At 53.1% G+C, this 115,343-nt stretch carries 93 protein-coding genes and 3 pseudogenes (2 of these 96 cut by a window edge); 37 read left to right on the top strand and 59 right to left on the bottom strand.

The window, feature by feature from the left end:
• From sbcD to araJ, 3 genes are all read left to right on the top strand, one after another.
• Positions 1–698, top strand: partial view of an exonuclease subunit SbcD gene (gene sbcD, locus OGV93_RS12110; RefSeq protein ID WP_075846795.1) — the 3' portion only. The gene continues 505 nt to the left of window position 1, outside the view; the window shows 698 of its 1,203 coding nt (coding positions 506–1,203); its start codon lies beyond the left edge, outside the window; it ends in the stop codon at positions 696–698.
• Positions 695–3,841 carry an exonuclease subunit SbcC gene (gene sbcC / locus OGV93_RS12105; RefSeq protein ID WP_287109599.1) on the top strand — a complete coding sequence of 1,049 codons (3,147 nt, stop codon included), beginning with the start codon at positions 695–697 and terminating at the stop codon, positions 3,839–3,841. The genes sbcD and sbcC overlap by 4 nt, the downstream gene beginning before the upstream one ends.
• Positions 3,842–4,028: 187 nt before the next feature.
• Positions 4,029–5,201, top strand: a complete 1,173-nt coding sequence (gene araJ, locus OGV93_RS12100; protein ID WP_131380857.1) for an MFS transporter AraJ — start codon at positions 4,029–4,031, stop codon at positions 5,199–5,201.
• Positions 5,202–5,228: 27 nt separating this feature from the next.
• Here the strand turns inward: araJ and mak are convergent, their stop codons facing one another.
• Positions 5,229–6,137 carry a fructokinase gene (gene mak / locus OGV93_RS12095; protein ID WP_287109598.1) on the bottom strand — a complete coding sequence of 303 codons (909 nt, stop codon included), beginning with the start codon at positions 6,135–6,137 and terminating at the stop codon, positions 5,229–5,231.
• 91 nt (positions 6,138–6,228) lie between these two features.
• Here mak and rdgC point away from each other — a divergent pair, with 91 nt between their 5' ends.
• Positions 6,229–7,140 carry a recombination-associated protein RdgC gene (rdgC, locus tag OGV93_RS12090; RefSeq protein WP_003021479.1) on the top strand — a complete coding sequence of 304 codons (912 nt, stop codon included), beginning with the start codon at positions 6,229–6,231 and terminating at the stop codon, positions 7,138–7,140.
• Positions 7,141–7,190: 50 nt separating this feature from the next.
• Here rdgC and ppnP read toward each other — a convergent pair whose 3' ends face one another.
• From ppnP to OGV93_RS12065, 5 genes are all read right to left on the bottom strand, one after another.
• Complete coding sequence (gene ppnP, locus OGV93_RS12085) at positions 7,191–7,475, bottom strand: pyrimidine/purine nucleoside phosphorylase (RefSeq protein WP_016152010.1); 285 nt, start codon at positions 7,473–7,475, stop codon at positions 7,191–7,193.
• A 71-nt stretch (positions 7,476–7,546) separates the two neighbouring features.
• On the bottom strand, positions 7,547–8,224 hold the full coding sequence (locus tag OGV93_RS12080) for an AroM family protein (protein ID WP_016155840.1): 678 nt from the start codon (positions 8,222–8,224) through the stop codon (positions 7,547–7,549).
• A gap of 247 nt (positions 8,225–8,471) precedes the next feature.
• Positions 8,472–8,663, bottom strand: coding sequence for a protein YaiA (gene yaiA, locus OGV93_RS12075; RefSeq protein WP_016155839.1), 192 nt, complete (start codon positions 8,661–8,663; stop codon positions 8,472–8,474).
• A gap of 26 nt (positions 8,664–8,689) precedes the next feature.
• Positions 8,690–9,235 (bottom strand): shikimate kinase AroL, encoded by a 546-nt coding sequence (aroL, locus tag OGV93_RS12070; protein ID WP_016155838.1) that lies wholly within the window; start codon positions 9,233–9,235, stop codon positions 8,690–8,692.
• A gap of 185 nt (positions 9,236–9,420) precedes the next feature.
• Positions 9,421–9,876 carry a YaiI/YqxD family protein gene (locus OGV93_RS12065; RefSeq protein WP_016155837.1) on the bottom strand — a complete coding sequence of 152 codons (456 nt, stop codon included), beginning with the start codon at positions 9,874–9,876 and terminating at the stop codon, positions 9,421–9,423.
• A gap of 148 nt (positions 9,877–10,024) precedes the next feature.
• Between OGV93_RS12065 and proC the strand changes: the two genes are divergently transcribed.
• A complete protein-coding gene (proC, locus tag OGV93_RS12060) occupies positions 10,025–10,834 on the top strand; it encodes a pyrroline-5-carboxylate reductase (RefSeq protein ID WP_016152005.1) in 810 nt (269 codons plus the stop codon).
• A 17-nt stretch (positions 10,835–10,851) separates the two neighbouring features.
• Here proC and adrA read toward each other — a convergent pair whose 3' ends face one another.
• The 5 genes from adrA to OGV93_RS12035 all read right to left on the bottom strand — a co-directional run bounded on the left by adrA (position 10,852) and on the right by OGV93_RS12035 (position 15,685).
• Positions 10,852–11,967, bottom strand: a complete 1,116-nt coding sequence (adrA, locus tag OGV93_RS12055) for a diguanylate cyclase AdrA (RefSeq protein WP_088583121.1) — start codon at positions 11,965–11,967, stop codon at positions 10,852–10,854.
• Between the two features lie 91 nt (positions 11,968–12,058).
• Positions 12,059–12,379 carry a phosphate starvation-inducible protein PsiF gene (gene psiF, locus OGV93_RS12050; protein WP_003830956.1) on the bottom strand — a complete coding sequence of 107 codons (321 nt, stop codon included), beginning with the start codon at positions 12,377–12,379 and terminating at the stop codon, positions 12,059–12,061.
• A gap of 97 nt (positions 12,380–12,476) precedes the next feature.
• A complete protein-coding gene (phoA, locus tag OGV93_RS12045) occupies positions 12,477–13,892 on the bottom strand; it encodes an alkaline phosphatase (RefSeq protein WP_287109597.1) in 1,416 nt (471 codons plus the stop codon).
• A gap of 104 nt (positions 13,893–13,996) precedes the next feature.
• The gene (locus OGV93_RS12040) at positions 13,997–14,239 is read right to left on the bottom strand and encodes a sigma-S stabilization anti-adapter protein IraP (protein WP_016152002.1); all 243 of its coding nucleotides are present in this window, start codon (positions 14,237–14,239) and stop codon (positions 13,997–13,999) included.
• Between the two features lie 249 nt (positions 14,240–14,488).
• Positions 14,489–15,685, bottom strand: a complete 1,197-nt coding sequence (locus OGV93_RS12035; protein ID WP_029139428.1) for a multidrug efflux MFS transporter — start codon at positions 15,683–15,685, stop codon at positions 14,489–14,491.
• A gap of 302 nt (positions 15,686–15,987) precedes the next feature.
• Here OGV93_RS12035 and ddlA point away from each other — a divergent pair, with 302 nt between their 5' ends.
• Positions 15,988–17,082: a D-alanine--D-alanine ligase gene (gene ddlA, locus OGV93_RS12030; RefSeq protein ID WP_101700605.1), complete on the top strand. Its 1,095-nt coding sequence runs from the start codon at positions 15,988–15,990 to the stop codon at positions 17,080–17,082.
• Positions 17,083–17,107: 25 nt separating this feature from the next.
• Here the strand turns inward: ddlA and OGV93_RS12025 are convergent, their stop codons facing one another.
• The gene (locus tag OGV93_RS12025; RefSeq protein ID WP_019076140.1) at positions 17,108–17,329 is read right to left on the bottom strand and encodes a DUF2754 domain-containing protein; all 222 of its coding nucleotides are present in this window, start codon (positions 17,327–17,329) and stop codon (positions 17,108–17,110) included.
• 264 nt (positions 17,330–17,593) lie between these two features.
• Between OGV93_RS12025 and OGV93_RS12020 the strand changes: the two genes are divergently transcribed.
• Complete coding sequence (locus OGV93_RS12020) at positions 17,594–17,917, top strand: DUF2755 family protein (RefSeq protein ID WP_016151998.1); 324 nt, start codon at positions 17,594–17,596, stop codon at positions 17,915–17,917.
• On the opposite strand, the gene OGV93_RS12015 is transcribed toward OGV93_RS12020, so the two are convergent.
• Both OGV93_RS12015 and sbmA read right to left on the bottom strand, forming a co-directional pair.
• On the bottom strand, positions 17,902–19,005 hold the full coding sequence (locus tag OGV93_RS12015; RefSeq protein WP_101700604.1) for a DUF1615 domain-containing protein: 1,104 nt from the start codon (positions 19,003–19,005) through the stop codon (positions 17,902–17,904). The genes OGV93_RS12020 and OGV93_RS12015 overlap by 16 nt on opposite strands.
• 16 nt (positions 19,006–19,021) lie before the next feature.
• Entirely contained in the window at positions 19,022–20,242 is a 1,221-nt protein-coding gene (sbmA, locus tag OGV93_RS12010) for a peptide antibiotic transporter SbmA (protein WP_016155831.1), read from the bottom strand.
• 383 nt (positions 20,243–20,625) lie between these two features.
• Here sbmA and ampH point away from each other — a divergent pair, with 383 nt between their 5' ends.
• The gene (gene ampH, locus OGV93_RS12005; protein WP_016151995.1) at positions 20,626–21,783 is read left to right on the top strand and encodes a D-alanyl-D-alanine-carboxypeptidase/endopeptidase AmpH; all 1,158 of its coding nucleotides are present in this window, start codon (positions 20,626–20,628) and stop codon (positions 21,781–21,783) included.
• 1 nt (position 21,784) lies between these two features.
• On the opposite strand, the gene iprA is transcribed toward ampH, so the two are convergent.
• A complete protein-coding gene (gene iprA / locus OGV93_RS12000; protein WP_016151994.1) occupies positions 21,785–22,408 on the bottom strand; it encodes a hydrogen peroxide resistance inhibitor IprA in 624 nt (207 codons plus the stop codon).
• 90 nt (positions 22,409–22,498) lie between these two features.
• The gene (ehaB, locus tag OGV93_RS11995; protein ID WP_287095567.1) at positions 22,499–25,423 is read right to left on the bottom strand and encodes an autotransporter adhesin EhaB; all 2,925 of its coding nucleotides are present in this window, start codon (positions 25,421–25,423) and stop codon (positions 22,499–22,501) included.
• A 510-nt stretch (positions 25,424–25,933) separates the two neighbouring features.
• On the opposite strand from ehaB, the gene hemB reads away from it, so the two are divergent.
• A complete protein-coding gene (hemB, locus tag OGV93_RS11990; protein ID WP_016151991.1) occupies positions 25,934–26,908 on the top strand; it encodes a porphobilinogen synthase in 975 nt (324 codons plus the stop codon).
• A 78-nt stretch (positions 26,909–26,986) separates the two neighbouring features.
• Here hemB and tauD read toward each other — a convergent pair whose 3' ends face one another.
• The 4 genes from tauD to tauA are packed head-to-tail and all read right to left on the bottom strand — an operon-like array spanning position 26,987 to position 30,406.
• Positions 26,987–27,838 carry a taurine dioxygenase gene (gene tauD / locus OGV93_RS11985; RefSeq protein WP_049042258.1) on the bottom strand — a complete coding sequence of 284 codons (852 nt, stop codon included), beginning with the start codon at positions 27,836–27,838 and terminating at the stop codon, positions 26,987–26,989.
• Positions 27,835–28,665: a taurine ABC transporter permease TauC gene (gene tauC / locus OGV93_RS11980; RefSeq protein ID WP_016155826.1), complete on the bottom strand. Its 831-nt coding sequence runs from the start codon at positions 28,663–28,665 to the stop codon at positions 27,835–27,837. Before tauC ends, tauD begins: the two co-directional genes overlap by 4 nt.
• Complete coding sequence (gene tauB, locus OGV93_RS11975; RefSeq protein ID WP_103928963.1) at positions 28,662–29,429, bottom strand: taurine ABC transporter ATP-binding subunit; 768 nt, start codon at positions 29,427–29,429, stop codon at positions 28,662–28,664. Before tauB ends, tauC begins: the two co-directional genes overlap by 4 nt.
• Before the next feature lie 14 nt (positions 29,430–29,443).
• Entirely contained in the window at positions 29,444–30,406 is a 963-nt protein-coding gene (tauA, locus tag OGV93_RS11970; protein ID WP_049042255.1) for a taurine ABC transporter substrate-binding protein, read from the bottom strand.
• Between the two features lie 256 nt (positions 30,407–30,662).
• Here tauA and OGV93_RS11965 point away from each other — a divergent pair, with 256 nt between their 5' ends.
• The 6 genes from OGV93_RS11965 (at position 30,663) to fbpC (ending at position 38,457) form a co-directional block, all read left to right on the top strand.
• Entirely contained in the window at positions 30,663–31,292 is a 630-nt protein-coding gene (locus OGV93_RS11965) for a response regulator transcription factor (RefSeq protein ID WP_029139427.1), read from the top strand.
• The gene (locus tag OGV93_RS11960; protein ID WP_137366564.1) at positions 31,292–32,833 is read left to right on the top strand and encodes an MASE1 domain-containing sensor histidine kinase; all 1,542 of its coding nucleotides are present in this window, start codon (positions 31,292–31,294) and stop codon (positions 32,831–32,833) included. The genes OGV93_RS11965 and OGV93_RS11960 overlap by 1 nt, the downstream gene beginning before the upstream one ends.
• Positions 32,834–32,918: 85 nt before the next feature.
• Positions 32,919–34,223, top strand: coding sequence for an MFS transporter family glucose-6-phosphate receptor UhpC (uhpC, locus tag OGV93_RS11955; protein ID WP_095715148.1), 1,305 nt, complete (start codon positions 32,919–32,921; stop codon positions 34,221–34,223).
• Positions 34,220–35,251: an ABC transporter substrate-binding protein gene (locus OGV93_RS11950; RefSeq protein ID WP_047416955.1), complete on the top strand. Its 1,032-nt coding sequence runs from the start codon at positions 34,220–34,222 to the stop codon at positions 35,249–35,251. The genes uhpC and OGV93_RS11950 overlap by 4 nt, the downstream gene beginning before the upstream one ends.
• A 69-nt stretch (positions 35,252–35,320) precedes the next feature.
• Positions 35,321–37,399: an ABC transporter permease gene (locus OGV93_RS11945; RefSeq protein ID WP_049270220.1), complete on the top strand. Its 2,079-nt coding sequence runs from the start codon at positions 35,321–35,323 to the stop codon at positions 37,397–37,399.
• 11 nt (positions 37,400–37,410) lie between these two features.
• Positions 37,411–38,457, top strand: coding sequence for a ferric ABC transporter ATP-binding protein (gene fbpC, locus OGV93_RS11940; protein WP_049270222.1), 1,047 nt, complete (start codon positions 37,411–37,413; stop codon positions 38,455–38,457).
• Between the two features lie 70 nt (positions 38,458–38,527).
• Here the strand turns inward: fbpC and mmuM are convergent, their stop codons facing one another.
• From mmuM to OGV93_RS11895, 9 genes are all read right to left on the bottom strand, one after another.
• Complete coding sequence (gene mmuM / locus OGV93_RS11935) at positions 38,528–39,469, bottom strand: homocysteine S-methyltransferase (protein ID WP_016151980.1); 942 nt, start codon at positions 39,467–39,469, stop codon at positions 38,528–38,530.
• The gene (mmuP, locus tag OGV93_RS11930; RefSeq protein WP_032946968.1) at positions 39,456–40,859 is read right to left on the bottom strand and encodes an S-methylmethionine permease; all 1,404 of its coding nucleotides are present in this window, start codon (positions 40,857–40,859) and stop codon (positions 39,456–39,458) included. The genes mmuM and mmuP overlap by 14 nt, the downstream gene beginning before the upstream one ends.
• A 274-nt stretch (positions 40,860–41,133) precedes the next feature.
• Complete coding sequence (gene mhpT / locus OGV93_RS11925; RefSeq protein WP_016155816.1) at positions 41,134–42,345, bottom strand: 3-(3-hydroxy-phenyl)propionate transporter MhpT; 1,212 nt, start codon at positions 42,343–42,345, stop codon at positions 41,134–41,136.
• A gap of 68 nt (positions 42,346–42,413) precedes the next feature.
• Complete coding sequence (gene mhpE, locus OGV93_RS11920) at positions 42,414–43,427, bottom strand: 4-hydroxy-2-oxovalerate aldolase (protein WP_016151976.1); 1,014 nt, start codon at positions 43,425–43,427, stop codon at positions 42,414–42,416.
• The gene (gene mhpF / locus OGV93_RS11915) at positions 43,424–44,374 is read right to left on the bottom strand and encodes an acetaldehyde dehydrogenase (RefSeq protein WP_019076126.1); all 951 of its coding nucleotides are present in this window, start codon (positions 44,372–44,374) and stop codon (positions 43,424–43,426) included. The genes mhpE and mhpF overlap by 4 nt, the downstream gene beginning before the upstream one ends.
• Entirely contained in the window at positions 44,371–45,180 is an 810-nt protein-coding gene (mhpD, locus tag OGV93_RS11910) for a 2-keto-4-pentenoate hydratase (protein ID WP_046275616.1), read from the bottom strand. Before mhpD ends, mhpF begins: the two co-directional genes overlap by 4 nt.
• 9 nt (positions 45,181–45,189) lie before the next feature.
• On the bottom strand, positions 45,190–46,056 hold the full coding sequence (mhpC, locus tag OGV93_RS11905; protein WP_286482713.1) for a 2-hydroxy-6-oxonona-2,4-dienedioate hydrolase: 867 nt from the start codon (positions 46,054–46,056) through the stop codon (positions 45,190–45,192).
• A gap of 28 nt (positions 46,057–46,084) precedes the next feature.
• Positions 46,085–47,029 carry a 2,3-dihydroxyphenylpropionate/2,3-dihydroxicinnamic acid 1,2-dioxygenase gene (mhpB, locus tag OGV93_RS11900; protein WP_046275617.1) on the bottom strand — a complete coding sequence of 315 codons (945 nt, stop codon included), beginning with the start codon at positions 47,027–47,029 and terminating at the stop codon, positions 46,085–46,087.
• A 1-nt stretch (position 47,030) separates the two neighbouring features.
• Positions 47,031–48,695 carry a bifunctional 3-(3-hydroxy-phenyl)propionate/3-hydroxycinnamic acid hydroxylase gene (locus OGV93_RS11895; protein ID WP_016151971.1) on the bottom strand — a complete coding sequence of 555 codons (1,665 nt, stop codon included), beginning with the start codon at positions 48,693–48,695 and terminating at the stop codon, positions 47,031–47,033.
• A 192-nt stretch (positions 48,696–48,887) separates the two neighbouring features.
• On the opposite strand from OGV93_RS11895, the gene OGV93_RS11890 reads away from it, so the two are divergent.
• On the top strand, positions 48,888–49,700 hold the full coding sequence (locus OGV93_RS11890; RefSeq protein WP_046275638.1) for a DNA-binding transcriptional regulator: 813 nt from the start codon (positions 48,888–48,890) through the stop codon (positions 49,698–49,700).
• Between the two features lie 135 nt (positions 49,701–49,835).
• Positions 49,836–50,144, top strand: a complete 309-nt coding sequence (locus OGV93_RS11885; protein WP_046275619.1) for a putative quinol monooxygenase — start codon at positions 49,836–49,838, stop codon at positions 50,142–50,144.
• Between the two features lie 127 nt (positions 50,145–50,271).
• Here OGV93_RS11885 and OGV93_RS11880 read toward each other — a convergent pair whose 3' ends face one another.
• The 4 genes and pseudogenes from OGV93_RS11880 to OGV93_RS11865 form a co-directional block, all read right to left on the bottom strand.
• Positions 50,272–50,748 carry a cold-shock protein gene (locus OGV93_RS11880; RefSeq protein ID WP_016151966.1) on the bottom strand — a complete coding sequence of 159 codons (477 nt, stop codon included), beginning with the start codon at positions 50,746–50,748 and terminating at the stop codon, positions 50,272–50,274.
• Positions 50,749–50,834: 86 nt separating this feature from the next.
• On the bottom strand, positions 50,835–51,080 hold the full coding sequence (locus tag OGV93_RS11875) for a YmjA family protein (protein WP_287109596.1): 246 nt from the start codon (positions 51,078–51,080) through the stop codon (positions 50,835–50,837).
• A 392-nt stretch (positions 51,081–51,472) separates the two neighbouring features.
• A pseudogene (locus tag OGV93_RS11870) lies at positions 51,473–52,066 on the bottom strand (hypothetical protein); the annotation flags it as partial.
• Between the two features lie 253 nt (positions 52,067–52,319).
• On the bottom strand, positions 52,320–53,099 hold the full coding sequence (locus OGV93_RS11865; RefSeq protein WP_047416986.1) for a hypothetical protein: 780 nt from the start codon (positions 53,097–53,099) through the stop codon (positions 52,320–52,322).
• A gap of 452 nt (positions 53,100–53,551) precedes the next feature.
• On the opposite strand from OGV93_RS11865, the gene OGV93_RS11860 reads away from it, so the two are divergent.
• Positions 53,552–53,737, top strand: coding sequence for a SymE family type I addiction module toxin (locus OGV93_RS11860; RefSeq protein WP_200083782.1), 186 nt, complete (start codon positions 53,552–53,554; stop codon positions 53,735–53,737).
• Positions 53,738–53,792: 55 nt separating this feature from the next.
• Here OGV93_RS11860 and OGV93_RS11855 read toward each other — a convergent pair whose 3' ends face one another.
• From OGV93_RS11855 to OGV93_RS11810, 10 genes and pseudogenes are all read right to left on the bottom strand, one after another.
• Entirely contained in the window at positions 53,793–54,044 is a 252-nt protein-coding gene (locus tag OGV93_RS11855) for a MafI family immunity protein (RefSeq protein WP_059180798.1), read from the bottom strand.
• 10 nt (positions 54,045–54,054) lie between these two features.
• The gene (locus tag OGV93_RS11850; protein ID WP_083261481.1) at positions 54,055–54,555 is read right to left on the bottom strand and encodes an EndoU domain-containing protein; all 501 of its coding nucleotides are present in this window, start codon (positions 54,553–54,555) and stop codon (positions 54,055–54,057) included.
• 264 nt (positions 54,556–54,819) lie between these two features.
• Positions 54,820–55,053: a hypothetical protein gene (locus OGV93_RS11845; protein ID WP_103765925.1), complete on the bottom strand. Its 234-nt coding sequence runs from the start codon at positions 55,051–55,053 to the stop codon at positions 54,820–54,822.
• Positions 55,050–55,718: pseudogene (locus OGV93_RS11840) on the bottom strand (VENN motif pre-toxin domain-containing protein); the annotation flags it as partial. The pseudogene OGV93_RS11840 and the gene OGV93_RS11845, both read right to left, overlap by 4 nt.
• Before the next feature lie 126 nt (positions 55,719–55,844).
• Entirely contained in the window at positions 55,845–56,144 is a 300-nt protein-coding gene (locus OGV93_RS11835; protein WP_103765924.1) for a MafI2 family immunity protein, read from the bottom strand.
• 11 nt (positions 56,145–56,155) lie between these two features.
• Positions 56,156–56,635, bottom strand: coding sequence for a polymorphic toxin type 50 domain-containing protein (locus tag OGV93_RS11830; RefSeq protein WP_200047380.1), 480 nt, complete (start codon positions 56,633–56,635; stop codon positions 56,156–56,158).
• Positions 56,636–56,825: 190 nt separating this feature from the next.
• Positions 56,826–57,197, bottom strand: a complete 372-nt coding sequence (locus OGV93_RS11825) for a DUF6911 family protein (protein ID WP_225622988.1) — start codon at positions 57,195–57,197, stop codon at positions 56,826–56,828.
• 13 nt (positions 57,198–57,210) lie between these two features.
• Positions 57,211–58,122 (bottom strand): annotated as a pseudogene (locus OGV93_RS11820) (cytidine deaminase-like fold-containing protein); the annotation flags it as partial.
• 245 nt (positions 58,123–58,367) lie between these two features.
• Positions 58,368–70,073 (bottom strand): hemagglutinin repeat-containing protein, encoded by an 11,706-nt coding sequence (locus tag OGV93_RS11815; protein WP_287109595.1) that lies wholly within the window; start codon positions 70,071–70,073, stop codon positions 58,368–58,370.
• Between the two features lie 12 nt (positions 70,074–70,085).
• On the bottom strand, positions 70,086–71,723 hold the full coding sequence (locus OGV93_RS11810) for a ShlB/FhaC/HecB family hemolysin secretion/activation protein (RefSeq protein ID WP_225836947.1): 1,638 nt from the start codon (positions 71,721–71,723) through the stop codon (positions 70,086–70,088).
• A 413-nt stretch (positions 71,724–72,136) separates the two neighbouring features.
• Here OGV93_RS11810 and OGV93_RS11805 point away from each other — a divergent pair, with 413 nt between their 5' ends.
• Positions 72,137–72,736 (top strand): hypothetical protein, encoded by a 600-nt coding sequence (locus OGV93_RS11805; protein ID WP_287109594.1) that lies wholly within the window; start codon positions 72,137–72,139, stop codon positions 72,734–72,736.
• A gap of 33 nt (positions 72,737–72,769) precedes the next feature.
• On the opposite strand, the gene OGV93_RS11800 is transcribed toward OGV93_RS11805, so the two are convergent.
• The gene (locus tag OGV93_RS11800) at positions 72,770–73,378 is read right to left on the bottom strand and encodes a class I SAM-dependent DNA methyltransferase (protein WP_101700588.1); all 609 of its coding nucleotides are present in this window, start codon (positions 73,376–73,378) and stop codon (positions 72,770–72,772) included.
• A gap of 164 nt (positions 73,379–73,542) precedes the next feature.
• Between OGV93_RS11800 and OGV93_RS11795 the strand changes: the two genes are divergently transcribed.
• The 4 genes from OGV93_RS11795 to OGV93_RS11780 all read left to right on the top strand — a co-directional run bounded on the left by OGV93_RS11795 (position 73,543) and on the right by OGV93_RS11780 (position 79,564).
• Complete coding sequence (locus tag OGV93_RS11795) at positions 73,543–74,625, top strand: LacI family DNA-binding transcriptional regulator (RefSeq protein WP_287109606.1); 1,083 nt, start codon at positions 73,543–73,545, stop codon at positions 74,623–74,625.
• A gap of 121 nt (positions 74,626–74,746) precedes the next feature.
• Positions 74,747–77,830, top strand: coding sequence for a beta-galactosidase (locus OGV93_RS11790; protein WP_287109593.1), 3,084 nt, complete (start codon positions 74,747–74,749; stop codon positions 77,828–77,830).
• Between the two features lie 52 nt (positions 77,831–77,882).
• Positions 77,883–79,136, top strand: a complete 1,254-nt coding sequence (locus OGV93_RS11785) for an MFS transporter (RefSeq protein WP_046275623.1) — start codon at positions 77,883–77,885, stop codon at positions 79,134–79,136.
• Between the two features lie 155 nt (positions 79,137–79,291).
• Positions 79,292–79,564 (top strand): YceK/YidQ family lipoprotein, encoded by a 273-nt coding sequence (locus OGV93_RS11780; protein ID WP_016151950.1) that lies wholly within the window; start codon positions 79,292–79,294, stop codon positions 79,562–79,564.
• A 44-nt stretch (positions 79,565–79,608) separates the two neighbouring features.
• Here OGV93_RS11780 and prpE read toward each other — a convergent pair whose 3' ends face one another.
• From prpE to prpB, 4 genes are all read right to left on the bottom strand, one after another.
• The gene (gene prpE / locus OGV93_RS11775) at positions 79,609–81,495 is read right to left on the bottom strand and encodes a propionate--CoA ligase (protein WP_200083787.1); all 1,887 of its coding nucleotides are present in this window, start codon (positions 81,493–81,495) and stop codon (positions 79,609–79,611) included.
• Positions 81,496–81,534: 39 nt separating this feature from the next.
• Entirely contained in the window at positions 81,535–82,986 is a 1,452-nt protein-coding gene (locus tag OGV93_RS11770) for a bifunctional 2-methylcitrate dehydratase/aconitate hydratase (protein ID WP_016155798.1), read from the bottom strand.
• A gap of 37 nt (positions 82,987–83,023) precedes the next feature.
• Positions 83,024–84,193 carry a bifunctional 2-methylcitrate synthase/citrate synthase gene (gene prpC / locus OGV93_RS11765; protein WP_047497899.1) on the bottom strand — a complete coding sequence of 390 codons (1,170 nt, stop codon included), beginning with the start codon at positions 84,191–84,193 and terminating at the stop codon, positions 83,024–83,026.
• Positions 84,194–84,273: 80 nt separating this feature from the next.
• Positions 84,274–85,155, bottom strand: coding sequence for a methylisocitrate lyase (gene prpB, locus OGV93_RS11760; RefSeq protein WP_046275625.1), 882 nt, complete (start codon positions 85,153–85,155; stop codon positions 84,274–84,276).
• A gap of 251 nt (positions 85,156–85,406) precedes the next feature.
• Between prpB and prpR the strand changes: the two genes are divergently transcribed.
• The gene (gene prpR / locus OGV93_RS11755; protein WP_287109592.1) at positions 85,407–87,017 is read left to right on the top strand and encodes a propionate catabolism operon regulatory protein PrpR; all 1,611 of its coding nucleotides are present in this window, start codon (positions 85,407–85,409) and stop codon (positions 87,015–87,017) included.
• A gap of 32 nt (positions 87,018–87,049) precedes the next feature.
• Here the strand turns inward: prpR and yahO are convergent, their stop codons facing one another.
• Positions 87,050–87,325: a DUF1471 family periplasmic protein YahO gene (gene yahO, locus OGV93_RS11750; protein WP_016151944.1), complete on the bottom strand. Its 276-nt coding sequence runs from the start codon at positions 87,323–87,325 to the stop codon at positions 87,050–87,052.
• Positions 87,326–87,598: 273 nt separating this feature from the next.
• Here yahO and OGV93_RS11745 point away from each other — a divergent pair, with 273 nt between their 5' ends.
• The 4 genes from OGV93_RS11745 to OGV93_RS11730 all read left to right on the top strand — a co-directional run bounded on the left by OGV93_RS11745 (position 87,599) and on the right by OGV93_RS11730 (position 91,706).
• Positions 87,599–88,231 carry a LysE family transporter gene (locus tag OGV93_RS11745; RefSeq protein ID WP_016151943.1) on the top strand — a complete coding sequence of 211 codons (633 nt, stop codon included), beginning with the start codon at positions 87,599–87,601 and terminating at the stop codon, positions 88,229–88,231.
• A 79-nt stretch (positions 88,232–88,310) separates the two neighbouring features.
• Positions 88,311–89,699, top strand: coding sequence for a diguanylate cyclase (locus OGV93_RS11740; protein WP_016151942.1), 1,389 nt, complete (start codon positions 88,311–88,313; stop codon positions 89,697–89,699).
• A 219-nt stretch (positions 89,700–89,918) separates the two neighbouring features.
• On the top strand, positions 89,919–91,013 hold the full coding sequence (locus OGV93_RS11735) for a 4Fe-4S binding protein (RefSeq protein ID WP_287109591.1): 1,095 nt from the start codon (positions 89,919–89,921) through the stop codon (positions 91,011–91,013).
• Positions 91,014–91,196: 183 nt separating this feature from the next.
• A complete protein-coding gene (locus OGV93_RS11730) occupies positions 91,197–91,706 on the top strand; it encodes a hypothetical protein (RefSeq protein ID WP_223307927.1) in 510 nt (169 codons plus the stop codon).
• Positions 91,707–91,812: 106 nt separating this feature from the next.
• On the opposite strand, the gene foxA is transcribed toward OGV93_RS11730, so the two are convergent.
• The 7 genes from foxA to pepT form a co-directional block, all read right to left on the bottom strand.
• A complete protein-coding gene (gene foxA / locus OGV93_RS11725; RefSeq protein WP_287109590.1) occupies positions 91,813–93,921 on the bottom strand; it encodes a ferrioxamine B receptor FoxA in 2,109 nt (702 codons plus the stop codon).
• Positions 93,922–94,042: 121 nt separating this feature from the next.
• Positions 94,043–95,026, bottom strand: a complete 984-nt coding sequence (locus tag OGV93_RS11720) for a helix-turn-helix transcriptional regulator (RefSeq protein WP_032931274.1) — start codon at positions 95,024–95,026, stop codon at positions 94,043–94,045.
• Positions 95,027–95,305: 279 nt separating this feature from the next.
• Positions 95,306–96,886, bottom strand: a complete 1,581-nt coding sequence (locus OGV93_RS11715) for a methyl-accepting chemotaxis protein (protein ID WP_287109589.1) — start codon at positions 96,884–96,886, stop codon at positions 95,306–95,308.
• A 208-nt stretch (positions 96,887–97,094) separates the two neighbouring features.
• Entirely contained in the window at positions 97,095–97,334 is a 240-nt protein-coding gene (locus tag OGV93_RS11710; protein ID WP_016151936.1) for a hypothetical protein, read from the bottom strand.
• Between the two features lie 91 nt (positions 97,335–97,425).
• Positions 97,426–98,061, bottom strand: coding sequence for a DUF2913 family protein (locus OGV93_RS11705; protein ID WP_065554256.1), 636 nt, complete (start codon positions 98,059–98,061; stop codon positions 97,426–97,428).
• A gap of 527 nt (positions 98,062–98,588) precedes the next feature.
• Entirely contained in the window at positions 98,589–99,950 is a 1,362-nt protein-coding gene (dcuC, locus tag OGV93_RS11700) for a C4-dicarboxylate transporter DcuC (protein ID WP_131347819.1), read from the bottom strand.
• On the bottom strand, positions 99,947–101,203 hold the full coding sequence (pepT, locus tag OGV93_RS11695; RefSeq protein ID WP_016155790.1) for a peptidase T: 1,257 nt from the start codon (positions 101,201–101,203) through the stop codon (positions 99,947–99,949). The genes dcuC and pepT overlap by 4 nt, the downstream gene beginning before the upstream one ends.
• Before the next feature lie 1,317 nt (positions 101,204–102,520).
• Here pepT and OGV93_RS11690 point away from each other — a divergent pair.
• Together OGV93_RS11690 and OGV93_RS11685 are read left to right on the top strand one after the other, a co-directional pair.
• Positions 102,521–102,778 carry a YjhX family toxin gene (locus OGV93_RS11690; RefSeq protein WP_016151932.1) on the top strand — a complete coding sequence of 86 codons (258 nt, stop codon included), beginning with the start codon at positions 102,521–102,523 and terminating at the stop codon, positions 102,776–102,778.
• 13 nt (positions 102,779–102,791) lie between these two features.
• Positions 102,792–103,538, top strand: a complete 747-nt coding sequence (locus tag OGV93_RS11685) for an SAM-dependent methyltransferase (protein ID WP_287109588.1) — start codon at positions 102,792–102,794, stop codon at positions 103,536–103,538.
• Between the two features lie 49 nt (positions 103,539–103,587).
• On the opposite strand, the gene OGV93_RS11680 is transcribed toward OGV93_RS11685, so the two are convergent.
• The 3 genes from OGV93_RS11680 to OGV93_RS11670 all read right to left on the bottom strand — a co-directional run bounded on the left by OGV93_RS11680 (position 103,588) and on the right by OGV93_RS11670 (position 107,511).
• Entirely contained in the window at positions 103,588–104,151 is a 564-nt protein-coding gene (locus tag OGV93_RS11680) for a DJ-1/PfpI family protein (RefSeq protein WP_016151930.1), read from the bottom strand.
• 165 nt (positions 104,152–104,316) lie between these two features.
• Positions 104,317–105,705 carry an APC family permease gene (locus tag OGV93_RS11675; RefSeq protein ID WP_016151916.1) on the bottom strand — a complete coding sequence of 463 codons (1,389 nt, stop codon included), beginning with the start codon at positions 105,703–105,705 and terminating at the stop codon, positions 104,317–104,319.
• A gap of 387 nt (positions 105,706–106,092) precedes the next feature.
• On the bottom strand, positions 106,093–107,511 hold the full coding sequence (locus OGV93_RS11670; RefSeq protein WP_046276299.1) for a glutamine synthetase family protein: 1,419 nt from the start codon (positions 107,509–107,511) through the stop codon (positions 106,093–106,095).
• Between the two features lie 211 nt (positions 107,512–107,722).
• On the opposite strand from OGV93_RS11670, the gene puuD reads away from it, so the two are divergent.
• From puuD to hyaC, 7 genes are all read left to right on the top strand, one after another.
• Positions 107,723–108,487, top strand: coding sequence for a gamma-glutamyl-gamma-aminobutyrate hydrolase (gene puuD / locus OGV93_RS11665; RefSeq protein ID WP_016151914.1), 765 nt, complete (start codon positions 107,723–107,725; stop codon positions 108,485–108,487).
• A 25-nt stretch (positions 108,488–108,512) separates the two neighbouring features.
• Complete coding sequence (gene puuR, locus OGV93_RS11660) at positions 108,513–109,070, top strand: HTH-type transcriptional regulator PuuR (RefSeq protein ID WP_016151913.1); 558 nt, start codon at positions 108,513–108,515, stop codon at positions 109,068–109,070.
• 138 nt (positions 109,071–109,208) lie between these two features.
• Positions 109,209–110,696, top strand: coding sequence for an aldehyde dehydrogenase PuuC (gene puuC / locus OGV93_RS11655; protein ID WP_016151912.1), 1,488 nt, complete (start codon positions 109,209–109,211; stop codon positions 110,694–110,696).
• 2 nt (positions 110,697–110,698) lie between these two features.
• Positions 110,699–111,979 (top strand): NAD(P)/FAD-dependent oxidoreductase, encoded by a 1,281-nt coding sequence (locus OGV93_RS11650; protein ID WP_287109587.1) that lies wholly within the window; start codon positions 110,699–110,701, stop codon positions 111,977–111,979.
• A 209-nt stretch (positions 111,980–112,188) separates the two neighbouring features.
• On the top strand, positions 112,189–113,316 hold the full coding sequence (hyaA, locus tag OGV93_RS11645; protein ID WP_046276297.1) for a hydrogenase 1 small subunit: 1,128 nt from the start codon (positions 112,189–112,191) through the stop codon (positions 113,314–113,316).
• Positions 113,313–115,106, top strand: a complete 1,794-nt coding sequence (gene hyaB / locus OGV93_RS11640; RefSeq protein ID WP_080859992.1) for a Ni/Fe-hydrogenase large subunit — start codon at positions 113,313–113,315, stop codon at positions 115,104–115,106. Before hyaA ends, hyaB begins: the two co-directional genes overlap by 4 nt.
• Before the next feature lie 18 nt (positions 115,107–115,124).
• A protein-coding gene (hyaC, locus tag OGV93_RS11635) for a Ni/Fe-hydrogenase b-type cytochrome subunit (RefSeq protein WP_049042196.1) crosses the window boundary here: on the top strand, positions 115,125–115,343 show its start. 516 nt of this gene lie beyond the right edge of the window; only the first 219 of its 735 coding nucleotides appear in the window; the start codon lies at positions 115,125–115,127; the stop codon falls past the right edge of the window.

Raw genomic sequence — 115,343 nt, 5'->3', positions numbered from 1 at the left:
GCACGCTGCGCGGCGACCACAATCTTCCCATCATTGCGACCGGGCATTTGACCACCGTCGGAGCCAGTAAAAGCGACGCCGTACGTGACATTTATATCGGTACGCTGGACGCCTTCCCGGCGCAAAACTTCCCACCGGCAGACTACATCGCGCTGGGACATATTCACCGGGCGCAGGTTATCGGCGGCACGGAACATATTCGCTACTGCGGCTCGCCGATTGCCCTCAGTTTTGACGAGTGCGGCAAAAGCAAATGTGTACATCTGGTGAGCTTTGACGCGGGGAAACTCAGCGCCGTTGAAAATCTCACCGTGCCGGTTACGCAGCAGCTTGCGGTACTGAAAGGCGATTTAGCCGCCATTACTACCCAGCTTGAGCAGTGGCGCGGCGTGCAGCAAGAGCCACCGGTGTGGCTGGATATTGAAATCACCACCGACGACTACCTGCATGATATGCAACGTAAGATCCAGGCCTTAACCGAAGATTTACCGGTAGAAGTGCTACTGGTGCGCCGCAGTCGGGAACAGCGCGAACGCATTATGGCCAATGAACGACGTGAAACGTTAAGCGAGCTGAGCGTGGCAGAGGTTTTTGACCGCCGCCTGGCGCTGGAAGAACTCGAAGAACCGCAGCGTGAGCGGCTTAACCAGCTGTTTAGCGCAACCTTACAAACGCTTGCCGGGGAGGCTGAAGCATGAAAATTCTCAGCCTGCGCCTGAAAAACCTCAACTCCCTGAAGGGAGAATGGAAAGTCGATTTTACGGCAGAACCTTTTGCCAGCAACGGGTTATTCGCCATCACCGGACCAACGGGTGCGGGGAAAACGACCCTGCTGGACGCAATTTGCCTTGCGCTGTACCACGAAACGCCACGCCTGAATACCGTGTCACAGTCGCAAAACGACCTGATGACCCGCGACACCGCGGAGTGTCTGGCCGAGGTCGAGTTTGAGGTGCGGGGCGAAGCCTACCGCGCATTCTGGAGCCAGAACCGGGCACGCAATCAGCCGGAGGGCAATCTGCAGGTCCCTCGCGTAGAGCTGGCCCGCTGCTCCGACGGTAAAATCCTCGCCGATAAGGTCAAAGATAAGCTGGAGATGACCGCCGAGCTTACCGGGCTGGATTACGGACGTTTTACCCGTTCGATGCTGCTGTCTCAGGGGCAGTTTGCCGCATTTCTCAATGCCAAACCGAAAGAGCGCGCCGAGCTGCTGGAAGAGCTGACCGGCACTGAGATCTACGGCCAAATATCCGCCATGGTATTTGAAAAGCACAAATCAGCGCGTACGGAACTGGAAAAACTGCAGGCCCAGGCCAGCGGTGTTGCGCTGTTAGCGCCACAGCAATTGCAATCTCTGACAGAAAGTTTGCAGGTACTTACTGACGAAGAAAAACAATACCTTACCAGCCAACAAGCCCAGCAGCAGCACCTCAACTGGCTCATGCGGCAAAATGAGCTACAGGCGGAGATAAACCGCCACCAGCAGGCATTACAGGCTGCACTTCAGGCGCAGGAAGAGGCGCAGCCGCAACTGGCGGCGCTGAGTCTGGCACTCCCGGCCAGAGCGTTACGCCCACACTGGGAGCGAATCCAGGAACAAACGGCTACGATTGACCGTACGCGACAGAAGATTCAGGAAGTGAATGCTCGCTTACAAAGCAGCTTAGCGCTGCGCGAGCGTATTCGTCAGCAGGCGCAAACGCAGTCAGCCGCTATGCTTGCCGGACAGCAAACGTTAACCGACTGGTTGAAGGAACATGACCGCTTCCGCTTGTGGAGTAGCGAACTGGCAGGATGGAAAGCGCTGCTGGCCCAACAGTCCGACGCTAGCGCCCAACTGCGCCAGTGGCAGCAGTTGCGGGAGAACGACACGCGCAAGCTTGATGCGCTGGCGCTTCCCACGCTGACCCTTTCGGCACAACAGGTAACGGAAGCGCTGGCGCAACATGTGCAGCTTCGTCCGTTACGCCAGCGGCTGAGTAATCTGCATGGGCAAATCGCCCCGAAGCAAAAGCAACTGGCGCAGCTACGCGCCACGCTTGTGCAGCGTCAGCAGGAGCTGGCCCAGCGCAATGCGGTGCTTACAGAAAAGCGTCAGCGCTATAAAGATAAAAATCAGCAGCTTGCCGATGTGAGAATCATTTGCGAGCAGGAAGCCCGGATCAAAGATCTGGAAAGCCAGCGGGCACTATTGCAATCCGGCATGCCTTGCCCACTTTGCGGCTCCACCACGCACCCGGCGATTGAGCGCTATCAAACGCTCGAACTGAGTGTGAATCAGACACGGCGTGGAGCGCTGGAAAAAGAGGTCAAAACGCTAGCCGATGAGGGGTCAACGCTACGCGGTCAACTTGAGGCGATAACCCAGCAACTTCAGCGCGATGAACGCGAAGTACAAACGCTTTCTCAGGAAGAGCAAGCACTTACTCAAGAGTGGCAGACCGTCACCGCCAGCCTCAACGTGACGCTGCAACCGCAGGATGACATCGCCCCGTGGCTTGCCGCCCAGGAAGAGCACGAGCAGCAGCTTCACCAACTGAGTCTGCGTCATACCCTGCAGGCGCAAATCACCGCACACACAGAGCAGATTACTCAGCTCCAGCAGCATATTGACCAGCGTCAGGCAACGTTAACCGCCGAGCTGGCCCGTCATGGTCTGTCCCTTCCGGCCGAGGGTGAAGTCGCCTCATGGCTGAGCGAGCGGGCGAACGAAGCGCAAATGTGGCAGCAGCGCCAGAACGAACTGACTGAATTACAGGCTCGAATCGCCCAGCTTGCGCCGGTGCTGGAAACGCTGCCTGAAATCGATGCGCTTGGTGAAAACATTGAGAATCTGTCGCTGGAAAACTGGCGGCAGGTGCACGACGATTGCCTCTCTTTACAGGGGCAGTGGCAAACCTTACAGCAGCAGGAGGCGCAGGAGGTTCAGCGCGCTGCAGAAATTCAGGCGCAGTTTGATACCGCATTGCAGGTCAGCATCTTTGCCGATCGCGACGCCTTTGTTGCCGCCCTGCTGGATGAAGAGACCTTTAACCGCCTTGAACAATTGAAGCAATCACTGGAAGGCCAGCGACAGCAGGCGCAAACGCTGCTTAATCAGGCGCAGCAGGCGCTGGCGACTCATCAACAACAGCTACCAACCGGGGTGGATCTCACGCTCACCGTGCAACATCTTCACGACGCGCTGGCGCAACTCACCCAGCAGCTACGGGAGAACACCACTCGTCAGGGCGAAATTCGCCAGCAGCTCAAGCAGGATGGTGAAAACCGCCAGCAGCAGCAGGCGCTGATGCTGACGATTGCGAAAGTCGCACAGCAGGTCGAAGACTGGGGCTATCTGAACGCGCTGATCGGCTCGAAAGAGGGAGATAAATTCCGCAAGTTTGCCCAGGGGCTGACGCTGGATAATCTGGTCTGGCTTGCCAACAACCAGTTGACCCGTCTGCACGGTCGCTATCTGTTGCAGCGCAAGGCCAGCGAAGCGCTGGAGCTGGAAGTGGTTGATACCTGGCAGGCCGATGCCGTGCGTGACACGCGTACGCTTTCCGGCGGCGAGAGCTTCCTCGTGAGTCTGGCGCTGGCGCTGGCGTTGTCCGATCTGGTCAGCCACAAAACGCGAATTGACTCCCTGTTCCTCGACGAAGGTTTCGGCACGTTGGACAGCGAAACGCTGGATACCGCCCTGAATGCGCTCGATGCGCTCAACGCCACTGGCAAAACCATTGGTGTCATCAGCCACGTTGAAGCGATGAAAGAACGCATTCCGGTGCAGATAAAGGTCAAAAAAATCAACGGACTGGGCTACAGCAAACTCGATAAAATGTTTGCAGTTGATGCCTGATAGCAGCTCAGCACCTGGAGGCCGGATATGCGCCAGCGCTATCCGGCACGGCACATAGCACGATCGTGAATACACAAAGACGGATATGAAATGGCATTCCACTTCGCTTATCCGCAAGCTATCTCTATTGGCGGCGAACGTTCGCCGCTATGGCGCATATCGTGCGTCTTTCTTGTTGGCAGGTGGTATGAAAAAAGTCATTTTCTCTTTAGCTCTGGGGACATTTGGGCTGGGCATGGCCGAGTTTGGCATCATGGGTGTACTCACCGAGCTGGCGCGGGACGTGGGAATTTCCATCCCTGCCGCTGGCCATATGATTTCGTTTTACGCTTTTGGCGTGGTGCTGGGCGCACCTATTATTGCGCTCTTTTCCAACCGCTTTTCTCTCAAGCACATTCTGCTGTTTCTGGTCACGCTGTGCGTGATCGGCAACGCCATCTTCACCCTCTCCTCCTCATATTTAATGCTGGCGGTGGGCAGGCTGGTTTCCGGCTTTCCACACGGCGCGTTTTTTGGCGTTGGCGCGATTATCCTGTCGAAGCTGGCCCGTCCTGGAAAAGTCACCGCCGCCGTCGCGGGCATGGTTTCGGGTATGACCGTTGCTAATCTGGTTGGCATTCCCATCGGCACCTGGCTGAGCCAGGAATTTAGCTGGCGCTACACGTTTCTGCTGATAGCCGTCTTTAATATCGCCGTGATGGTCTCGATAACTTTTTGGGTACCCAACATCAGCGATGAAGCCAAAGGGAAACTGCGCGAACAATTTCACTTTTTGAAAACCCCCGCCCCGTGGCTCATCTTTTCCGCCACCATGTTTGGTAACGCCGGGGTTTTCGCCTGGTTCAGCTACGTCAAACCGTACATGATGTTCATCTCCGGCTTTTCCGAAGCGCTGATGACCTTCATCATGATGCTGGTGGGATTGGGGATGGTGTTGGGAAATCTGCTGAGCGGTCGCCTTTCTGGCCGCTATACGCCGCTGCGTATTGCGGTAATAACCGACTTTGTAATTGTGCTGGCTCTGCTGCTGCTCTTTGCCTTTGGCGGGATCAAAGCCGCGTCGCTGATCTTCGCCTTTATTTGCTGCGCGGGCCTGTTTGCCCTGTCGGCGCCGCTGCAAATTTTGCTGCTGCAAAATGCTAAAGGGGGTGAGCTGCTGGGTGCGGCTGGGGGGCAAATTGCCTTTAATCTCGGCAGCGCGATTGGCGCCTGGTGCGGTGGTATGATGCTGACGCTGGGCTTTGCCTACAACTACGTGACGTTACCGGCGGCGCTGCTGTCGTTTTCTGCAATGTCGTCGCTGCTGCTCTACGGTCGCCTGAAGCGCAGCGTATCCCAGATGACTCCCGTTGCCGGATAGCCTCTGCGCTACCCGGCAACGCGAACATTACGCCTGCGGCCACAACCAGGCCGCGCCGCGCACGCCGCTGGAGTCACCGTGCAGCGCCTTGCGTAGAGGCGTTTCGCACTCACCGCCAAAAACAAACTGTTTAATCAACGTTGGCACGTTTTGATACAGTCGATCGACATTGCTCATTCCACCGCCCAGCACGATTACATCCGGATCGAGAATATTCACCACATGTGCCAGTGATTTCGCCAGACGCAGCTCGTACCGACTCAACGCCTGTTCCGCCAGGGTATCCCGGGCATTAACAAGACTGATAATTTCACTGCCCTTGAGCGGCTTACCGCTCAGACGCTGGTAGTCGGTGGCAAAACCGGTTCCGGAAATGAAGGTTTCAATACAGCCTTGCTTGCCGCAATAGCAGGGCACTTCCTGCCGATAACGCAGTTCGTCTTCGTCCATCCACGGCAGCGGATTATGCCCCCACTCGCCCGCAGTACCGTTGCCGCCCGTGTGCGCCCGGCCGTTCAGCGCCACTCCAGCGCCACATCCTGTACCGATAATCACCGCAAACACGGTTTGCGCCCCCGCCGCTGCACCATCAACGGCTTCAGAAACCGCCAGGCAGTTGGCATCATTTGCCAGCCGCACTTCGCGATTCAGACGCGTACTCAGGTCTTTGTCAAAAGGTTGCCCGTTAAGCCAGGTCGAGTTGGCATTCTTCACCACTCCGGTGTAGGGCGAAATTGAACCGGGAATGCCCATCCCGACGGTTCCCGACTGCCCGGTGGCCTTTTCCGCCATCTCCACCAGCGCGGCGATGGTTTCTATCGTTTGCCGATAATCATCACGCGGCGTGGGCAGGCGATGGCGAAAAAGCTGTTCGCCTGCATCGCCAAGCGCGATAACTTCCGTTTTCGTACCGCCTAAATCGATACCTATACGCACTGTTTGCTCCTCTTCCCGATTAACAATGCAAGCATAGCGACAATTCGCTATCATGCCCGCTGGATTTAACGACAAGGCCGTGGAAATTATCATGCTGTGGTTCAAAAATTTAATGGTTTACCGTCTTAGCCGCGATGTTTCTTTGCGTGCCGAAGAGATGGAAAAACAGCTGGCATCAATGACGTTCACCCCTTGCGGTAGCCAGGATATGGCAAAAATGGGCTGGGTTCCGCCGATGGGATCGCACAGCGATGCATTAACGCATACCGCCAATGGCCAAATTATTATCTGCGCCCGCAAAGAAGAAAAAATTCTGCCGTCGCCGGTTATCAAACAGGCGCTGGAAGCCAAAATTTTCAAACTGGAAGCTGAGCAAGGTCGCAAACTCAAGAAGACCGAAAAAGACTCGCTGAAAGATGAAGTTCTGCACTCATTGCTGCCGCGCGCCTTTAGCCGTTTCAGCCAGACGATGATGTGGATCGATACCGTCAACGATCTGATCATGGTTGATTGCGCGAGTGCGAAGAAAGCCGAAGATACGCTGGCGCTGCTGCGTAAGAGTCTCGGTTCGCTGCCGGTCGTTCCGCTGACGATGGAAAACCCCATTGAGCTGACGCTGACCGAATGGGTTCGTTCCGGTACAACGGCACAGGGATTCCAGTTACTGGATGAAGCTGAACTAAAAGCGATCCTTGAAGACGGCGGCGTGATCCGCGCGAAAAAGCAGGATCTGGTCTGCGACGAAATCGCCGTGCATATCGAAGCGGGCAAACTGGTCACCAAGCTGGCCCTCGACTGGCAGCAGCGCATTCAGTTCGTGATGTGTGACGACGGCTCTATTAAGCGTTTGAAGTTTAGCGACGAGCTGCGCGATCAGAACGAAGATATTGACCGCGAAGATTATGCTCAGCGTTTTGATGCCGATTTCATCCTGATGACGGGTGAACTGGCGGCGCTGATTAAAAGTCTGGTGGAAGGATTAGGCGGCGAAGCGCAACGTTAAGCCGTACTTACCGAATGGCGGCATAATGTCGCCATTCGTCATTTCTACGCTTACAGATAGCGGCAAAGATAGGATGTTGGCTCTGCTACCTGCAGATGAAACTCACTGTTGCCCGGTACGTTGAACACGTCCCCTGCGGCATACACCTTCCACTCGGTTTCCCCCGGCAGCAGCACGTTCAGTGCGCCGCTAACGACAGTCATCTCTTCAGGCGCCGCAGTACTAAAGGTATATTCGCCTTCAGCCATCACGCCAACACTGGCGCGGCCAGTACTGCTGCTGGTAAAACCGATCGATTTTACTTTGCCGGAAAAGTATTCATTACTTTGAAGCATACAACTGGCCCTATCTCGTGATTAAGTTGAGAACCAATATAGGGGGCTGACGTTCCACCTGTCACGCAAAATTACGCCAACAGCTCCGAAGCCAGTCGGGCAATCAACACATTAGACAGAAGAACCGGGACATCCAGCGATTTTTGCAGTAAATCGCGATGGCGTTGATTGAACCCCAGACAATCCAGCATGATCACATCCGCGCCTTGCTCCAGCAGTTCTTTCCCGGCATCAATCAATTGTTGTTCGGTACCTTCGATCGGATTCGCCACGGCATACACTGGTGGAGTTTGTAACACCTGCCATTTTTGCGTCTGGGCTTTGAGCAATTCGGTGACGGGGACAATAACCCCGACCTGATGCCCATCGACAATCGAGGCCACCAGCGGGGGGATAATACGTAACGGCTCCAGCAGAATACTATTGCGGGCGGTCAGGCGAGCGATTGAGGCGGTACTCATCAGCAGGATCACGTCAAAGCCCTGGTTATCCAGCACCTCCACGATACTTTGCAGTGAGCGCTCAACCTTCTGGCGTGAGACATGCGCAAGTTGGTGGTCGCTGAGCAGCGTTAATAAAGGCTCGTCACCGGGCGAAACGCCGTACTCAGCCATCACATCTTCTCGCCGCATCTGTCCAAGCAGACTGTGGTGAGTAATGTGCTGTTCATCGATATATTCCGTCAGGAGCGGTAACACCTCACACATCGGCACCACGCCAATCGTGAGGATAGCCAACGACGCACTCATTTGTTGCTCCACCATCTTCTTACTTTGCTGTGAAATCCCGGGCAAGTGCCGGGCGCTGACCTGCGCTACAAATGCTCAAAAGCGTAGCAGCTGATCGGCGGTGTATTGTGTAAAGATTCCAAATCATTCCGGTACTGGATTGTTATTGCTTAATTTTCAATTTTAACGGTATACGGCGAAATTTAAGAAAATGTGATGAACGCCCGTCGTGGCACTTTTCAGACTCGTGCCAGGACGGTGCTTAATATCAGGTTTTATCGGGGTCTTCGTAGCGTTTTTTGGCATCCATGGCTTCCTGCGCAGAAGGATGCTCACTGATCAACGTATTCGGTTTAGGGTGATCGGCTCGAAGTTGATACCAGGTTACCGTCTGGCCTGGCGTCCCCTTTTCAACCGTAACAATGTTCGCTTGACGTGGGTAAGGTGGTTTTGTCGGCATAGTTCTTCCTTTTCACTGGATGAACATTAAGTATAGACACCGCCCTGTAACCGTGGCGCTGCCTGCGCCAGTATCTCAAGAATGTCTTCCACCACCTGCGCAGGTTTATGGGTGGCATCAACGATGTAGTGCGCAGCTTCACGGTACAGAACATCGCGCTGAGCGAGCACTTCCTGCACCTCTTCAGTCAGCGGCTTACCGGTTAAGGTTGGGCGCAATCCCTCTTCAGGCGTGGCCTCCAGACGATCAACCAGTACTGATACCGGTGCGCTTAAATAGATAACCACGCCGTGGCTGCGCATGTAATGACGATTAAATTCGGTAAGAATGATGCCGCCGCCGGTCGCAACAACCGTTGCCGGGGCTGTGACGGCCTGCAGAGCGCTCGTCTCCTGGGCACGAAACCCTTCCCATCCTTCCCTTTCGACGATCTCCGCCACGGTCATCTGCACGTGCGATTGCAACCAGCGATCGGTATCGACAAACTGGAAATCGATAGCCTTCGCCAGCGCCATACCGGTAGTTGTCTTACCACACCCCCGGGGGCCGACAAGATAAAGAGGTTGCGTCATTACAGAAATTCCCCAGGGAGCCGCGAGCGAGCGGGATCTGATGCGGTTAAAGATATAATCATATCACCAAACTAGTACATCGCCAAAACGTAAAGAAAAAATTACATACAGGGTAGCGATACCTATTAACCCCTACTATAACAAGAATTCACCATGAATAAAGTGTAAATAATAAATTACACGTTTTATTTTCTGCGCTGTACTTCCAGCCACCACTTATCAAGCTCAGCAGCAAAATGCTGCCTGTCTCGTGGTGAAAGGCTGTCCGGCCCGCCGGTCTGAATACCGCTGGCGCGTAGCGTATCCATAAAATCACGCATCATCAGACGCTCACGGATCGTGGCTTCGGTATAACGTTCACCGCGCGGATTAAGCGCCGCCGCACCTTTTTCAATGACTTCTGCCGCCAGCGGGATATCCGCTGTTATCACTAAATCACCGGCACTACACTGGCGCACAATCTCGTTATCCGCCACGTCAAACCCGGCGGGAACACGTAATGTGCGGATAAACCGCGAAGACGGGACGCGCAAACTCTGGTTTGCTACCAAAATAAGCGGCATCTGCATGCGCTCAGAAGCGCGGTACAAAATATCTTTAATCACATTCGGACACGCATCGGCATCCACCCATATTGTCATAATTTCTCCCCACTGATGTGCAGTTGCACATTGTCGCGTGCTTTTACTTGCAGGCAAAGTGCTGTTTATCCTTCTGCACGTATTCAATCCGCGCTAAGCTTAGCTTTCCCAGGTAAAACAATGAATATCACGCATAGGGAGTGACAAAATGGACAAGAAAATCGGTTTTATCGGCTGCGGTAATATGGGCAAAGCGATACTTGGCGGCATGATCGCCAGCGGCCAGGTTCTCCCCGGACAAATCTGGGTCTACACCCCTTCCCCCGATAAAGTCGCTGCATTGCACGACCAGTACGGTATTAATGCGGCGCAGTCTGCGCAAGAGGTCGCGCAAATCGCTGACATCGTTTTTGGGGCCGTAAAACCAGGCATCATGATTAAAGTGCTGAGCGAAATTACCTCCAGCCTGAACAAAGACTCCCTGGTCGTCTCGATTGCCGCTGGCGTCACCCTCGATCAGCTCGCCCGCGCGCTGGGCCATGACCGTAAAATCATTCGCGCGATGCCAAACACGCCGTCACTGGTGAATGCCGGAATGACCTCCGTCACGCCGAACGCCTTAGTCACGCCAGAAGACACCGCCGACGTGCTGAATATCTTCCGCTGCTTTGGCGAAGCGGAAGTCATTGCGGAGGCAATGATTCATCCGGTCGTTGGCGTCAGTGGTTCAGCACCGGCCTATGTCTTTATGTTTATTGAAGCAATGGCGGACGCCGCCGTGCAGGGTGGCATGCCTCGCGCGCAAGCTTATAAATTCGCGGCGCAGGCAGTAATGGGGTCGGCAAAGATGGTGCTGGATACGGGTAAACATCCCGGAGAACTGAAGGATATGGTGTGCTCGCCTGGCGGAACCACCATTGAAGCGGTACGCGTCCTGGAAGAACGTGGTTTCCGTTCATCAGTGATTGAAGCGATGATTAAGTGCATGGAGCAGTCGGAAAAACTCAGCCGCTCCTGAGTTAACACCGCCGGACGTCAGGCCGCCGCCTCAGTGCGGTTACGTCCGGAATTCTTTGCTTTGTAGAGCGCCATATCCGCCGACTTTAACCATTCTCGATAATGCTCGGTTTCTGCGGTCAGCGGCGCAACGCCCACGCTGATCCGCAGAGCAACCTGCGGCGCGCAGGATAAACGCAGTTGGCCAAGTCGTTCGTGAACGCGAGACATCGCCGCAATCGCGCTGGTTGCCGGCGTGCCGCACATAATCACCGCAAACTCATCACCGCCAAAGCGCCCGATCACGTCGCTACCGCGTAAGGTCATCTGCAACTGGCGGGTCAGCGCGACAATCGCCTGATCCCCAACGTCATGACCCCAGGTATCATTAATGCTCTTAAAATGGTCGATATCGATAATCAGTAACGTGGCGTCACGCTGGTAACGGCGGCAATTATCAAATTCATTACGCAGTAACAGTTCCCAATGGCGGCGGTTGTACACCCCAGTCATGCCATCTCGCGTACTCATCACCTGTAAACGGCGTTTATGTTCCGCCAGCTTGATGACCGTCTGGTAGCTGACCCAGGCAAACAGCAGCGGATAAATCACCAGCACCGGCAGCGTCAATAGCACGCTAAGTTGAGTACTGCTAAAAGCGACGGAGATATCGGTTAACTGTAACGTCACCAGGCATGAAACCATCATCAAAACGGCGCCTGCGATGAATATTCGCATCCCGCCTGCGCCCATCAGGTTGATGCAGATAATCATCAGCAGCGCCGTGGATGGCAACAGGTTTACGCCCATAATCCCTATCCACATACCGGCAAGAATGGCATCGGCTTTTAAGTTGGTAAATTCGCTATGCAGAGGATCGTCGGCTTTGCTGGCCAACTGCCAGGCCAAATGCGGCCAGACAAACGCCCATCCCACCAGTAATAGCCACCAGCCACCGGTAATAGGCTGAGCAACTAATACCGACGCGATAGGGAAAAACATTCCCCCCAAACCCACCGCTCGCGGCAGCCTGATTCGTCGGGCGAATCGCAGACCGGAACGTTGGTGGTCATTTTGATGAAGCGATAAAAATGCTTCATTCGGGACGACCTTCTTTTGATAAAAGTTTTCATCATTCATTGTATTTGGGAATATTCTGAAACAAATTTCCCAAATTATAGGAAGGGGTCTGGTGGCGGAAGTATGATATTTCGGGTGAGCGATTTTACCTGCTCACCCGTAAGTGCTACGCAGATTTCTTCAGGCAAGCGCTCATAAATTTATTACGATCATCACCTTTCAGAGACTGCTCCGTCGCCTTAACGTTACATTCACGCATTTTTTGCTGCTGCGGCGTCAGGCTCTTTTCCTCCGGCGCAGATTTACTGTTTTTCAGGCAATCACTCATATATGTCTTACGCGCATCCCCTTTTAAGGTCTGCGCCGTTGCCTGCTGATTGCAGGTGGTCATACGCTGTTGTTGCGGGGTTAAAGTCTTCTCGGCAGCACCGACGGTAGTTAAAAAAATCAGACCAAAAAGCAGCGTCATTAATAATGTAATTTTCATAGCATCCTTCTTTTCTGAACGACAACACACAGGTAAGTTTGGCTGCTAACGATAAAAATACCACCCGGCGGCAAAAGTATTGCCGCCGGGCGTCGGGTTATTTCAGTCTTAACGCCGCTTTCATGGTGTAAAACAGGTCGGTTTGATCGGTCAGGCCGACCACATTCGCCGCGTGCGGGCCATAGGCTGCAATTCGTAGCTGGCTGCCGGTGTGCTCCTGAGATTCCTCTTCAGAGTTGCCGTAGCTGATGACCATGACCGCGCCATCTTTGGTGTTCAGCGCCTGGGTCAGGCCTGGTGCTTTGGTATCCGGCGCGACAATCTGGCTGGCATGTGCGTGGTCAGCGGTTACCACCACCAGGGTGTTGCCATCTTTCTTCGCAAAGGCAAGCGCACGCTGTACCGCTTCGTCCAGATCGACCGTTTCGCCAATCTGTCCGCACGGGTTGGCGGCGTGGTCCTGTTTATCGATTGACGCCCCTTCCACTTGCAGGAAAAAACCTTTCTCATTTTTGCTTAACAACTCAATCGCTTTATCCGTCATCTGCGCCAGCGTTGGCACGCTGTCGTCACGCTTTGGATTTGGCGTACAGGTCACAACCGGCTTATCCAGATTGCCATGATAAGACGCTTTCGGACCTTCCCAGCGCACGGGCATATTGCCGTCAGAGAACAGGCCCAGCAGCGGTTTATCCTGATTAGCTTCGGTAATCGCCGCCAGCGTCGCGGTATCACTCACCATCTGATAACCGCGGACCAGGGCTTGTTCACGCAACGTTTTACCCTGCCACTCGCCTGCCGCAGCGGTTTCCGCAAACGTTTTGGCCCCGCCGCCCAGCGTAACGTCAGCCCTGGCATTCAGTAATTGTTCGGTGATTGACCCTTTACCGCCTTTTTCCAGCGCATTGGTTGGGCATTTTTCACGTGTCACGCCTGGGCCATAGCACTTACGCGAAGTCACATGGGCAACCAGCGCCGCCGGGGTAGCATCCTGCAATTCAGCGGTAGAAACGTTGCCCGTTGCCAGCCCCGCCGCTTTTGCCATTTCAAGAATTGTGGCGTGATTTTTTTCATGAATATCAACGCCCAGCGCGCCATTATAGGTTTTCACACCGGTGGTCCACGCCGTCGCGGATGCCGCAGAATCCGTCACATAATCGGGTTTACCCGTTTTCTTATCCAACGCATAGTGCGTGTATTGTCCGGTCAACGGTAAAGCATCAATTCCTTTAAAAAAGCCGCCTGCGCCTTCGGCATAATTTCGCGCGGCCGTTATTTCTGAGTCACCCATCCCATCGCCAATCAATAAAATAATATTTTTGGCCGGTTTATCGCTCAGAGATTCGCGCAGAGCCGCCGTTTGATCGGCAGACAATCGGCGGGCGCCGCCCGGCGTGGTGATATCACCCTGAGCGGCACGATTATCCATAACCGCTATGGCAGAGGTTTCTGCATTAATAACCGGGGTAAACAGCAAAGGTAACAGGGCAATAGCGAGTGCGCTTTGTTTCACTTTATTTTCTCCATGTATAAATACGGTAAAATTAAAACAAAGCGACTATAAGTATTTGATGTGACACTTTTATGATAATTTGTGGATGACGCACCACGGATTACTCAAAACGCTTTTGGCACACTCTCGCCAGCGTTATGAACGTTGGTCAGAAACGCAGGCATACGGCCTTCTCCAGCCAAAGCCCCCTCAATTTGGCGAATAAATATTTGCCGATCGTTACACGTCATATTGCGCAGCATTTCGATGATTACCTGCTCCAGCGTTTCAACCTGCGCCGTCAGTTCTTGCGACTCTTCTTCTTTTTGGGCGAGCTTAAGTAACAACTCAGTAACGAGATTTTTCATTTACGTATTCCCTTAACCAAATATAGGCCACGTTATCATTAAGACTCACAACTGCCTAGAGGATGAAAGTTGTATTTTCATAAGAAATAAAACGTTTTGCGAAAACAATCACAACACAAAATAAGGGGGAAGGAGTCTTAGCGCAGAATTATTCCATATAAAAGGGTAAGGGGATTAATAATCACCTGGATATATAAATGCATAATGATGGATTAACAACGCTGACGGGCAGCGTTGTTAATCAGGTACTCAGCGTGCGCAGCGCCGACGTCGCAACGCGATAGCCAGTTGCCAGATGTTGATTAGCACAATGCACGCCGTGGCAATAAACACCCAGCGAAAGCCCGCCATTGCCGAAACTGTTGCCCCCATTAATGGCCCGGCTACGTTGCCGAGGTACATAAATGACTGGTTATAACCAAAAATGCGCCCGGTTATCTGGTCGCTGGAGTATTTCACCAGCAGCGTCTGCACCGCGGGCAACATCGCGCCGTCGGCAAAGCCGAGCAGAAAACGTAAGATCCCCAACTGCAACGGCGTAGTGACCCATGACATGGCGAAAAACAACACGACGGCGAAGATTAACGTTGCCATTAAAACCCGCTCAGTCCCAATACGATCGCCTAATTTACCTAGCCGGGGCGCAGAAATCAGCGCCGAGATGCCCGGAACCGAAGCAATCAGCCCGCTGAGAAAGGCAATATTAGAACTGTCTGGGACCATTGATTTAATAAACAGCGCCAGAATCGGCCCAATTGAGCCGTTACATAACTGGATCACCATCGTAGTAAAAAACAGGCTGATCACCAGCGCCGGATAAGGCAGCGAGGCAAAGACGGCCCTCCCGCTCAGGCGTTCGCTTTTTTTGATTATCGGGCGCACACCTTCTTTGATTAAGAACAGCGTGACCAGAAAACTCACTACCAGCAAGGCCGCGGTAATACAGAATACCGCCCGTAAGCCAACGTGGTCGGCAATAAAGCCCCCCATCAGTGGTCCGCCAATAACGCCGCTAATTTGCGCCGTCGAGAGCGTACTCAGCGCCCACCCGCTGCGTTCACGCGGAACCTGTGAGGCTACCAGCGCCATCGCATTGGGAATATAGCCAGACGTTAACCCCATGACCCCACGCAGCAGAAAAAGCTGCCAGACGTTAGTGGCAAAGGCCTGCAGTAAAATCGCAATCGCCATACCCAAAGAGGCCCGCAGCAGCATTAGCTTGCGTCCTTTACGGTCGGCTAAACTCCCCCACATCGGAGAGACAATGGCTGAAATCAGGAAGGTGACGCTAAACGTTAAGCCGGACCACATTGAGAGTGCTTCATGGGAGCTTACCCCCAGTTGGGAGATATAGAGCGGTAAAAAAGGTAGGATTTGGCTGATTGCCAGGCCGGTGAAAAAGCAACCGAACCATACGGAAATGAGGTTGACTCTCCAGGATTCCATAGGGACTCATAACGATAAGTAGCTGAAAACTGCGAGCAGCTTAACAAATTACTTAGCCAAATAAGGGTCCACAGGTGCGATATATCACAGTTTAGGATTTTATCTTCCCGCTCATCATATTTGTGATACACCTCACATCAACCCCACAATATCAGCAGGGGTTTATGCTCCGCGTCCGTTCTGCGCGTTTGCGCTTATCTGTTCCTCTGTTGCCCACCAAAACAATCTGCCAGAAGCCGAGGAAACCTGCGTTTTGTCGTGGTAATGTATGTGCTTTGCATTCATGGAATGGGTTTTTTAAGATGGCAAAGTTGCGGGTAGGAATCGTATTTGGTGGTAAATCAGCGGAACATGAAGTGTCATTGCAATCGGCAAAAAATATTGTCGATGCCATCGACAAGACTCGCTTTGACGTTGTGCTGTTAGGTATTGATAAGCAAGGGCAATGGCACATTAGCGATGCCAGTAACTATCTGCTCAATTCAGATGATCCAGCGCATATTGCGCTGCGTCCTTCCGCGACCAGCCTGGCTCAGGTCCCGGGTAAACAAGAGCACCAGTTGATCGATGCGCAAAACGGTCAGCCACTGCCAACGGTCGATGTTATTTTCCCGATCGTACACGGCACGTTGGGTGAAGATGGCTCTCTGCAGGGTATGCTGCGCGTGGCGAATCTGCCGTTCGTCGGTTCTGATGTCCTGGGTTCTGCGGCATGTATGGATAAAGACGTGACCAAACGTCTACTGCGCGATGCCGGATTAAACATCGCGCCATTTATTACGCTCACCCGTGCCAATCGCAACCGCATCAGCTTTGCCGAGGTGGAATCCCGCCTTGGCCTGCCACTGTTTGTGAAACCAGCCAACCAGGGCTCGTCCGTTGGCGTCAGTAAAGTGACCAGCGAAGCGCAATACAATCAGGCCGTCGCGCTGGCATTTGAATTCGACCATAAAGTCGTGGTGGAACAAGGGATCAAGGGCCGCGAGATCGAATGCGCGGTGCTGGGCAACGATCAACCGCAGGCCAGTACCTGTGGCGAGATCGTGCTGAACAGTGATTTTTACGCTTACGACACCAAATACATTGACGATAACGGTGCCAAAGTGGTTGTTCCGGCAGCGATCGCACCGGAAGTTAACGATAAGATCCGCGACATTGCTATTCAGGCTTATCAGACGCTGGGCTGCGCCGGTATGGCGCGCGTGGACGTTTTCTTAACCGCAGAGAACGATGTTGTGATCAATGAGATCAACACGCTGCCGGGCTTTACCAACATCAGCATGTATCCAAAACTGTGGCAGGCGAGCGGCTTAGGCTATACCGATTTGATCACTCGCCTGATCGAACTGGCGCTGGAACGTCATGCGGCGGATAGCGCGTTGAAAACCAGTATGTAAACCCGCCTGGATGCCTGATCGATAGCTATTGGGCATCCTTTGCTTCTTCTTCATCTTCCACGCGGCGACGGATAATTAATCCAGCCAGCCAAAAGCTAATCACCCACGTCACCAACCCCACCGCATAGGTCTGCCATCCCTGCGCTTCAAAACCCAGTAAGCCGACCACACCGTTCAGAATAAAGATAAGCCCAATAGCGAAGGCATAGTAGTGCCAGTCTCGGCGGATTTTAACAGGCAGGTTCATAACGGCTCCGGTGGAAATACAACGTGAAAGCGCATCCTCGCACATTTCCTCATAGACGTCTGTGGCCTGTGCGGAATTTCTGAAATGTAACTTGATTTCACTTAAGGTTACTTAATTGTGACAATCAGCAAAAAACCGAGATCCAGGAATAATCTCTACCTGAAATTACCATCATTCTGATATTGACATTGCCGATCACCTGTCAGACTCACTGTCAGTTCCAGGCATCACGTCAAAAAAAGCAGGTTATTTCCGGAGGTCTTTATGGCTGATTTTACGCTCTCAAAATCCCTGTTTAAGGGCAAGCATCGGGATACCTCCTCCCTGCCCGGCAACATTGCGTATGCCGTATTTGTGCTGTTTTGCTTTTGGGCAGGCGCGCAGGTTTTAAATCTGTTGGCCCACGCTCCCGGCATCTATGAACAGCTGATGCAGTTGCAAATGCAAGAGACAGGACGCCCACGAGTTGAAATTGGCTTAGGCGTCGGTACCCTTTTTGGGCTGGTCCCTTTCCTTGCCGGAAGTCTGATTCTTGGCGCCATCGCGGCATTCGTGCGCTGGCGCCGCCGTCATCATAATGATGACTGACCCATACATTTCGCTCGACGATCGTCCACGCGTTTCGCAAACCACGCGGTAGTCAGATTACGTGTAATCTTCGGGCTTTCCAGCTGAATGCCTGGCAGCATTTCACGGGGTAGCGCTTTCCCGCTCTTCGCTTCCGCCAGCTTATAGACCTTCTCGTACAGCGCGGTATCTTCAAAAGCCAGACTGTCACCTTTTTGCAGTTGGCGGTGGATCTCACTCTCGCTCATCCCCAGCTTACCGGCCAGTTTACGTACCGCCAGCTCGGTTTTGCCCGGCTCGCTGCTGCCGTAGAGAATCAAATCACCATCCGTCGCCAGCTTCACTCCGCTGGCTTTACTGACCGCATTCTGGAAAGCCGCATTGCGGCTGGCATACCATCCCGCATTGAAATCGGCGAAACGGAAGATTGGCGCGCTGTAATTCGCCGGGTAGTTAAGCAGATGATACGTGCCGAACCACAGCCCACCGCGGCGGCTGAACACTTCCTGACGTACTGTTCCCGCCATTTTCCACGGATACCCGTCGGCGTGCTGCTCGGCAAACGCGATACTGACCTGCATTGGCCCACCGGTATGTACCGGATTAAGCGAACCAAACAGCGTCTGCCCCATCGGTACCATATTGATAAAATCATCAAAAATGGCGCTAAGCTGTTTTTCCGTTTTCACCGTATCCAGACGCTCGCTGTAGCTTTTCCCCGTTGGCGAGTTAATCTTCAGTGCGGTATGCACCACAAACTGCGGGATATGCATACGCTCGGCGCGCCGGTCGATCTCTTTCCAGGCGATTTTACTTAAGTTTGGAACGGCCGGATCCGCCTGATAGTTTGACTCCTGTTGCGCGACCGCCAGCACCGAACAGATATTTTCAACCGTCGGCGCCAGCTTCTGGCTTTCAAACGTCTTCGCTAAATCCTGCGCCCATGCGTCCCGGTCTTTCACGCTGGCGGGCATTTTCTGGCGCACCACGCTCGCCACATCGACGGCTTTCTCCCCTTTTTTTAGCGGCTGCGCGGGTTGGCTACTACATCCCACCAGCACCAGAGCGGCCAGACCGGACAAGGGGTAAAGACGGGAAACCGTCGACATAACATCTCCTTTTTTATTAACTAAGCGTATGGGTAACTTCCTGAATATCCTGGCCATCAAGCTCACGTTCAAAGCTGCGCAGACGCTTATAAATAGACATCAGTTCGACTAACGTTGTCCAGGAGTTAATCAAATACTGGAACGAGCCGCGCACCTGGCCAAACACGTTGGTGATTTGCGTCATCAGGCCGAGCGTAATCGTACCGGCAACAATCGACGGAAACAGCAGGAACAAGCCGAAAACGTTATCAACCTGCAGGTATAGAATACGGGCGATATTGAAGTACATATAGTGAAAATAGAGGCGGAAGTAGTTCTGGCGCACCGCATGGAACAGTTCACGCACCGTCGGCGGGGTCGCACGATTAGCGTCATCTTCGCCGTAAACCAGTTCTTTACGGTAGGCCGCTTCCACGCGCTGGTTTTTAAACTCCAGCCCCGGAAGTTTGATGCCGACTACCGCCAGCAAGCCGGTTCCCATCAACGACCAGACAATCGCGGCAATCACCAGGCCATAAGGAACATGTCCAACAATTGGCAGGTCCGGCACATGGGCTGAGAGTGTGACCAGTACAGGTAAGAAGGCAATCAGCGTCATAATCGCATTGATAAAGCTGACCCCCATATCTTCAAGCGTGGAGGCAAAACGCATGGTATCTTCCTGCACACGCTGCGCTGCGCCTTCGATATGACGCAGATGCTGCCAGTGCGCCATATAGTGTTCGTTCATTGCGGTACGCCAGCGGAATACATAGTGGCTGACGAAGAAGTTGTTCATCACCCCAATGACCACGGCAATCAGCGCAATGCCAAGAAAGATGCCTACTTCATGATAGAACTGCTCAATCTTCACCTTATGCGGCGCACTCAACGCGGATTGAATCAGATCATAGAATGGCGCATACCAGGCGTTGACGGCGACGCCAACTTCAACCAGAAACCAGGTCACGAAAATAATCAGCGACGTGCCCAGTATGGACCAGTACTGCCAGCGGTGCGGGCTGTAGATAAACCAGAACAGCGCGAACACCCCAACACAAAGAATGTAATACGCATAAAAAATCAGGTAATCCAGTGACCAGAATCGGGCCGCGCTAATCGGTACGTCTCCCGACGCGCCGGTAATATGTGCAACCCAGGCTCCCCCACCTCCTTGCCAGAATACAACGGCGACCAGTGCCCAAATAAATGCCGAAATAAAGAACGGCCCCGGCTTTGGGAAAAAAGACTTAAACATAGTGCTCTCCTGCTAACTTCTTATCGTTATGACGACTGCTGTGTATTTGCCACCGTGGAGTGCGGTGGCCAGACGGCTTACGCCCAAAAACACAAGCTGAAACCGACAAGTGTGACCAAAACCGCGGCACTTAGTTCGCACCCGGGTATGAAGAATTGTTTCTGTGATTTTCACACTCGACAACGTTCCAGCAAGTGCAGATTATCACAGCGTGAGATCACAAAAGCGAACATCCGTAATCCGGGAAACGCTCGCGTTTACTCATCGTTACGTTTTTCACACTATCATTGGCTGATAAGCGCTTTGCAATACGCCGATGAGTAGTATAAATACGCATACGCACGACATCCTTTTTCACTTTCTCTAACTCATGGACACCACCGTTGAAACGTAGTCTGCTTTTTTCTGCCGCGCTGTGTGCGGCGTCATTGACATCTGTCCAGGCGGCACAGCCTATAACCGATCCGGTCTTCGCCTCTGATATCGTCGATCGTTATGCCGACCATATATTTTACGGCAGCGGTGCTACGGGGATGGCGCTCGTGGTGATTGATGGTAACCAGCGCGTATTTCGCAGCTTCGGCGAAACACGCCCTGGCAATAACGTCCATCCGCAGTTGGATTCCGTTATTCGAATTGCCTCTATTACTAAATTAATGACCAGCGAAATGCTGGTGAAATTACTCGATCAGGGTACGGTTAAACTCAACGATCCATTGAGCAAATATGCGCCGCCTGGCGCGCGCGTGCCGACTTATCAGGGCACGCCGATTACGCTGGTGAATCTGGCGACGCATACCAGCGCGCTACCGCGCGAACAGCCAGGCGGCGCGGCGAAGCGCCCGGTGTTTGTCTGGCCAACCCGTGAACAGCGCTGGAGCTATCTCTCAACCGCCACGCTTAAAGCCGCACCGGGTTCGCAGGCTTCTTATTCCAACCTGGCGTTTGACCTGCTGGCCGATGCGCTGGGAACCGCATCCGGAAAGCCTTATCCGCAGCTGTTTGAAGAAAAAATTACCCGTCCGCTGGGGATGAAAGACACCACCTTTACCCCATCCCCCGATCAATGCAGACGCCTGATGGTCGCGGAAAAAGGCGCCAGTCCTTGCAACAATACCCTGGCGGCAATGGGCAGCGGCGGTGTTTATTCAACGCCCGGTGATATGATGCGCTGGATGCAGCAGTATCTCTCATCTGATTTTTACCATCGTAGCCAGCAGGCCGACCGTATGCAGACGCTGATTTATCAGCGTACGCAGTTAACCAAAGTGATAGGGATGGATGTTCCAGGTAGAGCCGATGCGCTGGGTTTGGGCTGGGTCTATATGGCGCCGAAGAATGGGCGACCAGGAATTATTCAAAAAACCGGTGGCGGCGGCGGCTTCATTACCTATATGGCGATGATCCCACAGCAAAACGTCGGGGCATTTATCGTGGTGACCCGTTCTCCGCTAACCCGATTTACCAATATGAGCGACGGTATCAACGATCTGGTTGCAGAGCTGAGCGGGAATAAACCGCAGGTTATTCCTGCATCCTGACTTAATACTCAAAAGGCAAACGGTTAATGCTCACCAGTTTGCCTTTATTCATTTCAATGTAACCACCTTTACGCAATGCCGCGAGAACCTCAGCGACAACTGAGCGTGAAATTCGTGTGCGTTGGTGAATATAGTTCATGACGCCGATACGCGAACGCAGTACGTCGTCCCATTTCATCATGGATATCAGCGTCGCGCGGATCTGATCGTAGGAGTTATTGCCGATCAGCTGCAGATCGCGCAACTCAAACATTGAATTTTGCCATGCTAACCAGCAAAAGGCTTCACGCCAAAGCTGGCATTGTTCAATTATATTTATCGTTTGCGAAGCAGGCAGGTGGTATCCCGTACAATTACTTTCGGTTATTAATCTGTATTGTACATCTGTTTTCATCACGCCATCAGAAAGGCCCATAATAAAAGGCGCCTGTGCAATCCCGACCAGCACGCTTTCTCCTCTACGTAGGGAAACAACACCACTTAAAATAACAAAAGTATCGTCACTATTAATATCGCTGGAAAAAATTATTTCTTTGTCGTTATCACACTCAAAGTGTTTACCATATTTCGCTAAACATTTATCAAGCTTACCAAACTCAAGAAGAGGTTTATTTGAAGATAGCATGTGCGTATTCCTTGCAAGAAATGCCCGTCAAATCCGTGACGGGCATTATTTCTAAATAAAATTACCTTTTATTTCTCTGCAAGAAAGTTGTTACCAGGTATATTTAACACCAACGTTTGCAGACCAGTCTTGATCGACATCACCGCCACCGAGGTAATTAGCATCGGTGTACGCGCTGAAGTTCTTGGTGAAGCTGAACTGAGTACCCAGCCCAACGCGTACCGCAGAACCTTCTACGCCGTTGTCGATAGAATCACCGTTTACATCAGAATCGTTGTTAGAGTCGTCGTAAACGTAGGCCAGTTTGAAGTACGGGGTCAGCGCCTGGTCATCGCTGTAGGCGAAGGTATAACCCGCATCTACACCAAGTTCATAACGCATGCTGTCATAAGACTGACCGTCAACTTTCATGTCGTTGCTCAGCTTATAGTCATCACCAGACTGGAACAGACCGGATACGCTACCGTAAGGGGTTACGTAACCTGCTTCACCCAGCTTCAGGTCATAACCCAGTTTCAAGCCAAAGCCCCAGGCATCAGAAGAGGTGCTGCCATCAACATACTGACCGTTGCTCATGCTGGCAGACAGATCGTTGTTGAAGTGGGAGTAGTTTAAGTTACTGTCAACAAAGATGTTGTTCGCAAAACGAGCAGAAGAGTAGATATAGGCAGTCTGGCTATCCTGATCTACCTGACCGGTACGATCACTCATGTCACCTTTCGCGAAGCCTGCCGCAGCACCGACAATCCACTTAGCGTTGTTACCATCGATTTTGGAATCAACACCGACCATGATGCCGTTAACATCCTGATCATAGTTAATGTTGCCGTTATCCGCATCGAAGCTGCCGCCGAAGTAGCTCACCCATGCACCACCGTTATCTACCAGACCATGACGCGCGTTAGTCAGACGAGTACCAACGGTGTCTTGCTCCAGGTTCCAGATATTGGTGTTGGCAGACGGAATACTCAGCGCCATGTTCGCGTAGTCGGTCAGCTCCATCTGCTGCAGAACAACGGTGTTACCCTGCTGCTGAGCCTGATAGGTGTAAGCACCCAGGTCTGCTTTATTGGCTGCAGAGAAGGTTGCGGTGCTGTTCTTGTCGTTAACGTAGATCAGCTCGTTACCCTTGTAATCGGTAACAGAACCTGCGCCAGTGGCGTTATCGATGCGAACTTTATAGTTACCGGTTGCCGCTGCTACGTGATCACCGTAGTTATCAACTTCAGACTGATCGCCTGAGGTGTCAGAATCGCCGTTACCGTTGATAGTCAGATGACCATCAGAGTTCATCGCGATCACGCCATAACCGTAGTTAGCCTGGCGCGTATCGTTGGTACGATCGTTGGTCAGGTCAGCATTCAACACATAGTTAGCGCTGTTGATGTCGAAAACACCCGCATTAACATGGTTGTAAGCGTCGGTGTAGCTGGTCAGATTCAGGGTATCAACCTGCAGCGCGTTCCCGGTGCTGTTGCCCACATCCAGAACGCCGTTGTTGGTGACGTTAATGGTATTGGCATACAGCGCGGCATTAAGCACATTCCAGCCAGCAGAGACATCATCAGCAATCGTTACGGTACTGTTGTCAATAGACAGCGTATTAGTCGCAACACGACCATCTTCATTGATGTTCAGTGCGGAAGCACCGGTCAGAGTGATGGAGTCAGAAACCAGCGCAGAATCACCCACGTTGACAACGGAACCGCTGTTGATGCTCAAAGTGTCAATCAGAGAAGTTTTGGTGGTATCCCACTGGGAAGCGCCGTTCAGCGTCACGTTGAACAGACCGCTCTGATAAACGGTATTGCCAACCACATGACCATTTTCGTCATAGGAGGATGTGTCGCTATCGATACCGTAGGTTGAAGAAGGCCACAGGCTGTTGGCAGCGATATCAATCAGCGTAGGAGTGGCTTCAGTGCCCTCAGCATAGCTTTCGTAAACACCATCACCATCAACGTCAACCTGATGGACGGACATTGCCGCACCAACCCACTTGCTGCCGTGGTTCAGGGTCAGATCCAGACGGTCAGTACCATCCCAGCCGTTGGTATCCAGATCGGCATCAGTATCGCGGTAAGTATCAGCACCGTTCGGGAAGAAGTTCTCATCAAAGTTGCTGGAGAACAGCACATCGCCCATCAGCGTAGCGTTATCAAACGTGGCGGTGGTCTGCATCGCGTTATCTGCATTGGGATTAGCAATAACCGCCAATGCGATATCATTCGCGTTCCAACCGTTACCGTTGTAGTCGCTCGCATTGCTGGTGTTACCAAACCAGCCGGATCTTCCTTCATCAGACCAGGAACCAGAGGTCAGGGTAGAGTCGGTAACAGCGATAGTGTTGTTAAACACTTCGCCGCTGTTTACGCCGGTGATGACGGTATTATCGTCAATATCATCCCACTCATAACCTTGAGTCAGGGTAATACCCGCGACGTGAGAGTTGTTGGAGATAGACAGATCAACTTCTTGATCCAGAGTGATAGCCGTACCCAGGTTATAAACGTCGACAACGTGCGTATCAGCCACGTCATTATAGGTATCGTTGTAGGTATAATGTTCGTAGTTGTCATCGATAGTGGAGTTGATGACATTCATCGCCAGACGGTCGTAGTAATAGTCGGTACCCGTACGGTTAGTACAATCCGTGGTCATACATTCGGATGTCACCATTCCGTGAATGGTACTGTTTTTAATCGTCAGGCTGTTATAATTGCCGTTAGTTGACAGTCCATCATCCAGATAATAAGTAGAAATAACGCCGTTGACAGTAGCGTTATTGATTACCGGATAAATATCACCGTTATAAATGCTATCAGTGCCGTAATTGTTCCAACCGACATAGCCATCGAAGTAAACGTCATCAACATGTGATGCGTCATTATAATGGGTGAACGTTGTGTACGTAGTTCCAGAAATATCAGTAGAAGCATTCGCCTGAGAAGTGATTGCCAAAGTACAGGCTAATGCTAATTGTGAGACTACTAGTTTCTTTTTCCAAGTGTGCATTTGTCATCCCTCCTCAGGGACGTAATATAGTTGATCCATCAATTATCAATGCAAAGAAAACATTTTATGTTTCGCGGAGACGATTATGCGGTTTCACAAAGTAAAGGTTCAATTATTCTTTGCTAGTCGTCCGAAACCGGACAACACTACGAATATCCTCACCTCTGACACAAAAAACAAAAAAACTCATTCTTTCAATGAAATACCGTACAACACATCTCTGAATCATATAATTAACAAATAACTCACCACACACCCAAACAAATAAACAATAAATAAAGAGGAATTATCACCAGCCCTACACAAATAAACATATCGATATTTAAAATAATAAAAATAGAAACAAGCAAAACAATGAATATAAATAACTTGCCATAAATGTGAATAAATTGCTCTAATGATTCAGCCTTCCACGATGGAAAATCCAGATATAACGCCAACTTTCGTAAACCACCCACCCTCAGGTTCGGGTATACTACGGCCTTCGATTCCACAAACATCAGGCATACCATGACAGACCTAATCCAACGCCCTCGCCGCCTGCGCAAATCACCTGCGCTGCGCGCTATGTTTGAAGAGACAACACTCAGCTTAAATGACCTGGTGTTGCCGATCTTTGTTGAAGAAGAACTCGACGATTACAAAGCTATCGAGGCCATGCCCGGCGTGATGCGCATTCCAGAGAAGCATCTGGCGCGCGAAATTGAACGCATTGCTAATGCAGGCATCCGCTCGGTTATGACCTTCGGCATTTCTCATCACACCGATGACACCGGCAGCGATGCCTGGAAAGAAGACGGTCTGGTGGCGCGCATGTCGCGTATCTGTAAGCAGACCGTACCGGAGATGATCGTCATGTCCGACACCTGCTTCTGTGAATACACCTCGCACGGTCACTGCGGCGTATTATGCGAGCACGGCGTTGATAACGATTTAACCCTTGCCAATCTCGGCAAACAAGCGGTCGTTGCCGCCGCTGCGGGCGCAGATTTCATCGCCCCTTCCGCCGCAATGGACGGCCAGGTGCAGGCGATTCGCCAGGCGCTGGATGCCGCGGGCTTTACCGATACCGCGATCATGTCCTACTCCACCAAATTTGCCTCTTCTTTCTATGGCCCATTCCGTGAAGCCGCAGGTACCGCGCTGAAGGGCGATCGTAAAACCTATCAGATGAACCCGATGAACCGTCGGGAAGCGATCCGCGAATCGCTGCTGGATGAAGCCCAGGGCGCAGACTGCTTGATGGTCAAACCGGCTGGCGCATACCTCGATATTCTGCGCGATATCCGCGAGCGCACCGAGCTGCCGATTGGCGCTTATCAGGTCAGCGGTGAATACGCGATGATCAAGTTTGCAGCCCTTGCGGGTGCAATAGATGAAGAGAAAGTGGTGCTGGAAAGCTTAGGCTCGATCAAACGCGCTGGCGCGGATCTGATCTTCAGCTACTTCGCACTGGATCTGGCTGAGAAAAAAATCCTGCGCTAATCACTTTGTTGCCTAATGACGGCTTCGCTTTACCGGACCTACAGGTCGTAGGCCCGGTAAATGAAGCGTCTCCGATAATCACCCCGCCCGAAAAAACGGCTTGTCTCCCAAAATTGTCGCCCGGTGCATAATGCGCCGCAGGGGCAGATAATCCGCATTCGCATAATGCTGCGTCACGCGATTATCCCAAATCGCCACATCGTTGGGCTGCCAACGCCAGCGCACCTGGAACTCCGGTTTAGTGATATGCGCGAACAAAAAGCGCAGTAACGCCTCGCTCTCTTTTTCCGTCACATCGACAATTCGCGTGGTAAATCCTTCATTCACGAACAGCGCCTGCTTCCCGCTCACTGGATGCGTGCGCACCACCGGATGCAGCAGGGGCGGATGCTTTGCCACCGCCTCCAGCCAGCGCTGATGCTCCTCTGGCGTCTGGCGGTATTTATATTCCTGGAAGGATTTACGAAAATCATGCTCTGCCCGCAGGCCGCTCAGCAACTGGCGAAACGGCTCAGATAATGCGTCATAAGCGGCAATCCCGCTGGTCCACAGGGTGTCTCCCCCTGTCGATGGCAGCTCTTTTGCCGCCAGAATCGCGCCCGCTGGCGGCGTGTCGATAAAGGTCACATCGGTGTGCCAGTTGTCGTTATCCGGCGGATTATCGTTATGAGTATCCAGCACGATAATCTCTTCAACCCCTTCGGCATGCGGATAGACAGGGTGAATATGCAGATCGCCAAAACGCAGCGCCAGCGCCCGCTGTTGTTGCGGCGTAATCACCTGCTCACGCAGAAACACCACCTGATGGCGCAGTACGGCGTGATAAAGCTGTTCAAACTGATTATCGCTCAGCGGGCGCGTCAAATCCGCACCGGTGATTTGTGCGCCAATGTTCGGCCCCAGCGGGGTAATGCTCAGACGTTCACTCATTGTACTTCTCCATGCCAGGGCGTCAGGCGGCGCTGAAGCGCGCGCAGACCCAGTTCTAAAATAAACGCGATAACGGCAATCACCGCGATCCCCGCCAGCACCACATCCGTTGCCAGAAACTCACCGGCTGACTGCACCATAAATCCTAAACCTCGCGTGGCGGCAATCAGCTCTGCTGCCACCAACGTCGACCAGCCCACGCCAAGCCCGATACGCAACCCTGTGAGTATCTCCGGCAATGCCCCCGGCAAAATAACAAACCACAGCACCTGCGTACGGCTGGCTCCCAGCGACTGTGCGGCACGCACTCTCACCTGCTGCGCGCTTTTAACCCCCGCCAGCGCCGACATCGCTACAGGGGCGAATATCGCCAGATAGATCAGCAGGATCTTGGAGGTCTCACCAATGCCAAACCAGATCACCATCAGCGGCAAATAGGCCAATGGCGGAACCGGACGATACAGTTCAATGATCGGATCGAGAATGCCGCGCATCGTCGGACTCAGCCCCATAGCGATCCCAACCGGAACGCCGAGCAGTACCGCCGCCAGCAGCGCGATAACAATACGCGTCAGGCTCGCCGCCAGATGCTGCCACAGCGTGGCATCCATAAACCCCTGCGGCCCGGCAATAACCATCAGTTTTTGCAAAACCTGGCCCGGCGGGGGTAAAAACAGCGGACTGATTAACTGCAGCGCCGCCACCGTCCACCACACCGCCAGAATGACGACCAGCGTACCGAAGCTTAAGGTAATCTGCCGCGAGAACGGCCAGCGCCAGTTCAGCGCGCGCTGGCGACGGGGTTTATCATTAATCACCACGCTCATGAGAATGCCTCCCGTTGTTCAAAGACACGACCTAACACATACTCGCGCATGGCGATAAACTGCGGGTCGGACTTAATGCTGCGGCTCGGCTCTCCGGCCACAAAGCGACGAGCGAAATTCAGCGGCAGACGCTCCAGTACCCGGCCAGGGCCTGGCGACAGCAATACCAGCTCCGTTGCCATAAAAACGGCTTCTTCAATATCGTGGGTAATCAACAGCACCTGTTTGCCAGTCTCATGCCACAACTTCAGCAGCAGGGTTTGCATCTGCTCGCGGGTAAAGGCGTCGAGCGCGCCAAAGGGTTCATCCAGCAACAACAGCTGCGGGTTGGCAGCCAACGCCCGCGCAATACCGACGCGCTGACGCTGACCACCAGAGAGCTGCCAGATAAAACGTTTTCCCGCATCCTCCAGCCCAACTTTCTGCAACATCTCCCGCGCGATTCGTTGACGTTGGGGCTTCTCCATCCCCGCCAGTTGCAGCCCGAAGGCCACGTTGTCCTGCACGTTGCGCCAGGGCAGCAGGCCTTCGTTCTGGAACACAACCCCGCGCTCTGCGCCTGGACCTTCAACCTTGTTGCCCGCCAGCATAATGCTGCCATGCTGATACGGCACAAACCCGGCAATCAGATTTAACAGCGTGGTTTTTCCGCAACCAGAAGGTCCGAGTACCACCAGCAGTTCGCCGCTATCGAGCGTCAGGTTGATATCTTCCAGCACCGGTTTTCCACCGTAGCTGGCGGCAAGATGAGAGATTTGCAGCATCAGCGCCTCCTTATTTATTGCACGAAGCGATCGGTCACATACTGGCTGTAATCCGTCGCGACGGCGGGGACTTTGCCCTGCTCTTTGAGGAACTGCGCGGTGTCGATAATCGCTTTATTCACCGGGCCGGTTAGCTCAGCGGTTTGCTGTTGTGCCGTCAAATAGGTGTTACCTTTCACCAGGCCCGGCACATCCGCCTCCGGTACGCCACTCAAACGCGACAGTTTGCTGATATTCTCCGGCTGTTTCAGCCATTCATCGGGATTAGCGATATAAGGCTGCTGGGCGTCGATGGCGCTTTTGGCAAAGGCTTTCACCACCTCAGGATGCTTCTCGGCAAAATCTTTGCGCACCACCCACACGTCCAGCGTCGGTGCGCCCCACTCGCCAACCTGCGATGAGTCGGTTAATACCTTGCCATCTTTTTCCAGCGCGTTTACCGCAGGCGCCCAGACATAAGCACCATCAATATCTCCGCGCTGCCAGGCGGCAATAATCGCGGGTGGCTGCAGGTTCACAATCTCCACCTGCCCTGCTTTGATACCCCAGTGTTTCAACGCCGCCAGCAGGCTGTAATGGGTAGTGGAAATAAACGGCACGGCAATGCGCTTACCAATCAAATCTTGCGGTTTACTGATGTTTTTCTTCACCACCAGCGCTTCAGAATTGCCGAGTTTTGACGCCAGCAGGAAAACCTCAATAGGCACCTGCTGGCTGGCAGCGACCGCCAGCGGGCTGGAGCCAAGATTACCGATCTGCACATCACCGGATGCCAGCGCACGGACGATGCTCGCACCGCTGTCGAATTTGCGCCAGTCAACGGTAGCCCCGCTCTCTTTAGCAAAGGTGTTATCCGCCTGCGCCACTTTGGCGGGTTCAGCGGAGGTCTGATAAGCAACGGTGACGTTCACCGCCTGTGCCTGAAATGCGATGAATGCCAGTGCGGCAAGTAGTGCGTTACGCGATGAAATAGCCATGATTGTCTGCTCCCCTGTCTTGTTATGGGGGCAGTATTTCGTTGCGGCACAATTTGATAAAGGAATTAAAAATTCTGGCTAATAGCGATCTGTTTTTAGAAAAAAAGCGGCAATGCTTAGCCCGGAAATGCATTTGATTGCAGGCCGGCAAATTATTGCGATTTTGTTACATTCGTTACATATCCGCGCCACGGGGATTGCCAGCGCGGCGCTGGCAGGCATCATAGATGCCATTGTCAGGCAAGAGAGCAAGATCATGATTCATGTTGTGCTGGTGGATGACCATGTGGTGGTGCGTTCCGGCTTTGCGCAATTACTCAGTCTCGAAGACGATCTCAACGTTGCTGGCCAGTACAGCAGCGCGGCCCAGGCGTGGCCTGCATTACTGCATGATGACGTTAACGTTGCGGTGATGGATATCGCCATGCCGGATGAAAATGGCCTGAGCCTGTTAAAACGACTGCGGGCGCAGAAGCCCGGTTTTCGCGCCATTATTCTCAGCATCTATGACTCACCCACGTTTGTGCAAAGCGCACTGGATGCCGGTGCCAGCGGTTATCTGACCAAACGCTGCGGGCCAGAGGAACTGGTGCAAGCGGTACGATCGGTTGGTATGGGCGGGCATTACCTGTGCGCCGACGCGCTACGGGCGCTACGCGGCGGCGAACAGCCCGCGCAGGTACTGGAGGTATTGACCCCACGCGAGCGCGAAGTGTTTGATCTGCTGGTCAAAGGCGACAGCGTAAAAGAGATCGCCTTCAAGCTCGACCTCAGCCATAAAACGGTGCACGTTCATCGTGCGAACGTGCTGGGCAAACTGCAATGCCACAGCACCATCGATCTGGTGCATTTTGCACTCGACCACCAGTTGCTGACGGGGCATTAATGTCACGCAGCCTTCGTCATGGGGTTATTTCTCTGTTTATTCTGCTGGCCTGGGGATCGGGCTGGCTGATGCTGTGGACGCTGGGGTTTTACCTGACCCACAACGGCCAGCAGGCAGCGCTATTCCTGCCGCACGGCGTCTATCTCGCCCTGCTAATCCTGCTTTCTCGCCGTTACTGGCCCGCGCTGGTACTGCCGCCGGTGCTGATGCTGTTCTGGCTGCACAGCGAGCAATTAGTGAATGGCTATATCCTGCTGGCTGCGCCGTTGATTAGCCTGATCCCGGCGAGTATCGGCCAGTCATACTGGCACCGCTTCCCCCTTTACTGGCAGCGCTTAACGCTGCTGTTGGCCGCGGTGACGATCACGTCATTGCTCAATACCCTCCTGCTTTCACCGTTTATCCAAAGCCCGGCAACGTTAATTGGCCTGGCGTCGTTTACCGGCGGCGTACTGCTGACGCCGTTTGTCTATCTGATCTATGAATTTCTGCGCCAGCAGCACCGCTATCATTTGCTCGGACTGGATACCACCAATCCTCCCCTGCGTACCTCGCTTATCATCTGGTGCAGTCTGTTCTTCATTATTGGCATAGGTACCCAGATGGTGCTGTCACCAGAGATCGAGCGCCTGCTGCTAATCGTGGTGTTCTTACCGAACGTGGTGATGGCGTGGAAATTTGGCTGGCAGGGCGGCGTGTTGTCCGGACTGCTCGGCAGCATGATGATCACCATCGCCCGGCAAATCGGCGTCGGGTTCAGCAATTTACTGGAGCTGGAGATTTTCCTCGCCACCCAGGCGCTGCTGGGCATAGGGCTCGGGATCGCTATCAGCCGCCAGCAGCATCTGGCGCAAAACCTGCACCATTATCGCCAGCGTCTGGAAGCCGAACTGGCAGCGCGACGCGCGCTGACCGAACAACTGATCCGCACCGAGGAAAATACGCGCAAAAGCCTGGCGCGGGAACTACACGACGAAATTGGTCAGAACATCACCGCCATTCAAATTCAGTCGCAACTGGTCAAGCGCGCGCCGGGTCGCGAGCAAACGCTTGAAGCGGCAAATCAGATCAACGACCTTGCCCGGCGCATTCACCACTCCACCCGCCAACTGCTGCGCCAGCTGCGACCGCCCGCGCTCGATGAATTGGCCTTTAAAGATGCACTGCATCATCTGGTGAATGAATTTGCCTTTGCCGAACGCGGCATTCGCTGTTGGTTTGACTATCAGCTTGAAAATACGCCAGAAAATGAAACGGTGCGTTTCACACTGTATCGCCTGCTGCAGGAGTTGCTCAATAACGTCTGTAAACATGCCGATGCCAGCGAAGTATCGATTACGCTGCGCCAGCAGGAACACCGCGTGTTTCTGCACGTCGCTGACAACGGTGTAGGTATTCTCGCAGAGAAAATCCCCGGGTTCGGTATCCAGGGGATGCGTGAGCGGGTCAGCGCCCTTGGCGGCGAACTGACGCTCGAATCGAACAACGGCACGCGGGTAATTGTTAACCTGCCCACAAATTTGCAACAAATCAGCCGTTAACCAGGAAAAAGTCTTAGTCACTGCGGACTTTATCTCATCCCATTTTGCTTTCACTTTCCTATAGTCAGCACAAACGGAGGCTGCCATGCATGCACGTGCATCACGCGAAACAGACCAACAATACCGGGTGCTACGCCCCCGGCTGCTGATGTGTATGGTGATTGGGTACGCCGCGTTTTATCTGACGCGCAAAAGCGTTAACTACGTCCTCCCGGCGCTGCAAACGGATCTGGGTCTGGATAAAGGCGATATCGGCCTGCTGGGATCGCTGTTTTATCTGACCTATGGCCTGTCGAAATTCACCGCCGGGCTATGGCACGACAGCCACGGACAGCGCGCGTTTATGGGCATTGGCCTGTTTGCCACCGGCGTTTTAAACGTGCTGTTCGCCTTTGGTGAATCGCTGACGCTGCTCCTGGTGGTCTGGACGCTGAACGGATTTTTTCAGGGCTGGGGCTGGCCACCCTGCGCCCGACTACTGACTCACTGGTACTCGCGTAACGAACGCGGCTTCTGGTGGGGCTGCTGGAATATGTCGATCAACATCGGAGGGGCCATCATCCCGCTGATTAGCGCCTTTGCCGCCCACTGGTGGGGTTGGCAGGCAGCCATGCTGGCTCCAGGAATAATCAGCATGGCGTTAGGCGTCTGGCTCACCCTGCAACTGAAAGGCACGCCCCGGGAAGAAGGCTTACCCACGGTTGGGGAATGGCGGCAAGACCCGCTGGAGTTGCGTCAGGAGCAGCAAAGCCCGCCGATGGGACTGTGGCAAATGTTACGCACCACCATGCTGAAGAACCCGATGATCTGGCTACTCGGCGTGTCATATGTGTTGGTCTATTTGATCCGCATTGCGCTCAACGACTGGGGCAACATCTGGCTGACGGAAAGCCACGGTGTGAACCTGCTCAGCGCCAATGCCACGGTAATGCTGTTTGAAGTCGGTGGCTTGCTGGGGGCGCTGTTTGCCGGATGGGGATCGGATCTGCTGTTCAGCGGTCAGCGTGCGCCAATGATTTTGCTGTTCACACTGGGGCTGATGGTCTCCGTCGCCGCGCTGTGGCTGGCGCCGGTGCACCACTACGCGCTACTGGCAGTGTGTTTCTTTACCGTGGGCTTTTTTGTGTTTGGCCCACAGATGCTAATTGGCCTCGCGGCCGTGGAATGCGGACATAAAGCGGCGGCAGGTTCAATTACTGGTTTTCTCGGGCTGTTCGCCTATCTGGGGGCCGCGCTGGCGGGTTGGCCGCTGTCGCTGGTCATAGAACACTACGGCTGGTCGGGAATGTTCAGTTTGCTCTCGGTTGCCGCTGTCTTTATGGGTTTATTGCTGATGCCATTGCTCATTGCGGGCATTCCCCCTTCTCTCAGTCAAAGGATAAAACAATGAAACTGACGCTTACCTCTACCCTAATTGCCTCCGCTCTGGCGCTGGCAGCCTTCAGCAGTGCAGCTCAGGCGCAGGGTCGTCTGGTGGTGTATTGCAGCGCCACCAACGAAATGTGCGAAACCGAAACCAAAGCCTTCGGTGAAAAATATGATGTGAAGACTTCATTCATTCGCAACGGCTCAGGCAGTACGCTGGCGAAAGTGGATGCCGAGAAGAAAAACCCGCAAGCGGATGTCTGGTACGGCGGTACGCTGGATCCACAGTCTCAGGCCGGTGAAATGGGGCTGCTGCAGCCGTATAAATCACCAAACCTCGAACAAATCATGGAGAAGTTCCGCGATCCGGCAAAAGTGAAAGGCAACCTCTCCTCGGCGGTTTATGTCGGTATTCTGGGCTTTGGCGTCAATACCCAGCGCCTGAAAGAGAAAAACCTACCGGTGCCAAAATGCTGGAAGGATCTGACCAAACCGGAATACAAAGGCGAAATCCAGATTGCTGATCCGCAAAGCTCCGGTACCGCCTATACCGCACTGGCGACTTTTGCCCAACTGTGGGGGGAAGATCAGGCCTTTGACTACCTGAAACAGCTCAACGCCAACGTCTCGCAGTACACCAAATCCGGCATTGCCCCGGCGCGTAACGCCGCCCGTGGCGAAACGGCTATCGGCATCGGTTTCTTGCACGACTACTCGCTGGAAAAAGAACAGGGTGCACCGCTGGAACTTGTCTCACCGTGCGAAGGTACCGGTTATGAAATCGGCGGTGTCAGCATCCTGAAAGGCGCGCGTAACCTCGATAACGCCAAACTGTTCGTTGACTGGGTACTGTCGAAAGACGCGCAGGAGCTGGCGTGGAAGAAAGGTAAATCCTATCAGATCCTGACCAACACCACCGCCGAGACGTCCCCTAACTCGCTGAAGCTCGACGACCTGAAGCTTATCAATTACGACATGGATAAGTACGGCTCGACCGACGTGCGTAAAGCCCTGATCAATAAGTGGGTCAGCGAAGTGAAGATGGGTAAATAACCCCAGATTTGCGTTCATTTGCCGGATAAGGCCTTAACGCCATATCCGGCCTGAAATACCGGAACCGCTATGTCACACACACTTGCACTCCATCCCGTGAAAAAACGGGATGCGATATTTCTTTGGATTTTACTCGGCTGGCTGGCGTTTGCCCTGCTGCCGAGCTGGAGCCTGGACTACGGTCTGCTTGAGTCGACGCGCGAAGAAATTCTCGCCGCCTACGGCTGGTCACAGTTCAATATCAGTTGGCTCTGGTATCTGCTGCCAAGCCTGCTGCTGGTGCGCCCGTTCCATGAAGCCAGACGCGAACAGCGCAGCCGCCATTATTTTGACGCGGGCTGGGCGTTTTTCTGTATGGCGTTTATCGTCGCCAGCGCGACTATTGAGGGACGCGGCTTAGGCTATGCCACCATCGTGCTGTTTGTGGCACTTGGCGCGATCATGACCCTGGCGCTCACCCGTCTGGAATGGCTGGGCGGCGACCGTTTCGTCATCGGCTCGCTCACCGCGATTGTCGCGCTGATCGGTATTTTTATCGTCTGGCCAAGTATCGCTATTTTCATTCCGATGTTCACCAACGACGCCGGAGAATTTGCTCCGCTGGCGTTTATGAATGTGCTGTCGCAGGCGCATATCATTCAGGTGATCCTCAACTCGATTATGCTGTCGATTGCCGTCGGCGTCGGCTGTACCTTCTTTGGCCTGGTGCTGGCTATTTACACCACCCGTATTGCGAAACGCAGCGCCATTATCGGACGTATTTTCTCGATTCTGCCAATCGTCACCCCGCCGTTTGTGGTGGGTTTAGGCGTCACGCTGATGATGGGACGCTCCGGTTACCTCACCGAATTTATGGTCGAATGGTTTGGTTTGACCAACACCAACTGGCTGTACGGTTTTACCGGCATCTGGCTGGCGCAGGTGCTGGCCTTCACTCCGATGGCGTTTATGATCCTCGACGGGGCGATCAAAACCATTCATCCGTCGCTGGAGGAGGCGTCATACACCCTGCGCGCCAGCCGCTGGCAAACCTTTAACGGCGTGTTTGTCCCGCTGCTAAAACCGGCACTGGCAAACGCCTTTTTAATTGTGGTGGTGCAGTCGCTGGCCGACTTCAGTAACCCGCTGGTGCTTGGCGGTAACTTTGACGTGCTGGCAACACAAATCTACTTCTACATCACCGGTTCCCAGCTCGACTACCAGGCCGCCAGTACGCTGGGTGCCTTCCTGTTGCTGTTCTCGCTGCTGGTGTTCTGCGTGCAGTACATGTGGATTGGTAAACGCTCGTACGTCACCGTTTCCGGTAAATCCTATCGGGGCGACGTGCAGCCGCTGCCGGTAACGCTGGTATGGAGCGTGGTCGCGCTGCTGGCGGTGTGGATTGCCTTTAACGCCCTGCTCTACGGCAGCATTTTCTACGGCAGTTTCACCGTTAACTGGGGCGTGGACTACACCCTGACGCTGGCGAACTTTACCAAACTGTTCGGTCAGGGAATGAGCGACGGCGCGTGGCCTTCACTGCTCGACACCCTGCTCTACGCCGGGATTGCCGCGCCGATCACCGCCATCTTCGGCCTGCTGATCGCATGGGTTGTGGTGCGTCAGCAGTTTAAAGGCAAAAAGACCATCGAGTTCACCACTATGCTGTGCTTTGCCGTTCCGGGCACCGTAGCGGGCGTATCGTACATTCTGGCCTTTAACAGCGCCCCGGTATACCTCACCGGCACCGCCGCCATCGTGATTATCTCAATGGTAATGCGTAATGTCCCGGTCGGTATCCGGGCGGGCATTGCGGGCTTAGGCCAAATCGATAAATCGCTGGATGAAGCCTCGCTCAGTCTGCGCGCAGGTTCCCTGCGCACCATTACGCACATCCTGTTGCCGCTGCTGCGCCCGGCGATCCTCTCAGCGCTGATCTACAGCTTTGTGCGCGCCATTACCACCGTCAGCGCCATTGTGTTCCTCGTCACGCCGGATACCCGCGTGGCCACGGCCTACATCCTGAACCGCGTAGAAGACGGCGAATACGGCGTGGCGATTGCCTACGGTTCCATTTTAATCGTGGTGATGCTGGCGATTATTTTCATCTTTGACTGGCTGATCGGTGAATCACGTACCTCCCGTTCAAAAGCCAAAAACCAGGCGTAATGGAGCGCACTATGACTCAGAAAAATTTCGTTGAACTGCGCAACGTCACTAAACGATTTGGCAGCAACACGGTTATCGACAATATCAATCTCACCATTCCGCAGGGGCAAATGGTAACGCTGCTCGGCCCGTCCGGCTGCGGTAAAACCACCATCTTGCGTCTGGTTGCCGGGCTGGAAAAACCGAGCGAAGGACAAATTTTCATTGATGGCGAAGACGTTACTCATCGTTCTATTCAACAGCGCGATATCTGTATGGTGTTTCAGTCATATGCCCTGTTCCCGCATATGTCGTTAGGGGAGAATGTCGGTTATGGCCTGAAGATGCTCGGCGTGTCGCGCGCGGAGGTGAAAACCCGCGTCAAAGAGGCGCTGGCGATGGTGGATCTGGAAGGATTTGAAGACCGCTTTGTCGATCAGATCTCCGGCGGTCAGCAGCAGCGCGTGGCGCTGGCCCGTGCGTTGATCCTCAAACCGAAAGTGCTTCTGTTTGATGAACCGTTAAGTAACCTGGACGCCAACCTGCGTCGCAGCATGCGCGACAAGATCCGCGAGCTGCAAAAGCAGTTTGATATCACCTCGCTGTACGTCACCCACGATCAAAGCGAAGCCTTTGCGGTTTCCGATACCGTACTGGTGATGAACAAGGGACACATCATGCAGATCGGCTCGCCGCAGGATCTCTATCGCCAGCCCGCCTCCCGCTTTATGGCGAGCTTTATGGGCGATGCCAACCTGTTCCCGGCCACCTTCAGCGACAGATACGTTGATATCTACGGCTATCATCTGCCGCGCCCACTGCACTTTAGCGATCAAGGCGAGGGCATGGTAGGCGTGCGCCCGGAAGCGATCACGCTCAGCGACCGCGGCGAAGAGAGCCAACGCTGCGTGATCAGCCATGTCGCGTATATGGGACCCCAATATGAGGTCACGGTGGAGTGGCACGGACAGGAGATTTTATTGCAGGTCAACGCTACGCGTCTGCAGCCGGACGTCGGCGAGCAGTATTATCTCGAAATCCATCCGTACGGCATGTTTGTGCTGGCGGATGCGGCATAAAGTGTTACCCATGTTTCCGGTTCATACCGTATCGCCATCTGGCAAAAAATGCCCGATGGCGGCTTACGTCTTATCGGGCCTGGGCCTGAACTTTTAACGCGGCAATATCCGCAGGCGTGGTGCGACAGCACCCGCCAATCAATCGTGCGCCAGCGGCCTGCCACTGTGGCAGATAATCCGCCAGTTGCGCACAAGACTCACCGTGATGATGCCAGGTTTTGCTCGCGGCATCGTACTGCTCGCCCGAATTCGGATACACCACCAGCGGCAGCGCCGTTAAGCCGTGTAAATGCTGCAACGCAGCGGTGGTGTTTTCCAGCGCAATGCAGTTAATGCCTAACGCCACCACCTGCGGATAATCCGCCAGCAACGCGACCACGTCACGCAGCGGCGTACCGTCGCTCAGGTGCTCGCTGTCACGCAGAGTAAATGAGAACCAGGCTCGCGCACGCGGGTACGCGGTCAACAGCTCAGCCAGTGCGCCAATCTCGACAAAATTCGGCAGGGTTTCGCAGGCCAGCAGATCGGCCCCGGCATCCAGCAATGCTTCCACGCGCGGGCGATGAAACGCCTGGAACGCCTCGGCGCTGCGCTGGTAATCGCCACGGTATTCAGAGCCGTCCGCCAGATACGCGCCGTAAGGTCCGACAGATCCCGCCACCAACAGCGTGCCCGCTTGCGGGTTCTCTGCCAGATACGCTTCACGCGCTTTACGCGCCAGCTCCACGCTTTTGCCAATCAGCGCTTTCGACTGCGCTTCATCCAAACCACGCGCGGCAAAGCCCGCCGGTGTCGCCTGATAGCTGGCAGTGATCGCGCATTGCGCCCCCGCCCGGTAATAATCAAGATGCACTTCGCGGATAAGCTCCGGGTTTTCTACCAGCACTTTGGCTGACCACAGGCTGTCGGCTAAGTTACACCCTCGCGCTTCCAGCTCCGTCGCCATCGCGCCATCCAGTAACAGGACATCCTGTTTCTCAAGGAGAGCGCGTAACGGATTATTCTGCGACATGTTCTGGCTCCTGTTTTGCGTTACGGGGTTGAGTAAGGAAATATGCACCATAGCACAACGCAACAAACGGTAACCCGCACCACAACGCAATTCTCTGCGCTGGATCGAATGCCAGCCCTACACAGGCCACCAGGCACAACACAAATCCCAATACCGGCACCAGCGGATACCACGGCGCACGATAATGTAATGCACTCAATGCCTTACCCTGTTGCAGATGACGGCGGCGAAAAACAAAGTGCGAGGCGCAGATGCTCAGCCACACCGCCACCACCGCAAACCCGGAGATTGCCGACAGCGCGACAAATACCGTGTCCGGGGCCACCACGCTGGAAAACAGCGCCAGTACGCCGCCGAGCATACTGACCGACAGCGCCGTCAGCGGCACGCCGTTTTTCGTTACTCGCGCAAAACAGGCTGGCAGCGTACGTTCATTCGACAGCGACCAGAGCATGCGCCCGGAGGCATACAGCCCGGAGTTCGCCGCAGAAAGAATGGCTGTCAGGATCACGAAGTTAAAAATATCGGCGGCGTACGGAATACCTACCTTCTCAAACACCAGCACAAACGGGCTTTTCTCCACGCCCGCCTGCTGCATCGGGATCAGCGCCGCCAGCACAAACACGGTGCCGATAAAGAAAATAATCAGTCGCGCGATGGTGGTACGAATCGCCACCGGGATCACCTTGCGCGGATTTTCCGTTTCACCGGCGGCAATACCGATAAGCTCGGTTCCCGAAAAAGCAAAGTTCACCGCCACCATCGTCATCAGGATCGGTAAGCCGCCATGCGGGAACCAACCTTCCGCTGTGATATTACTTAGCCCCGGCGCGGGCGAGCCATCCTGCATCGGGATAAAGCCAAAAATCGCCGCCCCGCCGAGGATAATAAAGGCGATGATAGTGACCACTTTCACCAACGAGAACCAGAACTCCCCTTCGGCAAAAAAGCGCGTGGAGATAACGTTCAGGCCAAAAATAATCACACAGAACACCACGCACCAGACCCATACTGGCACCAACGGAAACCAGTACTGCATACAGAATCCGGCAGCGGTAAAACTCGAACCAAGCGCCACGGTCCAGGTCAGCCAGTAGAGCCAGGCCACGGTATACCCCGTCGCCGGGCCGAGATAGCGCGCGGCATAGACGTGAAACGCCCCGGTCTCCGGCATCGCGACCGACAGCTCGCCCAGACACTGCATAACCAGCCAGACCACCAGCGCGCCAATCAGATAGGCCAGCAGCGTTCCCGCGGCCCCGGTAGTGGAGATGATGTAGCCGGTATTGAAGAATAACCCTGTGCCAATCACGCCGCCTAAGGAGAGCATAATCAGGTGACGCGTTTTCATCGTGCGCTTCAGTGGCGCATTTTGTTGTGTTGTTTGCATATAACCTTCCAAACGTATGGACATCTAAACATCCAAAGAAGGTGTGTTATACCGCGTTTGTTAACACAATGCAAAATCAACCCTGCACCAGACGCAGATGACCGCGCCGGGCGCTTAATATCGGGTGGGGGTTAATTATCAAATATAAAAAGGGCCGCCAGCTCATAACGCCTCCGTTGCCAGGCTTTATATAAACTCTGGCAACGTCATCGCCGGCTGGCGTTCACCCGGAAGTGGGAACCGTATCTCCCCACTCATACAACCGAACGATTGTTTATGAGCCACTGGTCGGGATCGGCATCTGCGATTTACGGCTCATCAGGAAAAATACCGCCAGCCCTGCCAGTAAAATGCCCGGCGCAGAAGCCGCCATCACGCCTACCGTTCCTGTGCCGAGCGCTAACATTTTTCCTGCCAGCAGCGGGCCGCTCATCGCCCCCAGACGCCCAACGGCGACGGCGGTACCCACGCCTGTCGCGCGGATCTGCGTACTGTAAAACAGCGGAGCCAGCGCATACAGCACGCTTTGTCCTCCAGTGGCAAACATCCCCGCCACAAATCCGGCCATCAGCATACCGCTCAATGACGACACCGTCCCCAGCGCCAGCAACGAAGCCAACATCCCGGTGTAGATCAGAAGCGACATGACCACCGGGCGCAGTTTGTCCATTAATGCCCCGAGAATTAACGTGCCGCTGGCCGCACCGATTTGCAGAGCAAACATCACGCCAGCCGCCTGCGAGGGCTGAAAGCCCTGCTCCACCAGCAGCATCGGCAGCCAGTTGATCAGCATATACACCACCAGCAGGGTGAAGAAATAGCACAGCCACAGCAGCAGCGTGGCGGTGGCGGTCGCGGGTGCGAACAGGGCGCGCAACGGCGCGGCGGCCACCTGCGTTTGCTGGGCATAAACCTGTGATTCTGGCAGCCAGCGCATCAACAACGGCACCAGCAGCAGCGGGATCACTCCGCCAACCCAGAACACCGTTTGCCAGGCGGCGGCCAGACCGCTAAATCCGAGCGCCGCCGCTAACGCCGCGCCAATCGGCACGCCACAGTACATCAGGCTCACCGCCGTACCGCGAAAACGCGGGCCTGCCGCTTCGGAGGTCAGCGCGATCAGATTCGGCAACGCCGCGCCCAACCCGACGCCGGTCATCAGACGGGCAAACACCAGCGACGAGAAATCCCAGGAAATCGCCGTCGCCAGCGAGAACAGGCCGAACAGCGCCACCGAGGCAATAAGAATACGCTTGCGGCCATAGCGATCGGCCAGCATGCCGCCCACCAGCGCGCCGGGCAGCAGTCCGAGAATGCCCGCACTGAAGATCCAGCCCATCTGCATTTTATCCAGCGCAAACGCCTGGGCGATACCGACGGCAGCGATCCCGGCGGCCTGTAGATCCAGCCCTTCCATCAGGGCAACTAAAAAGCAAAGCCCGACGGTTAACGTCAGGCGGTAAGATGTGGGGGTACGGGTAGTCATAAGATGTACCTCTGAGGTCACGATGCAGGTGAGTCGCGGCTGATACGTTGCCAGCCGCGTAATCATTTTTATTTGCTATTGCGCAGATCCAGCGCCACGTCGACGATCATATCTTCCTGGCCGCCCACCATTCGGCGTTTGCCCAGTTCAACCAGAATATCGACCGCGCTCAGGCCATAACGCGCCGCCGCCACTTCGCAGTGACGCAAGAAGCTGGAGTACACCCCGGCATAGCCCAGTGCCAGCGTTTCGCGATCCACCCGCACCGGACGGTCCTGCAATGGACGCACCAGATCGTCGGCGGCGTCCATCAGCGCATACAGATCGGTGCCGTGCTGCCAACCGAGCTTATCCGCAGCGGCGATAAACACTTCCAGCGGCGCGTTGCCCGCGCCAGCGCCCATACCCGCCAGGCTGGCGTCGATACGGTCGCAGCCCTCTTCCACCGCGGCAATCGAGTTCGCCACGCCGAGGCTCAGGTTGTGATGCGCATGCATTCCGGTTTCTGTCTCCGGCTTCAGCACCGCTTTCAGGGCGCGGAAGCGGGCGCGAATATCGCTCATATTCATCGCCCCGCCAGAATCGACCACGTAGATACACGTCGCGCCGTAGTTTTCCATCAGCTTCGCCTGCTGCGCCAGATTCTCCGGCGTGGTCATATGGCTCATCATCAGAAAGCCGACGGTATCCATGCCGAGCTCACGCGCGTACTGAATATGCTGGGCCGACACGTCCGCTTCAGTGCAGTGGGTCGCCACGCGCACCACTCGCGCGCCGGCCTGATACGCGTTTTTCAGGTCATGAAGAGTGCCGATGCCCGGCAGCAACAGCGTGGCGATCTTTGCGTGTTTGACCACGTCTGCTGCCGCTTCAATCCACTCGAGATCGCTGTGCGCGCCAAAGCCGTAGTTAAAGCTGGAACCTTGTAAACCGTCGCCGTGGGCCACCTCAATAGAATCAACCCGCGCGTCGTCCAGCGCTTTGGCAATCTGGCGCACGTTTTCCAGCGAATACTGGTGACGAATCGCATGCATACCGTCACGCAGGGTCACGTCAGAGATATAGAGTTTTTTACCGTTCATGCTGCTTCTCCTGCCTGACGGGTGAGTGACTGCGCCATCTGCTCAGCGGTCGCCAGCGCGCTGGAAGTCATAATGTCGAGGTTGCCCGCGTAGGCGGGTAAATAGTGCGCCGCACCTTCCACTTCCAGATACACCGCGGTTTTCAGCCCGGAAAACTGACCAATACCCGGCAGATTCACCGGTTTATCCTCCGGGATGACTTCAAACTGGACGCGCTGTTTCAGGCGATAGCCTGGCACATACGCCTGCACCGCCGCCGCCATGTCATTAATCGACGCTTCAACTTCAAGCTGGGAGGCCGCTTCGCTCAACACATACACCGTGTCGCGCATCATCAGCGGCGGCTCAGCCGGGTTAAGTACGATAATGGCTTTGCCTTTGGCCGCGCCCCCCACCACTTCAATCGCCTTCGAGGTGGTTTCGGTAAACTCGTCGATATTGGCTCGGGTGCCCGGTCCCGCAGATTTACTGGCGATCGAGGCGATAATTTCGGCGTAATGGACTTTTGCCACGCGAGAAACCGCCGCCACCATCGGGATGGTCGCCTGCCCGCCGCAGGTCACCATATTGACGTTCTGCTGGTTAACGTTGGCCTCCAGATTCACCACCGGGACGCAGTACGGGCCGATCGCTGCGGGCGTCAGGTCGATCAGACGGATCCCCGGTTTTACGGCGCGCAGCGCGGCGTCATTTTTCACGTGCGCGCCCGCGCTGGTGGCATCAAACACGATGTCAATGTCAGCGAATTCTGGCATCGCAAGAAGCCCCGTCACCCCTTCATGGGTGGTGGCAACGCCCATACGCCGGGCGCGTGCCAGACCGTCGGATTGCGGATCAATCCCCACCATCACCGCCATCTCCAGACGTACGCCGTGACGCAGAATTTTAATCATCAAATCGGTGCCGATGTTGCCAGAGCCGATAATGGCGACTTTACGCTTACTCATGACTGACTTCCTTTTGTAACCGCCGCTGAAAAGGTGGCGGCAACTGAACCAATACCGTCGATATGGGCTTCGAAACGATCGCCCGCATTCACCGCCACCATCGGGCCTAACGCCCCGGTGAGAATAATGTCCCCGGCACGCAGCGGCTCGCCGAGGCTGGCCATTTTGCGCGCCAGCCACACGGCGGCGTTGATCGGATGTCCCAGACATTCGCTACCGCGCCCGCTGGAAACCTCTTCGTTATTGCGCGTCATTTTCATCGCGCAGTTTTTCAGATCTAATCCTGCCGGATGTTGTGCCGGGCCGCCGACCACATACACGCCACAGGAGGCGTTATCCGCCACGGTATCAACAAACTTGATCGACCAGTCGCGAATACGGCTGCCGACCACTTCCAGCGCGGGTAGCACCCACTCGATGGCGTTGTACAGCTCGTCAAAGGTGGTATCGGCATTGGGCAGATCGCGGTTCAGCACCAGCGCAATCTCCGCTTCAATACGCGGTTGTAGCACGCGGGCAAACGCAATGGTGTCGTTGTCGCCGTAGCACATGTCGGCGAACAGCGTGCCGAAGTCCGGCTGATCGACGCCCAGCTGCTGTTGCACTTTCGGGTGCGTCAGCCCCACTTTGCGCCCGACGACGCGACGCCCTCGCGCCACGTCATACTGCACATTGATACGCTGAATGGCGTAGGCCGCTTCGGCGTTATCCACGCCGATCAGTTCACGCAGCGGGGCGATAGCGTCCCCTTTTTCCTCAGCCTGACGTAAATCGGCGGCTAACTGCTCAAGATTAAGATTCGTCATGTCCGTTCCTTAAGGGCGTGCGAGGAAGTTCAGCACCAGCTGGTTAAAAGCATCCGCATGTTCCCACTGTGCCCAGTGCCCGCAGTCGCGGTAGATGTGCAGCTCAGACCCGGCAATCCCGGAGAGCAGGCGCAGGCCGGCGTCCATCGGCACGAAGCGGTCGTTGCGTCCCCAGACAATCAGGGTCTGGGCTTTGATTTCCCCCAGGCGCGGGCTGAAATCCGGAAACTGTTTCGGGTTGGCTTCAAGGCTGTGGACAAAGTTTTCCAGGTGATCGCGACACGACAGCATGTTATTCAGACGCGCCTCAAACAGCGCCTCGGTCAGGTCGCTGGTGTCGAAGACAAAGATCTCCATCATCAGCTTCAGGTTCTCGATGGTCGGTTCGCGGTACAGCTGATTCAGGCGCTTGATGCCTTCGGTCGGCATCGGGGTAAACAGGCTCATGCCCCCCGTCCCGCCGCCCATCAGCACCAGCTTGCCCACACGCTCCGGCCAGCTCAGGGTGAACGCCACGGCACTGTGGCCCCCCATCGAGTTGCCCAGCAGATGGATTTTCTGAATATCCAACTGATCGACCACGCTTTTCAGAATGCGAGCATTGAGATCGGATCGCGAACCGCGGTTTACGATGCCATCGCTTTTGCCCCAGCCAGGACAATCCAGCAGGATCACCCGGTATCCAGCCTCCACCAGCGGATCGATATTGCGGCTGAAGTTCGCCCAGCCCGTCGCACCCGGACCAGACCCATGCAACAGCACGACGGTCTCTTCGCCCTGCCCACAGTCATTGAAATGTACGCGCAGCGTTTCGCCTGCTTCCTGCACCTGCAGAAAACGACTGGTTGCGGCTTCGGTTTGCGGTTGGTAAGTCATGATGTTCTCCTGCATATTCAGTTCTGTTTCAGTTCTGTGTGGTGGCGCTCAGGGAGCCGAATCCAGCGATCCACTCTGGGATCGGGCGGTAATAACGGCCTTCGCTGCGCCAGTTGCCAAAGGCAGAAATAGCGGCGAAGGCAGCAACCCAGGTTTTAACTTCGTGCGTTGATTTGCCCGCCATCGCGGACAGTTCTTCGTTACTGACCGCGTCCAGCTCCTGCAAACGCCCCTGTTCAAGCAGCGTCATAAAGCGGTTATCCCAGACAGGGTTAAGCGGATGCAGCGTGTGTTGATCGGCCACAAACTTCTCGGCGGCGCTGATCACCCGCTGCTGGCGCAGCTCGCGCTCGTTTTCAGGCAGTTGTTTGCCGCTGCCGAGCAGGCGGTCGCGCATATGGGCATCGGCCTTCGCCAGCTCCGGGACCGGCGGCTGATGCGACAGGCCGCCGGAGCCTAAAAACAGCACACGCTGATTCAGCGAGCTGGCGAATCGGCCAATCGCTTCACCGAGCATGCGGGTACGCTGAAAGCCCGGCAGCGGCGTGGCGACGCCGTTAATAAACACCGGCAGCACCGGCACGTTATCCAGACCGCCGAGCAAAAACTCCAGCGGCTGCGCGAAGCCGTGATCGACCTGCATGTTGTAGGACACGGCGAGATCGATGCCGCTTTTCATTACCGCGTGGGCGCAGGCTTCAGCGAGATCTGTCGGCACCGGCAGTTCCCCCGCCGCGCTACCGAAATCGCCGATCGCCGTAGCGCCTACGCCTAAACAGAACGGCGGCATCACGTCGTAGAAAAATCCGTTGTAGTGATCGGGGGCAAACAGCACCACCAGTTCAGGGTCGAACGCCGCAATACGTGCCCGGGCGCTGGCGATCACACCGTTAACCTCGTCGAGCACGGCCTGCGCCGGGTCGACGTAACCCACCAGCGGCGAGTGGGAAAGACAGTGAAGATAAGCGTGCATATCAGGCCACCTTTTCAGCGGGAATGTGGGCATTAACGCGGGTGAGCGTCATCACCGACGCCAGTTTATTCAGGGTACTACCCAGGGTTTGCGGAATGGCGATGGCGGCCACAAAGCGGTCCGGGCGTATCACCACCAGCGCGGCGTTGTGCTGGGCAAACCACGCGCGCAGGCGGTTTTGCGTATCGCCAATGCGGGTAACGCCGTCGTGGTTATCCTGATCGGTTTGTATCTGTGTATCCGGCACCACCTGGATAAACTGTGTCCCCAGCGCCTGCCACTGTTGGATCTGCGCCTCGCTCATGCCCCACAGCGGGTTACAGCCCCAACCGATCACCGCGAAATTCGGTCCGATGACGTTGTCGAGCAGCGTCACTTCACCTGATTCCAGCGTTACCTTCGGCTGGATAAACATCTTGCCAACGGGAGAGGTTTTCGCGTCGCCTTCACGCACCAGCGCCCCGGCGTGGTACTGCGGCATCGGCTTAAAGCGCATTTCAAGGAAGTAGCGTTTGACCGGCGGAATGTAGTTCAGCAGCCAGGAAACCCCGTCGCGCACCGCGCCGTGCCAGCGTTTCGGCGGCGCAAGTACGTTGCCTGCGGTCACCGAGAGATCGATCATCGCTTTGGCGTGGTCGCGGCGCTCCTGCTGGTAGGTATCCAACAGCGCATCACCGGCTTTGCCCTCAATCACCAGCGCCAGTTTCCACGCCAGATTGAAAGCATCGCGCATGCCACTGTTGTACCCCTGCCCCTGCCAGACCGGCATAATGTGCGCCGCATCGCCCGCCAGCAGCACGCGGTCAATGCGAAAACGTTCGGCCAGACGTGCGTTATGGGTATATACGCGCTGGCGGATCAGCTCGACGTTGTCCGGGTTCGGCAGCACTTTGCTCAAAAGCTGGCGCATATTCTGCGGTTCGCTGAGCTGCGCTTCGGTTTCCCCTGGCATTACCATAAATTCAAAGCGGCGCACCGCGTGCGGCAGCGCGGCGGAGACATACGGGCGCACCGGATCGCAGCACAGATACACATGCGGCGTGCTGAGCGGATCGTTAGCGATATCCACCACAATCCACTGATTCGGCGCGGTTTTGCCTTCAAATGGCACATTCAGCGAACGTCTGACGTTGCTGGCCCCACCGTCGCAGGCCACCAGCCACTGAGCTTTCACCGTTTCACGCTGGCCATCCGGCGCTTTCAGGTTCAACGTCACTTCACCATTTTGCTGGCTGAAGGCTTCCAGTTCGCGGGAGAACAGGCAGCGCACGTTGGGAAAACGCGACAGCCCTTCCAGCATCACCGCGTCCACCTGCGGCTGAATAAACGCGTTGCGGCGCGACCAGCCAAATTCGTCGGTCATCGGCTGGATATCAGCAAAACAGCGCCCTTTCGGGGTGAGAAAGCGCATCGCATGCCACGGCGTGGTGTGCGGCAGAACATTTTCGACCAGACCGACGGACTGCATGGTGCGCAGCGCTTCATCGTCAATGCCGATGGCGCGAGGATAGTCGATAAGGGTATCGAGCTTCTCCACCACCAGCACCTCAATGCCCATCTGGCCAAGATAGTTCGCCATCATCAGCCCTACCGGACCGGCTCCGGCAATCGCTACCTGCACGGTGTGCTGCACAGCGGGTTGGATATCTGGATTTATTGTTGTCATTTCAGAACCTCACTACTCGGACAAAATGCAATTGCAGACCCTGGTGAGGCGCAATTGTTTTTTGTTAAAAGAATGTGAATAATTTTTTATTGTGCGGTCAGTATAGAAGTGAGTTTTTGCGCTACAATCAAAACATGCCTTGATGTGCACTAAGTGCACAACGTTGTTTTAACTGTAGATTTGTCAATAAATATGAAAAGTGACGACGGTACCGAATACAAAACCGTGCGCGGGTTAACGCGCGGACTAATGTTATTAAATATGTTAAATCGTCTCGACGGCGGGGCCAGCGTTGGCCTGCTGGCAGAGCTGAGCGGCCTGCACCGCACCACGGTCAGGCGACTACTGGAAACCCTGCAGGATGAGGGTTACGTCCGGCGCAGTCTGTCCGATGACAGCTTTCGCTTAACCATTAAGGTCCGTCAGCTCAGTGAGGGATTTCGTGACGAGCAGTGGATTTCTGCGCTCGCCGCCCCGCTGTTGGGGGATTTGCTGCGCGAGGTCATCTGGCCGACCGACGTTTCCACGCTGGATGTGGACGCGATGGTGGTGCGTGAAACCACCCATCGCTTCAGCCGCCTGTCGTTTCATCGGGCGATGGTCGGGCGTCGTTTGCCGCTGCTGAAAACCGCATCCGGCCTGACCTGGCTGGCATTTAGCCCGGAGAATGAACGTCAGGAACTGATTGAAATGCTGGCTTCACGACCGGGAGATGAGTTCCAGTTGGCGCGCGAACCGCTGAAGCTCGACGCCATTTTGAGCCGTGCGCGTAAAGACGGTTTTGGCCAGAACTTTCGCGGTTGGGATCAGGAGGAGAAAATCGCCTCTATCGCCGTCCCCATTCGCAGTGAACAGCGGGTGATCGGCTGCCTGAATCTGGTGTATATGGCCAGCGCCATGACCATCGAACAGGCCGCGGAAAAACATCTTCCGGCCTTACAAAAGGTGGCGAAACAGATAGAAGATGGCGTTGAGTCGCAGGAGATTTTGGTTGCCGGGAGGTGAGATGGATCACAGTTAAGCGGATCATCGGATTAATAGCTGAGATAACTCACTCACCGACCGATATAACACAGTGGCGTCTTGCCCTAAATATATCTTCATCACATAGTGTGCATTCGTTTTCTGCCAGGAGGCTGCATGTTAAAGGTCATTGCCGAAGATTTCATCAAACCTGAGTATATTGAAACCGTTCTCCCTTGGTACCGTGAGCTAATATCGGCGACGAAGAAAGAGCCGCAATGCATTGCTTATGACCTCTATATTGATGAAAAAGATCCGGGGCATTTTATTTTTATCGAAGAATGGCCAAACCACGCGGCTCTCGATGAACATTGTGCCAGTGAGCATTTCCGGCGACTTGTGCCGTTAATCGATCAATACACGCGCCAGGAAGCACGTTACATACTGATGGATGACGTGGTAATTCCAGGTGCCTCATCAAAATAAAAAAACAGAATGGAATTTGCTATTTGGCTCAAATGGATATTCCCTTCTGACAAAAATACGCATAAAAAAACCGAAACCCCGCTTCTGAAAAGAGCTGGATTTCGGTTTTCATTCACTCTGAAGGGCTTCAGACCTTAAGCAGTTTCACCGTCTCGTCGATATCGATTTCATCTTCCGAGAAGATCAGCGTCGTGCCCTGGAAGGTGGTGATGGCCAGCTTTTTCAGCGTGCGCATTTCACCAGGCTTCACGTCTGATTTCGGTCGGATGCTGTTCATCAGCACACCAACGGACAGCACCGCATTTTCTTTGTCGATACGAGTCTCAGCAGGGACTTCTTCGCTGTAGACCAGGTAAGACTTGATCGCCGTGAGCTTCAGACGCTCGCCCGCGATATAGATGTATTTGCTGTCGGGTATGACTTTTACCGCGTAGGCAGATAAGCCTTTGTTGTTGGTGGTAGGCTCAAAGGTCACCGCCGCGTCTTTCTTGATCAGCTCAGGATTAGCAACCTTAATCACATGAAAATAGCGGTTGTCGCCGTTTTCATCTTTGATAAATCCAAAGCCTTTATCTTTAAACCACGTTGTGATTGTTCCGTTCATTGCTGTTTCCGCCTGATTAAACCTATTACTTGTAGAGTATACCTACTCAATTTGCGCGCAGTGTAAAACACAGGCCATGTCTTTGGCTACTCGTTCCCCCAACGATTGAGGAACTGCGCGATATCATCGATACGCTGTGCGTCGACTCCAGCCTCGGTTGCCATCTCCTGCTGCGCTTCTTCGCTGATCTCTTCATTGTTCATCAAACGAGTGATCAACTGCTGGAAGTAGAGTGCCAGTGCGTCGCGTTCTGTATCGCTCACCGGCTTTGCAGCTTCAGTCGCGTATTCGTCGGCGATATCATAAAATTTTAGCGGAATGTCGTTGTTCATCGGGTGCTCCGGGGTAAATGCGTGTGCCAGCAGTTGCCTGCCGCGTCTGGTGTGAATGATAGCATTCTTATTTCATGGTTCGCGATATGTTTTATTGGCTGTAATACGTTGCATATATCAACACTATTTTCTGGAGCCGCTTCGTATTTAATAAATCTACTCTTATTTAAATGACGTTTTATTCAGCTCGGTATAACAGCCACAGGTTAAATAGTGTAGTAACGAAGGAAAGTAGTTAAAGTCTTTTCCCGGAGCATTAAATGATTTAGGGGATATTCCGGTGATTAAACAGCAAAAAATAATGATTCCCCTGCAGGCCTGCTAAGCGAAGCGCCATCGAGCATTTATCCTCGCCGCCACTCCCCCTCCAGGATGGCGGCCAGACCGCGAGTCCATCCCTTCGATTGGCGTCCAATTATTTTTCCATTCCCTACGCTTGCTTCTAACCACCCAATTACAGGTGTAGAGTCAGCACCTAAATTACCTACAATATTTAGCGCCTTATTTCGAGCACTTTCCCAGTTTTTCTCAGACTTTAATATTGTTTCAATTCGAGTTACTGAGCAAGGTACTATCGAACCTGGCAATATAATGCAAGCCAGCAAACCACCTGTCGCTTCAAGCGCAACCTGGTTCCCTGATGAAGCGTCTTTAACTGTATCCGCTATCGCCGACCAGGTTTCACTCTTCATCAGCGCAGTAACCGTATCCGCCACCACCTGATTCTTCCCGGCCAGGTCACTCATGGCCTTGCTGCAGTAACTATCACCCGCAGCACAGGCTGCCAGCGCCATGGCCGCATCAGCAACATAATCCGCTGAGCCTGGTGCTGCATCACCGGTATCAGCGAGGGCATTGATAATACCGTTCGCGATGGAAGAGGTTGTACCGTCACCCAGTTTTTCCCTGACCTGATTTTTCAGCGATTCAGCGGCCTGTTTCGCCGCTTCACGGGCCCGGTCACCACTGAGCGAGTTATTCTCAACAACTATTATTTCCTATGACGCTCATGCAATTTATTTTTCAACCATACTCCAGCACCTAATACTACTCCTGCGATGCTCCCTTTTTTCAATGCGATATATAATGCCTCTTCCCATGAAAAAAGGAATGCCCCATCCTTGAAGTAGAAAATTGTTGACACTCCTAGTTGGCATATGAAAAGAACAACAGAGATTAAGGCAGTACAGTACACAACCAAGAAAAGAAGCCAAAGGGTACCAACCTTGCTGAAGAGATTCATTGCTTCTTCTCCCGCTTGTCTAATTCATCTTTTACAGCTTTTCCTGTAAGTTCAGAAGCAGTAGAACCTGTAACTGCACCAATAACATCCTTTGTCACTTGATCAGTTACCGGAGACAATGAATCAACAACTTTTCCCCCTAAACTACCAGCCGCACTACCAAAGCCAGTACTTATCACAGAGTTAGTCGGATCTTCCCCTTTAATCGCACTGCCAATCGCAGCACCTCCCATATTGATCGCTGCTGATGCCTGCCAACTTTTACCTGTAGTCGCGGCAGCTGTCACACCGGCGAGAATTGCATCAACATAGCTGAAAGGATCATTCCCGCTAAGTTGTACGCCCGTATTCACGCCCACACCGATTGCCGCATTAACCGCCATACCTTCTTTTATTGTGGTGCCAAGGACACTGCTGCCAAATAACAATACCGGGTCTCCAATACTGGCATTGGATTTATGATAACCCCATGTATTCATGATGGTTTGTGCTTTCTGCTGCGCCTCTGTCTGTGGCGCTGACTTCATATAATCCTGCCCAGTCAGCATTCCTGCGATCAGCTCTTTAGTTACTGCCTCACCATATTTAGCCTGCATGTCAGATGCATATATTTTCAAATAACTTACCAACTCGGTTCGCTCTGCCGTGCTCAACTCCGCTGGTTCTTTATTGAACTTAGCAACCAGTGCATCGCTACGTTTATCGGCATTCTCAAGTTGTAAAAACTCTTTCGCGGTTTGCAGGGATTTATCGCCTTTTAAGACTTTCTCTGCCAAAGCATCACGTTTTTCCGAGGAGGTACTGCTCAGTAAATTATTCTCAACAACAACTCGCTCCGGTGTACAGTCTGACGGCGAACACGATTTTTCCCTGTCCTATCAGTCAGTTACATCCGTTTTTTGATGAGGCGTTTCGCTGGCCGTTACTTTTTGCCCCGACGCGCTTTTTTCAGCCCATTACGTAATCCTCCCAACGCCGCACAGTAGCGGGGTGAAGAGCGAGGTTTTAGGTTGTAGAAACACGCTCCCGAAGCGACCAGGGCTGTGCAATTACTTATTCAGTAAGGCTCTTCTGGCTTCCAACAATGCTTGTTGAAGCCAATCAAAATCTACCACCCTAATATTCGGTGAAAACTCAACTTTGATGTTATTCTCACCGTCTTCTTGCTGTAAAAGAGCCTGTAAACGCGATTCTACGCCAAAGATCTTTTTCCAAAGCACAGCGGCGGATGAAGATCGGCTATGTCAGTAGCCGGCATTTTTACCACCACAACTACACTGCCACCTGGTTTTCCAGCAGCCCCAGCCTGCGCCTGAACGGTAACTGGCTGGCAGAAGTGGGATTCAGCACCGACACGCCGGTCATTGTCAGCGTGGAACAGAGACGACTGGTAATCGAGCCGGTTAAGGGCTGACGGTTAAGAAGAAGATCCCGGCCTGAGGCAGGGATTAGTCATAGCTATCAGGATGTTATTTCTCTGGATTGATATATGTATATCTACTATCTATTTCTAGTCCAAGATCATTAGCTATTTTAAGCACTTGTGTATATTCATCTTTGCTAATCACAACATCATAATCAGCGATGTGATCACATAGCGTTTCGAATGCTAATACGTTCTCTGAGAACCCAATATAATCTAGGGCAAAGTCAACTAGCGAAGGATCCAACCGATCCTTTAACCCTTCACCTAAAGATCTAATTTTGTCATTAATATCCATTGCGCCCACACTATTTCTTAATTGGCTTTAAAGCTGGAGGAGTCGGATTATTATCCGGGAACGCTGTTACTATTTTCCCACTAGCTGGCTCGTATACCACACGAACTCTAACACCCTCTCGCTCTTCCCAGGCAACCCATCTTGCTGGTCTTCCTGCATTTGTATACGTCCCGCCCGTTCCGGTCTGGGCAAACCATTTGGTATCGGGTGAAGTAGCTATATCACCCACAGTATGAACAACCTTGTCTGCTGACCAACTTTGAGGGAAAACTGTTTTTCCTGGATTTCCGGGATACAGATGTCCACCTTGTGTAGGGCTATCCCCATATAAAATATGCTGTTTCGCTTCCGGCGAAAGGATATCCACATATTTCTGGTTTGCAGGTGATAATCCAAGATCGGAGCTTTTCGCAACAGATAAAAACGCTTTAGCTGCTACATACTGAATCAGTTTTGCTTCACTGGTCGGCACACCACTCGCCAGGATTTCCGCAGCTTGTTGCGGTGTCATTTCTCCATTTGCGGTCAACGCACTGACCGGAACCCCAAAGAATTCGCCCCAGGCAGTCAACAGACCTTTAACGGCATCCTGCCCTTCAGGTATCTGACCCTGTGAGTTTTTAATCAGTGCTTCTGTTAACTCATCTGTGTAGCGCCACTCTGGATCATACTGGCTGCAAGTGACTGCTGGGATAACCCCATATCAGCCATGCCTTTTCCGAAGCTGTTCGGACCCAGCGCGTTATTCTCAACAACTATCTTAAGTTACAATTAATCATTTCTTTAGCAAGTTGGTAATCCATAACATTAAACCTGCAAAGCTACCAATATATATACCTATCTTACCTAAAAATAAAACAATGTTCGATGAAAAAGACACAGGTATTCCTTTATAAAAAAAGAAAAAAAATTCCCCGCATACATATAAAACCACCCCTGTTAGAAAAATTGAAACCATGCTGAATACAATAAAAAAAACCAGAGGAAGAATGAATTTTAGAGCTTTCATTTGCCACCACCTTCCTGCTTCATTTTGTACTCTGTATACTTACCTCCAGCTTCTGAAGTGATACTACCACCAATGTCACCAATTGAGCTGGGGACATTGCTTGGTTTCATTTCTTTTGAAAGGTCATAATCCCCTTTCACTTCAGTAAATTGTCTCAGGTCTGCATTAAACTTCGGATCCCAGCCTCCTTTCCACCAGTTTACTCCGACATTAATCCCCTTGGACAACCCTTGACCAATGCCATAACCAACAAAAGAACCTGCTCCATTGATTAACGCACCAGACAGTGGATCTTTATCATCAACCCAGTTACCAAGCGCACCTCCTGCCGCATTCCAGGCTACTGTGCCACCCAGACCACTTCCCATACTGAACACGTTTGTCCAGCCAGCAATCGCTGCACTAGCCGGGTCAATTGAACCATCTGCGAGATAGCTGATCCCTGCATTGGCTCCCGCACCCAATCCCCACATAGCCTGAGCGCCGCCAGGTAAGAGGGCTACACTGCCTGTCGCCAGCGCAAATCCTACCGCATCGCGTTCATTCTTTGCTTTCTTACAACTGTCTGAGGAGGGTGCTGTATCACAGGTTGCCATGTCAATGCCATGCTGACGTATCCATGCAGCCTGAGCATCTTCACTACCACCGAGTAAATTATTCTCAACAACAACTCGTTCCGATACGACTATCGAGAACGAACGAGCATTTTTCCTGTTCTGTCAGCAGGTTACAGCCTGTTTTTGCTGACGAACTTTAACGCGAGCAACATTTTTCCCTGACGCACGTTTGAACTATTCCTTTCTTAAATAGACCAAAAATCCATTGAAATTTTTAATGGGTTGAGGATAATCAAGCCTCATAGCAATCGCTTCTATAGCAAAATCCTCATCAAAATCAGCGATCACTTCAGCTTCGACCACTGACACCGATTCTTGATCGCTGTCATCTGGCTCGCCATCGAAATAAAAATGCAAACTTATATTTTTATTTTTTAATTCAACAGTAACAGCTCGAATATTTGAAGTTACATTCCCTAACAAAGCCCTTTGCAATGAGAGCCTTACATACGAATTTAAATCAGAAGAAATCATCACATTTCCCTTCATTTTTCTGATGGCCTCGCTGGAACAATGTGGACGCCATTTTTTCCATAGTGCACGATACCATTTGTTGTTGGTGTGGAGACGCCTGTTTGGGGATCTATATAATTTCCAATAGGCTGTCCATAATTTATGCGTTCCTTCGAGCCTGGCGTTCCAACGGGAGCATTACCTACTTGTTGACCAGTCCCTAATTTGGAAAGCAATGAATCTGCGGAAACGGAAAGAGTACTCTTATTCAACCCTGCTTCAGACGCAATTTTATACTCATTCGTACCAGGAATATGCTTATTCTGCTGGCCCTTGTTAATTGATGTTTTCCCTTTACCAATCCCACCACCGCCGGGCAGTAGCTCGCCATCAGCCCCTTCAATCCCGATTTTCAGCATTGGATTGATATCAAAGATACCGGGCTTATCCTTGCTCAGCGAGTTATTCTCCACAACAACTCGCTCCGGTGCGAACTCAGCCGCCGTAACCACTTTTCCCCTGTACTTTCCGTGGGTTACAACTGCTTTTTCCTGTTGTACTTTATGCCTAGGATTTTTGCGCTGTTAAGCGTTTTTGGGGCCACAGACGCTACCGCCCTGCCGTGACACAAGGTTTATCGCGCCACCATCATATAAGCAAACTACAGTACCACTTAGGATGCTGAAGTCTTGGATTTATATTTCAATTAAGAAGTTCTTTTGATACGTTGCCAGTATCAAAAAACTCTTTTAAGATTTTTACAATAAGTTCACAGTCTTTTGTAAGCTGAGATTCCGGCCAGTAATCTCCAAGAATCACCATTCCTATATCAGGTTTAGATGAATCCCAGTACGTTCTTACTTGGTATTCATCTTCGACAATTTCACCTAATGTTATCAAGTAATAATCATTCTCCGTTCTGACCTGAAGCATTTCAGCGCTATCATCGCCACTGTTCAGTATATCAAGAGTAAGGGTTCCTTTTTTCCCCTGAATTTGTTTAAACTGATTTAATACCATATCCCAATTTGAGATCTGTTTATTGCCACCTGTTTCGTCCAGTGTCCAACTCATTTTAAATTTCATTTTAATCCCTAACCTTGAGAGATTTCATGCCAGGCTGCCAGTAGAGGACAGAACCTGTAGCCTCTTCATAAATTGTTAAAGATTTTAGCCCCGCTTTATCAGCCATAGCTGCTATATCACCGCGGCAATAACCACATACAGGCTCTTTAGATACACTCATTGTCATCTCACGCCCTTGAGACATACCCTTTTCAAAAGCTTGCTGTATAACACCTACTTCAGCATGAGCTGTAGCCATATTGCCATTAGGAAGAGGCTTGTTTTGCTTATCTATTTTAGCTTGGATTCGTCCATCAATGAGTGTTGGCTTATTCACATCTGCTAAGTTGGAAGGCCTTGCCCCCTGATTAGTATCAGTGAACTTAGCTCCATCAACATTACCTTTCGCCACGACCTTAAGACTAGCATCAACTATTTTACTTAATTGTTTTGCTGCAGCAGAACCCAAAATTGGTGTTACCGAAGCCGCAATAATCTCCAGGCCCTGCTTTGTTTCGGTGTAGCTTTCTGCGGTCTGACGATCCACCCCTTTGGTGACCATGAAGTAGTTAATCATGGCGTCTTTCACCTGCTGCTGATTTTGCGCATCAACACCGGTGATATCGAGCAGGTTAACTATCTGGCCATAAGCATCTGCGTACTGCTGGCTGGCCTTTGAATTATAGTTCCCGGTATTTTCGTACTCTCCTCTTGCTTTAATCACATCCAGCCTGGCAGTGGCGCAGGCTGAACTGGCTGCATTGCCATTGCCGCAGGCACTGATGACCTTCTGATCGCTGGTGATGTCTTTTTCGCACAGATCATTAATGGTTTGCTGCGCTTTTTCACGTACAGCCTGATCTTTGCTGTTGAGCTTCTGTTTAGCTATTTCAAGCTCTGTCTTATCCGATACGCTGAGGAAGTTATTCTCAACAACAACTTAGAATCCTTTTAATTTCAATAACCGAGCTATCCACATCCCACCACCGACAAAGCTTCCGACACTGAGACTAATCTTACAGAGTAGCAATATATTTTCCATAGTGAAATTAATTGGTATCCCTTTGAAAAAGAAGAACAACAACTCCCCTGCTACGTATAAAGTAATTGATGTCAAAAAAATGGACACAATACTTAATGCGATAAAAAGAGGCAGGTGCAGAAACTTATTTTGCTTTCTCATTTTTTGCGATCCTCCTGAGAGGATTTCTGCTCTATATACTTCCCGCTAAGTTCAGATCCCACGCTACCACCGATATCGCCAGCTATACCTGGAAAATAGCTAGGTGTCATTTCTTTTGAAAGCCCAAGCTCTCCTTTCACTTCAGTAAACTGCCTCAGAGCAGGATTAAACTTAGGATCCCAACCACCTTTCCACCAGTTAACACCAGAATTAACGCCCCATGAGACCCCTTTACCGATGCCATAGCCAATACCCGAACCGGCCCCATTGATTAGCGCCCCCGACAGCGGGTCTTTGTTGTCAATCCAGTTACCCAGCGCACCACCTGCGGCATTCCAGCCGACTGTACCTGCCAGGCCATTCCCCATACTGAATACATTCACCCAACCAGCAATGGCTGCGTTTGCAGGGTCTATAGTACCATCAGCCAGATAACTGATACCGGCATTCGCACTTGCTCCCAGTCCCCACATAGCCTGAGCACCACCAGGAAGCAGAGCCACTGTACCTGTTGCCAGAGCAAGTCCTACCGCATCCCGTTCATTTTTAGCCTTATGGCATGCGGCTCCATCAGGATTATCAGAACAGCTCGCCATATCGAGCCCATGCTGACGTATCCATGCAGCCTGAGCATCTTCACTACCACCGAGTAAATTATTCTCAACTGAATTTTTACCAGACTGCGCCCCTGTTGTCGTGCTTTTCGAATCCCCCCCGGCCAGATTACCTGCCAGCCCGGATGCAATAGTCGCAAGATTGCTGACTAACTGCCTGTCACTTTCATCCAGTTCGCTGACGCGCTTGCCCGGATACATCGTTTTCAGTATCGCATTAGCAGCAAGCTCTCCTGCCGCTGCGCCAGCCGCTCCGGCTGCTACATTGTTCCCCTGCATAGCCGCCGCAGCACCACCCAGTATCGCATGCGCGATGGCTTTAGCCGCGATATCATCCTCGCTGAGGCCCGCCTTATGGCCTATGATATTGGCAAGCTCCGGTGCCGATGCCCCCGCCAGCGCCGCGCCAATATTACCGCCAGCCAGCCCTTGCAGAGCGCCTACTGCAGCCTGAATACCCCGCTGCACGTCACTGCCCGTACCGTATTTCGTCTGCTCGGTTTTATATGCCGCTGAGTTCCGTAGTTGCGTCTGGTATCTTGCTTTTTCTTCATCACTGGCGTTCACATCCGGCTCAGGAATGCCTTCCTTTGCCAGTGCTTTTTTACCCGCGTTCAGGCCATTTATCTCACCTTGCGTCCGCGCGATATCCGCCGCCTGGTTACCTATCTGGGCTATCAGTTGCACTTCTTGCAGACGTCTCTGCTCTTTTTCCTTGTCAAAAATAGGACTGATGCTGCCGTTTGCATGCTCCGCATCCCGGCTCAGACCGGCGACATCCTGCTTCTGGTTTTCCGTGTCGCGAACAGTTAACGTCCCCTCACTCACCGCCGCCTGCGTTGTTCCTTCCGCATGCCCGCTGCTGCCACCTCCGGCAATCAGGGCGTTCGCCAGATTACCCGCGAACTGTTGACCAATACTGCCTCCCGTACTGATCCCTCCCCCCTGGTGCTCCACTTTGTAATCTGCCTGATTGTGGATATCGCCAAAGCCCAGCGTGCCCGTATCCAGACTGTTTTTATCCACTGAACCGGTAGAAGCAATGACCGCGCCATCCAGTTGGGTGTGCTTGCCCACGGTGATATCAAAGCCACCGTCTCCCGCGAATATCCCGCTCTGCTCCTGCACCGAGTCATAGTCGCTCTTCATCCTGTCGCGGCTGGCATTGATACTCGCAGAAGCCGTCCCCGCGCCGAAGGTATATCCCACTCCTCCGCTCACGCTGTTCTGTTTGCTATCGTAGTGGTCGCTGTCCTGCGTACTGGTAATCGTCAGATCGCGGCCTACATCTGCCGTCACTTGATTGCCGTTGACCTGCGCACCAGCAAGCGTAGTGTCCCGCCCGCTGTTTATCGTGACCTGATTACCCGCATCCACCGTGGTTTCATTCTGCCAGGTGCCGTTGCCTTTCTCACGCCCTTTACTGCTGTTGGCGTTCGCCGAGACGCTGATCCCCGCGCCACCGGAACCCACACCGATACCCACGCCAATACTGCCACCGCTGCTGCTGTTTTTACCGGTCGTCAGTTGCGTATCCTGCGAAGCGATAAGATTCACGTCACGTGTGGCATCCAGCACCACATCCTTACCGGCCTTCACTTCACTGCCTGCAATAGTAATATCGCTTCCTGTGGACGTGATATTGACGCTGTTGCCTGCGTTCAGAGTACTTCCCGTCGTTGAATCCTGCTCACTGTGGGAGGTCGATTTTGAGGACTGTGAGCCCAGAGAAGCACTGACACCTATCGTATTGGTATTGTCTTTAGCGGTCCCTTTCGCCTGATCCAGAGCCACAGCCTGCCCGGCCTGTACTCCGGAGAGAACTGCCTGCGTACCCTGCAGTGCCGCTAGTCGGGAATCGCTGCTTTGTTTTGCTCCCTGTGCTGCTGAAACCGCGCTGTTCACCGCACTGCCCGCAGCCCCCGACAGCGCCACCGTCAGTCCGCTGGTTTTCTGCTCAAACTTCTCATCACGTGTGCGTTTGTCATGACCCGGTTCAATAAGTACGCTGTCGCCGCGAACAGCAATATCTTTCTGGGCGATGATATCCGCGCCGCCGATATGTGCCTGCTGGCCTGCGGTGATACTGACGTTGCCCGCCGTTGAGCCGACAGTACTGAAGCTCTCGCTTTGGGTGGTGCCTTTTTCGCGCAGATCGTGCGTGGTTTTGCTGCTACCGATGGTGAAGCCGATCCCGCCTGACCCCATCAGGCCGCTCTTTTTAGTCTCTTTAAAGCGCCATGAGGTATCGGTATTGGTGGCGGCAACAATATCCACATTGTTGCCAGCCCCCAGCGCCACATTGCCGTCACCGGCAACGGCTGAGCCCTGTACCAAAATGTTATTCCCGGCGGTGACAGTTACATTGTTCCCACTCAGCAGCGCGCCTTTTTCCCGCGTAGCGCTGTCTTCTTCAATCGTATGGGTAGTCTTTTTACTAAGGAATCCTTTTTTGGTTTTCGTGGTTTCCTGGTAGTGATAATCGCTCTCTGTGGCGGTCGTGAGATTCACATCCCGGCCTGCCGTTACGCCGATATCGGCCTGTGCCGTAACATCTGCTGCCTGTGCGTTTACATCACGCCCGGCAATAATGACGGCGTCGCCGCCGCTGGCAATTTCCGTTCCCTGCTGGCGTACGGCGTCATTGACCACGGTTTTCTTCTTCGCACGATAGCTGTCGCCGTCGGTCGTTGCTTCAGCCAGCAGGTTGACATCTCGCCCGGCCAGCAGACCGACATCATTCTCCGCAGCCAGCCCAGCCGCATGGGAATTAATATCCTGACCCGCTTTCAACACCAGATTGTCACCCGCTGAAACGGTAGTACGGGAAAGCCCGGTGCTGTGCGATTCACTGCCCCCGTTACGGCTACTTTGCTGAGTGGTAGCTGCATTCAGATTGAGATCGTTACCCGCTGTTAGCTGAGCATTCCCTCCCGCTTTAACATCGCTGGCGGTGATATTGAGGTTATTCCCGGCATTGATACCGAGGTTACCGCCCGCGCTGATGGCGCTACCCTGCCAGTCTACTGACGACCGACCAGTCTCAGTTATCCAGCGTCCGGAGCGACTCCGGGCATCGTTAATCTGGTTGGCATTTACCGCAATATCCCCCCACGCATCCATCAGCAATGAGCCGCCTGCAGAGAGATTCGCGCCAGTAACAGTGATATCTTTGCCCGCCGAGAGCGACAATCCGTCCTGCGCGGTTATCGATGCCGTAGACCCCAGCAGAGTATCTTTAAAGCTCACATTGCGGTATTTGTCCCTGGCACTCACATCAATCTGTTCTGCCAGCGTCAGATTATTGATGTTGCCGCCCAGGCTTTCCAGCGCCACCGTTTTTCCGCTGATGGCGGAGCTGACGTTATTGATATCACCAATCGCGCTCAGGTCGAGGTTGCCCCCGGCCTGCATCAGACCATTGTTAAGGTTGTTAATACTGTTTTGGCTGTCGAGAGTGAGGTCGTTTCTCGCCAACAGCGTACTGCCGGAGTTGGTGATATTCCCGCTGGTAAGCTGAACATTATTCCCGGCAATGACGCTACCGTTGTTCACGGTGATATCTTTCGGCGAGAGATACAGCTTCGGTATCATTACCGTCTCACCGTTGACGGTGGCGGCTTCCCACCACAGCATGCTGTGCTCAAGGGACGCTATCTGATCTGCCGTCAGCGCCACCCCAAATTTCAGTCCCAGCGATTGCTGAGTACTGGCAGCGCTATCCATCAGATAACGCATCTGGTCAAGGTCAGAACCAATGCCGTTGATGTATCGACTTCCCGTCTTATTCAGCATGGCGTTACTAACATAGCGGGTATCGAACGCCGCATCACCGAGGAAACGGTAGTCATATTCAGGGTTCAGTTTGAGACGATCGAGCATATAGGCCGATCCCAGGAACTGGTTTTGATCGGTATACGCAATATTGGTTTCACGCGGCGCTTCACCAGGTTTGATACCCAGCATTGCATTCAAATCACCAAACAGGCTGGGATCGAGCTGACCAAGACCATTCAGTTTCGGGTTAACGTTGATCAGATACGGGCTTTTCGGATCGTCAGAGACGACGAAATACCCGTTCTTTCCGGAAGGCAACGGATAAGCGCTGGTATCCACCGTTTTGCCCTGATTTATCCCAGCGGCATTCACGCCCTTCTCGCCTGGGTTAATCAGGCCATTGAGTTGACCGAGGCTAGCGTTACCTTTCTGCGTGGTAGAAACAGGGTTGAGCGTAGCGTCTGATACGCCGCTGCTCTCCAGCGCGCCGCCGCCGTTAATCTTCTGCAATACGTCATGCAGTCGATCGTTCCACTGTGGAGAGCTGACACTTACCGTGTCATTGCTTGCCAGCGCCTGCTTTTTCACCCCATTACTGATGGTTTGGTTGCTGAGGGTGTTGAGGGTAGGGGTAACGATGGTATTTATCACTCCCCCCGTATTAGGAGTGGTACTGGTATTGCTAATATCTTGTGAAAAAACTGCCTGAATTTTTCCGCCCGACTGGATTACTGAGCGATAAATCGTTGCACCCGAAGCTTCTTCTCGGTCCTTCCCTTGTGCGATGTAATGAATTGGAGTCTTTCTATAGCTATCAGCTTTTACTGACGCAGCAGGCGTTTCCCATTTATTACCTTGCTGGTCAGCAGCATACGTCCGATATCGGGTAACTGTACCGTCTGTCCAAGACTGATTTTGCAGGGTTGTACCCGAAAGGTGCATGTCCCCGCCAGCCAGCAACGTACTGGCATTATTTTCCAGATGTCCCGCCTGAAGGACCATTCCACGAGATGAACTGATGCGCCCGGCCCCACCGCTGGCAGAGACAGAAAGGGTTGCGCGTGAGACTGCAATCTCCTTCGTCGGACTGTTTTTCATCGCCTTAGGAACAGCTATGTCGTAACAATCAGGACTCGCGCCGTGCCCCGGACTCCCTCCACCGCTGCAGGATCGGTTAACAATGTAACCATAGTCAGTTCCCAGTTTTAGCTCAGAAAGAGGAATATCTGCAAAACTCTCATTCAGCCAGGCATACTGTTGTGTTAGATCTTCAATTTTGCCGTTACTTACCACCAGCCCATCCCGCTGATTCAGCAGATGCCCGGTTTTGATGGTGATATCACCGTTCTGGGTTTCGATATTACCAGAGGTGTTGACCACTTCACTGTTGGCATTTCCCGCCGCATCTCGCTGCATCCACAGATTGTTTCCCGCGAGGATATCGCCGCGCTGGTTGGTAATGGTGTTAGCATATAGCGCCAGATTATTTGCCGCGTACAACAGCGCCGTATTGACGATGGCACCCGGTGCATTGAGCGTCAGAGAGCCACGCGTTCCGGTGAAACCAGAGACTGAAATATTACCGCGACTGGTCAGCGTAATATCGCCGCCGCCCTGTAACGTTCCGGCGGTATTGAGCGCTACGCTGTCGCCGCTGAGATAACTGGCGCCGTTGCCAGTGGTGATTTGTCCATTATTGCTGAGCTGTCCGCCCGCCGTCAGGTTGAGCGATTGCCCCTGAAGCACGCTACGGTTGTCGATAGCGCCATCACTGGTAATGGTCAGCGTTTTACCCGCGGCAAAAGCGCTTTGCACAGTAAAGTCATTCACCAGTTTCAGCGTCAGATTACCCAGCGCAACCACCTGCCCCAACGTACCCAGCCCGTGACTTTCAACGGACAGATCGCCGCCGCTGAACAGTTTCCCTGCCGCATTCTGATTAATCTGGCTGGCATTAACACTCAGTTGCGAGGTGCCCAACAGCGTACCGTTATTTGTTAGTTGCGTGTATTTCACCGCCAGTTGACCGGCCTGCGCGGTTCCCAGGTTGGTAAAACTGGTCCCTGCAAGCGTGGCGCTGTCAGCCAGCCAGTTCCCGCTATTGGTGGCCGTTGCTGCATTCAGAATGAGGTTTGCCGCCTGTAACCAGCCTGCGCCGGAATACTGCGGCGTGGTCAGCTTCATTCCCGCGCCAGAAAGCAGTTTGCCGTCATTGAGTGCGCGAGTTGTGGCGTTAAGATGGGTCTCTCCACCGCCCTGCATTAAACCGTAGTTGGACAGCACTGGCGTAGAAAGCGTCAGCCCCTGGCGGCTGACAATCTCCCCGGAAGCCTGGTTTATCAAATCACCGCTCAGCGACAGCGTTGCGCCATTATCCCCTTGCAGTCGTCCGCTGTTGGTCAATGCGCCGGTCGTCATGCCCAGCGTCGCCCCCTGAATTTTGCCCTCATTGGTGACTGACGCCGCAGTCAGATCCAACGCGCCCCCGCTCAGCATACTGCCCGCTTTCTGCTGCCTGACCGCGCCGTTCATGGCAAGCGTAAACGCATTTACGCCGCTAATCGCCGCACTGTTATCAAGGGTTGTCCCCTTCAGCGTAAGATTTTTCGCCGTCCATTGCCCGGCGTTAGCCAGAGAAAGCGCCTGTAGCGTCGCGTTACCAAGGGCAGTAATTTTGCTGCCCGCCGCAGACGTCAGGTTATTTGCGAGCGTAAGCTGCAGAGCGTCGGCGCTTTGTATTGCCCCGTTGTTTGTCAGCGTTTGCGCATTGAGCAGAACAGACTGCCCTTGCCACACGCCGTTATTCGTCACCTCGCCAGAAGAGAGTTTCAGCGTCCCCTGCGTCAGCAGTGAACCACCTGCTGCGTTAATCAATTTCTGTTGCGGTGAAGCCATCGCCATGCGCGCCATCAGACGCTGACGAGCCTCTAGCGTCAGGCTTTGCAGACCGGTCAGCGTACCCTGATTGTGGATCCGGTTTTGCTGCAGGGTCAGGGTATTTCCCTGTACCGTGCCACTGTTATTAAGCTGCACGCCGTCTAGCGTTACGTCGCTTTCGCTGAGCAGCTTGCCGCTGTTATCAAGCTGCTGCGCGGTCAGTGACATTCCGCCATGACTCATCACTTCGCCTGATGTAGTAAGGCCGTTGTTTACATCAGCCGTCAGATTACCCAGGCTTATCAGCGATCCTTTGTGCAGCCAGTCATCTGCGGTCAGCGTAAGTTGCTGCCCCTGCAGCGTTCCCTGCGTCGTGATAGTGCCGGCATTGACGCTCAACGCGCCGCCGCTCAGCGTACGGGACGTTATGCCCGTCGTGAGCACATCGCCAGCCAGCGTAAGCCCATTCGTCCCCTGCCACAGGCCTGTATTGTTTAACGTCGAGGCTGCAAGTGTCAGCCTGTCACCGGTAATACGCCCGGCGCTGTTGATATCATCAGCCGTAAGCGTCAGTGCGCCGCCACTTTGAATGTGTCCGGGGTTGGTAAGTCGCCCGGACAGCTTGCCTTCCAGGCCATGCAAACCGTTAAACACGCCGCTGTTATTCAGCGAGTCGGCAGTGAATGTCAGGGTATCGCCTTGCAGTACGCCGGCGTTTTCCATCGCACCGGAATGCACCAGCAGCGCATTACCGGCCAGCCATTTACCTGCGGTATCCGTGATGAAGGTATTCGCAGAAACCGAGGTATTGTCGTTGCTCTGTACCAGACCGCTGTTACGGATTGATTTTCCATCCAGAGTGACACTTTTCGCCGCCAGCGTACCGCGGTTATCCAGGGATGCAGTATTCATCGACGCCCCCTGTTTCGCCACCATACTCCCCTGGTTTTCAACCGAGTTCGCCAGCGTCAGGTTCAGGGAATCGGCCTGAATATCACCTGCGTTAATTAATGTGCTGCCGCGCAGTGTGAAGTCGGTATTCGTCAGCAGCAGACCGTGGTTTTCCAGCGTGTCGAGGCCTAAATCCAACCCCGCGCCGCTAACCAGTTGTCCCTGCTGACCATTGAACAGATTGCGGGTGGTGAGTTGTAGCGCCGAATTACCCTGCACAATGCCGTTATTCACCAGCTCCGGTGCGGAAATGCTCAGGGATTTTGCAGCAATCATTTCGTCGTTAAACAACTGTGCCGCAGCCAACTCAAACAGGTTGAGACTGCGCAGCGATCCCTGATTATCCAGTCGCCCGTTAGCCTTAATCTTCAGACTGTCCAGTGCCTGAACGCTGCCGCTATTGCGCAGGTTATCCAGTCTAATCGCCGCGGTACGGCCCTCTAGTTGGCCATCATTTTCAAAACGCTTTCCGCTGAGCTGTAGATCTTCACCGCTGGTCACCTGCCCACCAGCAAGGTTTGTAAAGCGATTCCCATCCCAGGCGAGCGCCTGATTCCCCTGCAGGATCCCACTGTTGCTGAGATCGCCGTGTAATGCCAGCACCTTCGCTGCCAGCATTCCGCTGTTATTCACGCTGGCGGCATGCACGGTCATACCTTGTTGACTGAGTACTTTTCCCTGGTTAGTGAACGCGTCGTGTACTGTTGCCGTTACCCCCGTTTCTCCCAACGCATTACCGCTATTTTGCCACGTATTTGCTTCCAGATTCAGCGTACCGCCCTGCAGCAAGCCAGTGTTGTGGAGAGTCTGATTCTTAAGACTTAATTCACCCACCGACAACACATTACCTTCGTTATTCACGTCCTGACTGTTCAGTGCGAGCGTATCGGCGGCCATGAGTCCGAGGTTATCTGTCTGCTGTCCGTGAACAGATAATGACGTGTCAGCCAGCAGGCGTCCCGCGGCTTCGTTTTTTATCGTCGCATATTCACTTTGCAGATTAACGCCGTTAATTTCTCCGCCGTTAACCAACTGGCGACCGTTGAGGTGCAATGAACCGTCGGTTGTAATCAACCCATGGTTAGCCAGATACGGTATATCCAGCGCTAGAGATGCTTTGCTGTAGAGTGAGCCGCCGCTGAGGTTTTCCAGTCTGTCGGTATGCAGGTTCAGCGCGGTGTTGCCCTGCATCAGACCGCTGTTCACGACATGCTGACTCTGGAGAGTTAACGTGTCGGCGATCAGAGAGCCGCTGCTGGCGAGTCCATCAGATGCAATAATCGAGATGCGTTCGGCGCTGGCGCTACCGCTATGGGTCAGCGTTGTCCCACTGAGCGCCAGAGTATCGGCCAGCAGATCTCCATGGTTATCAACTGACTGCTGCGCGCTGAAACCGACGCGTTCCCCAGTGGATTTCCCGCCATGACTGAGCCTGTCAGCCGTCACATCCAACGAACCTTTTGCCGCCTGTACGCCGTTCAGCGTCACGTTGTTGCCCGTAATCGCAAGGTCCAGACCGCTCTGCAAATGACCGTCTTTGCCAGTAGTCAACTGCTTTGCGCCGACATTAAGCGCACCAGCGGCATTAATCTGACCGTTCAGGTTAAGGTTTTGCGTAACGTTTAACTGTATGTCCTGTTGCCCGGCGATCAGCGAATCTTTCGCGGCGGTGAGGTTTTCAGCATTGACCGTTACTCCCTGGTTGCCAGAGAGGACGCCATGTTGTTCAACTGTCGCGGCCTGCACCGTTAATGTGCCATCAGAGAGCAACTTTCCACCATTACTCAGCGTGGCATCAGCCCGGATATCCGCATCGTTTTTCGCGCTCAGGATCCCCTGCTGGTTCAGCGCTACCGTTTGTACTGAAAGCTGGCCGCCGCTCGCCAGCGTACCCATATTATCCAGCGCCCCGCTGTTGACCGATACGCTGTTACCCTGCATCAGACCTGCGTTGTTAAGGCTGCTGACAGAAACATCAAGACTGCCATTTGCAGCCAGTTGACCACCATTAACGAGGTGCCCACCAGAAAGGGACAACGCGCCTCCCGCATTGACCTGTCCCTGGTTGTTCATGTCGCTACCGGTCAGGCTTAATGCGCCCTTCGCATCGGCACGACTGGCGTTATTCAGAGCTATGCGCTGTGCCTTCAGCGTTAATCCGTTACCTGCTGAGAGCAATCCCCCATGCGCCGACAGTTCGCCTTGACTGTTAAGGCTGACATCAGTATCACTCCCCAGCGTGGAACGGGTCAGCGCCAGCCCATTAGTACCCGTAACATGCATTTTTTCTTTACTGGTCAGGCTGCCGTCGGTGATTTTCAGCGAACCGTCACTGCGCAGTGAGGTGTTTTTCTGGCTAACCAAAGTGGTTGCCGCAATGGCTACATCCTGTTTAGCAGCCACCTGCAACTCGCCAGTTGCAGCAACCCCGCCCCCCTCGATCGTCACCTTGCCATCGCTGCCCAGTTGCACGCCTGCGCCGCTGGAGAGATTTGCATTCTGTAACGCTAACGCCCCGGTGCTGTTGATGACCATCCCGCTTCCGGTCTTATGACTGCCGGTCAACGTGACGCCTTCGCCACTGGCGGATAGACCACCATTTGCCAGACTGTTGCCGATCGTTAATTTCCCGTTAGCATTGAGGGTGATATCACCCTGACGGGCATTCAGATTCCCGAGGTTGACCCCCAGCCCTTTCTCGCTGGAGACCAGATGAATTCGATTAGCATACATGCCGCCTAACGCACCGGTGTCTACCGCAATTTTCGGTGCTTCCCCTTCGCCATTCAGCGGGCTCACCTGGCCATTCACCGCCACGCGATTCGCGCCGGCGATAACCGTCAGATCCTTGGCGTGCAGCGCAGCATTAATTTCCGTGGCACGGGCAATAATCGACACCGCATCGCTCTGACTACCATCCAGCCCCTTACCTTCTATGGTAATGCTGCCCTTGCTTACATCCAGCGACTGTAGGTTGCCGTTGGCATCCAACACGGGTTTACCGGTGGTCAGCGTGGCGTTAGGCGTGTTGATAAATCCACAACCATTACAGGTAATGCCATAGGGGTTGGCAACCATGACGTTGGCAGCTTTCCCCGCGACTTCGGTATAGCCCTGAAGCTGCGAACGGTTAGCGCCGGTAACTTCGTTGATGATCCCTGAAGCTTCCTTTCCCGGTTGCAGGTTCGGGTTATTCTGGATGATGCCGCCGAGCTGGGTCTGGGTAAATTGCCCGGTCGCGTTGTTGAGGATCAGCCCCTCTTTTCCCACGTTGTAGTCGTTATATTTATTGTGTGAAATCCCGGACTGGTTCGGCGTGGCAATATTCACCACCGGAACACCATTGGCGGCTTTATCCATCTGCGTATTGCCTTCAGGCGTGATGGCGGCGGCCATCGCTGGGAGCAGTGGTTGGGTAGCCAACAGGAAACTCAACATGCCACTTAGCAAACGCTGGGAAAAACGAACCTGATCCTTTTTCATCACCCTTATTCCTTAAAATGCCACCGCAACGCGGTAATACACATTGAGATGATCCGGCGCCAGCCAGTCCGGATAGTTAACTGGCGTTCCTACGGTAAACTGACTGGAAAACCAGCGCCCTGAACTGGTTAATCCCAGCGCAGCCCCCCACAACGTGCCGGAGGCATAGCTATCAACGTTATCCTGTTTCAGCCAGCCGCCGTCGAATGCCGCTATCGCGCCAATCTGTCCCAGCACCGGCAGCGTAAATAGCGAATAATTCACTTCATTGCGCCAGTAGCCGCCGTTATCTCCAGAAATGTACTGTTCTTTAAAACCGCGAACGGAGGTTTCTCCGCCCAGCGTCAGGCGTTCACTTCCATAGAGTCGGTCTGGAGACCATTGAAAATACACGCTGCTTAGCCACCACAGTTTCTCTGCCAACGGGCGCTGGAAACTACCGCTGACGCTCCATTTGCGAAATTCCGCCCTTGGCACATCACCCTGTTTATCGTTGTCATCCTCTGCGCCAAACCATGGCACGCCCTGGGTGAATGAAGGGTTAAACGTCGCAACGCCGGAAGCAATTTTTTGCGTATGGTTGATGCCCAGCGAAACGCTGGAAAGCTTGCGACTACTGGTTTCCAGCAGGATATCATTCAATTTGTTACGGTTAATTCGATGCGTCAAACCCAGCGATGCAGCGGTTTTGACATCACCATTGCGAAACAAAACCCAGGATCCGTTCAGACGATGGGTTTCGCTATCTCCGGTGGAACGCCAGGCATAACCATTGTTATCAATCGTGCTGAGGTAGTTACTCCAGCTGTAGTTGTAATCAAGCAGTCCGTAGCCGTAAGGAATACTCACGCCGGCCGCAAAGTTCTGCGCATCTTTGCTGCTGGAAAAATCGCTACTGCGTCCGCCGCTAATAAACCATTTATCCGCCAGGCCGAGCATATTATTGAAAAATAGCGCACCACTGAGCTGTCCGGTTCCGGTGCTCTTTTGTCCACTGTTATCAAAACTAACTGAGCCATTGAGTGGAAATTCAGGCGTGGCGGTGAGGTTAACTATTGAGAACCCCTGCTGACTGCCCGGCAAAATTTCAATTTCCACCGGCGTCTGGCGAACCCGGTTCAACTGCTCCATCCCCTGTTCAATGTCACGCAGATTGAGAATTTTTCCTTCCATTCCGGGAAAGGTCATCAGCAGAGTGCGCGATGGGACGCCTTCCAGACGTATTTGCTGCAATTTACCCTCAAGCACCGCAATGTGCAGCACCCCGGATGAGAGATCCTGTTCGGTTAAAAAGGCACGACTGGTGATGTAGCCTCGACTGATATACCAGTCGGAAATTGCATTTGTCAGTTCCGTAAGGCGGGGAATATTCAGGCATTGATTCACCCATGGCGCGGTAAGCTTTGCCGAGGCAGCGGCGGACAACTTCGTTGCGCCGTCAATATCAATACGCGAAATCATAAAACACGGCCCTTCAGTCTGGGCTGGCGTTTTCGGCGTTACGATTTCGGGTAGCGTAACGCTACGCTCCAGCTCTTCACGCTGGCGCTGGTTTTCATTAAGTCGCTGCTGCTGTTGCTGCTGAATGGTATTCCGATCCGCAGGAGAGAGTGGCGCCGCAGAAACAGTTGTGAACGGCAAAATTAACATCCCAATTAATATTGCCAACTTTCTTTCATCCCTGAACTTCACCCCCCCCCCCATAAAAGTACGAAAGCGAACTTGACTGTAAAGCACAGCCGATCCTTGTAAAAAAGCACAAAATGTAAACAAAAGTAAAGACATTAAGTGCTATTTCACTTCATTCCAATTGCATTTTAGGATTTCTTATGCTCTTAAGTTAAATTATTCTTACTCTGTTGACCTAATCCCATCGCAAACCGCCCATTTACCCACATTAACGATCTGGACAATACGCTACGATGACGCCACTCGCATCGTGCTAACAGACACACCTCCCCGGCACTAAATAAGCGGAATCCGCAATACCTGGAAATTGTACTATTATCGCTTAACTTAATTGTCGTAAAGTAATAGCGTTAAAAAACATGGAATAATTAGAAATGAATACCAGCATAATTAAACCTTCCGCGATCGTTCTTTTCTTCCTTATTCTGGCAATACTCAATGGTTTTATTGCAACCCTGGGTTTATTCTTGTCGATTTATACCCTGTGTAAATTTCGTTCCGACGAATACAGCCCATATCAGTATTTTTTAGCAACCACCTCCCTTATTTTAACAATTATGCCTTTTGTTTTAATAGATCTCACCAAAACAGATGGGAAGGATTACTCTGCGCAAATAGATCTAGCGGTATTTAACAGCTCATCCCCTGAAACCTGCCCTACCATTAACGAGCACTTTCGTGACAGGTACGACACTGTTATAAAAAGAATCCCCTCTGCTTGTGGAACCGAGCGTATCAAGGATGTTGAATATTTGTCGAAGGGACTCTACATTACTTTCTATTCAGCAATTTTTTCCCCTGTCTCAGTCGCCGCATATTTCCTCCCACAACCAGAAGTCGTCAACACATGCCAAAAATACGTAAAAGAGTATGCTGAAATATGCTCTCCAATAAAAGGTTCAGAACTGGATCAAACAATAAATAAAATCCTTGAACTGAAGTTCCGGAATGTTAAAACAGCCACTGCAGAATAATATCAGGAGAAGGGAACGCTTAACGTTTAGAATTTAGCCACGTTTTTGCGCCAGCCAGATGGTATGCCCGGCGCAGTGCGGATCTTCCATCACCATCTCTACCACCACAAAACCGTGCGCTGACAGCAATGCGCGGTATTCATCCGGCGCGAGGCTGGCGTGAAACAGCGGTTCGCCCTCAAATTGCCCCATCGCGATACCGTTTTCCGTCCCGCTGGTAAACATCAGCGCGCTGCCGGGACGGCTGAGTCGGTCAAAAATCGGGAACATCTTTTGCTGATCCTGCTGAGTTAAATGGAAAAAGCTGTCCCAGGCGATCAGACCATCGAAAGTCTCGTTAAGTCCCAGCTCGCGCATATCCTGCTCCAGCCAGCGCTGTGCGGGAAAAGTGTGCCGGGCCCGCGCCAGCATCGCCGCAGAACCATCAATTCCCGTAAGCTGAAAGCCTTGCTGAATAAAATAACCAGCAATCGGCTGACCGTTGCCGCAGCCAATATCCACAATGCTGCCCTGTCCGCCCATCACGGTGATGAACTTATCCAGCCAGCTTTTCTCGAACAGTGCGCGTGAACGCTGGCTGGCAAAGGCCTCCGCATGACGTTGGTAGATGGACAGAATGTTGTTTGCCGCAGAGTCGCTCACGATGTCCTCACTTTTTTATGCTGTTAAGCATCACGACGATAAATCCTCCAGCACACGATCCGCAACCCTGGAATGCGCCTCGCAGAACCAATGCGCAAATACCCCAAAACCGTCCCGCTGTGGCATCATAGCGCGCAGATAACGTCATGACAGGGGTGATAAACGTGAAACCGGTAACGCTATACGATGTGGCAGACCATGCAGGAGTCTCTTACCAGACCGTCTCGCGCGTCGTGAATCAGGCCAGCCACGTTTCCGCAAAAACCCGACAGAAAGTTGAGGCCGCGATGGCGGAGCTCAATTACATCCCCAACCGTGTCGCACAGCAGCTGGCGGGCAAACAGACGCCGCTGATTGGCGTCGTGACGGCGAACCTTGCCCTGCACGCCCCCTCGCAAATCGTTGCCGCCATAAAATCCCGCGCCGACCAGTCCGGGGCCAGCGTGGTGATCGCCATGGTCGAACGTAGCGGCGTTGAGGCATGTAAAGCCGCAGTCCACAACCTGCTTTCTCAACGCGTAACCGGGCTTATCATCAACTACCCGCTGGATGAAGAAGACGCCATTGCCGTGGCTGCCGCCTGCGGTACGGTGCCGGTGCTGTTTCTCGATGTCTCAGATCAGACGCCAATTAACAGCGTGATTTTCTCCCATGACGACGGCGCACGTCTCGGCGTTGAACATCTGGTGCAGCATGGGCATCAGCGTATCGCCCTGCTGAGCGGGCCACACACTTCGGTTTCGGCAAGGCTTCGCCATGCGGGGTGGCATAAATATCTGGCACACTACCAGCTGCAACCCACCGCGGAGCTGGAAGGCGACTGGAGCGCGATGTCAGGTTTTCAGCAAACGCTGCATATGCTTAATAATGGTAATCTCCCCACCGCCATGCTGGTCGCTAACGATCAAATGGCGCTGGGCGCGATGCGGGCAATCAGTGAGTTCGGTCTGCGGGTGGCGGTTGATATCTCGGTGATCGGCTACGATGACACCGAAGACAGCGCCTGCTACATCCCACCACTGACCACCATCAGGCAGGATTTTCCGTTACTGGGTGAAACCAGCGTCGACAGACTGCTGCAACTTCCCCGCGGGACCTCAAGCGTGGGCAACCAACTGCTGCCCGTAACCCTGGTTAAGCGCAATACGGTTCTGCCTCCCGATACGCAAACCCTCTCACCCCAGGTGCTGGCCGACTCACTGATCCAGCTAGCGCGGCAAGTTTCGCAGCTCACACCCAAATTGTGAACGCATAACAATTGTGTGAGTCAGTTCACTCATTGAGCGCCCCGTCCTTTACAGTTGGGATCGCTTATTCGTATTTTGATTGAAATTGTGAGCGAATAACAAATTCAAACAGGATACCGTTATGAACCTGAACACAGATTCACTCTCCGCTGTACTGGCCCGCCGTGACTGGGAAAATCCCGGCGTCACGCAGCTCAACCGCCTGGAGGCGCACCCGCCGTTTTGTAGCTGGCGCTCAGCGGATGATGCGCGCACCAATCAGCGATCAACTCAGTTACGCTCGCTGAATGGCAAGTGGCAGTTCGCCTGGTTTTCCGCGCCTAAGGCCGTGCCGGAAAGCTGGCTGACAAGCGATCTGCCACAGGCTGATACTGTCAACGTCCCCTCTAACTGGCAGATGGACGGTTACGACGCGCCAATTTATACCAACGTAACCTACCCGATCCCGGTTAACCCCCCGTACGTTCCAGCGCAGAATCCGACAGGATGTTACTCGCTCACATTTAATATCGAAGACGCGTGGTTAGATGAAGGTCAGACGCGCATTATTTTTGACGGGGTGAATTCCGCGTTTCATTTGTGGTGCAATGGTCGCTGGGTTGGCTACGGTCAGGACAGCCGCCTGCCGTCTGAATTCGATCTTAGCGATTATCTGCTGCCAGGAGAAAACCGCCTGGCAGTGATGGTGCTGCGCTGGAGCGACGGCAGTTATCTGGAAGACCAGGACATGTGGCGCATGAGCGGGATCTTTCGCGATGTATCTTTGCTGCATAAGCCCACTACGCAAATCCGCGACCTGCGCATTAACACCCGTTTTAACGACGATTTCAGCCGCGCCACGCTGGAAACAGAAGTCAGAGTGGCGGGCAACGAGTGCGAAGATTTACGCGTCACCCTGCAATTGTGGGACGGTGAAACGCTCACTCACGAAACGACTTCCCCGCTCGGCAGCGAAATTATTGATGAACGCGGCGCTTATCATGATCGGGTTACCCTGCGTCTGAACGTCGAAAACCCGGCGCTGTGGAGTGCCGAAACGCCTAATCTGTACCGCGCTGTGGTCCAGTTACGTACCGCTGACGGAGTGCTGATTGAAGCGGAAGCCTGTGATGTCGGCTTTCGTCAGGTTCGTATTGAAAACGGCCTGCTGTTACTCAACGGTAAGCCGCTGTTGATTCGCGGCACCAACCGTCATGAGCACCATCCGGTCAACGGTCAGGTGATGGACGAGGCGACGATGGTGCAGGATATTCTGCTGATGAAGCAGAATAACTTTAACGCCGTGCGCTGCTCCCATTACCCGAACCATCCATTGTGGTACACCCTGTGCGATCGCTACGGCCTGTATGTGGTCGACGAAGCCAACATTGAAACCCACGGCATGGTGCCGATGAATCGCCTCACCGACGATCCCGCATGGCTGCCAGCCATGAGCCAGCGCGTCACGCGCATGGTGCAACGCGATCGCAACCACCCGAGCATCATCATCTGGTCACTGGGCAATGAATCCGGGCATGGCGCCAACCATGACGCGCTCTACCGCTGGATAAAATCAGAAGATCCGTCCCGCCCGGTACAGTATGAAGGCGGCGGCGCAAATACCACGGCGACCGACATTATTTGCCCGATGTACGCCCGCGTCGATCAGGATCAGCCCTTCCCCGCGGTACCCAAATGGTCGATTAAAAAGTGGCTGTCGATGCCCGGCGAACAGCGTCCGCTGATCCTCTGCGAATACGCCCACGCCATGGGCAACAGTTTTGGCGGCTTCGCCAAATACTGGCAAGCGTTCCGTCAATTTCCGCGCCTACAGGGCGGGTTTGTCTGGGACTGGGTAGATCAGTCGCTGATTAAATATGATGAGAACGGCAAGGCATGGTCTGCCTACGGTGGTGATTTTGGCGACACGCCTAACGATCGTCAGTTTTGCATGAACGGCCTGGTGTTCGCCGATCGCACCCCGCATCCGGCATTATACGAGGCCAAACATGTGCAGCAGTTTTTCCAGTTTACGCTGCTGCCGGGACCCAAACGCCAGATTGAAGTAACCAGCGAATATCTGTTCCGCCACAGCGATAACGAAGTTCTGCACTGGTCGATTGCCCAGGATGGCAACCCGCTGGCCGCCGGAGAAATCGTGTTGGATATCGCCCCACAGAGTCGCCAGGTGATTACCCTGCCAGATGTCCCGCTGCCGGAAACCGCCGGCCAGCTATGGCTAACGGTACGCGTAGAGCAACCTCAGGCCACCGCATGGTCAGATGCCGGGCACATTAGCGCCTGGCAGCAATGGAAGCTGGAAGAGAAACTCAGCCTGGCGCCACGGCCAATTGCCCGTACCGCACCACTGCTGAACGTGAGCGAAAACACCTTTACTGTTGAGATCAACGACAAGCGCTGGCAATTCGACCGTCAGTCTGGCCTGCTGACACAGTACTGGATTGGCGACGCAGCCCAGCTGTTAACCCCGCTTACTGACCAGTTCACCCGCGCGCCGCTGGACAACGACATCGGCGTGAGCGAGTCAACCCGCATCGACCCTAACGCCTGGGTCGAACGCTGGAAAGCCGCCGGTCATTATCTGGTCGAAGCAACGTTACTGCACTGTGCTGCCGACACGCTGAGCAATGCGGTACTGATCGCCACCGAACATGCGTGGCAGTATCAGGGCGAAACGCTGTTCGTCAGCCGAAAAAGCTATCGCATTAACGGCAATGGTGAAATGCAGATAACGGTGGATGTCGACGTCGCCAGCGGCACACCACATCCGGCCCGCATCGGCCTGAGCTGCCAGCTGGCGCAGATCGCTGAGCGCGTGAACTGGTTAGGTCTCGGCCCACATGAGAACTACCCGGATCGCCTGAGCGCCGCCTGTTTTGATCGTTGGGATTTGTCGCTTGATGAGATGTACACCCCGTATGTTTTCCCTGGCGAAAACGGTCTGCGCTGCAACACGCGTGAGCTACGCTACGGCGCGCATCAATGGCGAGGGGACTTCCTGTTCAACATCAGCCGTTTTAGCCAGAAGCAACTGATGGAAACCAGCCACCGCCATCTGCTGCAACCGGAGGCAGGTACCTGGGTCAATATTGATGGCTTCCATATGGGCGTGGGCGGTGACGACTCCTGGAGTCCTTCCGTTTCACCAGAGTTCCTGCTGAGTGCCGGACGCTACCACTACCAGCTGGTCTGGGGTCAAAAATAATAATAATCGGGCAGGTTCCCCCCTGCCCGCATTCATCGTAAGGAAGTCCATTATGTATTATTTGAAAAACACTAACTTTTGGATGTTCGGCTTCTTCTTTTTCTTTTACTTTTTCATTATGGGTGCCTATTTCCCCTTCTTCCCTATCTGGTTACACGATGTAAACCATATCAGTAAAGGTGACACCGGGATCATTTTCGCCTGTATTTCACTATTTTCATTATTATTCCAGCCTGTTTTCGGACTGCTTTCCGATAAGCTTGGCCTGCGTAAACACCTGCTGTGGGTAATTACCGGAATGCTGGTAATGTTTGCCCCGTTCTTTATTTACGTCTTTGGCCCGTTATTACAGGTTAATATTTTACTGGGTTCGATTGTCGGCGGGATTTACCTTGGCTTTATCTACAATGCCGGCGCCCCAGCGATTGAAGCCTATATTGAAAAAGCCAGCCGCCGAAGCAATTTTGAATTTGGTCGCGCGCGCATGTTTGGCTGCGTAGGCTGGGCGCTGTGTGCCTCGATTGCCGGGATTATGTTCACCATCAATAACCAGTTTGTCTTCTGGTTAGGTTCAGGCTGTGCGGTCATTCTGGCATTGCTGCTGCTCTTTTCAAAAACAGATGTCCCTTCTTCTGCAAAAGTTGCGGATGCGGTAGGCGCCAACAACTCAGCATTCAGTCTGAAGCTGGCGCTGGAGTTATTTAAACAACCGAAACTCTGGTTCCTCTCCCTGTACGTGGTCGGCGTTTCCTGTACGTATGATGTGTTTGACCAGCAGTTCGCCAACTTCTTTACCTCGTTCTTTGCCACCGGCGAACAGGGTACCCGTGTGTTTGGCTACGTCACGACCATGGGGGAATTACTTAATGCCTCTATCATGTTCTTTGCGCCGCTGATTGTGAACCGCATTGGCGGAAAGAACGCCCTACTGCTGGCCGGTACGATAATGTCGGTGCGGATCATCGGCTCCTCCTTCGCCACCTCTGCGCTGGAGGTCGTCATTCTCAAAACGCTGCATATGTTTGAAATACCGTTCCTGATCGTCGGTTGCTTCAAATACATCACCAGTCAGTTTGAAGTGCGCTTCTCGGCCACAATTTACCTGGTGTGCTTCTGTTTCTTCAAACAGTTAGCAATGATTTTCATGTCAGTTCTGGCCGGAAAAATGTATGAGAGTATTGGTTTCCAGGGGGCGTATCTGGTGCTGGGGATAATTGCGCTAAGCTTCACGTTGATTTCCGTATTTACCCTAAGTGGACCGGGGCCGTTTTCTCTGCTGCGTCGTCGCGAAAGCGTCACGCTGTAAAAGCCTCTTTGCCGGATACACCACTCACGTGGTTTATCCGGCCTTCGATGTGCCATCCTCACACGATGAGTCCTGACCTGGTGGTTTAAGTTCCGAGGACAACACGCCGCTTTTTTATCGTTATGGTAAAACGGGGCGAGAAGCCAGGTCATAGCATGAGCAAAAAGACGGTTGCGGTAACAACGCTCTTTATCAGCGTATTACTTACAGGATGTGGCAGCATTGATGCGCGCACGGCAGGCGAGGATTCAGATACGTATTACGTGGGTATGCGCCATGATATTGATAAACTAAAAAACCCGGGCGCTTACGATTATAACTATTTCGATTTAGCGCTGTTATTTGTTGATGTGCCGTTATCGTTCGTGGCCGATACGGTTTATGCGCCATTTGATTACTATCACGGGCCGTATAAGAAAGTTGATTAGAACGTAGGCCCGGTAAGCATTGCGCCACCGGGCATCACACGACGTTACTCCTCGATCGCCTGACGGATTTGCTGCAACGATGCGGGATCGTCAATGGTCGTCAGATCGCCAGGATCGCGGCCTTCGCAGATCGCCTGAATCGTCCGTCTGAGCATTTTGCCGGAGCGTGTTTTCGGCAGTTGCGACACAAACCAGACGTGCGCCGGACGACCAAAATTACCAATTTGACTATCCACCAGCGCCATAATCGCCTTCTCTTCCGAATGGGCAATGTCGCTGTCTTCCAGACTGTCGCTCTGTTTTGGAATAACAAACGCGACCGCCACCTGCCCTTTCAGCGCATCCTTCACGCCAACTACCGCCACTTCGGCGACGTTTGGATAGCTGGAAATACTCTCCTCTATCTCGCGCGTCCCCAGCCGGTGTCCGGCCACGTTGATCACGTCATCCGTACGGCCCAGAATGAAGTAATAGCCATCGGCATCGCGAATGCCCCAGTCAAAGGTGGCGTACACCTGGCGGGAAAACAGTGACCAATAGGTATTCACAAACCGCGCGTCATCCCCCCAGATAGTCTGAATACAGCCCGGCGGCAGCGGCCCTTCAATCACCAGCATCCCCTTCTCGTTCGCCGCACAAGGTTCACCGGTCACCTCATTGAGCAACTGCACGTTATAGCCGTACATCGGCACGCCAGGGCTGCCCAGCCGCGACGGTCGGTCGTCCAGCCCGCGGGCGATAGCCATAATCGGCCAGCCGGATTCAGTCTGCCAATAGTTGTCGATAACCGGTACGCCCAGCGTTTCCGTTACCCAACTGGCGGTCGGTTCGTCCAGCGGCTCACCCGCCAGATACAGCACCTCCAGCGAGGAGAGATCGTGATTGCGGATTTGCGCGGTCGGGAATTTTTTCAGCACGCGGATGGCGGTCGGGGCCGAGAACATCCGGCTGACCTGATACTTCTCAACAATTTTCCACCATACGCCGCAGTCCGGATACGTTGGCAGCCCTTCGTAAACCACCGTCGCCATCCCCGCCAGCAGCGGGGCATACACGATATAGGAATGCCCAACCACCCAGCCGATATCCGACGCGCAGAAGAACACGCCGCCCGCTTTGCCGCCGAAAATGGTGTCCATCGAGGTCGCCAGCGCGACCGCATAGCCACCAACGTCGCGCTGGACGCCTTTCGGTTTACCGGTTGTCCCGGAGGTGTAGAGAATGCAGGACGTTTCGTTCGACTCCAGCCAGACAACCGGCACCCGTGCGCCGAGATGCTGTTGGCGTAGCGCGGCAAAGTTGAGGTCACGCCCCTCCACCCGCGCCATTTTCGCCAGACCGCGGTCGACCAGCACCACATGACGCGGCTGATGCTGAGCCTGATCGATCGCATCATCGAGTAGCTTTTTATAAGGCAGGGTCTTGCCGCCGCGCGCCCCGGCATCCGCCGAAACGATAACCACTGGTAGGGCGTCGTCGATGCGCGCCGCCACGCTGTGCGAAGCGAAACCACCGAACACCACCGAATGGATCGCCCCAATGCGTGCGCAGGCCAGCAGCGTAATGTGCGCTTCGGCGATCATCGGCATATAAACCAGTACCCGATCCCCGCGCTGTACGCCGAGCGACAACAGCATCGCTGCCACAACATTCACTTCGTCATACAGCTGACGAAAGGTAAACGTGCGTTCTTCTTCGGTTTCTGATGACACCGCAATCAGCGCCAGCGCCTCGGGCTGTTTCTCCAGCCAGCGGTCGATGGCGTTATGGCACAGATTGGTCGTCCCGCCGCAAAACCAGCGGGCAAACGGCGGATTGCTGTGGTCCAGTACCTGCGTATACGGCTGCTGCCAGTCAATACGCTGGGCCTGCTCGGCCCAGAACGACTCCGGCTGCGCAATAGAACGTTGATAAAACTCGCTATAAGACATAATGCTCTCCTGTTGAACTTACGCCTGATGAGTCGGGTTTCAGATAACAAACAAATCCATATACTCATTGACCGGCATCTGCTCCAGGCGAGTTCTGTCCAGGGAGACATCCAGAATGCGCTGCTGCTGACGGGTCGGGAACTGACGCGCCAGGTTGATTTTGAACTTCTCGACCAGCTTCGGCATCCCGTCGTTACGACGGCGCGCATGGCCGATTGGGTACTCCACCACCACTTCTTCAAAACGTGAGCCGTCGGTGAATTCCAGGGTGATGGCATTCGCGATGGCGCGTTTTTCAGGATCGTGGTAATCGGCTGTAAAGGCCGGATCTTCAAAGCAGTTGATCTTCTCGCGCAGGGCATCAATGCGTTTGTCCTGCGCCACGCCGTCTTCATAATCTGCCGCGGTTAAGCGCCCGAACAGCAGCGGAATGGCGACCATATACTGGATGCAGTGATCGCGATCCGCCGGGTTATTCAGCGGGCCTTTTTTATCGATGATGCGGATACAGGCTTCGTGCGTACGAATGGTCACTTTTTCGATATCCGCTGCCGTTTTCCCTGCAGCCTGTAGCTGCTCGTACAGCGTCATCGCCGCCTCTACCGCAGTCTGCGAGTGGAACTCGGCCGGGAAGGAGATTTTAAACAGCACGTTTTCCATCACATAAGAGCCGTACGGGCGCTGGAAGCGGAACGATTCGCCTTTGAAAGAGACGTCATAAAAGCCCCAGGTTTTCGCCGTCAGCGCAGACGGATACCCCATCTCACCGGTTTTCGCCATCAGTGCCAGACGTACCGCGCGCGAAGTTGCATCGCCAGCTGCCCAGGATTTACGCGTGCCGGTATTTGGCGCATGGCGATAGGTACGCAGCGACTGCCCGTCAACCCACGCCAGCGACACGGCGTTGAGGATTTCATCCCGGTTCAGGCCAAGCATCTCGGCGACCACCGCCGTCGAGGCCACTTTGACCAGCAGGACGTGATCGAGACCGACGCGGTTAAAAGAGTTTTCCAGCGCGATGCAGCCCTGAATTTCATGGGCTTTAATCATTCCGGTGAGCACTTTTTTCATGGTTAACGGCGCTTTCCCCACCGCTACCGCATTGCGTGACAGCCAGTCAGCCGTGGCCAGAATGCCGCCGAGGTTATCGGAAGGATGACCCCATTCCGCGGCCAGCCAGGTGTCGTTAAAGTCCAGCCAGCGGATCATCGCGCCGATGTTAAACGCCGCCTGCACCGGATCGAGCTGGAACTGGGTGCCCGGAACGCGCACGCCGTTCGGCACCACAGTCCCTGGGACTACCGGCCCCAGCAGTTTTTTACAGGCCGGATATTCCAGCGCTTCCAGGCCGCAGCCTAAGGTATCAAGCAGGCAATAATGCGCGGTGTCATACGCTACCGTCGAAGTGATCTCGTAATTCATGACGTAATCAACAATATCAACGATTTCACGGTCAAATTCCGGGCGGACGTTCGAAATATGTGCAGACATAACAAGGGTTCCTGTTTTTATATTTAGAGGTTTTGCATTAGCAACGCTGATCTATCGCGACAAAGACACGATCTTCCGGGCCGGTGTAATTGGCGGAAGGACGGATAATTTTGTTGTCCTGGCGCTGTTCAATGATGTGCGCCGCCCAGCCGGTGACGCGGGCGATGACAAACAGCGGTGTGAACATTTCAGTCGGGACGCCCATCATGTTGTAGGAGACAGCCGAGAACCAGTCGAGGTTGGGGAACATCTTTTTCGTTTCCCACATCACGTCTTCCAGACGGTCGGCGATGTTGTACATTTTCAGCGAACCGCCTTCCTGAGAAAGCTGTTTCGCCACGCGCTTTATCACCTGATGACGGGGGTCGGCGATGGTGTAAACCGGATGACCAAAGCCAATCACCACTTCTTTGTTTTCAACGCGTTTACGGATATCCGCTTCCGCTTCGTCTGGCGTTTCGTAGCGCTGTTGGATCTCCAGCGATACTTCATTCGCCCCGCCGTGTTTCGGACCACGCAATGCGCCAATCGCGCCGATAATCGCGGAATACATATCGGATCCGGTCCCTGCAATCACGCGGCTGGTGAAGGTGGAGGCGTTGAATTCGTGTTCGGCATACAGCACCAGCGAAATATGCATCGCTTTTTCCCAGCTTCGCGACGGCTTTTCGCCATGCAGCAGATGCAGGAAGTGGCCGCCAATGGAATCATCGTCAGTTTCCGGCTGAATACGCTCGCCGTTATGGCTGTAGTGATACCAGTACAGGAGAATAGAACTGAGCGATGCCAGCAGCTTGTCGGCAATATCGCGTGCGCCGGAGACGGTATGCCCTTCTTTTTCCGGCAACGTACAGCCCAGCGCGGAGACGCCGGTGCGCATCACGTCCATCGGGTGCGAGGCAGCAGGCAGCGCTTCCAGGACGGTACGCACGTTTGCGGGCAGTCCGCGCAGCGCTTTTAATTTGATTTTATAGGCGGTGAGCTCATCACGGGTGGGCAATTTCCCGTGGATCAGCAGGTGCGCGACTTCTTCAAATTCGCACTGCTGCGCCAGGTCGAGAATATCGTAGCCGCGATAGTGCAGGTCGTTACCGCTTTTGCCAACGGTACACAGCGCGGTATTTCCGGCTGCGACGCCTGACAGCGCAACCGATTTTTTAGGTTTAATGACATGGGTACTATTTTGCAGGATCGTTGTGTCGCTCATGTTGTCCTCGTCATTTTTATAATATGTAGGGTACAAATTTATTGCCGGATGGCGACTACGCCTTATCCGGCCTACGACGGTTACTTCTTGGTATACAACGCGTCGAGTTTCTCTTCGAACTGGTAGTAATTGATGCTTTCGTACAGCTCGTTGCGCGTCTGCATAATGTCGACAACGCTCTTTTGCGTTCCTTCCTGGCGCAGCACGTTGTAAACCTTTTCCGCAGCGCGGTTCATGGCGCGGAAGGCCGACAGTGGATACAGCGCCATCGCGACGTTCGCGCTGCGCAGTTCATCAGTGGTGAACAGTGGCGTAGCGCCAAATTCGGTAATGTTGGCGAGGATCGGCACCTGTACCGCATCGGCAAACTGACGGTACATGGCAAGCTCGGTAATGGCTTCCGGGAACAACATATCCGCGCCTGCTTCGACGTACGCCTGGGCACGATCGATGGCGGCCTCTAACCCTTCCACCGCCAATGCATCGGTCCGCGCCATGATCACAAAGTTGGGATCGGTACGCGCATCCACGGCGGCGCGGATCCTGTCGACCATCTCTTCTTTCGAGACGATCGCCTTGTTCGGGCGATGACCGCAGCGTTTGGCGCCGATCTGATCTTCAATATGCAGCGCGGCGGCACCGGCTTTGGAAATCGACTTCACGGTCCGCGCCACGTTGAAGGCTGACGATCCAAAACCGATATCCGCATCCACCAGCAATGGCAGCGGGCAAACATCAGTAATGCGGCGAATATCGGTTAGCACATCATCAAGGGTAGAAATACCGAGATCCGGCAGACCCAGAGACCCAGCCGCGACGCCGCCGCCGGAGAGATAAATCGCCTGATATCCGGCGCGTTGGGCCAGCAGAGCGTGGTTGGCGTTGATGGTGCCAACGATTTGTAATGGGTTTTCTTTGCTGAGCGCGGCGCGAAACGCCTGCCCTGGGGAGTGTAGAGACATATCCCGTCCTTTGTTATCAACTTGTTATCATTCGTTGATTTATTTAAAGCAAGGGGTATGCCAAAGACCTTAATTTTTAATTATTTTATATATTTACCTTTAAAAACAATATATTAAATTAAATTTTTGTATCTTTGTTGCACAAAAGCGTGTCAGCTATCGTTTCATGAAACGTTCCTTCACGTTTCATTGCAACATTCATGAAACACAACTAAACCCTAATACTCGGTGCCTTACTTTTTAGGATGGTTATGGCTGATACGCATCTTCCGCCGCGGGTGAATGACGACAAACCGGTTATCTGGACCGTTTCGGTCACGCGCCTGTTCGAACTGTTTCGCGACATCAGCCTGGAGTTCGACCACCTGGCAACCATCACCCCTATTCAGCTTGGTTTTGAAAAAGCGGTGACGTATATCCGCAAGAAGTTAGCCACCGAGCGTTGTGATGCCATCATTGCCGCGGGTTCCAACGGGGCGTATCTGAAAAGCCGTTTATCTATTCCGGTGATCCTGATTAAACCCAGCGGGTTTGACGTGCTACAGGCGCTGGCCAAAGCGGGAAAGCTCACCTCGTCGATTGGCGTCATTACCTATCAGGAAACCCTCCCCGCGCTGCTCGCTTTTCAAAAAACCTTCAATTTGCAGCTTGAACAGCGCAGCTATATCACGGAAGAAGATGCCCGTGGGCAAATCAACGAGCTGAAAGCCAGCGGCACGCAGGCGGTCGTGGGCGCGGGGTTGATTACCGACCTGGCTGAAGAAGCAGGCATGACCGGCATCTTTATCTATTCGGCGGCCACCGTGCGCCAGGCCTTTGTCGATGCGCTCGATATGACTCGTCTGACGCTGCGCAGAAACGGTCCGTACGTTTCCGGCGATACGCTGCGCACCCGCTATGCGCTGGGGGATATGCGCGGTCACTCGGCACAGATGGAACAGGTGCGGCACACCATTATGCTTTATGCCCGTTCGCGTGCGCCGGTGCTGATTCAGGGCGAAACCGGCACGGGCAAAGAGCTGGCGGCGCAGGCAATTCATCGTGAATTTTTCACCCGTCAGGAGAACCGGCGCGGTAAACCTTCGCCGCCGTTTGTTGCTGTCAACTGCGGGGCAATCACCGAATCATTACTGGAGGCGGAGCTGTTCGGCTATGAGGATGGCGCCTTTACCGGCTCCCGTCGGGGAGGACGCGCGGGCCTGTTTGAAATCGCCCACGGAGGAACGCTGTTTCTTGATGAGATAGGCGAAATGTCGCTGCCGTTACAAACCCGACTGCTGCGCGTACTGGAAGAAAAAGAGGTCACCCGGGTCGGTGGACATCAGCCGATTCCGGTCGATGTCCGGGTGATTAGCGCCACCCACTGTCATCTGGAGCAGGAGATAAAACAGGGAGAATTTCGCACCGATCTGTTTTATCGCCTGAGTATTTTGCGCCTCACGCTACCGCCGCTACGCGAGCGATTGCCCGATATCCTGCCGCTGGCGGAAGGCTTTTTAAAACAGTCGCTGGCGGAACTGGAGGTGCCGTTTTCTGAACCTGTGCGCAAGGGGCTGGGTCTGAGTCAACCGACGTTACTGAATTATGGCTGGCCTGGGAATATCCGTGAACTGCGTAATATGATGGAGCGCCTGGCGCTGTTTTTAAGCGTCGAGCCGCAGCCGGAGCTGAACGTACAATTCCTGCAGCAGCTGTTACCGGAACTGGCCGTTGCTGCTGACGCGCCGCAGGTATCCTCATCGCTCACGCCGCAGCAGGTGCTGGCGCAATTCAATGGCGATAAAACCGCGGCTGCACGATATCTCGGGGTAAGCCGAACCACCTTCTGGCGCAGATTAAAAGAAAACCCGCCGATACAATGACCGGCGGGTATCGTGATTTTTACAGTAGCGTATTATTTTTTCTTGTAGATATTGGCTGTGCCATGGATTTTATTATCCGTTTGACCGGAGGTTAATACCACCACATCGGCCCCTTTCTCTTCTGCTTTCTTCAGCAGCTCTTCTTTAGCGTCTGAGACAGAAACTTCATTACTCGTTGAGATATCACCGATTTTTGTGTACTGCGACTCAACCTTTTCAAATTCAAGTTTTGTCATAAATTCCGCGGCATATGCGTTGGTCACGACAAAAGCTAATGCACCAATAAGTACTTTAATTCCAGTTTTCATAGACCAGCTCCAGGTTTTGTTATTACGCCATCATCGATCCCTGAACATTACATAACGCGATTCAAGGATGATTAATAACTAGTCCAGCCTGGATAAAAAATCCACATTCAGCAGGAATATATAGAGATTTTGCGGCGCAGAAAAAACCGGTCACCGGGTAGCAGCGCGTCAACCTGTTCAAAGTTTCAATAGCCAGTGTGAGTTGATCCTCAGAACAGGCAGCGCACTGAAATTATAGTGTTAACTTTATGAGAATCTGAGGAATTGTTGTCTATGGAACCTCTGCACGCCGTCGTACTCACCGTCAGCCTGTTTGTTTTAACTTTTTTTAACCCCGGCGCGAACCTGTTTGTGGTGGTGCAAACCAGCCTGGCGTCAGGGCGACGCGCGGGCGTGATAACCGGTCTGGGCGTCGCCTTAGGCGATGCGTTCTACTCCGGCCTCGGGCTCTTTGGCATGGCGACGCTTATCACTCAGTGTGAAGAGATTTTTTCGTTGATTAAGATTGTCGGCGGCGCCTATCTGCTGTGGTTCGCCTGGAACAGCATCCGGCATCAGGCGACACCGCAAATGCCAACGCTACAGCAGCCGCTTTCCGCCCCCTGGTATGTGTTTTTCCGCCGTGGGTTATTAACGGATTTATCTAATCCGCAAACCGTGCTGTTTTTTATTAGTATCTTCTCGGTCACCTTAAGCGCAGACACGCCAACGTGGGCCAGGTTGATGGCCTGGGCCGGCATTGTGTTGTCTTCCGTTATCTGGCGTATTTTTCTCAGCCAGGCGTTTTCGTTGCCCGCCGTGCGCCGTGCGTATGGCCGAATCCAACGGGTTGCCAGCCGGGTGATCGGCGCCATTATTGGTGTCTTCGCGCTCAGGCTTATTTATGAAGGTATTAGCCATCGATAAGAGAGTTTAACTTGACCATCGTGAGGTAATTGTCCGTAATACCGCCTGAATTTTTAATCGCACGTTGAGTGGCAGTAAGATGGAACAGGTTGAACCGGTAAACGACACATTACTCCTTACAGAATGGCAGGCGCTGTTACGTCAAACATCGCCTGAAGTTCACACGCTCCTGACATCGTTAAGCGATGAAGAGATCCGCCATTTAGTAACCGTTTTTTATGACTATATGCTCTCCCATGCGGAGAGCGCATTGTTCCTCAATACAGAACAGGTCAGTACCCGCCTCAGCGGCAGCATGTTTGACTGGCTGCGCAGCGTACTTGGCAGCGCCCACGAAGATCTCTCACAACTGCTGGCCAAACAGCGCAAAATTGGTGTGGTGCATGCCCGTATCGGCCTGCCCATCGATCTGGTTAACCGCGGCGCGCGCAAGCTGAAAGATGAGCTGTACAGGGTGTTAAAAACAAAGGCGGATTCCACTCCCGCCTTGCTGAGCGATGCTATCTGTTTCAGCAGTCTGGCAATGGATACTGCGCTGGAGGCCATGACGGTCTCCTATTCCCCCAGTTTTCAAAACTCTATGCACACGCAGGAGCAGTACCGTCTACAGACTATTTACGATGACGTTAACGTCGAGCGCGAGCGGCAAATCCGTTCGTTTACCGACTGGGAAAACCAGTTTATTTATAACATCGCCACCGGAATGCCTTTCGGTGAGATGGTGTTTCTGGCGAATTCTGACTTCGGTATGTGGTTATCACATAAGGGAAAACATATCCTCGGCAACAGCAATCTGCTGAATAAGATGGAATCACTGATTGCAGAGATCGACAGTCGTCTGACAACAACCCTGTCGCATCAGCATCAGCCGACAGAACCCGAGCGGATGAGCTTATTGCAGGATGTACGCCAGTTATCGGCAAAAATCCATTTCCTGCTCGCCTCAATGTTCGACGCGCTGGTTAAGCAGGAAAATGGTAAAGATTCGCTGACCCAGTTGCTTAATCGCCGCTTTATTCCGACCATCATGCGGCGCGAGATCTCGCTAGCGTTACATACGCGTAAGCCTTTTACCCTGGCGATGCTGGATATCGACTACTTCAAGCAAATTAACGATAACTTCGGGCATAATACTGGCGATCTGACGCTCAAAAACGTCGCAGCGGTCATTTACGATCATATCCGCAGCAGCGATTACGTGTTCCGCTACGGTGGCGAAGAATTTATGATTCTGCTCGTCGAGTCAGATGAAACACAGGCCAGTATTATTCTGGAAACGCTGCGTATGAAAATTGCCGAGATGCGCATGGCAGCCTCAGCGACAGAAACGTTTTCTATTACCGTCAGTATTGGTATTGCCGAATATGACTATCATCCCGACTATAAACAGTTGGTTGATAAAGCCGATCGCGCACTTTATCTGGCGAAAAGTAATGGCCGCGACCGCGTTGAGGTTTATCAGGAATAACCGTTGCCCTGCAGAGAAATAAATACCCCGTTCAGGGTATTTATCTGACCTGTGATAAATATCGGGCTGTTATTATTTTTCAGGCATATTGGCATGAAGAAAATAACAGCCGCGTAATAAGATGCAAATCAAATACACCAAATCTGAATAGCGCTAGCATATCCCGGTGATGACGCCTTCTGAATGCAGAAGGGGAAATATGAGGGATACTATAAAACCATGAACGGGAAGATGAGAACGCGCTGGCAGCGCCGCCCAGGCACGACTGGGGGCAAACTGCCGTGGAATGACTGGCGCAACGCCAGCAGCTGGCGAAAAGCCACCCAGTTTCTCCTGCTGGCTATCAATATTTATATTGGCGTGGCGTTCTGGTATTGGGTCCGCTATTTCGAAACCGCCGGCACCAGCGTTTATATTCCAAGGCCCGGCGGTATTGAGGGATGGCTGCCGATAGCGGGTTTGATGAATTTCCGCTATACGCTAGAGACCGGTTTTCTTCCGCCCATCCATGCCGCCTCTATGCTGCTGTTAGTTGCGTTTATCCTGATTAGCCTGTTGTTAAAAAAAGCTTTCTGTTCATGGTTATGCCCGGTGGGGACGCTTTCCGAACTGCTCGGTAATCTGGGGAGAAAATTATTCGGTCGTAACTTTACGCTGCCGCGCTGGCTGGATATCCCGCTGCTCAGCCTGAAGTATCTGCTGCTGGGGTTTTTCTTGTATATCGCCCTGTCGATGCCCGCCCAAGGGATTCAGTATTTTCTGACGTCAGCCTATGGAATCATCATCGATGTGAAGATGCTCGATTTCTTTCGCCATATTGGCTCCGCCACGCTCATCTCCGTGGTGGTTATCAGCCTCCTGAGCCTGTTTATTCGCAACGCCTGGTGTCGTTATCTGTGTCCTTACGGCGCACTGCTTGGTCTGTTCTCGCTGTTCTCGCCGTTTAAAATCCGCCGCAACGCCGACAGTTGCATTGATTGCGGGAAATGCGCGAAAAATTGCCCATCGAAAATCCCGGTAGACAGACTGATTCAGGTGCGTACTGTGGAATGCACTGGCTGCATGACCTGTGTTGAATCCTGTCCGGTGGCTTCAACGCTGAGCTTTTCCCTGCAGACACCGCCGGGTGCAAAAGGCAGCGGTAAAGCGTTATGGCGACAAACGGCACTGTCGGGTATTGCCATGACAATACTGGTGCTGGGGATTCTGTTTGCCACCATTGGTTATGCGGTATATGCCAATGTCTGGGATAAGCCGGTGCCGGATCACCTGTATTTCCAACTGATCCCGAAAGCAAAAATGATCGGCCATTAATTCTTTACCAGTATGTTCAAAACCCCTGCCAATTCTGGCAGGGTTTCCTGCCTGTAACGCCATTTTAAGACTATTGCACTTGTGTCATCGTGCCCCCGTTTATACAACCTTAAATATCACCCGTAATCATTTTTTTATTATGTTATGGGCGACTGGGACCACAATAATGAACGGGATAACATCATGACTAAAATAAAACTGGCGCTGCTTTTACCTCTGTTTCTGGCGGGTTGTACGGTAAGCGATGGAGAATTAAGAAACGCTTACGCTCAGCGTTATCAGCAGCCCGCCGCTTATGTCGATATCTATAAACAGAAAATAGCAGGCATGGATATTAATGCGCTGGCCCAATATGCCGCAGCAGAAGATAAGAAAAAAATGCGTGGGCAGCCAAGACTGAAAATCGACGAATTCATTACCATTGAAAATGTGCAGGCGAAAGGAAATCGGGTGGTCTACGATTACTCGCTGTCCGAGAGCTGGCTGGCGCTGTCCGCAGATAAACAGCGTGAAAAGCAGACCAATATGAATAAAGACCTGATCTACCGTACCTGCTCGCTGGAAACGGTACGTCTGGCGCAGGCTAAAGGGTTGGAAGAAGAGCATAACTATTACAGCCAGTACCCAGACAAAGTCGCCTTTACCCTGAGAACCAGCGCGCAGATTTGTATGCAAAACGGTTTTACACAATAACCGCAATCCCCCAGCCTGATGGCGCTGCGCTTATCAGGCCTACAATTTGCACGCAACTGTAGGCTTGATAAGGCGCCAGCGCCGCCATCCGGCTAAAAAACGATACTCAGAACTTCCATGAAACGCTGCCGACAATGCTGCGCTCGGCACCGAAGTAGCAGTATGAGAGCGAATTACAAGCTGCAACGTAGCGCTTGTCGGTCAGGTTGTTGACGTTCAACTGAGCGCTCAACCCTTTAATACCGATATTCGTTAAGTCGTAGCCAATTGCCATATCCACCAGCGTGTAGGACGGCAGAGTGTGAGTATTCAGGCGATCGCTGGCAATACCGTTGACATAACGCACGCCTGAGCCCAGCGTCAGGCCATCCAGCGGACCGCTTTTCACATCGTAGCTCAGCCAGGTACTGGCCTGGTTACGCGGCGCGTACACTGCACGCTTACCCTGCTCTTCCGGGCTGCTTTTCTTATAGCGAATGTCGGTATAGGTATACGCCGCCTGCAGACGGAAGCTCTCCGTCAGTTGGCTAATGGCCTCCAGCTCTACCCCTTCAGACTCAATTTCCCCAATCGAGCGGTACGGATCGGTCGGCTCTTCTTTGGTGGCGATATTCGTCTGATTGATACGGAATACCGACGCGCTGAACTGACTGTTGAGTCCTTCCGGCTCATATTTCAGCCCGGCTTCCCACTGCTTGCCTTTCATCGGATCCAGCAGATTGCCGTTCTCATCGGCAAAGCTGGTTGGCGTAAAGGCGGTGGAATAACTCACATACGGCGCAAAGCCGTTATCGAACAAATAGAGCAGCGCAGCACGGGTGCTGAAGTTGTTTTTGTCCAGATCGCTACGGGTATCGTTGATCTTATCAATGTTAGAAACGCTGACCTGATCGTAGCGACCGCCGAGCGTAATACGCCAGCGATCCCATGACATCTGATCCTGCAAATAGTAGCCTGTCTGGCGCAGCTTGTGCTTCTCACGCGCATACATGTTGATGTAATCAGGCTGCGCGCCGTATACCGGGTTAAAGGCGTCAATCGGCGGGAATGCACCGTAGTAACCGGTGGTATTGTTGCTGCGATCCTGATAATCGATCCCCACCAGCACACGGTGGTTGACCTGCCAGGTATCAAAGCTGCCGTCGAGTTGGTTATCCAGCGTAATCGCTGACATTTTTTCATCGGAGCCGGAGTAGCCGCGGTTAAGCTCGGTTTCATTCAGCCAGCCTGCCGCATACACCTGATTCAGCTCAACGTCGGTATGCAGGTAGCGCAGTTTTTGCCGCACCGACCAGCCGTTATCAAACAGGTGCTCAACGTTGTAGCCCATCATGTTTTCACGGCGATCGTATTTGTCGTAATCATCCTCGCCTTCGTAAAAGGTGTTGGAGATCTTTTGCCCGTAATGTGGAACCACGGTGCCGTCATACGGCAGACCGGAGTGGCTTCCGCCTTCCGGGTCACGGTGCAGATAAGCCATCAGATCCAGACGCGTCTGGTCGGTGATGCGCCAGGTCAGGCTTGGCATCAGCGCATAACGTTCTTCCTTCAATGGGCCAAACTGCGAGTCCGCGTAACGCGTCATTCCACTCAGTCGTGCCGCCACGCGATCGTTATCATCCAGCGCCCCAGTGACGTCAAACGCCGCGCCGCGCTGGTTATTGTTGCCAGCAAACAGTTTCACTTCTCCGCCGGCATCAAACGACGGCTTACGTGATGTCAGCGCGACAATACCGCCCGGAGAAGAACGGCCATACAGTACGGAAGCCGGGCCGCGTACCACTTCGATATCTTCGAGGAACCACGGATCGACCACCAGCGAGCTGTGTGAGTTGGTGTCCCCCATCATCTTCAGGCCATCGAGATAGACGTTGTCCAGGCTACCATCCGAGAAACCACGCAGCACAATATAGTCAAAGCGGTTGGAGGCACCAATCTGATTGCTGTACACCCCCGGCGTATAGCTCACGGCCTGGCGCACGCTGGTTGCGCCCTGCTCTTCAAACTGTTCACGGGTAATGATCGATACCGACTGAGGCGTTTCAATATCCGGCGTGGCGAGCTTCGTGGCCCCGCTTTGCATTTGCGAGGTGACAACCACCGTATCGTTTTTTGTTGTTTCCTGCGCCAGCAGTGGAAAAGCCACGCTACCGGTCACCCATCCCACCACTAGCGCCAACCGAGTCTTCGCGAACATGAATATCTCCAAAGGCATGTCTAATTGTAAGTGAGAATTATTACCTTTTTGCTAACAGAGATAGCTATGCAGGATGCCAGGTTGCCTATGCGCAGTGCCAAATTGTCGGGAAGGCACGTGCGCAAAACGTAAAAATGGATTAGCAAAGTTTGAGCACATCGCCAGGCGAAAAGCCGTAACGACGCCGAAATGCGGTAGAGAAGTTGGTAGCATGTTGATAACCCGACATCCAGGCCGCCTGCTGTACGCTGTATCCTTCCAGTAAATAGCCGCGCGCGCGTTCCAGACGGCAATCACGCAGGTAGTCAAAGACGGAACAGCCATAGGCCGCACGGAACTTGCTGCGCAGGCTGCTGGGGCTCATCGCCGCGCGTTGGGCCAGGGCATTGAGGGTGTAGTCATTCTCGGGACTCTGCTCCAGAAGACGACGAACGACCTCCAGCCGCTGCTGTTCACCGCTTGCCGCAAGCCGCTTGCCACTCTCGACCTGACACACGCTGAGGCCATGGCCGAACAGTTGTAATATCAGCCCTTCCAGCATCAGTTGGCGAGAAACATGGCCGATCGTGCTCCGCTGCGCATACTGCAGGCCGCTGAGTAAAAACCCCGGCACCTGCCAGATAAGCGTCGGCGTTTCGCATCTTTCCCACTCACGCATCAACGATTCGAGCAACCCCGTGCGCCACGCGCCGTCGGGATACAGACCGAGCGATAACGTGCGCAGTTTGCAGTCAGCATGATGGCGGGCACGCATCGTCTGATGCTCGCTCAGGCGTGAGCTAAACGCCATCCCGGAACGTACCACATGCTCCTGCCCGTTGAGCGTCAGGATGACGCAGCCTTCCAGAACCACCAGCATATACAGAGGACTGCTGTGGCGGGAGGTGGTTTCGTAGGGTTGTAGCACCTGCACATCAGAGTGCGTGACACACATCCCGCAGGGGAGCGTCATCTCCTCTACCTCTCCCTGCAGAACGGGGCTGCAAGACGACAAATCCGGCTTTTGCGCCAGCAGGGGAAAACGGTAATCGATCCCGTAACGCTCACCAAAATCCATAAACTCGCTGACGGAGAAGGTGCGGGCTACGCGTCTGGACGTATTCAGGGCGGTGGTGTTGTTCATGCTGTCTTCTGCACAGGAAATGGGATTAACGGTTGATAACTGAAGCAACATTACCATTACCTGTACAACACAACAATAATAATGAGAATTATTATCAATATGACGTATGCGATTTCAAATCGCGCTGGAGAACGTCATTCCCGATATTCTTCTCGCGCAGCTCATCAGGCAACATTGACACCTGATGAGCTGCGGTCTGTGAGCCGTGTGCAGCTCAACCTTTCTCACTGTCATAAACGGGCACGTCAAACGCACCACGATACCCGCCGAGTTTGTACTCTACTTATTATGCTGAATTTCAGGCTGGTTTTCTTCCACCTGGAACACCGCCACAGCCTGGGATAGCATTGCCGACTGCTCTTCCACACTGCCTGTCGTGGCGGCAATCTCCTCAACCAGCGAGGCGTTTTGCTGAGTCACTTGCTCCATTTGCGTTACCGCAACCCGGATCTGTTCGATGCCGCGACTCTGTTCCCCTGAGGCTCCAGAGATATCTTCCATTAAGACATTAATGTTGCGTATTGCCTTCGCAATATCCGCCATCATGGCGCCACTGTTTTCGGCTATCTCTACCCCTTCCTTAACGCTAATTGCCGCTTTGGCAACCAGTTCACTGATTTCTTTCGCCGAGGAGGCGCTGCGCTGAGCAAGCGTTCGGACTTCACTCGCCACAACGGCAAACCCACGCCCGGACTCACCAGCGCGTGCGGCTTCCACCGCCGCGTTTAATGCCAGGATATTGGTTTGAAAAGCAATACTATCAATAACATTGGATATTTCGTTCACGCCTTGCGCATTACGGCTGATCAGGTGAATTTTCTCAACCATATCACTCATTAAACGCTCGCCACGCAATGCCATTTCCGTGCTTTCGCTGGTCATGACGGATGCCTGATGTGACTTATCAGTATTATTTTTTGTTGTGACTGAAATCTGCTCCATACTGGCCGCCGTTTCAACGACTGCCGCAGCCTGCTGTTCCGTTCTGGTTGATAAATCGGAATTACCGGAAGCAATTTCCTGCATACCGATATTAATAGACTCAACGCCATCGCGAATAGTGCTGACAGTCTCGCGTAGGCCTTTTTGCATATTATGCAAATTTAAGCACAGTATGCCGATTTCATTGTTACCCGATACCTTAACAGGATGGCTGAGATCGCCTTTACCAATCCGCGCAAAATGTTCAGAAACGATTTTTAAAGGCTGAATGATGGTCCGGTTCAACCAGAAATTACAGATAACGAAGATAAGTACCGTAATGACCAGGATCACGGATACTTTCAGGATCGAGGTATTAAACTGAACGTGTGTTTGTGCAACGATCTTCTCACCAATCAGCATTGTTGATTTGTAATAATTCGTCACTTCGTTATCGAAATTTTTGCGAGCCGCGAGCAGTTCCGCATTAGCATTTTCTTGTGCATTAATAATACTGTTGCTGGAAAGCGTCTGATTTAATGTATCAATAGACTTTTGCTCAGCATTCATTTGTTGCTCAAAAGCCGTTCTGATGACTTTACCGATTTGCGGATCGTCAGCCGTCAATCCAGGAATACCCCAGAAAATATCGAACTGTTTTCTGGCATACGCCATCTGATCTTGCATTTGATTCACTGTCTGTCGGGCATCGGTCGCATTATGTTGTTGAATATTATCACGAACGCTTCTGACTTTATAAACAGCCTCAACGACCTTATGCAGGGTATCCTGCTCCTTAATGATGTTATGTAGTAATAACGTATTTTTTTGATTTTCTTTGAGATCAACTAACTCAAATCCATTGGAAAAGAACTGCATGAAGGTAAATAACAACAGCAATAATAACAGGCTGGTTTTAATTCTCATATTCTTTAACATTTAAACATCTCCATAACAATAAAAATCCTCTACGACTTAATTGTTATCGACACATCACGTAATACCTTAACCTGTAAAATGGTTAATTATTAGAAAGTTTCCGCATTCATTCTTAGGTAATAAATTAATTACTCAGGGGGACATACTGCGATAAACAGCAGCCCTCTAACATTGGCAAAAATAAGGCCAAAACTATTCAACATTAATATTATTTATGGATATAAACGGTAATGTCTTTCTGACTATCGACAGGCACCCGCACCCAGGACAACGAATCGACGGTGATCGGTGCCATTTCATTTTCTAAACGTAACAACGGCGTGCTGGCGTCTGGCACACCTGTACTTTCAGTTATCTCGAGAACGCCCCGAAAAGAAATGGACACACTGTCTGGAATATCAGACAACCTTATCCATTCGTTGGCAATCACTAACTTTCGAGTAAACATTCGCTGTCCTTGGCGCGTGGTTTCTATCCGATAAATTTACAAGTTGATCAATCTATTCTTTGCATTAACAGCACATTGCTCACATCGTCAGTTAAGCATTACTTACCAGAAGAAAATGGAAGTGATAAAACTCATTTGAAACGTGCTTTACAAATTCAGCCGGAAGGTTATGTTTAATGAACGTTAACTTTGCAAACTCAACATCGCCATATACCCGGATACAGAAGGGTTTGACAATCTCACCCTGCACGCCAAAACACGCCTGCAGCCGAGTGTCATCCATAAAAATAAAATTACCTGCTCTTACCTTAATCTTTTCATGCAGATCTCGCCATTTCTCTGGCGTAAGCAGAAAGCTTTCCCAGCCATTATTTCTCAACACCTCAATCGTATGAGTAAACTTAAAATAGTCGTTTTGCATCGATACATCGCCACTCGAAGTCGAGTATAGATATTCTATTTTAAATTTAAGTTGTGCATTGAGGCTTTTTTTCTTGCCTTCATCAATTAGCCATTGAAGTTCATTGATTACGTTCCTTGAGAAGAGCTTTCTTTTTTTAGCGATGGCCAGCCATTGCATAATAAAAAGATGCTCTGACATTTTAGAATGAATCTTACGGTCCCGTATTGCGATACCAATTGCTACCAATGCACTCCAGGTAAACGCTTCCAGGTCATCCTGATAATGGTGTCGTAACGTACTAACTTTTCCTGAATCCCTTACCACTTAAACCTGCCCAAATAAATCATTATTACATGTAAATCTTGCATTATTTCATTTTAAAAAATACTACAACTAAAAACATCAAAATATGATCCAGATTAATTTATCCCTATGTAATAAAATTGCAAACTTAACACATCACTCTTATTAATCATTGATGCCCGGATGGCTCAGCGATAAATAATAAGAATTATACGATAAAGATAAAAACTAATAATACTCACAGGTTATCAATTCCACCTACTGTTAAAAATATGATCATCATAAAACTTCAAAAATTGCTGATTAGAAGAAATATCCTGATAGTTTTGACCAGACACCCAAGACAAACACCCATTCCAACGCTAAACAGCCATTAAACATCCTAATGGAATCGCATTTTATCCTCCGCTGAGCGACAGACAGCCTCACAGCAGCAGGCCAGGCTTTTTATACAGGTATCAGTAATATTAACGCTTTTAAATTTTGCCTAATTCAAAAAGCCAACATCCGGATTCAATGAACCGGAAGTTGGCTTGTCGCTGGTACGGTTAATAGAAAATACCAATGATCAGGGTGTGAGTAACGAACCCCACAATCAGCGGTACGGCGGTACGCTTCACCACATCGAATGGGGTTATTTTCGCTCCGCTGGAAACGGCAATCACGACGCCGGATACCGGTGAAATGGCCCGTCCCATATGCGATGCCTGCTGCATCGGCAGGATCATGGCAACGGCGTTAGCGCCCATACTGGCGGCAATTTGCGGGATGAGCTCAACGAAGGCGAGGAATGGCGCATTCCCCGACCCCATAATGATCGCCGCGGCCAGCGTCACCAGCGCAAATACTACCGCCATGGCAAACGGCGGTAATCCCACGTGTTCGGCCATCAGAATGAGCTGATCGATCGCACCGATGACTTTAATTCCGTGAGCAAAAACCCCTGCCGCAACCAACAGTCCAACCACACCGGTAAACGCAGTGCCCATTCCTTTCAGGAAATGGCTGAAACCTTCGCATACCGACTTTAAATCACGCACTCGCAGCCATTCAATCAGCATACAGATGGTCATTGAAATGAGGACAATGGTGATAATATTCAGGTTGATACCCCTGACGAACATTTCGGATGACCCTACTGCCATCAGTATCGGAAGCATGGGGAGCAGCGCGTAAAAAGCCGGGGATTTTCCTGAATCAGTCACTTCTGCGCTACCGATTTCCCGCGGTAACGTCCCTGCTTTACGGTCGCAATGCCGCTGCCAGAAAAAATGGCACACGCCGACAACCAGAACCGTCGCCAGCGCGGCGGGTCCCTGGTGGTAAACAACATATTCCACTACATCCATATTCACTGCTTTAGAGCCCCTGATAGCATCGATTGCCGTCGGGGTGTAAGCCACGCCAAGCGAAGTAGCAATGACCCCGGCAGCCGAGGCCGCTGAGAGCCCTAACCCCAGCATAATGGGGAACATCGTCCCCATCAGCAACACGGCAAGCCCGGTTGCCGAAGGAATGGCCAACTGCAGGAGGCTGGCGAGCAGGTAGGAGAAAAAGAGGAGCACATAGGGTGAACGCAGCGCCCGTAAGGGTTTCGTTACTACCCGCACGACCGCCTCATTTGCGCCGATATGATCCATGTAATGCGCAAATCCCATTAACGCCATGATCATCAGGCCGAGATCGGCGGCGCGCGTGCTGAAGAGATCGCGCATCACTTCGAAAGGATCGAGAAAGGAAATTCCCGTACTGGCAACCCCCTTCGGTAATACGGAACCCCATCCGGTTAACGCGGTGCAAATCATCAAGACTAAGCCCGCAATGAAGAGCACCGGTTCAGCACGGTAACCTTTCAGAATCAGACGCGCGACCACCACGATAATCAGAAGTGCGATTAACACCTGAATCATGACTGAGCTCTCCGCTGCGCGAACTCAGTATAAGTTTCCTCAATCACCGCCACCACCACATCACTGGCAGCCCGCAGAGAACGCACCGGCAGATACTCATAAATTGAATGGAAGTTATGAGCACCGGTAAAAATATTCGGGCACGGCAATCCTTTCTGCGACAGTACCGCGCCATCATACCCGCCACGCATGGCGACAGGTGCGGGCGTTATGCCGCATTTCTGATACGCGCGGAATGCAATATCAATCGGGTAGTGAGCGTCCCCCTGCAAACTGTTCAACACATTCGCGTAGCGATCGGCTAAATGACAGACCACGCTGTTTTCCCCCCACAGGGCACAGGTGCTGACGGCAAGCTGGCGAATAAACGCCATACGCGCCTTATAACCTTCTTCACTGAAATCGCGGATATCCAGCTTAAGTACCGTGCGGGCGCTGTTACCCTGTAGCTGTTTTACCCAGTAATACCCTTCGCGCCCTTCCGTATATTCAGGCGCTTCTCCCCCTGGGAGCATGGCAATAAACTTATGCGCCATCAGCAGCGAATTCTTTAACTTACCTTTGGCCGACATCGGGTGTGCGGACTGGCCGGTAAAGATGATTTCCGCATCGCCCGCATTCCAGTTCTCGTAAACAAACTCACCGATACCGCAGCAATCCAGGGTATAGCCAAAATCAGCACCAAACGCGGCAACATCAAAGGCTTTTGCGCCACGCAAGCCCTGTTCCTCATCCGGGACAAAACCCACTTTTACCGGCCCATGTTTTATTTCCGGGTGTGCGACCAGATACTCAAGAGCATTCATAATCGCGGCGATGGCTGCTTTATCATCAGCGCCCAACAGACTGGTCCCGTCGGTCACCAGCAGGTCATCACCGATATAATTTTTCAGTTCCGGAAATTCACTTTCGCGCAGGTAAATATTCAGCTCTTTGTTCAGGCATAAATCCCCGCCGTGATAATGCAGGCGTTGTGCTTTGGTGTCTGCCGTCTGTTCCGCACTGGTATCCAGATGACCAAAAAAAGAGACCACCGGGATCGTGTCATCAGTATTTGCAGGTAAGGTTGCCGTCACTATAGCGGTATCCCTGACCTCAATGTTTTCCATTCCTAATGCTTCAAGTTCTGCTGCAAGCAGTTTTGCCAGTTCCATTTGACCAGGAGAAGAAGGCATTATCCCATTAGCGCCGTTTTCCCTTGATGTCGTGGTATTGATTTTCGTGTAGTTAATAAAGCGTTCAACAATATCCATTCCAGGAGATCCTTTAATGTATCATTTATGAGGTACTGCGAGAGGTGTTCTGCATGCAGCGTGGGGTAAGTAATCTGAGAACCAAATAAAATCAGCGCTCATCCCAGAACGCTGATTTTATGGGCATTACGACAACGATTTATATAAAGGAAGATAAAAAGGCCAGTGATTATACCTGCGATTAAAAAACTCCTTTCTGATTGATAAAATCATATTCCCTGTCTGTTTTTACTGCTATTTCCCATGGTGTTAAGCTAACAGAAGTCATAAACGGCATCCCTATACCTATGAGATAATAGAAATCATTTAGATTCCTGTACTCTGTACTGGCATAAGACATACCATCGCTATATTTTTTTAATGAACGAATACTGTATCAGCAACATGCAACCGTTTGCACCTCTCTACAAATAGCCACTTCGCGCACTAAAATCCGTGAACAAAATCACAATTACCTCAAAAGCAAAAAACTTCTATCGCGCTGAAAAAAAGGCAGTTATAAGGAAAGCTATATAATACCCACATAAACATAGCCAGAATTATACTATTCACTATGAAATAGATTCAGGCTGATACTATTTCAATATTGCCGTAGGGGTCAGTAGAGCTAAATCGTCGTAATCAATAATGTTTAACATCAATAACGATAATATTAAAAATTCTATTTATGACGATAAGCTAAATAATATGCAGGAAAAAAAACCTCTCCCCCGAGAAGAGATTCAGGGCAGAGGTAATACGGGTGTTAAGGACATACTTATAGTTTTAATGATAACAGAAGCGCTTCTTGCAGGACCGAGTATACACACTTAGCCACGTTAAGAAAATTCTTAAAAACATTAAATTGCAAATTTCATTTAAAACCACAATTATGATAAAGGAGCATTTATCAAAGAACAAAATTAACCAGCAAAAAGAGTAAATCATACTAATCAATGAGGTGATAAAAAAAGAATAGCAATGCTGTATGGCTACCGATAGCGTTTCTGGCGACGCTGAAACATTAAATTAATTTAATGAATAAATGCGATTTACATAACGAGAATTAAAAAGTCATTAAATAAAAGAAATACAATTTTTCGTTACAGATCACACTTCCACTACAAGGAGGTTCCCCTACTGTTTCTTGCAGGTATGATTCAGCATGTAAATACCTTTCAACTCAACCCGAGGCTTTGATGCTGGAGAATGTAATCATCTGATAATCAGCTTCCCGACCTTTTCAGGCCGGACTGGTTATCAATGCGCCGAATTCGAATGCGGACACCGCTGTGTGTTTGCACGTTTTGCACATGATGATTAAACAGGTTTTCCAGTATGAATTTATCCCGTCAGGAACAACGTACCTTACACGTTCTCGCCAAAGGTGGCCGTATTGCTCACGTCCGCGATGCCTCTGGCCGCGTCACTTCCGTCGAATGCTATAGCCGTGAAGGGTTGCTGCTCTGCGACTGCACGCTCGAGGTGTTCAAAAAGCTCAGAACCAAGAAACTGATCAAATCCGTCAATGGTCAGCCCTACCGTATTAATACGACCGGCCTGAACAACGTTCGCGCCCAACTTGATAATCGCTAAAGGAGAGAGAGAAATGGATATCCCGAAGATTTTTACCATCAGCGAAAGCGCACATCGCATTCATAATCCGTTCACCGCACAGAAATACGCCACGTTAGGCCAGGTTTTACGGATGGCACCGGGAACACGCATTCTGGACCTCGGCAGCGGTTCGGGTGAGATGTTGTGCACCTGGGCACGCGATCACGGTATTTCCGGCGTTGGTATCGATATGAGCCGGCTGTTCAGTGAGCAAGCCACCCTGCGGGCCAAAGAGTTGGGAGTCAATGAGCACGTGCGTTTTATTCATGCCGATGCAACAGGTTATATCGCCGAAGAAAAATTCGATATTGCCGCCTGCGTTGGTGCGACCTGGATTGCCGGCGGCGTCGCTGGAACGGTCAGACAACTGGAACAAAGTCTCAAACCAGGTGGGATCATACTCATCGGCGAACCGTACTGGCGTCAGACGCCTGCAACGGAGAGCATCGCCCAGGATTGCGGCGCGACTTCAGTGACCGATTTTCTTTCTCTGCCAGAGCTCGTTTCATCTTTCGACCTGCTCGGTTATGACGTGGTTGAAATGGTACTGGCTGACCAGGAGGGTTGGGACAGATACGAGGCGGCAAAATGGCTGACGATGCGCCGTTGGCTGGAGGCAAATCCGGACGATGAATTTGCCCCGGAAGTCAGAGAGCAACTGAGGAGTTCACCAGCACGCCACGTAGCCTTCACCCGGGAGTACATTGGTTGGGGCGTGTTCGCACTCATACAGCGGTAATATGTCCAGTCGGTATAACCAGGCAAGTTATACCGACTTTTTTCATTGCTTACTTCATTAATACTTCAACAAATTTAGCCAGCCATTGCGGATGCGCGGGCCATGCAGGCGCGGTAATCAGATTGCCATCCACGTGGGCTTGATCAATACCAATATCTGCGTAATGCCCGCCGCTCAGACGAACTTCTGGCGCACAGGCCGGATAGGCGCTACAGGTCCGGTTTTCTAATACCCCCGCCGCCGCTAACAGCTGAGGTCCATGACAGACCGCGGCGATAGGCTTACCGGCAGCGTTGAAATCTTGCACCAGCTTAATGACATCCGGATTCAGCCGGAGATATTCCGGAGCACGTCCGCCGGGGATCAGCAGCGCGTCGTAATCGGTGGCCCGCGCCTCGGCAAAATTCGCATTCAGCGTAAAACGATGACCCGGTTTTTCACTGTAGGTCTGCGCCCCATCAAAATCATGAATAGCGGTTTGAACGTAGTCCCCCTGACTTTTATCCGGACAGACGGCATCAACACGATGGCCCAGCATCTGCAACGCCTGAAAAGGCACCATCGTTTCATAATCTTCGACATAATCGCCGACCAGCATCAGTATCTTCTTCATTCACATCCCCCGCTCACGGTTATTAATGATGAGAAATAACGGCCATCTTTACTATAGCCCACGCATTTCACGACATTAATAAATACCGCAGGACACGCCGTCACCGGACGTCTGAAGGTGGTTGCCCCTGACGGCGTGCCCTGTTGTTAATACCTGAAGTTTCTGTCACTCCCAGGCCTGCTCAGATTTCGCGGCGTCAAACTGCGGCGGCGGCTTGCGGAAACGTCCGGTCAGGTAGGCGAGATACACCAACCCCACGCCAGCCCATACCAGTCCCAGCGTCAGCGATGTCACCTCCAGGTTCACCCACAGTACGGCAACGGTGGCGGCGCCGACCATTGGCAATACCAGGTAGTGCAACTTTTCCTGCCAGGTATGCTTACGTCCTTCACGACGCCAGAAGTGGTTAAACACGGACAAATTAACGAACGTAAAGGCCACCAGCGCGCCAAAGTTAATCAACGCCGTGGCGGTCACCAGGTCAAAAAACAGGGCCGAGAGTGCCACAATCCCGACCATAATGACGTTCAGCGCGGGTGTACGCCATTTCGGATGGACATAGCCGAAGTACTTCTCCGGGAAGACGTTATCGCGGCCCATCACGTACAGCAGACGCGAAACGCTGGCATGGGACGCCAGACCTGACGCCAGCGTATTCACAAAGGTCGTACACAAGAAAATAGACTGGAACAGTTTGCCGCCGACGTACAGCGCAATCTCCGGCAGCGCCGCGTCCGGGTCTTTAAATCGGCTAATATCTGGAAAAAACAGCTGCATAAAGAACGAGGCAGCAATGAAGATCAATCCACCGTAAAGCGCGGTAAGGAAAATAGCTTTTGGAATGGTACGCGCGGCATCCGGTGTCTCTTCAGAGAGCGTGGTTACCGCATCAAAACCGAGAAACGAGAAGCAGACGATGGTCGCCCCGGTGATAATCGGGATCAAATGCGCATTCTGGCTGATAAACGGTTGCAGCGACCAGACGGTCCCAACCCCTTCGCCTTTGTGCAGCCCCTGCACCACGAGAACAATGAACACCACGATTATCGCGACCTGCACCAGTACAAACAGCGCATTGAAGTTCGCCACCAGATTAACGCTTTTCAAATTGGCCGCGGTGAGGATCGCTACAAACATCACTACCCAAATCCATGGCGCAACGCCCGGGAACAGCGCGGAAAGGTAAATTTTCGCCAGCAGGACGTTAATCATCGGCAGGAACAGGTAATCAAGCAGTGACGACCAGCCGACCATAAACCCCACATGCGGGTTGATTGCTTTTTGCGCATAGGTGTAGGCCGAACCGGCTTGTGGAAACTGGCGTACCAGCTTTCCGTAACTGATGGCGGTAAACAGCACGCCCGCCAGGGCCAGCAGATAGGAGGCCGGAACATGGCCATTGCTGATACCCGAAACAATACCAAAGGTGTCAAACACCGTCATCGGTGTGAGATAGGCCAGCCCCATCACCACCACCTGCCACAGCTTGAGGGATTTACGCAGCTGTGCTTTGCCCGGCTGGGCCGCGAGATCCACAGAAGAATTAGTCGACATAGCTTTCCTCCCCGCCACGGGCCCAGATCTGCGTTCGAAACGTGGGTACAGCAGACCTGGGTCGTGTCGGGGTGGAAAGCCAAAAGAAAGGCGTCAATGTTGCACGGCACAGATGCGGTCCGTACTTACTGCGGGAGCCATGGATGCTCACGCGGGGCGGGTTTTTAAACATTGGCATCATCACATTTCCTCGTCACAAACTCTGTCGGTTATCTGAAGACCCGTTGTCGCAAGCCGCTCCATTACGCGACATCCGGGAAATGGCAGGTGATCCTGCAATATTGACGGGCTGGCTCCGCTCAGACCGCATGATGCGACTTCTTTTTTTCAATGACCAAACAATGCGTACAGGCCCGACAAACATTCCGCCGCCGGGCCACTTTCCTGTCAGGCGTTTTTCAGCATCCACTCAATTTCAGTGTCGGTAATCAGGCGTTCAAACTGGATCAGTTCATCGTGTTTACAGGCGTGATACACATGGCTAAAACGCTCCCCGAGCAACTCACGCAGACTGTCATTTTGCATGAACTCCCACAGCGCATCGCTCTGGCGGATCGGGAACGGTAGCCCTTCCTGCTCCAGGCCGTTGCCTTCCACCTCTTCCTGCAACGGCAGCTCGTTATCCAGCCCATGCAGGATCCCCGCCAGAATGGTCGACATCACCAGATACGGGTTGGCGTCAGCCCCCGCCACGCGATATTCAACCCGATGGTTATCACGATCGCCGCAGGGAATGCGCAGCGCCACCGTACGGTTGTTGTGCCCCCAGGAAGCCTGGGTCGGAACATACATCCCCGGCTGGAAGCGGCGATAAGAGTTCACATTCGGCGCCAGCAGCGCCATTGACGCAGGCATCAGATCAATCATCCCGGCAAGCGCACGTTTAAGTAACGCGGAATCATCGCCATTCGCATCGGCTAACACGTTCTCGCCTTTATTATTCATAATGCTGATGTGGATATGCATTCCGCTACCGGCATGCTCCTCATAAGGTTTTGCCATAAACGTGGCATGCATCTTATGTTTCTCCGCCACCAGCCGTACCAGCCGTTTCAGCGCCAGCGCGTCGTCGCAGGCGTCGAGTACGTTATCGGTATGGTAGAGGTTGATTTCAAACTGCCCAGGGGAGGCTTCAGCCACCGCGCCGTCAGCCGGGATCAGCTGCAAACGGGCCAGTTCATCGATATCGTTCAGCACATCAGCAAAGTGGTTCAGGTTATCAACCGAGTAAACCTGACTTTGCGTATTCCGATCGTCCGTTCCCGGCGCGCACGGCGGCTGCAGATAACCTTCGGGATCGCGCTTACGATCGAGTAAATAGAACTCCAGCTCTACCGCTACGACGGGGAACAGACCGCGCTGGCGAAGTTTCTGCCAGAGTCGGTTAAGTACGTTCCGCGGCTCAACGTCAAAGGGAGCGCCATCTTCATCCAGCATCGTCAGCATCATCTGCGCAATACATTCCGGATCGGCGGCCGAAGGTGTTAACGTGCCAGGCACCGGGACACAGGTCCGATCCGGTTCGCCAAGCTCCTGGCCTAATCCCGCCTCTTCGACCACATTGCCAAGAATATCCATCGCGAAAACGGATGCCGGGAAATAGCAGCCTTTCTCTAACTTGTGTAACCCTGCAACGGGAATGCGTTTACCACGAAAACAACCATTCAGGTCGGTTAACAGCACATCCACGAACTGCGTGTTGGGATAGCGCTCCAGATACTGCTTAACTTCACGCGCAAACGCGCTACTTCGTCTCTCTTCAGAATGCTGAACAAAATTCTCAACTTCTACGATATTGGTTTCCATGATTCACCGCCGTTGGCCTGTAAGCTGTTCTGTGATTTGACTGTTAAATATAATGTCCACCCCTCGACTCTGGATGCAAACAAATTGTTTGTCAAATGTTAAATTAAGTTTGCTAGAAGGTTATTCCACTGCTAGATTGAGAAAATAATGAACGGAATGGCATAACAAGGAACCGTTTGGCAATAATTTATTCCAAAACGTGAGGTCGATCATGGGCAATATATTTGACAAGCCAGTTATTGGTGTAGTGATGTGTAGGAACAGGCTTAAGGGTCACGAGACCCAGACTCTGCAAGAAAAGTACCTGAATGCAGTATTGAACGCCGGTGGATTACCGATAGCGATTCCCCATGCGCTTGCGGAACCCGAATTACTGAACGCACTGTTACCGAAACTGGATGGTATCTTCCTGCCAGGAAGCCCAAGCAATGTGCAGCCGCACCTCTATGGTGAAAATGGCGATGAGTCTGACGCCGATCCCGGGCGTGATCTTCTGAGCATGGCGCTAATTACCGCCGGGCTCGAAAGGCGCATTCCCATTTTCGCCATCTGCCGGGGCTTACAGGAATTAGTTGTCGCCACTGGCGGGACTCTGTATCGTCGCCTGTGCGATCACTCACAGTTCCTGGAACATCGTGAAGATGCGGAACTCCCGGTGGAGCAGCAATATGCGCCATCTCATGAAGTCCAGGTTCAACAGGGAGGATTGCTATCTCAGCTAATACCAGGTTGCAGCACGTTTTGGGTTAACTCCTTGCATGGTCAGGGCGCAAAAACCCTTGGCCCGCAACTGCGCGTGGAAGCACGCTCGCAGGATGGATTAGTGGAAGCAGCCAGCGTTCACGACCATCCTTTCGCGCTTGGCGTGCAGTGGCACCCGGAATGGAACAGTAGCGAATACGCCCTGTCGCGTTTGTTACTTGAAGGTTTTATCACCGCTTGTCAGAACCACCTCGCTGAAAAACAGCGACTCTGACCACTACAGTTAAGGAAATGCAATTATGAGCGATGACGGCCTGGCGCCGGGTAAACGTTTGTCAGAGATCCGCCAGCAATTGGGTCTTTCACAGCGTCGTGCCGCCGAACTGTCTGGGTTAACGCATAGCGCCATCAGCACCATAGAGCAGGATAAAGTCAGTCCTGCCATCAGTACGCTGCAAAAGCTATTGAAAGTTTATGGGCTGTCGCTCTCCGAGTTCTTCGCGGAACCGGAAAAGCCTGACGAACCGCAGGTGGTTATCAATCAGGATGATTTGATTGAGATCGGGAGTCAGGGAGTATCCATGAAGCTGGTACACAACGGAAATCCGAATCGTACGCTGGCCATGATGTTTGAAACCTATCAGCCAGGTACGACAACCGGGGAGAGAATTAAACACCAGGGTGAAGAGATTGGGACAATACTGGAAGGTGAAGTGATACTGACCATCAACGGTCAAACGTATCATCTTGTTGCAGGGCAAAGTTATGCCATTAACACCGGTATACCACACAGCTTCAGCAACACCTCGGCAGGGATCTGCCGCATCATCAGTGCCCACACTCCTACCACTTTCTAATAAGTAGCGGCCTGAGTTTCTCAGGCCTTCTTAAATAACGCGCATTAACAGGGTACATCCCTGGGGCATCGTGCAGCCTGATTTTGCCTGAAAAAGATCAGCAACGAACTTTATCTTATTGATATAAAAGGAGTAGCTATGAACTTTCAGAATCTTAAATATTGGCGTGAAAAAGCCAGCCATTATTCGCCGGAGACCCGTTTATTTATTAACGGCGAATATTGCGCAGCCGCCGATAACGAAACCTTTATTACGCAGGATCCGGCAGGACAACGTCCGCTCGCCAAAGTCGCCCGCGGCAAAAAAGCAGATGTAGACCGAGCGGTCACCGCAGCCCGCACCGTGTTTGAACGCGGAGACTGGTCGCAAGCATCACCCGCAGAGCGCAAGGCAGTCCTGCACAAGTTCGCCGATTTAATGGAGCAGCATCACGAGGAGCTGGCGCTACTGGAAACGCTCGACACCGGTAAACCGATTCGCCATAGCCTGCGTGATGATATTCCAGGCGCGGCACGCGCCATCCGTTGGTACGCCGAAGCAATAGATAAAGTCTATGGCGAAGTGGCCACCACCTCGGTGAGCGATCTGGCGCTGATTGTGCGCGAGCCGGTGGGCGTCATTGCGGCCATCGTGCCGTGGAATTTTCCCCTGCTGCTGGCCTGCTGGAAACTTGGCCCGGCACTGGCTGCAGGCAACAGCGTGATCCTCAAACCTTCAGAAAAATCACCGCTGACCGCCATTCGCCTTGCTGCGTTGGCAAAAAAAGCCGGTTTGCCAGATGGCGTTCTCAGCGTGGTGAGCGGATATGGCCACGAAGCGGGCCAGGCGTTGTCGCAGCATCCGGATGTTGATGTGATCACCTTTACCGGCTCGACCCGCACCGGCAAGCAACTGCTCAAAGACGCTGGCGACAGCAATATGAAACGCGTCTGGCTGGAGGCCGGTGGTAAAAGTGCCAACATCGTTTTTGCCGACTGCCCGGATCTGCCGAAAGCCGCCGCCAATGCTGCAGCAGGCATCTTCTATAACCAGGGTCAGGTCTGTATCGCCGGTACGCGTCTGTTACTGGAAGAGAGTATTGCCGACGAGTTCATCGCCCTGCTGAAAGAGCAGGCGAAAAACTGGCAGCCGGGCAACCCGCTGGATCCGGAAACCACGATGGGCACGCTTATCGACAACGCGCATGCCGACACCGTGCACGGTTTTATTCGCGACGGTGAAGCACAAGGCACGCTGGCGCTGGATGGTCGCAGCCACGTACACCCAGCGGCTATCGGCCCGACTATTTTTGTCGATACAGCCCCGCAAGCCCACGTCAGCCGCGATGAGATCTTCGGCCCGGTGCTGGTCGTCACCCGTTTTAGCAGCGAAGCCGAAGCCCTGGCGCTGGCCAACGACAGTGACTACGGCCTGGGGGCCGCGGTCTGGACCCGCGATCTGTCGCGCGCCCACCGCATGAGCCGTCGCCTGAAGGCCGGTTCGGTCTTCGTTAATAACTACAACGACGGTGATATGACTGTGCCGTTCGGCGGTTATAAGCAAAGCGGCAACGGGCGCGATAAGTCCCTGCATGCGCTGGAAAAATTTAGCGAACTGAAAACCATTTGGATCTCCCTGGAGCCTTAATCATGACTGAACATACCAGCAGTTATTACGCCGCAAGCGCCAATCAGTACGAACCGTTTCCCACCCTTAGCGAGTCGGTTAGCTGTGATGTTTGCGTCGTGGGCGGTGGATATACCGGACTCTCCTCCGCCCTGCACTTAGCGGAGATGGGTTACGACGTAGTGCTACTGGAATCCGCACGTATTGGCTTCGGGGCCAGCGGACGTAACGGCGGTCAGTTGGTGAACTCCTACAGTCGCGATATCGACGTCATCGAGCGCACCTATGGCCCGGACGCCGCCAAAATGCTTGGCAGCATGATGTTTGAAGGCGGTAATATCATCCGCGAACGTATCAAGCGTTATCAGATCGAATGCGACTATCGCCCCGGCGGACTGTTTGCGGCGCTGAACCACAAGCAGATGGAAACGCTGGAGGAGCAGAAGTCGAACTGGGAACGCTACGGCAACACGCAGCTTGAACTGTTAGACAGCAGCGAAATTCGTCGCGAAGTCAGCAGCGATCGTTATGTCGGCGCGCTGCTCGACCACAGCGGTGGTCATATTCATCCGCTGAACCTGGCGATTGGCGAAGCTAACGCCATTCGTCTGAACGGCGGGCGCGTCTTCGAACAGTCGCCGGTCACCCGTATCCAGCACACCAGCCCGGCGGTGGTCAGCACCGAAAAAGGTGAGGTTACGGCCCGCTTTGTGATCGTCGCGGGCAACGCCTACCTCGGCGACAAACTCGAGCCTGCGCTGGCAAAAAGCAGCATGCCATGCGGCACACAGGTGTTAACCACCGAACCGTTGTCTGCGGAGATGGCACGCTCGCTGATTCCAAAAAACTACTGCGTGGAAGATTGTAACTATCTGCTGGATTACTACCGTCTGACCGGCGATAACCGCCTGTTGTACGGCGGCGGCGTGGTCTACGGCGCCCGCGATCCGGACGATATTGAACGTCTGGTAATGCCGAAACTGCTGAAAACCTTCCCGCAATTGCAGGGGGTAAAAATTGATTACCGCTGGACCGGTAATTTCCTGTTAACGCTATCTCGCATGCCGCAGTTTGGCCGTCTTGATACCAACATTTACTATATGCAGGGCTACAGCGGCCACGGCGTGACCTGTACCCACCTGGCAGGACGTCTGATTTCTGAACTGCTGCGCGGGGATGCCGAGCGCTTTGACGCTTTCGCCAAACTGCCGCACTACCCGTTCCCAGGGGGGCGCAGCCTGCGCATTCCGTTTACCGCCATGGGGGCGGCATATTACAGCTTACGCGATCGCCTTGGGGTTTAAGTTCTTCCGCAATAAACCCGACGCACAGGGCGGTCTCCCCCTGTGCGTTTTTTTATTCCCGGACAGTGAAAAACAGGTAACGGGCACGAAAATATCGCAATAGGACATAACCCTACACTTTGCATTGTTTCTCCCTGCTGATCGGATAGGCTTTTTTAGATTATCGCTGGCGACGTGGCCAGAACTCAACGGGGGAAGAAACGCGTGTTATGAATACGAATAACGAGGAGACCTTTTATCAGGCGATGCGCCGCAAAGGGGTGAGTCGACGCAGTTTTCTCAAATATTGCAGCCTCGCAGCAACATCGCTTGGGCTGGGAGCCGCAATGACGCCCAGAATAGCCTGGGCGCTGGAAAACAAACCCCGGATCCCGGTCGTCTGGATCCACGGGCTGGAATGCACCTGTTGCACTGAATCATTTATCCGCTCCTCTCACCCACTCGCCAAAGACGTCATCCTCTCCCTGATTTCTCTTGATTACGACGACACCCTGATGGCCGCCGCCGGAACGCAGGCCGAAGAGGTATTTGAAGACATTCTGAGCCGCTACCACGGCCGATACATTCTGGCCGTCGAGGGCAATCCTCCGCTGGGTGAACAAGGAATGTTCTGCATCAGCGGCGGGCGACCGTTTATTGAAAAGCTAAAAAGAGCCGCGGCAGGCGCCAGCGCGATTATCGCCTGGGGAACCTGTGCCTCCTGGGGCTGCGTGCAGGCCGCACGGCCTAATCCAACCCAGGCAACGCCGATCGATAAGGTGATCACCGATAAACCAATCGTGAAAGTGCCCGGCTGCCCGCCGATTCCGGATGTCATGAGCGCCATCATTACCTATATGGTGACGTTTGATCGTCTGCCTGAACTCGATCGTCTGGGGCGTCCGCTGATGTTCTATGGTCAGCGTATTCACGACAAATGCTACCGCCGCGCCCACTTTGACGCCGGGGAGTTCGTTGAGAGTTGGGACGATGACGCAGCCCGAAAAGGCTATTGTCTGTACAAAATGGGCTGCAAAGGGCCTACCACTTATAACGCCTGCTCCACCACCCGCTGGAATGGCGGCGTTTCTTTCCCCATCCAGTCCGGTCATGGGTGTCTGGGATGTTCAGAGAACGGCTTCTGGGATCGCGGTTCGTTCTACAGCCGCGTGGTCGATATCCCGCAGATGGGGACGCATTCAACCGCCGATACCGTGGGCCTCACCGCGCTTGGCGTGGTGGCCGCCAGCGTCGGTGTCCACGCAGTCGCCAGCGCCGTCAATCAACATAACCGCCACAAACAGCAATTAGCCGACGCCGGACAACAGTCGCCAGACAATGAGGATAAACAGGCATGAGCAATTCGTATCAAACCCAGGGATATACGGTCAATAATGCCGGCCGCCGCCTGGTTGTCGACCCCATTACGCGCATTGAAGGCCATATGCGTTGTGAGGTGAACATTGATGAGCAGAACATCATCACCAACGCGGTTTCCTGCGGCACCATGTTCCGTGGACTGGAAATTATTCTGCAAGGGCGCGACCCGCGCGATGCCTGGGCGTTTGTCGAACGAATTTGCGGAGTGTGCACTGGCGTACATGCGCTCGCATCGGTCTATGCCATTGAAGATGCCATTGGCATCAAGGTGCCCGACAACGCCAACATCATTCGCAATATTATGCTGGCGACGCTGTGGTGCCACGACCACCTGGTCCACTTTTACCAGCTAGCCGGAATGGACTGGATTGACGTTCTGAATGCCCTGAAAGCCGACCCGCGCGCAACCTCGCAGTTGGCACAAAGCCTTTCAGCCTGGCCGATGTCCTCCCCGGGCTACTTCTTTGACGTACAAAACCGCCTGAAGAAATTTGTCAACGGCGGTCAGTTGGGGATTTTCCGCAACGGTTATTGGGGACATCCGCAGTACAAACTGTCGCCAGAGGCTAACCTGATGGGTTTTGCCCATTATCTGGAAGCGCTCGATTTTCAGCGCGAGATTATCAAAATCCATACGGTGTTTGGCGGCAAGAATCCGCATCCTAACTGGATTGTCGGCGGCATGCCATGCGCTATCAATATCGATCAGAGCGGCGCGGTTGGCGCGGTCGATATGGAACGCCTTAACCTGGTACAGTCGATCATCACCCGCACCGCCGACTTCATCAACAACGTCATGGTTCCTGACGCGCTGGCTATCGGCCAGTTCAACAAACCCTGGAGCCAGATTGGCACCGGGCTGTCTGATAAGTGCGTCTTAAGCTACGGCGCGTTCCCGGATATTGCCAACGACTTCAGCGCGAAGAGCCTGTTGATGCCTGGCGGCGCGGTCATTAACGGTGATTTTAACAACGTCATGCCGGTGGATCTGGCCGATCAGCAGCAAATTCAGGAGTTTGTCGATCATGCCTGGTACCGTTATCCGGACGATCAATTAGGTCGTCACCCGTTCGAGGGGATTACTGAACCCTGGTACAACCCCGGCGATGTCAAAGGCAGCGATACCGATATCCAGCAGCTCAACGAACAGGAACGCTACTCGTGGATCAAAGCCCCGCGCTGGCGCGGACACGCCATGGAAGTTGGACCGTTGGCGCGTACGCTGATTGCCTATCACAAAGGGGATGCCGCCACGATTGAATCCGTCGATCGCATGATGTCCGCACTCAAACTGCCGCTGTCGGGTATGCAGTCGACGCTGGGGCGTATTTTATGCCGCGCGCACGAGGCGCAGTGGGCCGTGAGCAAGCTGCAATATTTCTTCGACAAGCTGATGACCAACCTGAAAAACGGCAATCTGGCTACGGCGAATACCGAAAAATGGGAGCCTGCAAGCTGGCCGCAGCAGTGCCGTGGGATCGGTTTTACCGAGGCGCCGCGCGGAGCACTCGGTCACTGGGCATCGATTCGCGACCAGAAGATCGATGTGTATCAGTGCGTAGTGCCGACCACCTGGAATGCCAGCCCGCGCGATCCGAAGGGGCAAATTGGCGCCTACGAGGCGGCGTTGATGGGCACCCAAATGGCGATACCGGATCAACCACTGGAGATCCTGCGCACCTTGCACAGCTTCGACCCCTGCCTGGCATGTTCAACCCACGTCCTCGGCGACGACGGCAGCGAACTTATCGCAGTCCAGGTTCGCTAAGCGTTAAGGAACGGAACGATGACTGGAAAGATATCCCCACGCGTCGGGGAGGCGCGTGATACCGCCGTCAGCCACTATGTGTTTGAAGCGCCCGTACGCTTGTGGCACTGGCTGACAGTGGGCTGCATGTTGGTTTTGATGGTAACCGGATACTTCATTGGCCGACCACTGCCGTCGGTCAACGGCGAGGCCACTTACCTGTTCTACATGGGCGACATCCGGTTAGTACATTTCGCC

The organism is Citrobacter sp. Cb031 (assembly GCF_030336725.1).
Lineage (GTDB): Bacteria > Pseudomonadota > Gammaproteobacteria > Enterobacterales > Enterobacteriaceae > Citrobacter > Citrobacter braakii.
The sequence above is the reverse complement of the archived record's forward strand: the minus strand, read 5'-3'. Positions and strand labels throughout refer to the sequence as shown.

Coding starts and splice junctions, on each gene's coding strand:
- mhpC (WP_286482713.1), bottom strand. CDS start 46,056: ATGACTTACCAACCGCAAACCGAAGCCGCAACCAGTCGTTTTCTGCAG.
- OGV93_RS11745 (WP_016151943.1), top strand. CDS start 87,599: ATGGAACCTCTGCACGCCGTCGTACTCACCGTCAGCCTGTTTGTTTTA.
- pepT (WP_016155790.1), bottom strand. CDS start 101,203: ATGGATATTGTTGAACGCTTTATTAACTACACGAAAATCAATACCACG.
- uhpC (WP_095715148.1), top strand. CDS start 32,919: ATGCATGCACGTGCATCACGCGAAACAGACCAACAATACCGGGTGCTA.
- yaiA (WP_016155839.1), bottom strand. CDS start 8,663: ATGCCGACAAAACCACCTTACCCACGTCAAGCGAACATTGTTACGGTT.
- OGV93_RS11650 (WP_287109587.1), top strand. CDS start 110,699: ATGACTGAACATACCAGCAGTTATTACGCCGCAAGCGCCAATCAGTAC.
- OGV93_RS12065 (WP_016155837.1), bottom strand. CDS start 9,876: ATGACAATATGGGTGGATGCCGATGCGTGTCCGAATGTGATTAAAGAT.
- OGV93_RS11810 (WP_225836947.1), bottom strand. CDS start 71,723: ATGTTAATTTTGCCGTTCACAACTGTTTCTGCGGCGCCACTCTCTCCT.
- OGV93_RS11710 (WP_016151936.1), bottom strand. CDS start 97,334: ATGTTTACTCGAAAGTTAGTGATTGCCAACGAATGGATAAGGTTGTCT.
- prpE (WP_200083787.1), bottom strand. CDS start 81,495: ATGTCTTATAGCGAGTTTTATCAACGTTCTATTGCGCAGCCGGAGTCG.
- OGV93_RS11680 (WP_016151930.1), bottom strand. CDS start 104,151: ATGAAGAAGATACTGATGCTGGTCGGCGATTATGTCGAAGATTATGAA.
- tauC (WP_016155826.1), bottom strand. CDS start 28,665: ATGAGCGTGGTGATTAATGATAAACCCCGTCGCCAGCGCGCGCTGAAC.
- mmuP (WP_032946968.1), bottom strand. CDS start 40,859: ATGCAAACAACACAACAAAATGCGCCACTGAAGCGCACGATGAAAACG.
- puuD (WP_016151914.1), top strand. CDS start 107,723: ATGGGCAATATATTTGACAAGCCAGTTATTGGTGTAGTGATGTGTAGG.
- OGV93_RS11880 (WP_016151966.1), bottom strand. CDS start 50,748: ATGAACGGAACAATCACAACGTGGTTTAAAGATAAAGGCTTTGGATTT.
- iprA (WP_016151994.1), bottom strand. CDS start 22,408: ATGCTATCTTCAAATAAACCTCTTCTTGAGTTTGGTAAGCTTGATAAA.
- aroL (WP_016155838.1), bottom strand. CDS start 9,235: ATGACGCAACCTCTTTATCTTGTCGGCCCCCGGGGGTGTGGTAAGACA.
- ppnP (WP_016152010.1), bottom strand. CDS start 7,475: ATGCTTCAAAGTAATGAATACTTTTCCGGCAAAGTAAAATCGATCGGT.
- OGV93_RS11805 (WP_287109594.1), top strand. CDS start 72,137: ATGAATACCAGCATAATTAAACCTTCCGCGATCGTTCTTTTCTTCCTT.
- OGV93_RS11715 (WP_287109589.1), bottom strand. CDS start 96,886: ATGTTAAAGAATATGAGAATTAAAACCAGCCTGTTATTATTGCTGTTG.
- puuR (WP_016151913.1), top strand. CDS start 108,513: ATGAGCGATGACGGCCTGGCGCCGGGTAAACGTTTGTCAGAGATCCGC.
- fbpC (WP_049270222.1), top strand. CDS start 37,411: ATGACTCAGAAAAATTTCGTTGAACTGCGCAACGTCACTAAACGATTT.
- OGV93_RS11675 (WP_016151916.1), bottom strand. CDS start 105,705: ATGTCGACTAATTCTTCTGTGGATCTCGCGGCCCAGCCGGGCAAAGCA.
- OGV93_RS11950 (WP_047416955.1), top strand. CDS start 34,220: ATGAAACTGACGCTTACCTCTACCCTAATTGCCTCCGCTCTGGCGCTG.
- OGV93_RS11735 (WP_287109591.1), top strand. CDS start 89,919: ATGAACGGGAAGATGAGAACGCGCTGGCAGCGCCGCCCAGGCACGACT.
- mhpD (WP_046275616.1), bottom strand. CDS start 45,180: ATGACGAATCTTAATCTTGAGCAGTTAGCCGCCGATTTACGTCAGGCT.
- OGV93_RS11835 (WP_103765924.1), bottom strand. CDS start 56,144: ATGATTTCTTCTGATTTAAATTCGTATGTAAGGCTCTCATTGCAAAGG.
- proC (WP_016152005.1), top strand. CDS start 10,025: ATGGACAAGAAAATCGGTTTTATCGGCTGCGGTAATATGGGCAAAGCG.
- mmuM (WP_016151980.1), bottom strand. CDS start 39,469: ATGTCGCAGAATAATCCGTTACGCGCTCTCCTTGAGAAACAGGATGTC.
- OGV93_RS12025 (WP_019076140.1), bottom strand. CDS start 17,329: ATGAACCTGCCTGTTAAAATCCGCCGAGACTGGCACTACTATGCCTTC.
- ddlA (WP_101700605.1), top strand. CDS start 15,988: ATGGCAAAGTTGCGGGTAGGAATCGTATTTGGTGGTAAATCAGCGGAA.
- OGV93_RS11965 (WP_029139427.1), top strand. CDS start 30,663: ATGATTCATGTTGTGCTGGTGGATGACCATGTGGTGGTGCGTTCCGGC.
- prpC (WP_047497899.1), bottom strand. CDS start 84,193: ATGAGCGACACAACGATCCTGCAAAATAGTACCCATGTCATTAAACCT.
- OGV93_RS11895 (WP_016151971.1), bottom strand. CDS start 48,695: ATGACAACAATAAATCCAGATATCCAACCCGCTGTGCAGCACACCGTG.
- OGV93_RS11720 (WP_032931274.1), bottom strand. CDS start 95,026: ATGAACAACACCACCGCCCTGAATACGTCCAGACGCGTAGCCCGCACC.
- sbmA (WP_016155831.1), bottom strand. CDS start 20,242: ATGTTTAAGTCTTTTTTCCCAAAGCCGGGGCCGTTCTTTATTTCGGCA.
- prpB (WP_046275625.1), bottom strand. CDS start 85,155: ATGTCTCTACACTCCCCAGGGCAGGCGTTTCGCGCCGCGCTCAGCAAA.
- OGV93_RS11850 (WP_083261481.1), bottom strand. CDS start 54,555: ATGACACCGCAACAAGCTGCGGAAATCCTGGCGAGTGGTGTGCCGACC.
- OGV93_RS11740 (WP_016151942.1), top strand. CDS start 88,311: ATGGAACAGGTTGAACCGGTAAACGACACATTACTCCTTACAGAATGG.
- araJ (WP_131380857.1), top strand. CDS start 4,029: ATGAAAAAAGTCATTTTCTCTTTAGCTCTGGGGACATTTGGGCTGGGC.
- hemB (WP_016151991.1), top strand. CDS start 25,934: ATGACAGACCTAATCCAACGCCCTCGCCGCCTGCGCAAATCACCTGCG.
- hyaA (WP_046276297.1), top strand. CDS start 112,189: ATGAATACGAATAACGAGGAGACCTTTTATCAGGCGATGCGCCGCAAA.
- sbcC (WP_287109599.1), top strand. CDS start 695: ATGAAAATTCTCAGCCTGCGCCTGAAAAACCTCAACTCCCTGAAGGGA.
- OGV93_RS11860 (WP_200083782.1), top strand. CDS start 53,552: ATGAAGATCGGCTATGTCAGTAGCCGGCATTTTTACCACCACAACTAC.
- OGV93_RS11875 (WP_287109596.1), bottom strand. CDS start 51,080: ATGAACAACGACATTCCGCTAAAATTTTATGATATCGCCGACGAATAC.
- psiF (WP_003830956.1), bottom strand. CDS start 12,379: ATGAAAATTACATTATTAATGACGCTGCTTTTTGGTCTGATTTTTTTA.
- OGV93_RS11790 (WP_287109593.1), top strand. CDS start 74,747: ATGAACCTGAACACAGATTCACTCTCCGCTGTACTGGCCCGCCGTGAC.
- OGV93_RS11960 (WP_137366564.1), top strand. CDS start 31,292: ATGTCACGCAGCCTTCGTCATGGGGTTATTTCTCTGTTTATTCTGCTG.
- tauB (WP_103928963.1), bottom strand. CDS start 29,429: ATGCTGCAAATCTCTCATCTTGCCGCCAGCTACGGTGGAAAACCGGTG.
- OGV93_RS11685 (WP_287109588.1), top strand. CDS start 102,792: ATGGATATCCCGAAGATTTTTACCATCAGCGAAAGCGCACATCGCATT.
- OGV93_RS11945 (WP_049270220.1), top strand. CDS start 35,321: ATGTCACACACACTTGCACTCCATCCCGTGAAAAAACGGGATGCGATA.
- OGV93_RS11815 (WP_287109595.1), bottom strand. CDS start 70,073: ATGAAAAAGGATCAGGTTCGTTTTTCCCAGCGTTTGCTAAGTGGCATG.
- OGV93_RS11785 (WP_046275623.1), top strand. CDS start 77,883: ATGTATTATTTGAAAAACACTAACTTTTGGATGTTCGGCTTCTTCTTT.
- OGV93_RS11730 (WP_223307927.1), top strand. CDS start 91,197: ATGACTAAAATAAAACTGGCGCTGCTTTTACCTCTGTTTCTGGCGGGT.
- OGV93_RS11890 (WP_046275638.1), top strand. CDS start 48,888: ATGAAAAGTGACGACGGTACCGAATACAAAACCGTGCGCGGGTTAACG.
- rdgC (WP_003021479.1), top strand. CDS start 6,229: ATGCTGTGGTTCAAAAATTTAATGGTTTACCGTCTTAGCCGCGATGTT.
- OGV93_RS12080 (WP_016155840.1), bottom strand. CDS start 8,224: ATGAGTGCGTCGTTGGCTATCCTCACGATTGGCGTGGTGCCGATGTGT.
- OGV93_RS12040 (WP_016152002.1), bottom strand. CDS start 14,239: ATGAAAAATCTCGTTACTGAGTTGTTACTTAAGCTCGCCCAAAAAGAA.
- ehaB (WP_287095567.1), bottom strand. CDS start 25,423: ATGCACACTTGGAAAAAGAAACTAGTAGTCTCACAATTAGCATTAGCC.
- OGV93_RS11670 (WP_046276299.1), bottom strand. CDS start 107,511: ATGGAAACCAATATCGTAGAAGTTGAGAATTTTGTTCAGCATTCTGAA.
- prpR (WP_287109592.1), top strand. CDS start 85,407: ATGGCTGATACGCATCTTCCGCCGCGGGTGAATGACGACAAACCGGTT.
- OGV93_RS11825 (WP_225622988.1), bottom strand. CDS start 57,197: ATGAGTTGGACACTGGACGAAACAGGTGGCAATAAACAGATCTCAAAT.
- hyaB (WP_080859992.1), top strand. CDS start 113,313: ATGAGCAATTCGTATCAAACCCAGGGATATACGGTCAATAATGCCGGC.
- puuC (WP_016151912.1), top strand. CDS start 109,209: ATGAACTTTCAGAATCTTAAATATTGGCGTGAAAAAGCCAGCCATTAT.
- mhpB (WP_046275617.1), bottom strand. CDS start 47,029: ATGCACGCTTATCTTCACTGTCTTTCCCACTCGCCGCTGGTGGGTTAC.
- OGV93_RS12020 (WP_016151998.1), top strand. CDS start 17,594: ATGGCTGATTTTACGCTCTCAAAATCCCTGTTTAAGGGCAAGCATCGG.
- OGV93_RS11845 (WP_103765925.1), bottom strand. CDS start 55,053: ATGAAAGCTCTAAAATTCATTCTTCCTCTGGTTTTTTTTATTGTATTC.
- OGV93_RS12015 (WP_101700604.1), bottom strand. CDS start 19,005: ATGTCGACGGTTTCCCGTCTTTACCCCTTGTCCGGTCTGGCCGCTCTG.
- OGV93_RS11885 (WP_046275619.1), top strand. CDS start 49,836: ATGTTAAAGGTCATTGCCGAAGATTTCATCAAACCTGAGTATATTGAA.
- foxA (WP_287109590.1), bottom strand. CDS start 93,921: ATGCCTTTGGAGATATTCATGTTCGCGAAGACTCGGTTGGCGCTAGTG.
- mhpF (WP_019076126.1), bottom strand. CDS start 44,374: ATGAGTAAGCGTAAAGTCGCCATTATCGGCTCTGGCAACATCGGCACC.
- OGV93_RS12035 (WP_029139428.1), bottom strand. CDS start 15,685: ATGGAATCCTGGAGAGTCAACCTCATTTCCGTATGGTTCGGTTGCTTT.
- dcuC (WP_131347819.1), bottom strand. CDS start 99,950: ATGATTCAGGTGTTAATCGCACTTCTGATTATCGTGGTGGTCGCGCGT.
- OGV93_RS11770 (WP_016155798.1), bottom strand. CDS start 82,986: ATGTCTGCACATATTTCGAACGTCCGCCCGGAATTTGACCGTGAAATC.
- OGV93_RS11690 (WP_016151932.1), top strand. CDS start 102,521: ATGAATTTATCCCGTCAGGAACAACGTACCTTACACGTTCTCGCCAAA.
- tauD (WP_049042258.1), bottom strand. CDS start 27,838: ATGAGTGAACGTCTGAGCATTACCCCGCTGGGGCCGAACATTGGCGCA.
- OGV93_RS11855 (WP_059180798.1), bottom strand. CDS start 54,044: ATGGATATTAATGACAAAATTAGATCTTTAGGTGAAGGGTTAAAGGAT.
- yahO (WP_016151944.1), bottom strand. CDS start 87,325: ATGAAAACTGGAATTAAAGTACTTATTGGTGCATTAGCTTTTGTCGTG.
- tauA (WP_049042255.1), bottom strand. CDS start 30,406: ATGGCTATTTCATCGCGTAACGCACTACTTGCCGCACTGGCATTCATC.
- mhpT (WP_016155816.1), bottom strand. CDS start 42,345: ATGACTACCCGTACCCCCACATCTTACCGCCTGACGTTAACCGTCGGG.
- OGV93_RS11780 (WP_016151950.1), top strand. CDS start 79,292: ATGAGCAAAAAGACGGTTGCGGTAACAACGCTCTTTATCAGCGTATTA.
- mhpE (WP_016151976.1), bottom strand. CDS start 43,427: ATGAACGGTAAAAAACTCTATATCTCTGACGTGACCCTGCGTGACGGT.